Origin of the sequence: Tepidimicrobium xylanilyticum (assembly GCF_900106765.1) — a bacterium.
In the GTDB taxonomy this organism is placed as follows: Bacteria; Bacillota; Clostridia; order Tissierellales; family Tepidimicrobiaceae; genus Tepidimicrobium; species Tepidimicrobium xylanilyticum.
Map to the genome: position 1 here is coordinate 1 of NZ_FNNG01000003.1, position 115,343 is coordinate 115,343.

113 protein-coding genes (1 of these 113 running past the window's edge) are annotated in these 115,343 nt (G+C 37.1%); 15 read left to right on the plus strand and 98 right to left on the minus strand.

Annotated elements, in window-relative coordinates:
• Positions 1–309 (plus strand): integrase core domain-containing protein (locus BLV68_RS04210; protein WP_143035241.1); only part of this gene is annotated, 309 nt, incomplete at its 5' end.
• A 171-nt stretch (positions 310–480) separates the two neighbouring features.
• Here BLV68_RS04210 and BLV68_RS04215 read toward each other — a convergent pair.
• A complete protein-coding gene (locus tag BLV68_RS04215; RefSeq protein ID WP_093751222.1) occupies positions 481–828 on the minus strand; it encodes an ArsR/SmtB family transcription factor in 348 nt (115 codons plus the stop codon).
• A 261-nt stretch (positions 829–1,089) separates the two neighbouring features.
• Here BLV68_RS04215 and BLV68_RS04220 point away from each other — a divergent pair, with 261 nt between their 5' ends.
• Both BLV68_RS04220 and lgt read left to right on the plus strand, forming a co-directional pair.
• Complete coding sequence (locus BLV68_RS04220; protein ID WP_093751224.1) at positions 1,090–1,326, plus strand: GTP-binding protein; 237 nt, start codon at positions 1,090–1,092, stop codon at positions 1,324–1,326.
• 481 nt (positions 1,327–1,807) lie between these two features.
• Positions 1,808–2,614, plus strand: coding sequence for a prolipoprotein diacylglyceryl transferase (lgt, locus tag BLV68_RS04225; protein WP_065820946.1), 807 nt, complete (start codon positions 1,808–1,810; stop codon positions 2,612–2,614).
• 42 nt (positions 2,615–2,656) lie between these two features.
• On the opposite strand, the gene BLV68_RS04230 is transcribed toward lgt, so the two are convergent.
• Positions 2,657–3,523, minus strand: coding sequence for a LysR family transcriptional regulator (locus tag BLV68_RS04230; RefSeq protein WP_065820947.1), 867 nt, complete (start codon positions 3,521–3,523; stop codon positions 2,657–2,659).
• Between the two features lie 104 nt (positions 3,524–3,627).
• Here BLV68_RS04230 and BLV68_RS04235 point away from each other — a divergent pair, with 104 nt between their 5' ends.
• Both BLV68_RS04235 and BLV68_RS04240 read left to right on the plus strand, forming a co-directional pair.
• Positions 3,628–4,209, plus strand: coding sequence for a chromate transporter (locus BLV68_RS04235; protein ID WP_065820948.1), 582 nt, complete (start codon positions 3,628–3,630; stop codon positions 4,207–4,209).
• Positions 4,206–4,769: a chromate transporter gene (locus BLV68_RS04240; protein ID WP_065820949.1), complete on the plus strand. Its 564-nt coding sequence runs from the start codon at positions 4,206–4,208 to the stop codon at positions 4,767–4,769. The genes BLV68_RS04235 and BLV68_RS04240 overlap by 4 nt, the downstream gene beginning before the upstream one ends.
• Before the next feature lie 132 nt (positions 4,770–4,901).
• On the opposite strand, the gene BLV68_RS15930 is transcribed toward BLV68_RS04240, so the two are convergent.
• From BLV68_RS15930 to BLV68_RS04530, 55 genes are all read right to left on the minus strand, one after another.
• Positions 4,902–5,726, minus strand: coding sequence for a C-GCAxxG-C-C family (seleno)protein (locus tag BLV68_RS15930; RefSeq protein WP_234949829.1), 825 nt, complete (start codon positions 5,724–5,726; stop codon positions 4,902–4,904).
• The gene (locus BLV68_RS04255; protein ID WP_065820950.1) at positions 5,723–6,571 is read right to left on the minus strand and encodes an Mrp/NBP35 family ATP-binding protein; all 849 of its coding nucleotides are present in this window, start codon (positions 6,569–6,571) and stop codon (positions 5,723–5,725) included. Before BLV68_RS04255 ends, BLV68_RS15930 begins: the two co-directional genes overlap by 4 nt.
• Positions 6,572–6,626: 55 nt before the next feature.
• Complete coding sequence (locus tag BLV68_RS04260) at positions 6,627–7,352, minus strand: ZIP family metal transporter (protein WP_199179145.1); 726 nt, start codon at positions 7,350–7,352, stop codon at positions 6,627–6,629.
• Positions 7,353–7,389: 37 nt separating this feature from the next.
• Complete coding sequence (locus BLV68_RS04265) at positions 7,390–8,211, minus strand: MBL fold metallo-hydrolase (RefSeq protein ID WP_093751226.1); 822 nt, start codon at positions 8,209–8,211, stop codon at positions 7,390–7,392.
• Entirely contained in the window at positions 8,208–9,092 is an 885-nt protein-coding gene (locus tag BLV68_RS04270) for an ATP-binding protein (protein ID WP_065820953.1), read from the minus strand. Before BLV68_RS04270 ends, BLV68_RS04265 begins: the two co-directional genes overlap by 4 nt.
• Complete coding sequence (locus tag BLV68_RS04275; protein WP_200773639.1) at positions 9,070–9,918, minus strand: nucleotide-binding protein; 849 nt, start codon at positions 9,916–9,918, stop codon at positions 9,070–9,072. The genes BLV68_RS04270 and BLV68_RS04275 overlap by 23 nt, the downstream gene beginning before the upstream one ends.
• Before the next feature lie 13 nt (positions 9,919–9,931).
• Complete coding sequence (locus BLV68_RS04280) at positions 9,932–10,300, minus strand: NifB/NifX family molybdenum-iron cluster-binding protein (RefSeq protein ID WP_065820955.1); 369 nt, start codon at positions 10,298–10,300, stop codon at positions 9,932–9,934.
• Positions 10,275–10,673, minus strand: coding sequence for an iron-sulfur cluster assembly scaffold protein (locus tag BLV68_RS04285; RefSeq protein ID WP_065820956.1), 399 nt, complete (start codon positions 10,671–10,673; stop codon positions 10,275–10,277). Before BLV68_RS04285 ends, BLV68_RS04280 begins: the two co-directional genes overlap by 26 nt.
• A gap of 2 nt (positions 10,674–10,675) precedes the next feature.
• Positions 10,676–11,086 carry a DUF134 domain-containing protein gene (locus tag BLV68_RS04290; protein WP_327192039.1) on the minus strand — a complete coding sequence of 137 codons (411 nt, stop codon included), beginning with the start codon at positions 11,084–11,086 and terminating at the stop codon, positions 10,676–10,678.
• Positions 11,087–11,182: 96 nt separating this feature from the next.
• Positions 11,183–11,500, minus strand: coding sequence for a DUF5320 domain-containing protein (locus BLV68_RS04295; protein WP_093751229.1), 318 nt, complete (start codon positions 11,498–11,500; stop codon positions 11,183–11,185).
• 17 nt (positions 11,501–11,517) lie between these two features.
• Positions 11,518–11,754 (minus strand): DUF5320 domain-containing protein, encoded by a 237-nt coding sequence (locus BLV68_RS04300; protein WP_065820959.1) that lies wholly within the window; start codon positions 11,752–11,754, stop codon positions 11,518–11,520.
• Between the two features lie 186 nt (positions 11,755–11,940).
• On the minus strand, positions 11,941–13,509 hold the full coding sequence (locus BLV68_RS04305; RefSeq protein ID WP_093751231.1) for a recombinase family protein: 1,569 nt from the start codon (positions 13,507–13,509) through the stop codon (positions 11,941–11,943).
• Complete coding sequence (locus tag BLV68_RS04310; protein ID WP_234949830.1) at positions 13,472–13,930, minus strand: recombinase family protein; 459 nt, start codon at positions 13,928–13,930, stop codon at positions 13,472–13,474. The genes BLV68_RS04305 and BLV68_RS04310 overlap by 38 nt, the downstream gene beginning before the upstream one ends.
• A complete protein-coding gene (locus BLV68_RS04315; RefSeq protein ID WP_093751235.1) occupies positions 13,927–15,495 on the minus strand; it encodes a recombinase family protein in 1,569 nt (522 codons plus the stop codon). The genes BLV68_RS04310 and BLV68_RS04315 overlap by 4 nt, the downstream gene beginning before the upstream one ends.
• 61 nt (positions 15,496–15,556) lie before the next feature.
• Positions 15,557–15,775, minus strand: coding sequence for an SHOCT domain-containing protein (locus BLV68_RS04320; protein ID WP_012208274.1), 219 nt, complete (start codon positions 15,773–15,775; stop codon positions 15,557–15,559).
• Positions 15,776–15,828: 53 nt separating this feature from the next.
• Positions 15,829–16,833 carry an N-acetylmuramoyl-L-alanine amidase gene (locus tag BLV68_RS16180; RefSeq protein ID WP_093751237.1) on the minus strand — a complete coding sequence of 335 codons (1,005 nt, stop codon included), beginning with the start codon at positions 16,831–16,833 and terminating at the stop codon, positions 15,829–15,831.
• Complete coding sequence (locus BLV68_RS04330; protein WP_093751239.1) at positions 16,830–17,249, minus strand: phage holin family protein; 420 nt, start codon at positions 17,247–17,249, stop codon at positions 16,830–16,832. The genes BLV68_RS16180 and BLV68_RS04330 overlap by 4 nt, the downstream gene beginning before the upstream one ends.
• Before the next feature lie 86 nt (positions 17,250–17,335).
• Positions 17,336–19,759, minus strand: coding sequence for a glycosyl hydrolase family 18 protein (locus tag BLV68_RS04335; RefSeq protein ID WP_200773640.1), 2,424 nt, complete (start codon positions 19,757–19,759; stop codon positions 17,336–17,338).
• 41 nt (positions 19,760–19,800) lie between these two features.
• Positions 19,801–20,385 carry a hypothetical protein gene (locus BLV68_RS04340; RefSeq protein WP_093751243.1) on the minus strand — a complete coding sequence of 195 codons (585 nt, stop codon included), beginning with the start codon at positions 20,383–20,385 and terminating at the stop codon, positions 19,801–19,803.
• A 79-nt stretch (positions 20,386–20,464) separates the two neighbouring features.
• On the minus strand, positions 20,465–20,734 hold the full coding sequence (locus tag BLV68_RS15385; RefSeq protein WP_023062528.1) for a hypothetical protein: 270 nt from the start codon (positions 20,732–20,734) through the stop codon (positions 20,465–20,467).
• 272 nt (positions 20,735–21,006) lie between these two features.
• Complete coding sequence (locus BLV68_RS04355; protein ID WP_093751245.1) at positions 21,007–23,529, minus strand: phage tail spike protein; 2,523 nt, start codon at positions 23,527–23,529, stop codon at positions 21,007–21,009.
• 4 nt (positions 23,530–23,533) lie between these two features.
• Positions 23,534–24,307, minus strand: coding sequence for a distal tail protein Dit (locus tag BLV68_RS04360; protein ID WP_093751247.1), 774 nt, complete (start codon positions 24,305–24,307; stop codon positions 23,534–23,536).
• Between the two features lie 13 nt (positions 24,308–24,320).
• Positions 24,321–26,507 (minus strand): phage tail protein, encoded by a 2,187-nt coding sequence (locus BLV68_RS04365; protein ID WP_093751249.1) that lies wholly within the window; start codon positions 26,505–26,507, stop codon positions 24,321–24,323.
• Positions 26,508–26,722: 215 nt separating this feature from the next.
• Positions 26,723–27,106 carry a hypothetical protein gene (locus tag BLV68_RS04375; protein ID WP_003516030.1) on the minus strand — a complete coding sequence of 128 codons (384 nt, stop codon included), beginning with the start codon at positions 27,104–27,106 and terminating at the stop codon, positions 26,723–26,725.
• Positions 27,106–27,714, minus strand: coding sequence for a major tail protein (locus BLV68_RS04380; protein ID WP_456154806.1), 609 nt, complete (start codon positions 27,712–27,714; stop codon positions 27,106–27,108). Before BLV68_RS04380 ends, BLV68_RS04375 begins: the two co-directional genes overlap by 1 nt.
• Entirely contained in the window at positions 27,711–28,055 is a 345-nt protein-coding gene (locus BLV68_RS04385) for a hypothetical protein (RefSeq protein WP_093751253.1), read from the minus strand. The genes BLV68_RS04380 and BLV68_RS04385 overlap by 4 nt, the downstream gene beginning before the upstream one ends.
• Positions 28,052–28,483 (minus strand): HK97 gp10 family phage protein, encoded by a 432-nt coding sequence (locus BLV68_RS04390; protein WP_093751255.1) that lies wholly within the window; start codon positions 28,481–28,483, stop codon positions 28,052–28,054. The genes BLV68_RS04385 and BLV68_RS04390 overlap by 4 nt, the downstream gene beginning before the upstream one ends.
• Before the next feature lie 16 nt (positions 28,484–28,499).
• Positions 28,500–28,835 carry a head-tail adaptor protein gene (locus BLV68_RS04395; protein WP_068556365.1) on the minus strand — a complete coding sequence of 112 codons (336 nt, stop codon included), beginning with the start codon at positions 28,833–28,835 and terminating at the stop codon, positions 28,500–28,502.
• Between the two features lie 2 nt (positions 28,836–28,837).
• A complete protein-coding gene (locus tag BLV68_RS04400; RefSeq protein ID WP_004400079.1) occupies positions 28,838–29,146 on the minus strand; it encodes a head-tail connector protein in 309 nt (102 codons plus the stop codon).
• A 21-nt stretch (positions 29,147–29,167) separates the two neighbouring features.
• Positions 29,168–30,370, minus strand: coding sequence for a phage major capsid protein (locus BLV68_RS04405; RefSeq protein WP_093751257.1), 1,203 nt, complete (start codon positions 30,368–30,370; stop codon positions 29,168–29,170).
• Positions 30,371–30,383: 13 nt separating this feature from the next.
• Positions 30,384–31,109 carry a head maturation protease, ClpP-related gene (locus BLV68_RS04410; protein WP_093751259.1) on the minus strand — a complete coding sequence of 242 codons (726 nt, stop codon included), beginning with the start codon at positions 31,107–31,109 and terminating at the stop codon, positions 30,384–30,386.
• Positions 31,048–32,370 carry a phage portal protein gene (locus BLV68_RS04415; protein WP_093751260.1) on the minus strand — a complete coding sequence of 441 codons (1,323 nt, stop codon included), beginning with the start codon at positions 32,368–32,370 and terminating at the stop codon, positions 31,048–31,050. The genes BLV68_RS04410 and BLV68_RS04415 overlap by 62 nt, the downstream gene beginning before the upstream one ends.
• Positions 32,367–34,019 (minus strand): terminase large subunit, encoded by a 1,653-nt coding sequence (locus tag BLV68_RS04420; RefSeq protein ID WP_093751261.1) that lies wholly within the window; start codon positions 34,017–34,019, stop codon positions 32,367–32,369. Before BLV68_RS04420 ends, BLV68_RS04415 begins: the two co-directional genes overlap by 4 nt.
• Positions 34,020–34,073: 54 nt before the next feature.
• Positions 34,074–34,223, minus strand: a complete 150-nt coding sequence (locus tag BLV68_RS04425) for a DUF5049 domain-containing protein (RefSeq protein ID WP_093751262.1) — start codon at positions 34,221–34,223, stop codon at positions 34,074–34,076.
• 16 nt (positions 34,224–34,239) lie between these two features.
• Complete coding sequence (locus tag BLV68_RS04430) at positions 34,240–34,707, minus strand: gamma-glutamylcyclotransferase family protein (RefSeq protein ID WP_093751263.1); 468 nt, start codon at positions 34,705–34,707, stop codon at positions 34,240–34,242.
• A 61-nt stretch (positions 34,708–34,768) separates the two neighbouring features.
• The gene (locus tag BLV68_RS04435; protein ID WP_093751264.1) at positions 34,769–35,668 is read right to left on the minus strand and encodes an amidoligase family protein; all 900 of its coding nucleotides are present in this window, start codon (positions 35,666–35,668) and stop codon (positions 34,769–34,771) included.
• A gap of 141 nt (positions 35,669–35,809) precedes the next feature.
• Positions 35,810–36,040 (minus strand): DUF4314 domain-containing protein, encoded by a 231-nt coding sequence (locus tag BLV68_RS04440; protein WP_093751265.1) that lies wholly within the window; start codon positions 36,038–36,040, stop codon positions 35,810–35,812.
• The gene (locus BLV68_RS04445) at positions 36,037–36,372 is read right to left on the minus strand and encodes a DUF6329 domain-containing protein (protein ID WP_093751266.1); all 336 of its coding nucleotides are present in this window, start codon (positions 36,370–36,372) and stop codon (positions 36,037–36,039) included. Before BLV68_RS04445 ends, BLV68_RS04440 begins: the two co-directional genes overlap by 4 nt.
• Positions 36,365–37,057 (minus strand): virulence factor, encoded by a 693-nt coding sequence (locus BLV68_RS04450; RefSeq protein ID WP_093751267.1) that lies wholly within the window; start codon positions 37,055–37,057, stop codon positions 36,365–36,367. The genes BLV68_RS04445 and BLV68_RS04450 overlap by 8 nt, the downstream gene beginning before the upstream one ends.
• Before the next feature lie 116 nt (positions 37,058–37,173).
• Positions 37,174–38,427 carry a site-specific DNA-methyltransferase gene (locus BLV68_RS04455; RefSeq protein WP_093751268.1) on the minus strand — a complete coding sequence of 418 codons (1,254 nt, stop codon included), beginning with the start codon at positions 38,425–38,427 and terminating at the stop codon, positions 37,174–37,176.
• 5 nt (positions 38,428–38,432) lie between these two features.
• Entirely contained in the window at positions 38,433–39,731 is a 1,299-nt protein-coding gene (locus BLV68_RS04460; protein ID WP_093751269.1) for a site-specific DNA-methyltransferase, read from the minus strand.
• Positions 39,732–39,887: 156 nt separating this feature from the next.
• Positions 39,888–40,439, minus strand: coding sequence for a P27 family phage terminase small subunit (locus BLV68_RS04470; RefSeq protein ID WP_093751706.1), 552 nt, complete (start codon positions 40,437–40,439; stop codon positions 39,888–39,890).
• A 120-nt stretch (positions 40,440–40,559) separates the two neighbouring features.
• Positions 40,560–40,919, minus strand: coding sequence for an HNH endonuclease (locus BLV68_RS04475; RefSeq protein ID WP_093751270.1), 360 nt, complete (start codon positions 40,917–40,919; stop codon positions 40,560–40,562).
• 133 nt (positions 40,920–41,052) lie between these two features.
• Positions 41,053–41,283, minus strand: a complete 231-nt coding sequence (locus BLV68_RS04480; RefSeq protein ID WP_014256599.1) for a hypothetical protein — start codon at positions 41,281–41,283, stop codon at positions 41,053–41,055.
• Between the two features lie 125 nt (positions 41,284–41,408).
• The gene (locus BLV68_RS04485; protein ID WP_093751271.1) at positions 41,409–41,864 is read right to left on the minus strand and encodes a hypothetical protein; all 456 of its coding nucleotides are present in this window, start codon (positions 41,862–41,864) and stop codon (positions 41,409–41,411) included.
• Between the two features lie 106 nt (positions 41,865–41,970).
• Positions 41,971–42,174 carry a VRR-NUC domain-containing protein gene (locus BLV68_RS04490; protein WP_200773641.1) on the minus strand — a complete coding sequence of 68 codons (204 nt, stop codon included), beginning with the start codon at positions 42,172–42,174 and terminating at the stop codon, positions 41,971–41,973.
• 383 nt (positions 42,175–42,557) lie between these two features.
• On the minus strand, positions 42,558–45,113 hold the full coding sequence (locus BLV68_RS04495) for a phage NrS-1 polymerase family protein (RefSeq protein ID WP_093751273.1): 2,556 nt from the start codon (positions 45,111–45,113) through the stop codon (positions 42,558–42,560).
• Positions 45,110–45,535, minus strand: coding sequence for a DUF7768 domain-containing protein (locus BLV68_RS04500; protein WP_093751274.1), 426 nt, complete (start codon positions 45,533–45,535; stop codon positions 45,110–45,112). The genes BLV68_RS04495 and BLV68_RS04500 overlap by 4 nt, the downstream gene beginning before the upstream one ends.
• 15 nt (positions 45,536–45,550) lie before the next feature.
• The gene (locus BLV68_RS04505) at positions 45,551–46,339 is read right to left on the minus strand and encodes a phage antirepressor (protein WP_093751275.1); all 789 of its coding nucleotides are present in this window, start codon (positions 46,337–46,339) and stop codon (positions 45,551–45,553) included.
• A gap of 4 nt (positions 46,340–46,343) precedes the next feature.
• The gene (locus tag BLV68_RS04510; protein ID WP_093751276.1) at positions 46,344–48,266 is read right to left on the minus strand and encodes a bifunctional 3'-5' exonuclease/DNA polymerase; all 1,923 of its coding nucleotides are present in this window, start codon (positions 48,264–48,266) and stop codon (positions 46,344–46,346) included.
• A gap of 57 nt (positions 48,267–48,323) precedes the next feature.
• Positions 48,324–49,076 (minus strand): hypothetical protein, encoded by a 753-nt coding sequence (locus BLV68_RS04515; protein ID WP_011838170.1) that lies wholly within the window; start codon positions 49,074–49,076, stop codon positions 48,324–48,326.
• Between the two features lie 121 nt (positions 49,077–49,197).
• Complete coding sequence (locus BLV68_RS04520; RefSeq protein ID WP_200773642.1) at positions 49,198–49,614, minus strand: gp33 family protein; 417 nt, start codon at positions 49,612–49,614, stop codon at positions 49,198–49,200.
• Entirely contained in the window at positions 49,604–50,962 is a 1,359-nt protein-coding gene (locus BLV68_RS04525) for a DEAD/DEAH box helicase (RefSeq protein ID WP_093751279.1), read from the minus strand. Before BLV68_RS04525 ends, BLV68_RS04520 begins: the two co-directional genes overlap by 11 nt.
• Positions 50,929–51,111, minus strand: coding sequence for a hypothetical protein (locus tag BLV68_RS15390; RefSeq protein ID WP_159428608.1), 183 nt, complete (start codon positions 51,109–51,111; stop codon positions 50,929–50,931). Before BLV68_RS15390 ends, BLV68_RS04525 begins: the two co-directional genes overlap by 34 nt.
• A gap of 223 nt (positions 51,112–51,334) precedes the next feature.
• On the minus strand, positions 51,335–53,254 hold the full coding sequence (locus tag BLV68_RS04530) for an ImmA/IrrE family metallo-endopeptidase (protein WP_093751281.1): 1,920 nt from the start codon (positions 53,252–53,254) through the stop codon (positions 51,335–51,337).
• Between the two features lie 160 nt (positions 53,255–53,414).
• Here BLV68_RS04530 and BLV68_RS04535 point away from each other — a divergent pair, with 160 nt between their 5' ends.
• From BLV68_RS04535 to BLV68_RS04545, 3 genes are read left to right on the plus strand one after another with little or no spacing between them, the layout of a single operon-like run.
• Positions 53,415–53,624, plus strand: a complete 210-nt coding sequence (locus tag BLV68_RS04535) for a helix-turn-helix domain-containing protein (protein ID WP_093751283.1) — start codon at positions 53,415–53,417, stop codon at positions 53,622–53,624.
• A 54-nt stretch (positions 53,625–53,678) separates the two neighbouring features.
• Positions 53,679–56,081 (plus strand): site-specific DNA-methyltransferase, encoded by a 2,403-nt coding sequence (locus tag BLV68_RS04540; RefSeq protein ID WP_159428609.1) that lies wholly within the window; start codon positions 53,679–53,681, stop codon positions 56,079–56,081.
• Between the two features lie 3 nt (positions 56,082–56,084).
• Entirely contained in the window at positions 56,085–58,919 is a 2,835-nt protein-coding gene (locus BLV68_RS04545) for a DEAD/DEAH box helicase family protein (protein ID WP_093751287.1), read from the plus strand.
• Positions 58,920–59,204: 285 nt separating this feature from the next.
• On the opposite strand, the gene rlmD is transcribed toward BLV68_RS04545, so the two are convergent.
• From rlmD to BLV68_RS04580, 7 genes are all read right to left on the minus strand, one after another.
• Complete coding sequence (gene rlmD / locus BLV68_RS04550; protein WP_093751289.1) at positions 59,205–60,560, minus strand: 23S rRNA (uracil(1939)-C(5))-methyltransferase RlmD; 1,356 nt, start codon at positions 60,558–60,560, stop codon at positions 59,205–59,207.
• Positions 60,561–60,621: 61 nt separating this feature from the next.
• Positions 60,622–61,014, minus strand: coding sequence for an FxsA family protein (locus BLV68_RS04555; RefSeq protein ID WP_093751291.1), 393 nt, complete (start codon positions 61,012–61,014; stop codon positions 60,622–60,624).
• 28 nt (positions 61,015–61,042) lie between these two features.
• Positions 61,043–61,462: an acyl-CoA thioesterase gene (locus BLV68_RS04560; RefSeq protein ID WP_093751708.1), complete on the minus strand. Its 420-nt coding sequence runs from the start codon at positions 61,460–61,462 to the stop codon at positions 61,043–61,045.
• A gap of 11 nt (positions 61,463–61,473) precedes the next feature.
• Complete coding sequence (gene pyk, locus BLV68_RS04565) at positions 61,474–63,231, minus strand: pyruvate kinase (protein WP_093751293.1); 1,758 nt, start codon at positions 63,229–63,231, stop codon at positions 61,474–61,476.
• A gap of 16 nt (positions 63,232–63,247) precedes the next feature.
• Complete coding sequence (gene pfkA / locus BLV68_RS04570) at positions 63,248–64,207, minus strand: 6-phosphofructokinase (protein ID WP_093751295.1); 960 nt, start codon at positions 64,205–64,207, stop codon at positions 63,248–63,250.
• A gap of 31 nt (positions 64,208–64,238) precedes the next feature.
• A complete protein-coding gene (locus BLV68_RS04575) occupies positions 64,239–64,433 on the minus strand; it encodes a hypothetical protein (RefSeq protein ID WP_093751297.1) in 195 nt (64 codons plus the stop codon).
• Between the two features lie 92 nt (positions 64,434–64,525).
• Complete coding sequence (locus tag BLV68_RS04580; protein WP_093751299.1) at positions 64,526–67,999, minus strand: DNA polymerase III subunit alpha; 3,474 nt, start codon at positions 67,997–67,999, stop codon at positions 64,526–64,528.
• 135 nt (positions 68,000–68,134) lie between these two features.
• Between BLV68_RS04580 and BLV68_RS04585 the strand changes: the two genes are divergently transcribed.
• On the plus strand, positions 68,135–68,515 hold the full coding sequence (locus BLV68_RS04585) for a GrdX family protein (protein ID WP_093751301.1): 381 nt from the start codon (positions 68,135–68,137) through the stop codon (positions 68,513–68,515).
• Positions 68,516–68,549: 34 nt separating this feature from the next.
• On the opposite strand, the gene BLV68_RS04590 is transcribed toward BLV68_RS04585, so the two are convergent.
• The 3 genes from BLV68_RS04590 to BLV68_RS04600 are packed head-to-tail and all read right to left on the minus strand — an operon-like array spanning position 68,550 to position 70,225.
• The gene (locus tag BLV68_RS04590; protein WP_093751303.1) at positions 68,550–68,816 is read right to left on the minus strand and encodes an HPr family phosphocarrier protein; all 267 of its coding nucleotides are present in this window, start codon (positions 68,814–68,816) and stop codon (positions 68,550–68,552) included.
• Positions 68,813–69,772 (minus strand): DNA-binding protein WhiA, encoded by a 960-nt coding sequence (whiA, locus tag BLV68_RS04595; protein WP_093751305.1) that lies wholly within the window; start codon positions 69,770–69,772, stop codon positions 68,813–68,815. The genes BLV68_RS04590 and whiA overlap by 4 nt, the downstream gene beginning before the upstream one ends.
• A gap of 45 nt (positions 69,773–69,817) precedes the next feature.
• Positions 69,818–70,225, minus strand: coding sequence for an NUDIX hydrolase (locus BLV68_RS04600; protein ID WP_093751307.1), 408 nt, complete (start codon positions 70,223–70,225; stop codon positions 69,818–69,820).
• Positions 70,226–70,376: 151 nt separating this feature from the next.
• Here BLV68_RS04600 and BLV68_RS04605 point away from each other — a divergent pair, with 151 nt between their 5' ends.
• The gene (locus BLV68_RS04605) at positions 70,377–71,411 is read left to right on the plus strand and encodes a M42 family metallopeptidase (protein ID WP_093751309.1); all 1,035 of its coding nucleotides are present in this window, start codon (positions 70,377–70,379) and stop codon (positions 71,409–71,411) included.
• A gap of 90 nt (positions 71,412–71,501) precedes the next feature.
• Positions 71,502–72,023 (plus strand): hypothetical protein, encoded by a 522-nt coding sequence (locus BLV68_RS04610; RefSeq protein WP_093751311.1) that lies wholly within the window; start codon positions 71,502–71,504, stop codon positions 72,021–72,023.
• Between the two features lies 1 nt (position 72,024).
• Here the strand turns inward: BLV68_RS04610 and BLV68_RS04615 are convergent, their stop codons facing one another.
• From BLV68_RS04615 to uvrC, 8 genes are all read right to left on the minus strand, one after another.
• Entirely contained in the window at positions 72,025–73,038 is a 1,014-nt protein-coding gene (locus tag BLV68_RS04615) for a gluconeogenesis factor YvcK family protein (RefSeq protein ID WP_234949831.1), read from the minus strand.
• Positions 73,039–73,055: 17 nt separating this feature from the next.
• A complete protein-coding gene (gene rapZ, locus BLV68_RS04620) occupies positions 73,056–73,910 on the minus strand; it encodes an RNase adapter RapZ (protein ID WP_093751313.1) in 855 nt (284 codons plus the stop codon).
• Positions 73,911–73,928: 18 nt separating this feature from the next.
• Entirely contained in the window at positions 73,929–74,666 is a 738-nt protein-coding gene (locus tag BLV68_RS04625; protein WP_093751315.1) for a PHP domain-containing protein, read from the minus strand.
• Between the two features lie 11 nt (positions 74,667–74,677).
• Positions 74,678–75,589 (minus strand): UDP-N-acetylmuramate dehydrogenase, encoded by a 912-nt coding sequence (gene murB, locus BLV68_RS04630; RefSeq protein ID WP_093751317.1) that lies wholly within the window; start codon positions 75,587–75,589, stop codon positions 74,678–74,680.
• A 10-nt stretch (positions 75,590–75,599) separates the two neighbouring features.
• Entirely contained in the window at positions 75,600–76,910 is a 1,311-nt protein-coding gene (locus BLV68_RS04635) for an ABC transporter substrate-binding protein (RefSeq protein ID WP_159428610.1), read from the minus strand.
• A gap of 137 nt (positions 76,911–77,047) precedes the next feature.
• A complete protein-coding gene (gene nifJ / locus BLV68_RS04640) occupies positions 77,048–80,593 on the minus strand; it encodes a pyruvate:ferredoxin (flavodoxin) oxidoreductase (RefSeq protein WP_093751321.1) in 3,546 nt (1,181 codons plus the stop codon).
• Positions 80,594–80,764: 171 nt separating this feature from the next.
• On the minus strand, positions 80,765–81,703 hold the full coding sequence (hprK, locus tag BLV68_RS04645) for an HPr(Ser) kinase/phosphatase (protein ID WP_093751323.1): 939 nt from the start codon (positions 81,701–81,703) through the stop codon (positions 80,765–80,767).
• A gap of 1 nt (position 81,704) precedes the next feature.
• Positions 81,705–83,573, minus strand: coding sequence for an excinuclease ABC subunit UvrC (gene uvrC / locus BLV68_RS04650; protein WP_093751325.1), 1,869 nt, complete (start codon positions 83,571–83,573; stop codon positions 81,705–81,707).
• 176 nt (positions 83,574–83,749) lie between these two features.
• Here uvrC and BLV68_RS04655 point away from each other — a divergent pair, with 176 nt between their 5' ends.
• Positions 83,750–83,992 carry a hypothetical protein gene (locus BLV68_RS04655; protein ID WP_093751327.1) on the plus strand — a complete coding sequence of 81 codons (243 nt, stop codon included), beginning with the start codon at positions 83,750–83,752 and terminating at the stop codon, positions 83,990–83,992.
• A gap of 11 nt (positions 83,993–84,003) precedes the next feature.
• Here BLV68_RS04655 and ftcD read toward each other — a convergent pair whose 3' ends face one another.
• The 11 genes from ftcD to arcC form a co-directional block, all read right to left on the minus strand.
• Positions 84,004–84,927 carry a glutamate formimidoyltransferase gene (gene ftcD / locus BLV68_RS04660; protein ID WP_093751329.1) on the minus strand — a complete coding sequence of 308 codons (924 nt, stop codon included), beginning with the start codon at positions 84,925–84,927 and terminating at the stop codon, positions 84,004–84,006.
• 24 nt (positions 84,928–84,951) lie between these two features.
• Positions 84,952–85,662: an ABC transporter ATP-binding protein gene (locus BLV68_RS04665; protein ID WP_093751331.1), complete on the minus strand. Its 711-nt coding sequence runs from the start codon at positions 85,660–85,662 to the stop codon at positions 84,952–84,954.
• The gene (locus BLV68_RS04670; RefSeq protein WP_093751333.1) at positions 85,663–86,427 is read right to left on the minus strand and encodes an ABC transporter ATP-binding protein; all 765 of its coding nucleotides are present in this window, start codon (positions 86,425–86,427) and stop codon (positions 85,663–85,665) included.
• On the minus strand, positions 86,366–87,478 hold the full coding sequence (locus tag BLV68_RS04675) for a branched-chain amino acid ABC transporter permease (RefSeq protein WP_093751335.1): 1,113 nt from the start codon (positions 87,476–87,478) through the stop codon (positions 86,366–86,368). Before BLV68_RS04675 ends, BLV68_RS04670 begins: the two co-directional genes overlap by 62 nt.
• Before the next feature lie 15 nt (positions 87,479–87,493).
• On the minus strand, positions 87,494–88,366 hold the full coding sequence (locus BLV68_RS04680) for a branched-chain amino acid ABC transporter permease (protein ID WP_093751337.1): 873 nt from the start codon (positions 88,364–88,366) through the stop codon (positions 87,494–87,496).
• A 37-nt stretch (positions 88,367–88,403) separates the two neighbouring features.
• Positions 88,404–89,570, minus strand: a complete 1,167-nt coding sequence (locus BLV68_RS04685) for an ABC transporter substrate-binding protein (RefSeq protein WP_234949832.1) — start codon at positions 89,568–89,570, stop codon at positions 88,404–88,406.
• A 195-nt stretch (positions 89,571–89,765) separates the two neighbouring features.
• Positions 89,766–91,121 carry a sigma-54-dependent transcriptional regulator gene (locus BLV68_RS04690; protein WP_093751341.1) on the minus strand — a complete coding sequence of 452 codons (1,356 nt, stop codon included), beginning with the start codon at positions 91,119–91,121 and terminating at the stop codon, positions 89,766–89,768.
• Between the two features lie 15 nt (positions 91,122–91,136).
• A complete protein-coding gene (locus BLV68_RS04695; RefSeq protein ID WP_093751343.1) occupies positions 91,137–93,077 on the minus strand; it encodes a transporter substrate-binding domain-containing protein in 1,941 nt (646 codons plus the stop codon).
• 141 nt (positions 93,078–93,218) lie between these two features.
• Positions 93,219–94,994: an aminopeptidase P family protein gene (locus BLV68_RS04700; protein ID WP_234949840.1), complete on the minus strand. Its 1,776-nt coding sequence runs from the start codon at positions 94,992–94,994 to the stop codon at positions 93,219–93,221.
• A 25-nt stretch (positions 94,995–95,019) separates the two neighbouring features.
• Positions 95,020–96,114, minus strand: coding sequence for an ethanolamine utilization protein EutH (gene eutH / locus BLV68_RS04705; RefSeq protein ID WP_093751345.1), 1,095 nt, complete (start codon positions 96,112–96,114; stop codon positions 95,020–95,022).
• 111 nt (positions 96,115–96,225) lie between these two features.
• Positions 96,226–97,161 carry a carbamate kinase gene (arcC, locus tag BLV68_RS04710; protein ID WP_093751347.1) on the minus strand — a complete coding sequence of 312 codons (936 nt, stop codon included), beginning with the start codon at positions 97,159–97,161 and terminating at the stop codon, positions 96,226–96,228.
• Between the two features lie 556 nt (positions 97,162–97,717).
• Between arcC and BLV68_RS04715 the strand changes: the two genes are divergently transcribed.
• Positions 97,718–100,756 (plus strand): insulinase family protein, encoded by a 3,039-nt coding sequence (locus BLV68_RS04715; protein WP_093751349.1) that lies wholly within the window; start codon positions 97,718–97,720, stop codon positions 100,754–100,756.
• Positions 100,757–100,818: 62 nt separating this feature from the next.
• On the opposite strand, the gene BLV68_RS04720 is transcribed toward BLV68_RS04715, so the two are convergent.
• The 5 genes from BLV68_RS04720 to BLV68_RS04735 form a co-directional block, all read right to left on the minus strand.
• Positions 100,819–101,322, minus strand: coding sequence for a hypothetical protein (locus BLV68_RS04720; protein ID WP_159428611.1), 504 nt, complete (start codon positions 101,320–101,322; stop codon positions 100,819–100,821).
• Between the two features lie 876 nt (positions 101,323–102,198).
• The gene (locus BLV68_RS15395) at positions 102,199–102,354 is read right to left on the minus strand and encodes a hypothetical protein (RefSeq protein WP_159428612.1); all 156 of its coding nucleotides are present in this window, start codon (positions 102,352–102,354) and stop codon (positions 102,199–102,201) included.
• Between the two features lie 610 nt (positions 102,355–102,964).
• On the minus strand, positions 102,965–103,378 hold the full coding sequence (locus BLV68_RS15690; protein WP_327192041.1) for a radical SAM protein: 414 nt from the start codon (positions 103,376–103,378) through the stop codon (positions 102,965–102,967).
• Between the two features lie 6 nt (positions 103,379–103,384).
• Positions 103,385–103,753 carry a hypothetical protein gene (locus BLV68_RS15695; protein WP_200773646.1) on the minus strand — a complete coding sequence of 123 codons (369 nt, stop codon included), beginning with the start codon at positions 103,751–103,753 and terminating at the stop codon, positions 103,385–103,387.
• 57 nt (positions 103,754–103,810) lie between these two features.
• Positions 103,811–105,010: a hypothetical protein gene (locus BLV68_RS04735; protein ID WP_093751355.1), complete on the minus strand. Its 1,200-nt coding sequence runs from the start codon at positions 105,008–105,010 to the stop codon at positions 103,811–103,813.
• Between the two features lie 745 nt (positions 105,011–105,755).
• Here BLV68_RS04735 and BLV68_RS15400 point away from each other — a divergent pair.
• On the plus strand, positions 105,756–105,941 hold the full coding sequence (locus BLV68_RS15400) for a hypothetical protein (protein WP_093751357.1): 186 nt from the start codon (positions 105,756–105,758) through the stop codon (positions 105,939–105,941).
• A gap of 475 nt (positions 105,942–106,416) precedes the next feature.
• On the opposite strand, the gene BLV68_RS04745 is transcribed toward BLV68_RS15400, so the two are convergent.
• From BLV68_RS04745 to BLV68_RS04770, 6 genes are all read right to left on the minus strand, one after another.
• Positions 106,417–107,154: an ABC transporter permease gene (locus BLV68_RS04745; RefSeq protein ID WP_159428613.1), complete on the minus strand. Its 738-nt coding sequence runs from the start codon at positions 107,152–107,154 to the stop codon at positions 106,417–106,419.
• Positions 107,155–107,205: 51 nt separating this feature from the next.
• The gene (gene istB / locus BLV68_RS04750) at positions 107,206–107,958 is read right to left on the minus strand and encodes an IS21-like element helper ATPase IstB (protein WP_093751361.1); all 753 of its coding nucleotides are present in this window, start codon (positions 107,956–107,958) and stop codon (positions 107,206–107,208) included.
• A 1-nt stretch (position 107,959) separates the two neighbouring features.
• The gene (istA, locus tag BLV68_RS04755; protein ID WP_200773647.1) at positions 107,960–109,513 is read right to left on the minus strand and encodes an IS21 family transposase; all 1,554 of its coding nucleotides are present in this window, start codon (positions 109,511–109,513) and stop codon (positions 107,960–107,962) included.
• A 200-nt stretch (positions 109,514–109,713) separates the two neighbouring features.
• The gene (locus BLV68_RS16245; protein WP_093751363.1) at positions 109,714–110,514 is read right to left on the minus strand and encodes an ABC transporter permease; all 801 of its coding nucleotides are present in this window, start codon (positions 110,512–110,514) and stop codon (positions 109,714–109,716) included.
• A gap of 12 nt (positions 110,515–110,526) precedes the next feature.
• Positions 110,527–111,522: an ABC transporter ATP-binding protein gene (locus BLV68_RS04765; protein WP_093751365.1), complete on the minus strand. Its 996-nt coding sequence runs from the start codon at positions 111,520–111,522 to the stop codon at positions 110,527–110,529.
• 189 nt (positions 111,523–111,711) lie between these two features.
• A complete protein-coding gene (locus BLV68_RS04770; RefSeq protein WP_093751367.1) occupies positions 111,712–113,031 on the minus strand; it encodes a radical SAM/SPASM domain-containing protein in 1,320 nt (439 codons plus the stop codon).
• Positions 113,032–113,795: 764 nt separating this feature from the next.
• Between BLV68_RS04770 and BLV68_RS04775 the strand changes: the two genes are divergently transcribed.
• On the plus strand, positions 113,796–114,716 hold the full coding sequence (locus BLV68_RS04775; protein ID WP_093751369.1) for a helix-turn-helix domain-containing protein: 921 nt from the start codon (positions 113,796–113,798) through the stop codon (positions 114,714–114,716).
• Between the two features lie 68 nt (positions 114,717–114,784).
• Here BLV68_RS04775 and uvrA read toward each other — a convergent pair whose 3' ends face one another.
• Positions 114,785–115,343: the 3' end of an excinuclease ABC subunit UvrA gene (gene uvrA, locus BLV68_RS04780; RefSeq protein ID WP_093751371.1), read on the minus strand. The gene runs 2,270 nt beyond the window's last position; 559 of the gene's 2,829 nt are visible here — the last part of the coding sequence; its start codon lies off the right edge, out of view; the stop codon is at positions 114,785–114,787.

A 115,343-nucleotide genomic window follows, 5' to 3' on the forward strand; every position in this document is an offset into this window, starting at 1 on the left:
CGCTACAATGCATACAATGTCCCAGTAAAAACTGTATTAGGAAAAGATGTTAAACATATTCGTGTCGAAAGCTTTAAAGATGATATTTCTAATAATCTAATTGAATCTTTCCACCATCAATTTAAAGCTTGGTATAAAACAAAGCAAGGTTTCAATTCTTTTGAATCAGCAAATAACCTAATCAGCATGTTTATATTTTTCTATAATTTTGTTAGGCCACATTCATCTCTTAATGGTTTAACTCCAGCCCAAGTTGCTGGATTAAGTCTAACTGCTAAAGAGAAAAGAAGGTATCCTCTTGTAGCATAGATTTTGCTTGAATTTCGCCAAATGTTTTTTAAATATACGTCCTTGAGATTGTCAAGGGCGCGCTTTAGCGCGTTCATTTTACCCTTGACAATCTCAAGGCGAACTTTTATAATCGTCAAGGCGAAATTTAAAGCAAACTAAAGTAATTTTATAAAACATTGTACTATTCTTTCATTTTAAGTTTACAAAGCCTATTTTTTGTTTACATTCCTTATTTCCTATTTTTTTACAGATACAATCACCTGTTTCACTAATAATATTCTTTAACATTAGAACAATCTCATTACATTTAGTTTTGTTTAATGAATAATAGTTCCAAAGGCCATCTTTTCTCACATTGACAAGTCCAGCCTCTGTAAGTACCTTAATATGATGTGATAATGTAGGCTGAGTAAATTCAAAATGTTCCAATATTTCACAGGCACATAGCTCACCACAGGATAATATATCAGCTATCTTTAATCTATTTGGATCTGCCAATGCCTTAAGTATCTTTGCATTTTCTTCGTAATCTATCATTTACTTTTCACTCCCTATATAGATGAGCATCTATTTATAGTATATAGATGTTTATCTATATAGTCAATGTTAATTTATACAAAATTCGAATACTCTTTTATTCGTCACTATTATTATTTATGTCATCTTCGATAAGTTACCTTTAACTATCTAATTTTCTATTCATCATAAATTCATATTATAGTTTATTATTTTTTATAAAGTCTGGATTTATCTGAAATATGTCCATTATGCCCTCTTCTTTTTTAAAGAAGTAAAATCATGGAAAATAAAACAAAATTATATTTACTTACAGGATTTTTGGAGTCTGGTAAAACTACATTTCTTACAAATGTGCTAAATGATTTAAAAGGAAGTAAAGTAGCAGTAATAATGAATGAATTTGACAAGGTTGGTATAGACGGAATCATAATACAAAGGGATGTTATGGATCTTGTTTTAAAGAGTTTGTGGTTACTCATTAACTACAAGCTCTATTCAACCTTATATATTTTTTAGGCAAAAATCCCGCTTCATTCAAAGCGGGTTATGTATCCAACTTAATTCTCTTGTATCTACTTACACTATATCCTTATAGCTATTCCTATCTCCAGCTCAGAAATAGGCTTTTTATTTCGAAAATCAGGTCCGTTATTAACAAACTGAAAACCGTCGGAAGCCTTGTAAAATCGAGCTATCTCAAAGATTATACTTTTTGTATCTCTACCACAGTCTCCACATGGCCCGAGCCGCTCGGATTGATGTCTTGGGCTGATTTTCTGCACCTTACGTTTACGGGAACATGTCAATGGGTTTTTCGGTCTTTTTTGAAAAATCGTCGTTCGCGGGAACATATCAACAAGCCTTTCTTTCTAATATACATGTTTAAATGGTTTACGTAAATACCTCATTGTGATACTATTATTAAAGTTACCTCTATACGCTGATATTTTAAATTCAAAATCATATTCATTATGAATACTTTAGAAAGGCGGATTGTATGATAGATAGATATTTAATAAAAAACCTATTTGGCATTAATGGCTTAAATATTGCATGGTATGGAGTTATTATTGCATTCGGGGTTTTACTTGGTGTTTTGATTGCCTGTCGTGAAGCTAAAAGACAGAACCTTAAAAGTGAAATAATCTTTGATTTTCTCTTTTTAGCGCTCCCCATCGCAATCATCTGCGCACGAATTTATTACGTTGTATTTGAATGGGAACAATATAACGGAAGCTTTACAAAGATGATTGCTATTTGGGAAGGTGGACTTGCTATATATGGAGGAGTTATCGGTGGAATCATTGCTGCGATTATTTTTTCAAAACGCAACCACTTCCCATTCTTCCGGCTTGTTGATATGGTTGTACCTAGCTTGATTCTAGGGCAGGCAATTGGTCGATGGGGTAATTTTGTGAACCAGGAGGCCTTCGGCAATCTCGTTACAAACCCGAATCTTCAATTCTTCCCCTATGCTGTATTCATAGAACAGTTGGAAGAATGGCATCAAGCTACATTTTTCTATGAAAGCATGTGGAATTTGTGCGTATTTGCCGTACTGGTTTATTTCCGCAAAAGGACAAAGTTTAGCGGTCAGCTTTTGGCAACTTACTTTATCGGATATGGATTAGGCCGTTTTTGGATTGAAGGATTGCGTGCGGATAGTCTTTATCTGGTCCCGGGACTTAGAATATCGCAAACGCTGTCATTGGTTCTGATCATTATCGGAATTATCATATTCGTGTTTCACAAAAATCTCTTCAAAAAAACGCCTGATTATACGGGTAAATATATGATTAAATAAAAAGATACCGCTGTCAGTTTTTGTACTGAAGCGGTGTTTTTTTTATTTACACAGTGCAATAAAGTCTTTTGCACTCTCCGTTAAAAACTTATTTTGATGGTAAATGACAGAAAAACTTCTTTGAAAACGTATCCCATCTATATGAAACTGACTGATTTCTTTACGGTTAAGAGAGTCCTTTACCAATAAATAAGGCAACACAGAAATACCTAAATTTGCCTGCACTGCTCTTATTATTGCCTGAGTACTTGTACTCTCCCAAGCAGGTAGAATTTTTATTCCGAGCGAGGTCATAGTACTGTCAAAAATTTCACGTCCAGCGCTTCCTGATTCTCTTAAAATGAAACTTTCATTTTGAAGCTTTGAAATCTCAACATTTTTTTGATTAGCAAAGGGATGCGCGTTCCCGCAGACCATTACCAATTCATCATCCCGAAACTTATGCTCCGCAATATAAGGGCTATATACAATACCCTCTATCAGCCCAATATCAATCTGATTGGATAAAATATATTGTTGGATTTTTTCTGAGTTATCTATGATTACCTTAACATCCATTTGAGGATGAATTTTCTTAAACCGGGTTATGTAGCCTGGTAATAAATAGTTTCCGATGGTAATACTTGCTCCAATACGGATGATTCCCGTTGCATCAAAGTTTTTGATTTCCCTTTCCATCTCCTCAAAAAGTCCTACAATATGTGTTGCATATTGAAGAAACTTCTTTCCAGCTTCTGTGATATAGAGTCTCTTTGCAATGCGATCAAATAGTTTTATCCCATAATAATCTTCAAGCTCTGATATTGCAAGACTTATAGAAGGCTGCGCAATATGCAGCTTTTCTCCGGCTGCAGTTGTACTACCGGTTTCGCATACAGTAACAAATATTTTGAGATGCCTTAATGTCATTGACGCCTCCTAATTATAACAAAAACATTATGAACTTTATATAATAATACTATTTTATTTATAATCTATCAAGTTCTATAATAAACTAAAAGGAGGTCAATGACTTGAAAAACCAAAAACACGTTTACAGAAGATTGTTTGCGTCTACCTTCTACTTAAGCGCTTTTACCTTTGGTGGAGGATACGTCATTATACCATTAATGAAAAAGAAATTTGTAGATGATTTGCAATGGATTGAGGAGGAAGAAATGCTGAACTTAACAGCAATTGCACAATCCTCACCCGGAGCAGTTGCAGTCAATGCAGCGATACTGCTGGGGTATCGTGTTGCTGGAATATCAGGTGCCCTGGTAACGATTCTGGGTACAATATTACCACCTTTTATAACTCTTTCTATTATCTCTATTTTTTACACTGCATTTCGCGATAACACTGTAGTAAATGCGGTTCTAAAAGGAATGCAAGCCGGTGTTGCCGCTGTTATTGCAGATGTGGTTATGAGTCTCGGCAGTAATGTCTTTAAACAAAAGGACATAGTATCTGTGATTGTTATGGTTGGTGCGTTTATTTCCACATTTTTCTTTGGAATTAATGTTATGTATATTATTTTAGTGTGTGGGTGTATCGGAGCGGTAAAGATTCTGATTCAAATGAAAAAAGTACAAAAGGACGGTGATCCACAATGATACTATTAAAACTTTTTTGGAGTTTCTTTCAAATCGGCATGTTTAGCATTGGTGGTGGCATGGCTGCAATGCCGCTGATTCAAAATCAAGTAGTTAATTTGCACCATTGGTTGACATTAACGGAATTTACCGACCTCATTACTATTGCGGAAATGACACCCGGACCCATTGCCATCAATTCAGCCACATTTGTGGGAATTAGGATTGCCGGCATTCCAGGAGCGATTGTTGCGACTATTGGATGTATCTTCCCATCCTGTGTCATTGTTTCACTCCTGGCATGGATTTACTTTAAATTCAAAGAGTTGACCGTTGTACAAGGAATATTGTCTGGTCTAAGACCTACCATAGTAGCGCTGATTGCATCAGCAGGGTTGTCGATTTTTATACTGGCTGTATGGGGAGAAGATGGCTTTTCAACAAATCCTCTAACAATCAATTTGGTTTCTGTTTTATTATTTACTGTGGCTATTTTCATTTTACGGAAGTGGAAACCGAATCCTATTTATGTAATGCTCGGATCAGGCATTATCGGTGGAGCAATTTACTTGTTGATATAGGTAGAAAATGAAACTACGATTATATAAAGAATAGTTTATTGATGTTGGAAACTCTCCTAAAATGAATTGCTCCGACATAGGAATAATGCCGGAACAATTCAAGTATAGGAAATTATAATTCAAAGTCCTGTTTCATTCTCCACATTCATCGTGGTGCTCATGTTCATGGCAAACAGAACCAGTAGATTTAAGAGAACCCTGCAGGTATGCTTCTACTACTGCTTTGGCATCACCTCTTGCCCCAACAATAACCTCAATGTTTCTTTCATTAAAAATGTCAACTGCACCTCCTCCCATACCACCACTGATGATGACATTTACTCCACGATCGGCAAGAAAATTAGGCAAGAATCCAGGTTTATGCCCGGGGTTAGCGATGGTTTCACTTTTAACAATTTTGTTGTTTTCGGTGTAAAAAATTATAAACCCTTCGCAATGTCCAAAGTGCTCAGTCACCATTCCGTTTTCACTTGCTACAGCAATTTTAATCATAGCTGGTCTCCTCCATTCTTTATTTAGAATATATTCATCAAGTATCCTTGCAGCTTGCTCAACAAGTTCTGCGCAAGGCCGCTTTTTATAATAATTATCATTTCTGGTCTCGGGTATAGGTTTATCATGCTTAATTGAAATACCTAACAGTTCCCTGCATATGATTGATCCGTTTTCATTTTCAAATTGTTTTGCCAAATCTTGAACTAGCTCATAATGTTCTGCTTTCGCATTTTTGCTGGATGGATCTGTGTAACCATATTTCATGCCGACCACCATAAACATTCCTGTCACAGCACCACATACTTCCCGCAACCTACCCATACCTCCTCCGAAAGAAGATGCAATTTTTAATGCTGTTTCCATGTCCAGCCCCGTTTCATCACAAAAAGCAGCAAAAACAGATTGAGAGCAATTGTAGCCTTTTCTAAACAATTCTCTTGCCAAATCTGAATGTGCACTCATTTATTATCTTCCTCAATGTTTTTCTCCAATACTTTTGCTACAGGTTCAAGCCAATCGCCATCAAAAAGTTCTATCATACCCTTATCACAGGCGGCAGAAATTTTGGGGTTGACCGGAAGCTTAGCAAGCACTTTTAAATTATGCTTTTCGGCAATTTCGTCAATATGGCTGTCGCCGAAAATTTTGTGTTCCTTACCGCAATCCGGACATTTAAAATAGGACATATTTTCTACTAAACCAACGATAGGAATATTCATCATTTCAGCCATCCTGACTGCTTTTGATACAATCATGGATACAAGCTCCTGAGGCGAAGTTACAACAATGATCCCATCAACAGCAATGGATTGAAATACAGTAAGGGGAACATCGCCGGTGCCCGGTGGCATATCGATGAACATAAAATCCACATCGCTCCAGATAACATCTGACCAGAACTGCTTTACCATATTTCCGATCAGGGGTCCTCTCCACACAACTGGATCGGTATCATTCTCTAAAAGCAAATTAACAGACATGATATCAATACCTGTCTTACTTTTAACGGGGAATAAGCCAAATTCACTTCCTGTGGCTTTTTCCTTGATACCAAATGCCTTAGGAATAGAAGGCCCGGTTACATCAGCGTCCAGAACAGCGGTATGATAACCCATTCTATTCATGGTAACAGCTAGCATGGAAGTTACCAGTGACTTTCCAACCCCTCCTTTACCACTGACAACACCAATAACCTTTTTAATGCTGCTCATTTCATGTGGTTTCACGGAGAAATCATTTTTCTTCTCTTTTCTTTCTGCGCAGTCCTCCGAGCAACTGCTGCAGCTTTGGTTGCAATTTTCGCTCATAATATTAGCTCCTTCCTGTATATTTTTCATGCATGGTTGTTATGCTGTAATAACTTTAGTGTTCGGTAAACATAATAAGCAGTGCGAAAACAATTCCCAATATAAATGCTAGGGTAGAGTGCTTTTTCTCATAATCCCTTGCTTCAGGCAATAAATGCGATGCCGAAACGTATATTAAAACACCAGCAACAAATCCAAGCATATGTCCTAAAACATTGTTACTAAGATGTTGAACAATTGGATATGCTATAAAGGCACCGATAGGAGTTGTTAATGCTGCTGCAAGAAAAGCATAAATCCCAGCTTTCCTTGTGCTATATCCACCTTTAAGTAACATTGAAAAAGTTATAACGCCTTCGGCGAACTCATGAACAACCAACCCAACTCCAGTAAGAATTCCAACTACTGTGCTGATACTAAAAGTAACTGTGTATACAACGCCATCTATAAGTGAATGAATTAAGATACCTTCAATTGCAGTTATGCCAAAGGCCAGTTCTTTTTGCTTTGTTTTGTATTTGATGATCTCATTGCTGAAATACATAAATAAAAATCCTGCGAGCGCAGTAAATCCTGCGTAGGAGGTTTTTTGTATAGCTTGAGGTAAAGTCATTATCAGCGGGGAAGAGATAAGTATTCCCGCAGCAAAACACATACAATAGTCTTTAATTTTTTCTGCCCATTCGCGATTTTTATAAAGAGTCCAGATTCCCAAACTGTTTACTATCATTGCTCCCATTGCAAAAGCAGAAATAAAAATAAATGTATTAATATCTTTCACAGGCATTCATCTCCCTTGATTTGCACTATCAAATAATTCATATGTGTATTTCACTGCCTGCTGACAGATAATCGATGCTATCACCCATAATAGTTTTCAGCCTTTTATAAGGCTCCAGACCAGTGCAATGACATGTGTAAAACTTTGCTTTTGTATCCACCAGGTATTTACCAATTCTATCTATCATTTCATGGGCCTCGTTTCCGCCAGAACGGCTGGAAAGATGAAATCCACCTATCACATAGTTAGGCATACGTCTTTTTAAGTCATGGAAGTATTCAAGAATATTTACAATACCATTATGGGCGCAGCCTGTTACCAAAAGCGTCTTTCCTGCCCCCTCTATAATGAGGTTTTGTTCATGCGCAAAAGTATCCTGTACTATTTTGCCGTCTTGTTTCATAAGCAAACTGTCATTTGACTTTGGTAGAGGTTCCTTCCTGGTAATATTTGAGAACACTTGAACCCCCTTGCTGACAAAGAAACGGTCTGATGTAAATACAATTCGCCTGTTTTGCTTCAATTCTTCATCCAAACCAATATACTCCGGTTCATCATTCGAACGCAAAGCATAGTATTTTTCAAATGCCAGTCGGTGTAGGAATATCTCGGCTTTTGTGTTTTCACGCAAAAAAGCTCTTAGCCCGCCACCATGATCATAATGTCCATGCGAAATAATCAGATAATCAACCTCACAGATATCTACATTCAGTTTCTTTGCATTTTCAAGAAATAATTCACTAGCACCAACATCAAAAAGAATTTTGCGACTATTTGCTTCTATATAAAGGCTAAGTCCGTGTTCGCTGCCGAAGTTTTTGGATAGCGCTGTATTCTCAACTAATGTTTTGATAATCATGACCTCAGCCCACCACCTTCTTCAAACAGCAGCTCCATTGTCTTGCTAAAAACTACTTTCACTGCTGCACCTGAGGCACAGACTATATCAACAATTGTCTGCCCATTATTAATTGCTTTTACCGCGTCCGAATCAAAGGGTATTCTACCCATAAGGCTAATTCCCTGACCTTTACAGAAGTTTTCTATCTTTTCTGTGTTTTGCATATTTGTGTCAAACTTATTGATACATACCGCCGTCTTTACGCCAAATTTCGTCGCTGTATTTATAATCCGCTCCATGTCACTAATTCCGGATATGGATGGCTCGGCCACAATTAACACCATATCAACACCGCTCAAAGACGCTATAACCGGGCAGCCTATACCGGGAGATCCGTCAATAATGGCAAACTCCACATCAGCGGCTGCTGACTTCATTTGCTTCTTTACCTCGGTAACCAACATTCCGGAGGTTCCGCTGCCCATTTTTAGCTGCGCTGTAGAAAATACTTTTTCTCCTTCTGTATATAACAGCAGTTCACCAGCTACAGCAGGTTTTAAAGTCACAGCTTCAACAGGGCAAACAAGCTCGCAAACCCCGCAGCCTTCACAGGCAAAAGGATCTACCTTGTATTTTCCATCTGCTGAAATAGCGTCAAAACGGCAGTTTTGCCTGCATTGTCCGCACTCTATGCACAACTCTGTATCTATCTCGGCTTTCGGCAAGCCATAATAGTCTCTTTTCTTTGGCAAGGAGTTTTGCTTTGTTATAAGATGCAGGTTAGGTGCATCAACATCACAATCAGCATAAGCGCGAGCCTTAGATAGCTTGATAAACGCGCTTGCTATGGTTGTCTTTCCGGTACCACCCTTACCACTAAGAATCAGAAGTTGTTTCATGATGCACCTCCTTTTTCACGTCCTCCAGCAAAGAAGAAAAGATTGTACGATATTTTTCACTTTTCCTTACAGCAATTTCTGCATTTGAATTCAATGATCCAAGCTCATTATCAAAAGGTATTCGGCCTAAAATCCGAATGCCTTTTTCTATGCAAAATTTTTCCGACGGATTTTCACCGTCAAGACACTTGTTTAAAACCACTCCGAACGGCTTATTAAATAACTTGACCAGTTCATATACCATGTTAAGGTTATGAACTCCGAACAATGTAGGCTCAGCTACTAATATACAGTAGTCTGCATCCTTAATGCTTTCCATGACTATACAGGCACTTCCAGGAGGGCAGTCGATAAATATCGTCTTGCTTCTTTCATGTTCATTCTCATCAAGCAGCTTTTTTATTATGGGTATCCCTGAAGGTTCACCAGGATTCAATATCCCGGTATATACTGTCACCTGCTCTGAAGTACCTTTTTGCACTCTGCCGATAACCTTTTCTTTCTCTGTCAATGCCTTTTCAGGGCAAAGCAAGATACATCCACCGCAAGAGTGGCAAATATCTTCAAATACTATCAGTTTTTCTTTTATATAGGCAAGAGCATTAAACTTGCAAAATTCAACACACCTTCGGCATCCGCTGCATAGATTTCCATCCACCTTTGGAATTTTAACTGAAATTTCTTCTTCAATGATATCCTTGGGCTTAAAGAATAGATGTCCATTTGGTTCCTCAACATCACAGTCTATATAGGTTGATGTTTTGGCTACCGCAGCTAAATTAACCGACACTAGCGTTTTCCCCGTTCCCCCCTTGCCGCTTAGCACAGCTATTTTCATATTATTTGCCTCCATGTCCATGAAAACCAGCATGTATTTCATTCAGCAAAGGAAGCTTTCCAGCAATGAAGACATCGATATTATCCTTAGCTGAAGCAGTTGTCGTTTTATATATTTCGATTTCCGCAGATTTAAGTACGTCAGCAGCATTTTCACCTAATCGGGGAGTAAGCAAAATATTCACTTTATTATCTGCTATCATTTGTGCTGCCTTAATTCCTGCTCCGCCTGTACTTGCTGCGGCACTATTGTCAAGGAACACACTTTTCTGGGTATCGGTATCATAAATCAGAAAGTAAGGAGTGCGTCCAAAGGATACACATACATTCGACTCCAAACTTTTTTCATTTACCGGAATTGCTATTTTCATAAGAATCCTCCGTTCTATTAATATAATTATTGATCGCATTTCGTAATGCGCTAACGCCTAAATTAGAGCAATGAACCTTGTTCTCAGGAAGTCCATCTAAGGCATGTATGACATCTTCTTCTGAAATTTCCAATGCTTCATCCAGGGTTTTACCCTTAGCTAATACCGTCGTCATACTGGATGTTGCAATTGCCGCAGCACAACCAAACACAAGAAAGCTTATTTCACTTATACGATTGTCTTTTACTTTAATATAAATCGTAAGATAATCTCCGCATGTAGGATCACCGAAACTCCCCTCTGCATCGGCATCCGGCATACTATAAGCATTTTGAGGACACATAAAATGTTCTATCACTTTGTCAGAATACATTATCAGTCACCTCTATCACTACCTGCAAAGCGCCAACCATGCCGGTGCCTGCGACAACCTCGTCCGCACCCATTTCCGAATCCTTCACATAGCCTGTATTCGCCACCTTCTATCAATAGTACCTTACCATTAACCAGAGACTCGGCAATCTTTTTTCTGGCTTCAGCGTAAATGCCTTGAACAGTAGTGCGTGCAACATCCATCTGCTTGGCGCATTCCTCTTGCGTAAAGCCTTCCAAATCAATAAGCCTTATGGCTTCATACTCATCAACTGTCATTCTGACAATATTCTCATCATCCACCTTTAAGTCAAGGGGACCAAACTTACTGTTTTCAGGCAAACAGCATACTTTTCTCCATTTCATTGGTCTCGGCATATTTTTAGTCACCTCGATTCTGATAGAAACAATCATTTTTATATTCCATTATATTTATAGTCATGCACCCCATCCCTTTAGATAAAACGCGAACAAGGCAGGCTATCGCCTGCCTTTCGCATTACGACAGGACTAATCTTCTAACTCATCGAGACGCTTTTTTACATCATCAAGCTGATTTTCAAGAAATTTAGCCTGCCTTTTCAAAAATTCTTTTTCATCAGCATCCGATGCAAAGTACGCCCCATTTGCATTTTGAGTACCAAAGCGTGCCCACCTTGGCAGACCGGTCGCATAAAACATTCGCCTAAAGCCTCGTCCCCGTCCGAATCCAAATCCGTAACCGATTGGATTTGCATAACCCGGAACGGCAAAACCTGCGCAAAATCCTGCACCTCGCCCTGTCATAGGACCCATTCCCATAGGCCCGGTTCCGTCTCCTCTTGGCATAATGTCACCCCCTTTCCTTATAATCTCTTACTTTTAATTTTGCTACGATTAGATAAGTGATAAGCTAGATAAAAACACCAGGGGATCATTCCAGCAAGCCAGAATGCACGCCTGTAACCTCGTCGTCCAAACCAAAATTCTCGTCTGTAACTTGCGTTCAAATAACCGGGCACTTTGGAACCTGCACAAAAACCTAACCTCCGTCCAGTTAATGGTCCCATTCCCAAAGGACCAGTTCTGTCACCTCTGGGCATAATAGTCCTCCTCATTTTTACAATCCATTAAATGAATTGATTATCCTTTCAACTGTTACTCAGCGTAAATGACATATGTCATTTACATCTTATATTATACCCCTATTCTGACATATGTCAATAACTATTTTAAAAAAATACGCCAATCAAGAATTTTTCTCGATTGGCGGCAATCATATTGAAATCCTATAGTTTCACTTCTATTTCCAGACCCGACTTAAACTCTACCATTAACCTGTCATCATATACAATTGCTTTTTCAACTAGTTTTCTAACCAGTTTATCATCAAACTCCGAAATATCACCCGTTTGCGTTTTAAGGAAGTCCGTCATTTCAGCAATCCGATCCCTCTTATCTTGGCGAAGAGCGTTTCTTGAAAGTGTTTCTTGCCTTAAGTCCCGTAAGCGGTAAATCTCGTTGACAATATTATCGTATGCTTCCTTTGAATTTGCCTTTTGGATCAACTCGGTTTGGAGTTCTTCCAGCCTTTTATCAATGTCTGCTGTACTTTCATCCAAATCCGCGCTTAATACGGTTTCAATATTCTTTTTCAGTATAGCCAGAAAAGAGTTTTTTCCGCTGACCGCTACATTGATTGCTTCTACAATTTTCTCTTTAAGCGTATCTTCAAGTATAGTGGAAGCGGTACAAAATAAACCGGTGTTTTCCAATCTGCTGACGCATCTCCATACGATTGATTTCTTTCCTCGGTTATTCCAATGAACCCTTCGAAATATTTCATGACAGTTGCCGCAGAAAACCATCTGTGATAAAGGATGCTTGTTGCTATAGTTTCTTTTCTTTCCATTCTTACTTATATGCACACATCTTCTTTTGACAAGCTGTTCCTGAACCTGCATAAAAATTTCACGCGGGATTATAGGCTCATGGCTGTTTTCTACATAGTATTGCGGAACAATACCATTATTGGGTACCCTTTTCTTCGATAAAAAATCTACGGTATAGGTTTTCTGCAACAGCGCATCACCGATATATTTTTCATTCCTCAAAATCTTATTGATAGTACTAGTATGCCATCTGGGATTGCCTGCACCCGTCAGAATTCCGTCAGCCTCCAAACCCCTAGCTATCTGTAGCATACTGGAACCTTCAAGATATTCTCTGTAAATGCGTTTGACGATCTCAGCTTCTTCAGGTACGATAACTAAATTGCCATCCTTATCCTTTGTATAGCCAAGAAACCGGTTGTGATTGATATGGATTTTTCCTTGCTGATATCGGTACTGAATACCCAGTTTTACATTCTGGCTTAACGATTGGCTTTCTTGCTGTGCCAAAGATGCCATAATGGTCAACAGGATTTCTCCTTTGGAATCCAATGTGTTTATATTTTCCTTTTCAAAGTAAACCGGAATATTTTTTTCTTTAAGCTGCCTTATGTACTTTAGGCAGTCCAGCGTATTTCTTGCAAACCGGCTGATAGATTTCGTAATTATCATATCGATTTTGCCCTGCATGCATTCTTCTATCATCCGGTTAAATTCTTCACGCTTTTTCGTGTTGGTTCCGGTAATACCTTCATCTGCAAATATACCAGCTAACTCCCATTCTGGATTGCTTTTAATGTAATTTGTATAATGCTCGATTTGCGCTTCATAACTGGTTGCCTGCTCCTCGCTGTCCGTAGAAACACGACAGTAAGCTGCTACCCGAAGCTTAGGTAATTCCTCTGCATTTGCACTATTCCCAATTCGCTTACGGGCAGGAATTACCGTAACATTCCTGGTTATCATCTAAAATCACCTCGCTCTTAATAGAACTATAAGCATACTCTGCCTGCTGAAATGGATCATCGTATAGATTATCCGGCATTGAAGCATGAAACTTAAAATTTAAGATTTTCTTTTCATTTCCTTTATGTTCATAAATCCTGCCAAGCGCCTCAGCTCGCCTGTGTCTTTCCAGTTGTGCTTTTCCGAATGTGTCCTTGCTGATAATTGGCGGATAGAATTTGTCTTCAACATACCGTTTATCTGAAAGCATTTTTGCAACAGATGTGTGGTAACGCTTAATACCTGCTTTTTGTGCCGCTTTGCTTAAAGAAAGCCCGGAAAGATAAGCCTCAAATAGTTTCTCAATCTTAACTGCTTCCTCTTCATTAACGACAGCCCTGCCGTTTTGAATGTTATATCCAAAAGGTATATGGCTCATCATTTCACCAACCTTTCCCTTAAGTTCAACCCGCATTTCATTTTGAAACCTATTTCCTCCTGTGAAAACACAATGATTTCTTCAATAAAGTTCTCAAATATATCGCTATCAAATGCATCAATCTGCTTTTCAGCCTTCGATGTAAATTTAAGAAGCTTCTCAACCTCAACAAGATCAGTCATGCTCCCATCGATTGCGCGTTTTATGGCTTCTTTTTGTTCTTTTAATATGGCTGCTTCTTTGAGCAGCTCATTTTTCTGTGTATTAAAAAGAGCGGGTTCCAGGTATCCTTTGGCCATAAGTCCCATAATCACCTGAACTCGCTCTGTATTTTCTTTGATTTTTGTTTCCATCTCCTGAATCTTTGTTATGTTATCTGAGTAATTTGTCTTCTTTAAGCTTTGCAACAATGGCCTTAGAATGAACTTATGACCGAAAATAAGCTTATTAATCATAACAACGAAGGCCTGATGGATCGCATCCTCTCTGACAAACTTCATGGAACAGCTTGATGCGTCCTTTATATGCTTTGTGCAGCACCATGCAATATATTTACGGTCACCGCTGCCATGAATTCGACGCTTTAAACTGCTGCCACATTCTGCGCATTTGATTTTCCCAGAGAAAGGGTAGCGTTTTTGATACTTGCTGCTTCCCTTAATTACACCTTTTTCTTTTCCTCTTTGCTTTAATATCTCTTGGGCGGCTTCAAATTCCTCATGGGATATAATGGCTTCATGATGATCTTTTATCATGTATTGATCTTTTTCCCCACGATTATAATGCCGCTTAAAATTCTCATCTGTATAGGTTTTTTGCAGAAGGACATCCCCAGTATATTTTTCATTGCTTAAAATGCTGCGGATAGTTGTCGCTGTCCAATGCGAACCTCTTTTTGTTGGGATTTTATCCGAATTTAGCCCATCTGCAATTTTCTGTGTGCCTTTACCGTCCAAAGCCTCGGAAAAAATCCGCTTTACGATTTCAGCCTGTTCTTTATTGATAAATAGCTTTCCATCCACATAATCGTAACCATAGGGAGGATACGAAATTTTGTATGTTCCGTTTTGGAACCTACGTCTGATAGACCACTTACTATTTTCTGCAATGGATAATGACTCGTTTTCTGCAAGACTGCTCAAAATTGTCAGCACCAATTCGCCTTCCATGCGCTGTGTGTTTATATTCTCTTTCTCGAAATAGATGAAAACACCGAGATCGGTAAGTTTTCTCACCATTTCAATGCAGTCGGTTGTGTTTCTGGCAAATCTGCTGACTGACTTGGTTATAATAAAGTCAATTTTCTTGTTTTCACAATCTGCAAGCAGTCTCAAAAGTCCAGTTCGGTTTTCCTTTTTTGTGCCTGATATGCCTTCATCATAGTAGATCCCTGCAAACTCCCAATCAGGATTTGCTCTTATATAGGATTCATAATGGTCTTTTTGTGCTTCCAGGCTTGCCATTTGTTCATCACTGTCTGTTGAAACCCTGCAATAAGCCGCTACCCTCACCTTTGGCTTGAAAGCTTGGAGAGCATTGTTTCCATCAATCCTTGTTACCTTTCTCACTGTTTTCACCTCCTTTGGGTATGTGACATGTTACCTCTGTGTGCCGCTAATAGCAAGCCAATTAGGCCATAAGCTGTGCATACATCGGCGAGAAAGTTTTGCGGTTCAACTTGTCGATTTTGTTGAATTCTTCTTCTGAAATCAGTCCCGCCTTAAGCATCCTCTGTAGAATTTTGTACGCCCGCCAGTAATCAACCTCTCTTTGAATTTCCTCCTGTGTTATCTTTGTATAGTTCGTTTCCTGCGGGTTATATGGTAAATGATTAGCCGCCTCTATCATTCAAGCACCTCCTATAAAGACTTAGGACAGCCGCGATTGGCTGTCCTTTATCGTTATTCCGGCAATTTGAGAACTTGTCCGGGGTAAATAGTATCTGAAGTCAGGCCATTGAGTTTCTTAATCTCCGGAAATCTTGTTCCTCTACCGAGTTCTTTTTCCGCTATTCTCCATAAGGTATCGCCTTTTTGCACTGTATAGGTTCTATTGCCCTTGTTATCAGGAATGCTGTTTACAATTACAAGGTTTTCTTTTGCTACCCAAGTGTTTATGCCTGCGATTTCTTGACCACCGGATTTCTTAACCTTTTTACCAAGCAATACACATTCTTTGCCGCCTTTTATGACCGGCTTGCCTTTGTATAAAGTCTGTGTGACCCTGTGGTAATAGTCATTTTTGACCCACGTTGGAACTTCCACACTGCCGGGGTAGTAATTCTTTACACTGACCTTAAACTCCACCATATCTCCAATTCCAATATCAGTATTGATATCTGTACTGTTCTCCAGCGCTTTTTTTACTGCTTTACGGAAAGTGTCCATATTCTCCCCATGCTTGGGAAACCAGTGCATCACATCAGCATGGTTGCTGGCAATACCGAGCTTATATCCTTCGGAGTGGCAGATGATGTCATTCTCATTAAGACCGTACTTCTTGCAGAGCATAACGCAGAGTTCAACAGCATTCTGCCATGCTTTACGGAAATAATCTTCCTGCTTTGCTGCATCATAACCCACCATTACCGACCCGGATTTATACGAAAACCCAGCAGGCTCACAGATTTCAAAGCCAATATGGGTATTGTTTGCTGCTCCTCCCGCATGCCACCCGCGATGATCCCAAGGCAGGTATTGCCAAACCTCCTTATCGTCTACAAAAGCGTGAACACATACCTGCCTATTTATTTCGCCGGCCTTGTAAGATTTGTTCCAACGGGAAAACCACTCAGCCGCCATTACACCCGGCACAGCCGTCGAATGTACCATGATTCCTTTAGGCGTGATTTTGCGGCCTGCTGTATAGCAATCGTTTCGCGTCATGTATTTAGTAAAAAGCTTCATTTCTTTTCATCCTCCTCATTTGAGTGGCCATGCAGTTGTTCCAATGCGTTCTTCAGCTTTTCAGGAATGGGCAGTCCTATATGTGCTGCATTCTCAAGAATTGAAATTCCCTCGTTACTCAGGTAAAAGAAAATCACCGCTGTCCGGATTGCCCCGCCGTTGCCGAGCACCTGGCTGTCGATTATGTGTCCCAGACCCACAAGTACAAATATAAGCACTTTCTTAAAGATGCCCTTGGCTCCGACTTCACTCGAAAGCTTTTTGTCTACAATGGCACACATCACGCCGGTCACATAGTCAATGGCCACAAAAGCGATGAGCGCATATAAAAATCCATCCAGCCCTCCAAGAAACCAGCCAAGAAATCCGCCAATAGCAGTAAAAACCGCCTGCACCCAGTTCCATACTGTTTTCATTGTCTTAACCCTCCGTTCAACTTGAATTTTGCATATAAAAAAGCGCCCTGCCTTAAAGCAAAGCGCTGAAAATTAAAACTTCTAATCTATATTTGCTTCGGAAGCGCCTCCCACAGTCGCATATCCTCCTGCCCAAGCGACCAGATGGCTATACCTCGCAGTTTCCATCGATAAGCCGCTTCGTTTGCCCAGTAAACAAGACTGTCCACATCCTGATAATACAGAATAGAAAAACCATCTGCATCTCCGAGGAAGAGACGGGATATCCAAATATTGATGTCTTTCGGTATAATCTTTACTTCATAGTCATTACCGCAAGAAAGAGCCAAAAGTTGTGAGTGGAAAAAGTCATAATCCATCGAAATGTCCTCACTGCGAGTTATCGATTCCTCCACATCGCTATTTACTGAAAACACCTGAAATTCATCATCCCACGTGACACCAGTGCGAGCAAGCCTGCCAAAGCTGGTTATAGTTCCATCCGGAAGTTCCACATCAAAACGCTCGTATGGTTCATATACCCACGCATCGCCCAGCCGCAGCAGCTCGCATACCGTCCGGTTGTCCGAGCAGTACCCTGCATAACCACTACCACCGATTACATTCACTGTGAAACGCAGGGTTGAAGCTGCACCAGAATATACTCTTACTTTATTGCCGCGTTTTCGCATCTCTATAGTATACATATTCGGATTAGCACGAAGATCGGCATCTGCAGTTTTTGAGAAACTGGCGGAGTAGCTACCAAGCAAGGAATTACCTTGATAAAGCTCGACTCTTTGCGCGTCATAATTTAAGCAGCAGAAAATATCCCCAAGGAACACCCCAGCCCGTCCACTGCTATTTTGAGGGAAAGCCAGCCTTGCCCTGATATGAACATCGGAAAACCCGTCGTATTTCCATGCAAGTTTGCCATATCCCTCGAGCTGGGAATATGGGCGACTTTCTGTGCTGTCTGGCTCTTGCCAAACATCCCATTCGCCGTCCAACACAGTCCAGTAATTTTCAGGCAGGATGTTCCTGTCCCGAAAATCTTCATACCAAATAAGCGCCGAGTCGGGTTTTCTTCGCAACATTTCAAAGGTCAGTTTAAAACCTCGATCCGGCTCAACCATCACACCATTTACATCCTTGAACCGACGAGGAGAGAGCATAAAGCTGGCTTCACCGGCAAAGGGATACTCCGAAAATCCACTGCAAACCCTAAAACCGTAAAACTGGACTCCCGGCACACCACCGCTTATGCTGACAGCATGCGTTCCCTCTTGGAGAAATACACCTTTTGCAAGTGTCAACCAGCAAACTCTTCTCCAGTATGGCCACCATAAACGGTTCTCGCTGAAAGTCTTTGATTCACCATCAAGGGAAACGATAATCGCATTTTTGTCCCAGTAAGGAAAGCAAAGCTGTACTGCAATATCGTAATATCCCGCTTCTCTTATCTCAAAACGGTACTCTGCTGACGCCTGGTCATCTCCAAGTGAGGCCATCTCATCAGTAATAATGACATTTCCTTCGTATTCATCCGGAACTCCGTTCCTGTCAATATAAATGGTTCCGAACTCCGCTTTCTGCTCCTTGCCATAGCTTGTCAAATATCTTCGCCTGTTATAAACCCCTTTTAGCAGCGGATATTCCCAGGATATAGCATCCCACCCTTCCATATAGTCATATACATGAGGAAGAGCCCAAGGTACTTTGTTATAGTCATCCCAGTAAGCCACAATTGGAATAAACGGCTGGGGCGGTGCATCGCCTGTGAAATTGTAAACCCCAGTCATCCAGTATTTTGCCGCATAGTAGGTATTAGACACTCCTCGATAGGTTATTCCAAGGTTTTCAGGTGTATCATGAATCCTCCAGTTCCAACCATAAGCAGGCAATCCCATGAATATCTTGTCGGGTGACATAACGGAAACAGCATAATCATATATGCCCTCAAGCCAGTCACGAGGAGATACTGGGCCGGGAGCAGAGCCCGCCCATGCCATGCCATAGCTCATGATGGCGGCGGTATCGCAATAGTCGTTAAGATCGGCATAAACACACCAGTTTTCACCGCCCACCGAGCCTTGAACGCCGGTCATGCCAGGCAGGCAGATGTTGACAAGCTTTGTTGCATCATAAGACTTAACTGTATTGTATATATCCCTAAATAAAGCATTCGCCGCATCCTTGTTTTCATAACCTCCACCGCGCTCAAGGTCAATATCTACCCCAGCGCACCATGGATACTTGTTCATTATTCGGATGATTTCAGTGAGAAACTTATCCTTTGCACCGTTTTCGTTGTTGCGAAGTGCAGTAAAAATATTGGCTATTCCATGATTCATAATTGTGAGCAGCCACTTAATATGAGGCCATTTCTGAATATACGGTAGCATGCTGCTGATGCTTGTACCGGTTTCAGTAATTGTGCCTGTTTCGTCAACCTCAAAAGTAAAAATGCCTACCGTATCAAAGCGGTCGCCGTAGTCTCTAAGCGCCTCATACATTCGGGAATTACCCATAAAACTCCACACCATGCAACGTTTGCCTTTTAAGAAATCCCTCACAACCGGTCACCGCCTTCCTGCATCTCCTGAAATTCAAAGAGCAACCGCGCCGATTTTCTCTCTTCCAGTTTCACTGTATGTTTGCTGTCCCATGCCGCAGAATATTGATAAAACCCATCCTTAGGAGTCTGACTTCCGTTTTTTAGGCATTGGCGGGTGGAAGCCTTGAGTGTCAGCTCATCGCCTGCGTTAACCGAGTCAAGAAACCTTACCTTATGCGCGCCCATACCTTGGGATATTTCAATACTTCCTGCGGCCATATCCTGTATAGGATAGATATAGCAGTCAAGACCAGCAGAAGTTTTACCCAGGTTGAATAAAATTACAGTCTCCGCTGTTCGCACCACACCGTTATAATACCGGGGCGGAACTGGCTGCCCGTTTTCCTGCATTTTCGTTAGCATTTTGCTCGTGTGGACGGTATAGCCTGTCAACTGATCTCCATCCTGAAGCTGCAGGTCGGTGAAATATATAGTTCCGGTACAATCTGTGATCATCAGACGAACTGTGATACTGACCACGCGCATTTCTTTCTTAATCATTAACGTTTCTGCGAACCTGATAAAGCTGTTTTTTGCCATCGTCAACACTCCAGATAAAATAAAAAAGACCGCTGATGCGATCTCTTATAACAAAACTGGATTAATTTTTTACAATGCCTTATTCTTTAGGAGTTATATTATTTAAAGCTTCTATTAAATCTTCTCTCGTTACAATCATTTGACATATCTTTTTTGATGCTTTCCCATCTTCAGTAGGCGTCGCCATTACATCCAGAGTAATGAATTCGCCACCTTGTAACATCGATGAGTTTTTGTAAAACTTTAAATACCTCCCAGAGATTTGACATTCTACATGCAATGGTCCAAGGGAGTTTTTTCGGCGTTGTGAATATGTTATTGGAAACTGTTTAATTTTATTATTATCCAACTTCGGCACATCCTTTCAAAGATATAAATCAAACAAATTATACCATATTAATACCTCCTGCTCCTATTTATCCGTCCAATGTCCACTGAATTTCGCATACATGCCCGATCCATCCAGTGGAAACCGAACCGCCCTGAAGCAATAAGTCTGTAAAGTACACTGTGCCGGTGCAGTCAGTGACGCACAGCCTGATGGTGATAGATTTGACTCTGCTGATACTTTTGGGAGAAATACTGTGTGCAATCTGATTGAAATATGCCATATCATCACCCTCAAATTAGGTCTATAAATCTTGTTTCTGTTGTACCGTCCTCGTATTCAATGACTATCTCAACACCAACTTGGCCGTTTTCGCCCTTTTCAAGGTTTTCGGAAGCAATCTGCGCTGAAAATGTATAACTTTTACGTGTTGCTGGGTATACCGTCTGTGACAGACTCTTTGTCATACCAGGTATACCAACAGCCTTGAAGGAAGCAGTTCCCGAAACACCATTCTCAGTATCCACTTCAAAGCCGGAATTGACCCAGTAAGCAAAACCATCATCCGCCCTGGAATTGCGCAGATGGTTGAATGGTACCATATCTTTAATTTCCTGACGGTTTACCAACTCTGCTGAGGACAGTGCATCTGCTGCCTTGTCCCACTGTGCTGAAGAATCGCCGAGTTCCCGCAGTTTAGAAGAAAGCTCGATCACTGTTTTCCAAGGCTCCTGCAAGTTGTACTGCCTACGCACAACACGTGTCTTTACCAAAAGGCCTAGTTCTTTATCGTCCACTGTAACAATATCACCCAGTTTCCATGCTTCGTGCTCATAACCGGTCAGTGCAGATAAATCCATTGCAGACAGTACATAAGAAACGCGAGGCTTCGAATATTCTGCAAGCCGCATTTTTGCATATTCCAGCATCTGATACGGATTTGTAAACGACGAACAATCAAGCGTCGACACCTTCACTTCACTGGAAAAAGTGTAATCTTCCACGTATTCCTTACCTCCATTAATTGAAGCGAAGGTCATTCCGTCCTTTCCATAAGCATAGAGCCTTGTCACTAATTCGCGTGTATCGACTACCCGCTGAATACTTTTCAGGTTCTTTCTATATGAAAAAAGCGCTCCGCTGTCGGTACCGCTAAAAGTCAAAAGGTGTACCTGGCGGTTGGCGCTGTCAAACACCAGATCGCCGCCATAAATATTCTGTACGGCTCGAAGGATGGATAAAGCATTTTTTTCTGCACACTGCCATGTCCGTTTCGTAGTGACAGTAACATTACCTACTGTCCAGCCTGTACCCAAAAGTGCATATTGCATCGGAACATCTGCAGTATCTGCATTGAATTCCCTAGGTTCTTTTTCCGCACTGAAAGACAGATCGTAAAACACCGCTTCAGCATATACTTGCGTAATAACACGCCCATCTTCACCTTTATTATCCGTTAAGGTACGGATCCGGTAAATGTCATTTACGATTTGCACTTGTTTTTCATTTTCCAGTGTGCTTCTTTTTGGATCATGGAACGGAAGCTTGAATTCCAGCGTATCCGCACCGTTCACCTCACCAGTGACAATGACATCAAAAGCATTTTCAAGAACAGCTTCCCATGCTCCGTTTTTGTCCAAAATCACAGGACGGGCAAAGCCTAATTTCTCATAGGGCGCTTTCGGTATATCATGAAGCTGTATTTCCAGAAGTTTTGGCGTCTTCAACGGATCGCTGCTGGTAAGGGTAACACGGAACCTTATATATTGCCGATTTGGCGATTGAAGTTCACCGCTGGTTCCCACAGCCTGCCATGCAGACCATTCTTCAAGATCATCACTTGTACTGGTCTCTAATAAAGCCACTGACGTAACACCTGCAGTATATTCGCTTGTGACAGCTACACGGCCGCTGCCTGATAAAGCACATGAAATCGCCCTTGTATAAAGTACGCCACTTGCAGGATACTCGCCATCTGTTGCTTTAAGGGTGACTGCACCAGGCTCTGCCAAAGCATCTACATCCGAAGCAGCATCCCCACCGTTTGCATGTAAAGACGACTTAAAATATAGCAGCAAATCATCAGCTGTAAGCTGTGAGTCCGTTTCCAGAAACCAGTCGTCGAAGCCTCCGGCATAGTAGTAGGTATTTGCATGCATCCCCATAATAATGTCTGCTATACATTCCCGATTCAACTCTCCCGAAAAGGAACGCACAGGCGACACCCAGCTTGCCCCGTCGCTGCGATCGCATATGATGTTCTGCACCTTTTTGTTGCTTACTTCAATGATGGATGCGATAAAGTACCAGCCGCCATTTTTCAAGGTAATGGTAGACGTTTCACTCTGGTCGTAGATTAGTGTGCCGGAGGAGTTATACAACATAAGCCTAAGTCTTCCTTGATAAAGTGAAACATAAAAAATGGGCTGACCGGGTCCTTGGCGGGTATTGAATATGGGTATATATGTCTGGCCGACCGAATAGGTGGTAGGATTAATCCAACCGCCTACAACAATCTTTTCACCCAGATTGCTAAAGAAACTCCCATCATTTTCTGCTATAAGATGGGTCTTTTCAGAAGTCGGATTAACAATATTTTGCCTGAAGTATCTTCCGAATCTTCCAGCAATAAGGCTTGCTGATGTCCCTGACCAGCCGGAGATGGTAAAATGTCTGCCATGTCCCGATGAATCCATAAGCTGAAGATTTTCGTCTGGTGTTTTTTCATTAAATCGCCATAAAGCAGACGTCCTTGATGTTACAGGAAACTCACCGGTAAAATCCTCTTGGCTCGTTAGAATTGATTTTATCGCCATGTTATCACCTCCATCTGCTTTTTGCCTGTATTTTTAACTCAGTAAAGGTCGCGTTTTCTGCAGCAATCTCAATATGATTAACACCTTTCCTGAGAATTGGAAAATTCAGATCCTGCAGGCTGGGAAGACCATTTCTCAAGGTTCCGCCTGTTTCATCAATAACCTTAGCTGTTACCATGCCGGAGTCGACAATCAGAGTTTCACCTTCAGATAATGAGCCAACAATTAGCAATTCCTCGCCGTTTGTAATAAGTGAAATATAGCTTGATGAAGACATTGATATCAAACCCTTCAAGTGATAAACCGGATTGGAATCCGCATTTCCTTTAACCCTCTCCAACTCATGCAGACCTGTTTCAGAAAGAACAAATATCTCATCTTCCAACGCGTAAACATACGGGTCGGGACAAACAAACCGAAGTTCAAAGCTGCCCGCTGTTCGCAATATCCGCTCACAGTCAACCGCTTCTGATAAGCGAGCCTTGAAATATCGGTCGGGCAAATCATCTATAACAAGTTGTTTAAGCCCGTTTTCCGGATTTAACCATTCAGCAACATTATCAAGAACCGATACAAGATCGGCAAAACTGCGCTGGGGAAGCACACTACAGCTAATTATTATGTTTCGTTCTGATATATCGCAGCCAAAATCTGCAATACCTGCTTTGCCCGGCACAGTTTCAAAGGAATTGCGCAGGGCAGGGGAGACCTGCCATTTGGTAAGTCTTGCTCGTATTTTCATACTTTGCGACGATATTCCATTGTAGATAAATCCCATATGCTTCCCTCCATTACGCTGTTATAAAACGTCCCTGCGCCCTTGAACCTGTCTGCATCAGGTTGTATAACTCCTGTGATATCCTACGTATGTCTTCTTCACCACGAACAATCATCTGCTGCACCACAACAAGCGGCCCAGAAGCTAAACCGCTAAATTCACCTCTTCCACTTACATTAATATCAGGAGATATATTAAAATCTGTCGGCACTGCATTTTGCATATCGTCTGCCACTCTGGCCATAGCCTTGTCAAATCCCTCACCAATACCCAGTGCCATATTGCCGCCAATACCTTCAAAAACAGTGGACGGAGATCTGATTCCAAGAAAATTCTTTACTCCATCAACAATACCGGAAAAGAAACCGGAAACCTTATCCTTAATCCAGCTACCAAGGCTTTTAATACCTTCCCAGATGCCTTTTACAATGTTCTTACCAATCTCAACCACTGAAACAACCGCCTTGCCCAAACCTTCTATAATAGCCGCAACAATCTGAGGTAAAGACTTTACTAGTTCTGGAATGGCTTTCACAAGCCCGGCAGCAAGCTGTACGATAAGCGTAATTCCCAATTCTATGATCTTCGGCATATTGTTCGTCACAAAGTCAATGATTGTTGTAATTATCCTCGGCAGTGCTTCAATTAGTTCTGGCAATGCATTTAAAAGTCCCTGCGCCAGTCCCTGAATCAATGTAAAAGCAGCTTCAAGGATTTTGTCCATATTATCCAGCAGCCCTTGCACAATGGTGATCACTGCTTGAACCGCTGCTGGAATTAGCTCCGGTAATGCTTCTCCAAGCCCCATTACCAACGCTGTGATTAGCTGCACCGCTGCATCAATGAGTAAAGGCAGGTTATCAATGAGTGCTCCGACAATGGTCATGACCGCATCTACTGCTGCTGGAATCAGCTCCGGCAGCAGGCTCAAGAGAGTTTGAAGCACCTGAGAGAACAATTCAGTTACAGTTTGCAACAGCACGGGAAGCAGATCTTTGACTGCTGAGATAATCGCACCGGTTGCCTCCGGCAGAGCAGCCACTATATTTTCCAAAACCGGCACGATATTTTTAACTACAGCCTGAAAGGCATCCACAAGATTTTGTGTTAGGTTCGTCATATCAGCGTTCGCATTGCCAAGTCCTGCTATAAACGAACTTAGAGAGGCTTGTAAAAGACCAATGGAACCGCTGATGGTCTGGGTAGACTCTCTTGCGAAGTTGCCAGCATACTGTTCGGTTTTTTCAAAAAACATCTGCATGGCGATCTCGGCCTTTTCGGCATTGGTTGCGCTATTCCAGGCAAAATCCAGCCCTTTTGCAAGAGCATAAGCTTCGATGGTAGTGGCGTTCATGGCGACACCCAGATTATCCATCATGGTGAAGTTACCCTTGGCTGCGCCAGCGATGGATTCCATAGCAGTCTGCATGTCAATGCCCATAACCGAAGCCATGTCCGCCGCTCGCTGCATGGCCTTCTCGGTAAGTTCCAGACTTTTTTGCTGATCGACACCAGCACCCTGAAACAGTGCGCCCATTTTGTTGGCGGTGGCAAGGTACTCGGATTGGGACAAGCCCAGATTCTTGTAGGCTTCTTCTCCCGTTTTTTGGATACGTGCAGCATACTCGCCAAACACAGCTTCAGAACCGCCAAGGTTCTGCTCAAGCTCACCAAACTGCTCCACGACCTCTTTTCCCAGCTTGATGGCAGCCGCGCCCGCTGCGGCCGCTGCAGCACCCATAGCCGCGCCAACACCTTTAAGAACGCTGCCCAGCTTCTCAAATTTCGAGCTGGATTTTTCGGCATTGTCTCCACTTTCCTTCAATTCGTCCCCAAGCTCGTCTGCACTTTCAGCAGACTGTTCGAGCTCGCGCTCCATTTTGTTCAGTTCGGCTTTTGCATTATTAAGCTGTATTTGCCACGACTGAGTACGTCTGTCGGTTTCTCCGAAAGATGAGGCGGCATTGGCAAGCGCTTTCTCCAAAGTAGCTATTTTTTCTTTCTGCAATTCGATCTCTTTGTTAAGCACCTTGTTTCTTGCAGTAACAGCTTCAACTGACTTATCCTGCTTGTCGAACTGAGATGCGACCAGGTTCATTTCGCTACCCAGTACCTTAAAACTTTGGTTGATCTCACGAATGGCGTTTTTAAATTCCTTTTCGCCTTCAATCCCGATCTTCAAGCCAAAATTGTCTGCCACATAACCGCCTCCTTTCCTGCAAAATTTTTAAATTCCATAAGGTATCACATCATCAATGGTAAGCATACGCTTTGGTTTCGCCAGCCCTAAAAACTGCTTATGGCACTCCCATAAATCAAGCAGGTACCCAATAGGCATTAGCCATACTTCATCCTCTGAACGGTTGAGCTGGACAGTGCCGTAATATAAAAGCCGAGTGAACAATTCCTCATCGCTCACTCGGCCGGTGTGTTTTTTAAGTCATCCTCACTTTCAACGTTTCTTTTGGTTCCCTTGAACATTGCTTCCATGATAGCGTCTTTATATGCTGCCAGTTCCAAGGGAGATGTGAGAAGTTCCACTGTCTCTTCGGTAAGGAGTTCACGCTTATCTTGATTTTTGAGGTTGTGTATCAAAATGCTCTGGTTAGCCAGTAGTGTAATCAGCCATACCACTTCGTCAAGAGCCATCTCGAAGTTCTCGGTTTTCATCAGTTTCGTGCCGAGGTTTTCAAGACCGCCGTATCTTTTTGCAATCTCCTTTGTCGCTTTAGTGGTTAGTATAAGCTGATATTCTTCATCGCCGATTTTGATAATTGCGCTTCTGTCATTATCCTGCATTATTCGCTGCCTCCTCCCACAGCAAATACCGGCTCATAAACTTCCGTATACCAGCCGGTAATAGTTTCAGGCGATACACCGGGATCGTCTTCGCTGACCTCCGCCTTCCAAGGGTGCTTTCCCTGGCCATCTGGTTTGTTACGTCTCATGACTGTCCCTTCAATGGTGGGTGTCGAAAAGGTAATGCTGTCGCCTTTCGTTTGCAGATTTGTTGCCGGGATGCCGAATTTCACCCTGTAAAGCCAAAAATACCTGTACTTGCCGTTAGCTTTCTTGGCTCTAAAGCCAATTGCCACAGGCGCGCCTCCATCCTCGCTGGTGGAAATCAGCACCTTATTGTCATCAAGGGTGGCTCCCGTCAAAACCTCAGCAGCGTCTAATCCGATATCTGCAACACCTAGAGTCAGGGTACCGCTTTGAAATTCCTTGACCACTTCTGCCGCCCCGTCATCGGCATAAAGTGTCGCCTCTGCCAGCTCCACAGAAAGTTCCGCCGTAATCGCCTTAGCCAGCGGAACAGGCGTGTCATAGGTCTCTTCTCCGTTTTCATTCTCGGTTATTTTGGCGTAATATAACCTGTCCAGTCCGATTGTGGCCATGTTTTTCATTCCTCCTTTACTTCATATTCTTTTGCCACATCAATGGCATAGTGGTGATAGCCGGTATCGTCCTCATGGCCTATATACCGCCTGTCGGTAATGGTAAAGCCTGCTTGAAGCAATGTGTTCACTATTTCGTTTTTACGGGCAGTGTAGTTTCCCTTTATAAATAAAGACAACCTTACCTCCTGGGTTTCTACCTGAGGCCGGTTGTCTGCAAAAACTTCAAATGTATCTGTCATAGGAGTAATGACAAGGAACTCATCTGGCGGTACACCGCTAAATACCCCGGTTTCAATGGGGATACCCAAACCATCCAATAACGAGTTTAATTCTGACAATATGCTCATATACGACCCAGCTCCTGTTCCAGTCTTGACTTCATTGCTTCGATGCAGGACTTCCTTGTAGCTGATTTTGCCGGTTTCAAAAAGGGCCTTGGAGGCTGCCCGGACTTGCCGTATTCGATAATATTAGCGATCTTCGCATTGCTTTCCCCATCTTTCCTTGGTTCAGTAAAGCCGATTTTTATGTTGTGGTTTCCATTCCTGTCCTGTTTGGCAGGAGAGAGCCCCAAAGCATTTACCAATTCACCGGTTGCTCTGGACGGATATTTAGTGCCGCTCCCGATAACTGACTGAAGATTGGACTTCACTTTTGAAAGAACCACTTCCCCGCCTGCTTCCAGCACCTTAGGTATGATTTCATCTGTTCCTTCTCCAAGTCTGGATAACTTGAGCAAGAACTCTTCCGGCATTTTAACTTCCACCTTAGCCACGTTGCAGCCCCTCCTTTTATGCTTTGCTTGATTTCACCTTTTCCGCAAGCACCTCAATATACATTCCACGTCCTTTTACGTCCTCAACACTGATAATGTTGTACCTGCCATCGCTGCAAACGAGTACAAGATCTGTGGTAACTTCCAGGTTAGGTATCTTACGGAAGCGAAACAGGGCAGACGCCTGCGAAAACGCCGCCCTGTTTGCCCATTTTTCACTGCCATGCCTATCTTCCTTGTATGCCCTTACCGAAGCAAGAATAACATCACCTTTTTCAGCAAAACCCTCACTATCCTTAACCGGCTTGACTGAGATAATGTCCACGAAAGTATTCATTTTCCCAAAGCCCATATTTACACCTTCCAATCCCGGTCGAGCCGCAGCAATAGATTAACTGTATTCCATACCTGCTGTCCAGCCTGCACACTATCCCCAAAAAAGCCAGCCGTCGAGCCATCCCTGCTTTCATAAAAATGGCTCGACAGCATAATGACAGCCTGCTCAGTAGTAGGCGGCATGGGGTTTTCGGCATAATATCCTTCCGGCTTTTTCTGGTAACTTTCCGCATAGGCCACTGCGGCTTTGATATACTCTTGTAAAAGTGCGTCATCTTCGCTGTGCTGCAATATGAGGTTTGCTTTAACCTTCTCCAAAAGTTCCATGCCGCAGCACCTCCGTTTTCATTAAGCTGATTTCTGCTGCAGTATCTTGACTGCTTCAGACAGTACCAGCTTGCCATCTACACGCTGGGTTGCCATGAATCCAACTTGTCCGGTCGCAGCATACAACTCATTAAGCCGCTTAAAAACCCTGCCCTGACGGTCTGCCACCCAGTAATAAGAAAAATCGCCGAATACAATCGTTTTTGCTCCGGCGGCAATGGCTGGCATAAATGCAGAAGTTTTAACTGGACGATTGAGGATAGTATCCGGTGTTCCAGCAGTTACAGAAGGCTGCCAGAGATACTGACCGTTGTTGTCTTTGAGCTTCCTTATAGCTTTAATTGTCGAATCATTCATAATGAATACAGCGTTCCTGCGGTACGGAGACTTTAGGCTGTAGAACAAGTCCATGATCTCGTCAAGGGTAATGACTGTTGCGCTCGCCGCAGTTACTCCTATCTCGCCACCGCCGTTATCTGCCAGAATACCGGTTGGCTTGCCAGATCCGTCACCGATAAAAAATGCTTCCTCCTCTTTTGCTCCGATTCGGCGGGCGAATTCTTTGGCTATATACTGTTCAAGGTTGAATACACTATCGTTTAACAATTCCTCTGACACCTTGATCATAGTAGCCAGCTTATATGCGCCGATGGATACCTGTGCAAAGGAGTCATCGCTTTCGGGAATCTGGCCTTCCTCATCCACCCAGGATGCAGTACCCTTGCTTGCCACCACAGGAATTTTCTTGTCACCGCTGGACGTGGTAATAACATTGGCAATCTGCCTAAAGATATTCTCCTCCTCCAGTGCTTCCACAAGAGTACGCTCAAAGTCGTCGGGAACAAGATATCCACCTTCGGTGTCCTCTCCAATCTGCAGCGCGTTGTGTATGTCATATTTGCGCCTGCCGCGCATCATGTTCCAGAAAGACTGCCTGTACTCATCGCTGGCACGTCCGGTTTTTTCATTGTTGCCAGATATGGAAGTGGGTTTGTCTGTAATAGGAATATTCAACGGTTTTGACAGTTCCAAATCTATGGCAGCCTGACGCTCAAGACGCTCTATTTCTTTGCCCAGCGCAATAACGTCGGCTTCCATTTTTTCATAAGTCGCGGTATCCTCCGGTGAAAGCAGTCCGTCGTTCCCGCGTTTGCTGTCGAGGAAAGCTTTAGCAGCTTCCCAAACTTTAGCGCGTTTTTCACGCAGTTCCAGTATTTTGCTCATAATCAAATCCTCCTTAAGGTTTTAATAAAAAAAGCCGCTTTTCAAGCGACTCAATTGGTGTTCCTTTTGGTTTTTCTTTTGGTTTAAGCTTTTGCAGGATGGAATTTGTTACTGCCTGCCTGCTGAAGATCATTCCTCCTGATACTTCAAATTCGGATGGGAATGATTCATCCTCCATAAACAAGATTCCATCGGCAAAGCCAAGTTCCACCGCTTTTCTTGCGTTAAACCAGCTTTCTGCATCCATTAGGTGCGATATTTTTGCCCTGGAAAGTCCGGTTTTCAGCTCATAAGCGTTGATGATGGATTCCTTTATTTCTTCCAGCATTGTGATAGCTTTCTCCATTTCTTCTGTATCACCGATGGCTATTGTCATAGGGTTGTGAATCATCATCATGCTGACTGGTGACATAAAGACGTCACCTCCGGCCATAGCTATGACCGAAGCGGCGCTGGCTGCAATACCGTCAATCTTTACCGTCACTTTGCCTTTGTAATCCATAAGCATGTTGTAAATTTGATTAGCTGCAAATATATCTCCGCCAGGGCTGTTGATCCAGATCGTTATATCACCCTCTCCGGACAACAGCTCTGATTTGAACTGCTTGGGAGTTACTTCGTCTCCCAGCCAGCTTTCTTCGGCTATTGGCCCGTCAATATATAATGTCCGGCTGCCATCATCGTTTTGTATCCAGTTCCAAAAGCGGCGAACCGGTTTTGGGTTTTGTGATTTGCTCATCTTTTGATCCCTCCGTTTCAGCATTGGTTTTACCTGCAAATGCACCTGCATCAGCAAGCTTAGTCATATTACCGTTGACAAGATATAGGTCGCCACCCAACTCTGCTGGTATCCGGTTCATATCCTCAAGTTCGCGGATATCGTTTGCGCTCATCCAGCCGTTCTGGCGAGCTACAGCATAGCCGTTCATGCGGCTTGCATAATCACCGCGCAGAAGGCCATCTACATTGAATTTGACAATGTATATCCGCTTCTCTGACGGTAAAAGCAGCGCTTTTTGGAGAGCCTGTTCCCAGCGCACCACCCACGGGTCAAGCGTGTATTTAACAAATTCCAGAGATTGCTGTTCGATGTTTGAAAAGCTTGACTTTTCAAGATCTCCAACCATATGGGGAGGTACTCGGAATATCCGAGCAATTTCATTTATCTGAAACTTTCTTGTCTCTAAAAACTGTGCCTGTTCGGGTGGAATGCCGATTGGTTGAAACTTCATTCCCTCTTCCAGAACTGCAATGCGATGAGCATTGGCACTTCCTTGATAAACAGCGTTCCAGCTTTCTCGCACCTTTGCCGGATCCTTTAATACGCCAGGATGTTCCAGAACGCCACCCGGATTTGCTCCGTTGGCAAAAAAGGATGCACCATACTCCTCACAGGCAATAGCTATGCCTATGGCGTTCTTGGCCATAGCAATAGGGGAGTATCCGATCAGTCCGTCAAAACCGAGTCCCGGGATGTGAAGAACCTCATCACTTCGTAGGTATATAAGGCCTGCTTTTGGATTAACCCTACTCTCATCGCTGTCGCGCCGATAAGTGTAAAACAGTTCTCCGTTTGGAGCCCTGTCTACCGTCATTTTGTTTGGCAAAAGTGGATAAAGCGCCAGCACTCGTCCGGAACCGTCCCTAATAATTTGAGCGTAAGCATTTCCCCATAAAAGAAGATGACTCATCAGTGTTTCTCGGAACACGAATGAAGTCATCTCAGGGTTTGGTTCGTCATGGAGCAAATAATAGAGCGGGTGGGTCAACGCTTTTTCTTTGCCACCGTCTTCTTTATAGCGGTACACATGAAGCGGAAGCCCGGCGATGGCTTCTGCAAGTATCCTTACACAGGCATACACTGCAGTTGTCTGCATAGCAGTCCGCTCATTTACAGTCTTTCCGCTGGATGTGCCGCCGAAGAAAAAACTATATGCATTACCGAACAGGCTGTTTTTCGGCTTATCCCTTGCTTTGAACAAACGGGAAAATACACTCATATAATCAACAGCCCCCTTTCATCATAAATTGATCCGTTGCGTTCATCCCCGTCATGCCTTAACGCGCGGTCAAGCGCCATAATTAACGCTACCGCACCATCTATTCTCTCGGTGGATTTTTCTTTATCCGGCTTAATGTTTCCGGCGGGATCGGTTTTGACATAGATATTGTCCATCATCCACCGCAGTACTGGATTACCACCATGGGCGATGCGTTCTTCCAATGTCAGCTTCATCAACTCTTTTGTAGGCGGCGACATATCCTTGAAACCCTGACCGAATGGAACAACCGTAAACCCCAAAGCCTCGAGGTTTTGCGTCATCTGAATTGCGCCCCAGCGGTCAAAGGCTATTTCCTTAATGTTATATTTCATACCGAGTTCCTCAATAAATGTCTCGATAAAACCGTAATGCACCACGTTACCCTCGGTGGTATATAAAAAGCCCTGCCTCTCCCAGACATCATACGGTACATGATCTCTCCGCACACGCTGGTCGATGTTCTCCTCCGGTATCCAGAAAAAAGGCAGGATCTGATATTTGTCCGATTCATCAAGCGGCAGAAACACCAGTACAAAGGCTGTAATATCGGTAGTAGATGACAGGTCAAGTCCACCGTAACAGGTTCTGCCGCGCAATTTTTCCGCATCAACAGGAAATGCACACTTATCCCATTTATCCATTGGCATCCAGCGCACCGATTGTTTCACCCACTGATTTAAGCGGAGCTGACGGAATAAATTTTCCTCTGCGGGGTTTTGCTTGGCATTTTCACAAGCCACCCTCAGTTTTTCGATGTCAACTGTAATGCCTAGTGACGGATTAACCTTTCTCCATACCTTTTCACTTGTCCAGTCGTCGGTATCGGATGCGCTGTAGATAACCGGGTAGAAAGTCGGATCTATCTTACGTCCTTGAAGAATATCCTCAGCCTTTTGATGCACTTCCCAGCAGATGGAATTGCGGTCTGTGCCAGCAGTTGTAATCAGGAAAAACAGCGGCTGTTTTCTTGCATCGCCAGATCCGTGAAGCATTACATCATAAAGATCCCTGTTTGGCTGGGCATGAAGTTCGTCAAATACCACACCATGGACGTTTAGCCCATGTTTCGTATATGCCTCCGCTGAAAGCACCTGATAAAAACTGCCTAACGGTTTATATACCAGCCGCTTCTGCGACAGCATTGGTTTAATTCGAGACTTTAATGCCGGACACTGTTCCACCATATCTACTGCAACATCGAAAACAATGGATGCCTGCTGACGGTCAGATGCACATCCGTAAACCTCGCCGCCATGCTCGAAATCACCGCAGGTAAGGTATAAGGCAATTGCCGCTGCAAGTTCGCTCTTACCCTGCTTTTTTGGAATTTCTATATAGGCAGTGTTAAACTGCCGGTATCCGTTAGGTTTCAAGATTCCGAATATATCCCGGACAATCTGTTCCTGCCAGTCAATTAATTCAAAAGGCATTCCATACCATTCACCCTTGGTATGCTTCAGGCAGTTTATAAAAGTAACAGCGGCATCCGCCGCTTCCTTGTCATATCGAGAACCTTCCGCCATAAACTTGGTTGGTTTATATCGTTTTAACTTCCGCAGCTTTGCCGCCTCCTTTCCTAAAATTGAGCAAGAAAAAAGGAACCTCATGGATGAAGTTCCTCTCTAAAGTGGATTTCTATGAAACTTGTTACGTTATAACCGTTATCGTTTGCCTGTTAGGATAAACTCGGCATATTCTTTCTTGTGTCCATTAAGAAATACTACTAATTCATAAAACCCCATTTTATATGCCTCTTCCTGTACTCTTGGCAAGTCAAACATATTACAGGCACCGCTGTCCCGTATGGCCATAATCTGTACCCATGTCCTACACCTCTGACTTCTCTGCCGCTGAAATTGAATCTCTTACCGCTTTATTGAGAAATGAAATATCAAAACCCGCATCTAAATAGCCCTGCCGAATCACCTCGTAATAGTAACGACCCGGTGCTCCCAAAGGTCTACCTTCATTCATGATATACACCATTGCGGGTACCCACTGCCCTTTGAAACGTACCTTAACCGTTTCTTTCCGGTATAGATGCGGATAACCTTCATATCTGTCCAGCGCCTTCTCATCATTAGGCATGATTCTCCAAAGCAGTACCGGTACACTTTCACCTTTTTGTTTTTCTATTGTCGCTACTGCGCCGCCATTCCCTCCTCTGAATAACAGCCGGTATCCTGTGAGTTTTGCACTCCCCAGCACTTTTGCCGTTGGGCAGCGGTATGCCATCTGCCTTAAGTTCAGATTGCTTCCGTATGCTAAATATATGGTTCCTTTTTCTTTGCTCATCGTATCATCCTCCTTGTATTTACCAAGGCAGAGGCGGAGATCCACCCCTGCGATTGTCTATCTATGCTGCCCGAAACCGCCATGCTGCGTTACCATCAAGGTGTTTGCAAAGATGCTCCCGGCAGTTTTTGAACTCATCACCAATAAGCCCTATGCGGTTGAGGTATGTCCGCATGGCAAATTTCTCGTTTTCAACCTGCGGTTTCTTGCTGGAAGCACATTTTTGGGTTAATGCTTGATGGTTTAGCGCAAGGGCAAGCACTATGTAGCTTCTGATTTTCCCCGCATGAAGTTCGCTGTTAAAGCCTCGAAGCTCAATAGTCCCGTTGCCGTTAAAAAAGCTGTGCAGGTTCAAAAAATGGTACCTGCTATTGTGGTAATGGGTGCTTCGGCTTTCGCTGTAACCTTCGTACCATATACTTTCAATCGCCGCCATGGTTTTGGGCTTACGCCGGTTCATCTTCTCAACCAGTGCTGCATCCATCTTTTTGCAAAACCGCATCCTGTCCGGTGCAATCTGCAATGCCTTATAGAAAAGGTCATTCTTACTGGCGATAATGTTGATAAAATTACGAATGCTTCGCGGCGTGTGGTTTGCCCCGTCTATATGGATATGAATTCCACAGCTTGTGTTTGCAAAACCTCCAGCCTTGCGAAGCCTCCTTATCAACTCCTGCAGGGTTTCAATATCTTCGCGGTATGTCAGTATCGGACTTACCAACTCGACACTATATTCCCGGCCTGCCGCTACAATCCGGCAGCTTTCCTTTTTCTGAGTCCGGATGCTCCCGTCGCTCATGAATTTCCATATCCGTCCATCCGGTGCTATAACCTTTTGGGTATCGTAATAATCTCCACTGGATTCAATCCTTCCTCCAAGAAAAGCTGCTGCAGTTTTTGCCGCCTGTTTTCTTGTAATCCCCGTCAATTCTACCTCGATTCCAAATCTCGTTGTAAGCATTGCGCTTTCTCCTCGCTTTCTCTGTGTTTTTTGCCCTTTGGCAGTGTACATTAGGCCATTGAAAACACAGGATAGCAAGGCAATTCTGCATGAGTTTTCGCTGGATTTTGGAAGATTTTTCGCATCTTAATTTGTGTACATTTACAGCTTTCTGATCATATCTACACCATAAGCTGCACCCAGAGAAGAACCGCTGTCCCAGTTGATGTGAATGGTTCCGATATCATCTACAAAAGAGACTGTACCTTGGTCTCCTGGTTTCAGCTTAGAGTACGGATCATCCATGCAGATAAGCTCAACGCGTGTTCCCGGCGGATACTGCTCTTTAAGGCGAAGGACTGTTTCTTTTGAAGGAAAGCCTCTTACACTCATAGCTCGTCCTCCTCTCCAGGATAATATGCGGCATACTTTGGATAATCTCTACCATCCGGCATTACCAACACTCCATCAGACTGTCCCCGCTGCTTAACCAGCAAGCAAAGCCACACTCCATCCTCATTAACGTGACAAAACCCTTTGTTTTCCTCAATAAATGTGCGGTCAACGCATAGGTCGGCAACGAAGTTGTCATAGTCAATCTTTGAAAGCTCGATGGTTTTTACAACTGCAAATCGTTTCCTCGTCTCACACCGATGCGGCACTTTTAGCTCCTCAATCCTAAACGGATGCTTGACAAAGAAGGCGGTGCTATGAAAATCATTCATTTTCGTCCACCGCCTTTGCTCTGCCTTTCCGGTACGCCCCGTTGCCGGACAGCCTTGAAAGCAGCACCTTGCGTTCAGTTTTGAAGTTATCACCTATAAATCCCAACCTAAGCAGGAAACAGCGAAAAGCATATTTTTCATTATCTGCTGGTTTTTCGTTGCGCAGTACTCGCTTCTGTAATTTTGCCTGTTCTGCCATCTGCTTTGCCAGCGTTATATAGGTCTGCACTTCATCAGCATTTAAAGTCGCGTTCCAGAAAGGGAAGGAAATCTCATCATTTTCAGCTAAGACTACAAGTTCCCCCTCAATCAACATCGCCTTCTTTATCAATGTCTCTTTGCTGGCCAGCATATTATTTAGGTTTTCAAGGCTAATCGCGCTAAAGCCCTCCAACGAAAGAGTAATTGTCATGGTCCCCTCTGCTGAAAAGCCCTCCACATTCAACGTGTCAATAACTGAACGGATGGTTTTTATTTCATTGAGACTGATTTTCGGTGAGTGAACCACACTGTCCCTGTCAATCGTCCAACTGCCAGCAGATTTTTCGTCTTTAATCTCATACAAAAACTCCGGTGCTCCGGCATAGCGCACCTGGCCTTCAAGGGCTTCAGCTATGACCGAGGCAATGGCTTTTCTCTCCTGACCGACAATCTTCTGTGAAAAGCGAAAGCTGTTATTGCTCATGCCATACACCTCCCCTCAAATAAGCTAAAACATTTTTGATTCCCATAAAAAATCCCACCTTTCCTTTTTGGTGGGGTACATTAACGCTCTGTTTTGAGGGGAAAGCAAGGACATTTTTAATCAATCTGTGTTTCCGCGTAAGGTATTTTTTCACTACCTGTTACCAAGAATACTGAATCTGTGCCAAATTGTGAAACATAGCGCTTTACAATCACATCGCAGTATTTCGAGTCAAGCTCCATCATAAAACAAACCCGCCCGGTCTGCTGTGCCGCAATCATTGTCGTACCAGAACCACCGAACAGGTCAAGAGTTAAATCTCCAATATGGGAACTATTGAGCATTGCCTTTGCTACAAGCGATACCGGCTTCATGGTAGGGTGCTCCTCCGATACTTTAGGACGGGGTATCTCCCAAACATCTGACTGTTTACGGTCTTTAAGCGGGCAAAGGCGTGTTCCATCAAGCCAACCATACCAGATCGGCTCGTACTGGGTATGATAGTCCTTTCTTGATAGTACCAAGCTGTCTTTTTTCCATATAATTGTGCTCGACCAGTGATACCCTGCCTCCCGCATGACGTTCATCAAACTGCCCCATTCCTGAGCACTCATTACCACATAGGTCATGCATCCGGCTTCAGAAACCTCTTTCATGCATTTAAAAGCGCGCAATAAAAAAGCACCGAATTCTTCGGTGCTCATATTGTCATTTAGAATTTGTCTTGGCTTCCAGCTTGGATGCCTGGTATCTGAACCGTAATCAACATTCCAGGGTGGGTCGGTGAAAACAAATCTCGCCTTTTGTCCGTTCATCAGCTTTTGCACATCTGAAAGCATGGTGCTATCACCGCACATCAGACGGTGGCTGCCAAGTACCCATATGTCGCCCTTTTTGGTAACCGGAGTTTTAATCTCTGCAATTGCCTTTTCTGTATCGAAATTATCCTCTTTGACATTAGCGGCTGTTTTATCACGGAACAACTCATCAATTTCCGCAGCATCAAACCCGGTAAGAGAAACGTCAAAACCATCTTCATTTAAATCCATAAGCAGATCGGTCAAAAGCGGAATATCAAACTCACCACTGATTTTATTCAGCGCGACATTGAGTGCCTTTTCCCGCTGTTCATCCAAATCAAGTACAACACAGTCGATCTCCTTATACCCCAAAGCTGTAAGTACTTTATAACGCTGATGTCCGCCGACAATATTCCCGGTGCGTTTATTCCATATAACCGGCTCTACATATCCAAACTCTTCAATAGACCGACGTAATTTTTCATATTCAGGGTCACCAGGCTTTAAATCTTTCCGCGGATTATATTTCGAAGGTTTTAGTTTTTCTGTTGGTATTTTCAGTATATCCATAAATCTTAACCCTCCAGTTTGATGGCTTTTTCACCGGTGAATTCCTCCCAGCGCTTAACAGCTAAATCACAGTAAACAGGGGATAACTCCATTGCGTAGCATTTACGCTCGGTCTGTTCAGCCGCAATTATAGTAGTTCCGCTACCAGAGAACGGTTCAAGCACAATACCGCCTTTGTCGCTGTGCATTTTGATGCACCGCCATGGAAGCTCCACAGGGAACATTGCAGGATGCTCCTTGTTTGCCCGTACAGTGGTCATCTCCCATATCCCAGCATAACCCCATTTCTTGCGTTCTTCCTTTGTAAGCCGTTTCACAAATTTATAACTGTGTCCCGCAAAGGCTGAAAGCCATACATATTCCTGATCGTTATATTCCTCAACTTCTCCTTTATTGCTGAAGGCTGAAATATACTCATACTGCTGAACCGGCTTGTTTGAAACAAGATTATAGGGTCCTACGCCGAAATTTTGCCCTTGCTTCTTCCAAATGCGGATCCAGATAGGGCGGTAACCGTTTTCCAAAAACATGTTCACACTGTAAACACTGGTTGGTTCAATAAACTGAGAGCCGGTGGCATAGAGATCACCTAAGTTCCAGCAGACAATATCTGCATACCTGCACAGGTTTCTAATCACTGGGCGTACTGTCTCGAACCATGGTTCAATCCCGGCCTTTTCATATTCTTTGCCTACCCCATATGGAGGGGAAGTCACTGCCATCTGTGCGTGACACCCTTCCATCAACTTCTCAAAATCCTCATCCTTAGTAGAGTCGCCGCACATCAAGCGATGATTCCCGAGAAGCCAGATATCGCCCCGCTTCGTTACAGGCTCGCGCTGCACAATTTCCTCATGCGCTTTATCTATGTCAAAGCTGTCTTGTATCGCCTCTTTGGAGTACCATCGGTTAAGCAGTTCGTCTATTTCAGAAGCGTCAAACCCTGTAAGCGAAACATCAAATGCACCTGCGTCCAACTCAGCCATCAGTTCAGCCAGTTTATTCTCGTCCCACTCTCCCTGAATCTTATTAAGAGCAAGATTAAGCGCTTTTTCTCTCTGCGGGTCAAGATCCACTACAACGCAGTCTATCTCAGTCTGTCCCAAGTCCAGCAAAACCTTTAAGCGTTGATGCCCGCCTACCACATTACCTGTTTTTTGGTTCCAGATAACAGGCTCCACATAGCCAAATTCCTCTATTGACCGTTTTAGCTTTTCATATTCCTTATCGCCAGGTTTTAAATCCTTGCGCGGGTTGTATGCTGCTGGATTAAGTTTTTCAACAGATATTTTTTGTATGTTCATACTGCATTCTCCTGTTCAATATTTTCTTAAGACCCTTTTTTGCGCCCTCACAATCTCCGTTTATTACTTGTCCCCGCAGAGTCTTAAACTGCTGCTTCGTTAAATGGTCTTTATATTTTCTTAGTTCCCTAAGAAAGATTGAATTTGTTTTATGCATCAGCCACCCCTCCTGGCTGTCAGTAGTTTTTCCATAACATCATCGTGAGGAGTAGCCCCCTTGTATTCGGTAGCACAGTTTTCCCGCACGACTTGATAAATTTGATACCACAGGTTATTGGCCTGTTTCATAAAGCTTTGACTCATAGCCACATAAGGTGACGGGATGGCATTGCCAGTTGTCGGATGCTTAGCAAGAAAGCCAAATTCAGTGATACATTCCTCGCACTGGATCCACCGCGCCACACTCTGGGCATATTGCTCTATAAGCTGCGCAGGGATAAGGTGAACACACCTGCGTTCCTTAAGCCACTGCCATGTTTTTTCGTATATTTCCACCGCCAGTGTTGTTTTTCCGTTCTTCTGCTTTGCAGCAAGACAATCCCTCGGTGGCGGCATGCTCTCTCCTTCCAGTTCCGCAACATCCGTAAACTCCATTACCATGAGCTTTCGTCTGCCGGGGTTTCCTTCCAAAATCTTATCCGCCAGAGGCTTTTTCTTCTGTCCTGCACCGATACGTGCCCCGCCGCGGTTGGTACCGTCCTTTGCCATACACATCACCTCGATTCCTGTAAAAATAAACAGGGGATATACCCCGTTTGAAACTGCGATTTTTCGCGCGTGACCCCCCGCCCGTTGCACAAAACTGCTTCACCAGAGATTTTGACCCCCCTACCGTCTTGCCCATCGTTCTCCTTCGCGAGCAGTGATCGATGAGTGACATTGTTTGCACAGGCTCATAAGGTTATTGTCTGCATTGGTTCCGCCTTTGGATAAAGGGATAATATGATGTACCTCTTCGGCTGGTGTAAGCCTTCCGTACTTTTGGCACTCCTCGCAAAGCGAATGCTCTGAGATATATCTGTCCCTGATGCGTTTCCATCTCCGGTCATAGCGTTTTCTTGTTTGGGGATCTCGTTCGTATTTGTTGTAATAAGCATCCATTTGCCTTTGATGCATGTCACAGTACCTTCCGTCCGTCAGTTCAGGACAGCCAGGAAAGGAGCAAGGCCTTTTTGGTTTTCTTGGCATCTGGCCACCTCCTTTACGCGTATAAAAAAGCCCTCACAGGTTCATCCCATGAAGGCTTATCCATAACTTTTCACAATACCATTATATTTGGTTTTTTACTGAATTTCATCTCATAAAAATCTCATCTGGAATACTAAACAGAACATTTACTTTTTGCCCATGGCATCTTACCGTTATAATACTTATCTGAAATATATCTCTGCATATCGGGTGGTAAAGCTGCAAGCAAAAGATAAGCCTTTTTTCTATCTTCCTCTAACTCCTGGGTGCTTTTATAGAAGGAACATTTATCTTGCTGACACTTGTGTACAGTCAGGATATTGCAGCCATTCCTTCCGTTACTGCCAAAACAATTATCGTACATCTTTCCTCACTCCTGTTTTATGGCATAAAAAAAGCCCCGAAGGGCTTATGCGTTTTAATGTTATTTTTTCACGATATCATTATATATGGGATATCTGTGTTTTTCATCTCATAAATATCTCATTTCTACTTCCCATATAAAAGCAATGCCAAATGATTAAGCGCCTTGTCTTTCCTGCGGTACACCTGTGCTCTTTCAAGAAACAGCTTCTCTCCGATGTTTGCTACAGCTTCTGTCTTGCTCACATCATTAACAAAAAATTCTGTCAGTATAAACTGTTCTTCCTCCGACAGGGCGTCCCAAGCAGGCTTGAACCATTCCATATATTCCAATGCCCGTCTGTAACGTTCTTTCAATACATCAATCTCGTCAAGGCAAGCAGCAAGGCGTTCTTCGCCACTTTTGGGATTGTGTTTGCCCGGAACTCCGGTAATCTTTGCACTGTGAGGGCTTGACATACGGGTTTCAACTTCATATATATCCTCATCACTGTGTTCAATAATGTACTGCATGCTGCTGTAATCTTTCAAAGCTTCAACAGCAGCTGCTTTTTTATCTAAATACTGCCATGCAATCAGCATATCGCACCTCCAAAAAATCAAGATAAAAACCTTGATCTTTGAAGCAGTGTGCTTTTTTGCGTTGCTTTGCAGTGCTTTGTTTCCTTGTTCGTTATGTCTTCGTTCTTTATAGAAGGCCATGCTTTTCCAGAATAACCTTCACCTCATCTACCGAATGAACAATCGCTGCCACTCCTCCTGCATTGAGGATTTTCCTTATAGTTGCTTCCTGCAGTTTTGTTGTCTTTCCCGATGGGGTTTTTATTTCAAAAGCTATAAACCGTCCATTTACACAGGCAATAATGTCTGGTATCCCCGCTGTCCCGTACATACCACCATGTTCCTTCCAACAGAAACACCCCGGTACTGTCTTTAAGTACCGCAGTACTTTAGTCACAATACTTCTTTCAGACATAACCGCTCATCCTCCAAAAATGTTACCTTTTTCCCTTTTATAACCTCGTAACGTCCAAAAAAGGCATCTCATAAATCAGCTTCCCAAGCGCTTTTCAGGATTTTGTTACCTTGTTACCTCTTTTTGGGGTAGGTGTATACACAAATATTTTTATTTTTATATTTTTTAGTCTTAAAAAAGCAATGGTACTTTCGCGCGTATATATAAAGTTGAGGTAACAAAGGTAACATCGGTAACAAGTGGCTATTCATCAGCGTTTCTGGCGTTACCTTTTTGTTACCTTGTTACCTTTTTCAATACTAAAGAGGCTCAATATCTGTGATTTCAAAGCCGCTCACATCGCATCGCTCTTTCAGTATTGAGAAATCAAGAGCCCACGCTTTTTTTGTTTCATTCCCGAAACGCATCGTTTTATTGCTCTCTATAAAAAAGTCACTTTGCCTCAATTGCTTCAAAAACTGGTTATATGGAAGACATTCACCAGTGATTGCATAATCGCGTCTGTACTTGGTATAGCGGTCATATACATCACAGAAACGAATCCCGATAACCTTGCCATCTTTATCAAAAGTGTAGTCTTGATTCGGAGCCAGTTTCATCCGGGCCATGATTTCCAGCGTCTGTTCTACAATGGTCTTGTTATTGCTGCCGCCATCCAGCAAGTACTCCTGCACACCGTTTTGAAGATATCGAATACATGCCCCTTTGTTAATGGGAAATACTTCAGCCCACGTTACATTAAGGAATTCACACAGTTTGTTTACTAGGCTCAATCCGGCATAGCAACAGGCGAGATTATTGACGATACGAGATGGAAACTCATCAGATATCTCTGACTTTGCTTCCTCATACCACTTCTCTGCCTCAGCAACCGATACTCTGAGTGCTATATCCAGCAGGCTCCGACCGAAGCTGCCAAGCAGATCCGCTTTTGCACACAGCTTATAAAATGCTTGTCTATGGCTGGCTGGTTTTAAGTCCTTCTTGCTGAATAGCAATTCTATGCTCCGTTCTCTGATGGCCGCTTCATCCGGCGATTCCTCACCAGCTACAATAATAGGTGCCAACAGTTCATAAGTAACAGCACTTTGATCCGCCCTACCGCGGACACCTTCATGGCCGTCATATGCATCTCGAAGATGGTTGTATAAGGCATTTAGCCTTAACTTATCTATCTTTGAAGGCTTGAACTCATCCATCAACTGCGGTATCAGATTCGATGATGCAGATTCCTTCATCAGTGTAAATGCAGTAACCTGCGTAGCCGCGCGGATTTTGCTGCACGAAAATACCGGCAGAATAACCCGCTCCAATGTATTACTTTTTCCGCTGCCTTGTTCTCCGACAAGCAATAAATGAGGAAACTTGATGCCTGATTTTTTAAGATGCGGTTTAATGAAGCATCCGGCCACCCAGGCCATTACTGATACCGTTTTTATGGGCTCGTTATAGCTGAGGAGCCATTCACCAAGCATAATAAGCTGTTTCTTTGTCAATGGCTCAAAGGTTAGGATATCGGTTGTTATGCTTTTATACTTATCAAGCTGCACGATATCTTCAACAATGCTGCCTCCGGCTTCAATGGCACCATCCGTTGAAACATAGACCATCCGCCCGCCATGCTCATAAATTCCAAGAGCCTTGACCCCTGTTTTCCTTACCCACTCCATTTCAGATATATAACCTTTCAGCAGTTCCAAATCTCCTTCTGAGCCAAAATAACCTAAGGATATTGTCCGGCGGTTCAAGATATTTTTAAACTTTTGGATGTTATTGAAGTCGGTAGTCATAAATGTCTGGCGGTATATTTCATCACGTATTGTAATAAGATCAGCAGTCATTTGCGTTTCATCTTCTGATACAATCATCTCCACCGGCTGAATGATAAAGTTTGTTATAGGATACACACTTTCGCCTCTGGTGCGGTAATACCTGCCCTCATGTTCAAAGATAACTGACTCGCTTTCGCGGCTGTATACGTTCTCTGTAACTTCAATGGCCTTATCCAGTGTCTCCTGCCCATATGTTGCTCCACTTGCATGATGTACCGTATCCCACTTTTCCCGGAATAACCCGGAATTTCTAAACAGCCTGTCCATCTGCTCTTTGTTTTTGCCTGACCAAAAAGCCAGCATACAGCAAAGAGCAAGGTCGGCTTCGGACTGGCTCGGATACCCTGCTTCCTGCCATTTTCCTTCCCATAGCAGATCAAATTCCTTATGGTTTTCGGCTGTACGGGCTTTCTCCAGAATTTCTTCATCTGTAAGCGGCTCTAGCTTAACCACCTTACTGTCTTTCTTGCTTTTTCCTCCCCGCTTTTTACTTTTGATATAATTCTCATGTATCCAGGCCAGTGCCCCGTTATCTTCAGTAATGTAATCAGGGGTCCCTGGCAGTCGCTCGCCAGTCATTGTGAAGTATCTGCTGTGGGCATACATTTCAACGCCGGTTTTAGTGTTTTTATTGCCCTTAGCAGGCATCTCCCCTTTATAGAAAATATGAAGCCCAGTTCCTGAAGGGCTGATTTCCGTATAGGACGGAAACCGCTCAAGGATATCCTTGGCGGTATCGCTTAATTCCCCAGTGTTTTTGTCGCGGCAGTGATCTATGTCTATCCCTACTAAACCTCCGCTTTTTGCGAATACAAAACCTAATCCGGTATAGAGGTATTGTTCTTTTGCCGCAATCGCATCGTCAAGCGTCGACCAGTCGTTTGGGTTAGTGCTTGAGGCTTTTCTACCAGTTAAGGGATTATAAGGGATTTTACTGTCTCTTCCGTCCTTTGTGTTTGGTTCCAGACGCCAGCATATCCATTGCTTCCGGTTTGCCAATTCTTTAGGGAATGAGATGCTCACTTACACTGCACCTCCTCGCATCGTTCATTAAAATACCGAATCGGAATGCTGCGTTGCTTTGCCTTTTCAATCTCAATGGACATCCCTTTAGTAATTTTTCTGCCAAATACCCACACTTCTGAGCACTTTGACATCAATACCATGCCAAAGTACAAGCCCAGATTTCGCATTTGTTCATCATCTTCGTCCATAAACTGCGGAAACAAGAGGTGCGGAGCAATAGGTATGCAATTCCTGCTCACTGCAAAGCGGCTGTACCCCTGAGCCTTACGGATATTACGTTCTATATCACCAGCATATGGGCTGCAGATAAATACCATCGGTCTGTAAGGCGCTTTCCTGGCCTCTCGCTCAATCCTAAGCAGTGCTTCATAAGGTGTGGGGTCGTAATATCCTTCCGCGTTAAACTTGCTGATACTCATGGTATTACCCCCTGCCTATGCGCTTTTTTGTTCACGTTCGATTACAGGCAATATACCTTTCTTGTTTTTAAGAAGGTCATAGATAAATAGCCTTCCTTTTTGTGTCCAATATGTGTGCATTACGCTTCTTTCTGCATCAATAGCATGAGTCTTGGACTGCGTGTATCCTTGATCGGCGTACTCCTGATATAAAAGCCAGCAGTTTCCCATTTTGTACTGTACTCCAAGCTCATGAAGCAGCTTATTGAAAGCGCGGCCAGACATTCCGTAATCCTTGGCAATCTTGCTGATCGGCACAAGGCTTTTATTTTGCAATATGAGATCATAATAGCTCGCCTTGGGCTTTAGCTCGCTGATAATCTGTTTATTCTTTGCATTTTCTATTTCTAAAGATTTCCGTCTGTCGCGTTCTGCCTTCAGTTCAGAGAAAATCCTGATACCATACTCCGGATTAGAAATCATCTCTTCGATAACTTTATCTGTAGCATAAACTCCATATTTTCTGATCGTGGGCAGCACTTCATCAAAGACCCATCTTTCAAAGCGTTCAGCAGCAGGAAGTTTTGATTTAACAATTAATCGGAAAAGATCTCCTTCCGGAATAAATTTTATATCCTGCTCACCGCCACTTGTAAGGACTCGGTGTTTCACCGACCCCTTTGTATGTCTCTTAATTGCATCGTAGGGATCTAAGTATCCAAGCATCCTCGCGCAATCTGCCGCAGGGAAGTATTCCTTTCCATCAATAACGAGTACTTTAAGTTCTCCAAATTCTGTATTCTTAAAAACCTGTAAGTTATTCATAACATCAATCCTCCATTTCTTTCATTTCTCCAAAATTTCTCCCTACCGAAGCCTCTGCCACAATAGGTACATCAAATTCAGGGAAGGGTTGTGTTTCCATACACTCTTTTATAAAAGCAACTGCTTCGTCCACCTTGTCTTCCGGTAATTCAAAAACCAGCTCGTCATGTATCTGCAGTATAGGTTTCAGCCAAAGCCTTTCGGGAAGTCCACTGATGATGCGCCCACAGGCAAGCTTTAGAATATCTGCCGCTGTACCTTGAATAGGTGTATTTAATGCGCACCGCTCGGCAAAGGACTTCTTGCCCCAATCTGATGACCGAATTCCCAGCAGGTATCTTCGCCTGCCCAGCCATGTTTCTGAATAGCAGCTTACAGCAGCCCGCTTTTTTACCTCATCCTGCCATTTGGCAAGACCGGGGTATCCGGATTTCAAGTTTTGAATGATGGTCTCACATTCGGACAAAGTTGGGTTCAGCCCTGCTTTAAATTTAAGTGTCCTCTGTAAGCCAGTAGGAAACAGGCCATAGAACACACCGAAATTGCAGTTCTTTGCAATGGTCCTGCGCTCTTTATAATGTGGAGCATTTTTGTCTGCTGCCTCTTCAAAAGGAATGCGGTAAATAACAGAAGTGGTCTGAGCATGGATATCACCGCCAGTACGATAGGTTTCCAGCATACGTTTGTCCCTGCAATAAAACGCTCCGACGCGCAGTTCTATCTGCGAGAAGTCAAGGGATAAAATAGCCTTTCCTTCCGGTGCAATGATAAATTTCCGTACGCCTATTGGGTCATTGTCTTTCTGCGGACAATTCTGCATATTCGGGTTTCTTGACGCAAATCTGCCTGTCTCTGTCCCCAGTGGCATAAGGTCCGGATGAATCCTGCCGGTATCCTCATCAATAAATCGAAGATACCCGTCTATATAGGTGGATTTGAGTTTTCCCCACTTGCGGTATTCCTGCACCAGTTCAAATAAGCGAGCAAGTTCAGGCCTGTTGGATTCACACCATTCTTTTAATAGGATCATGGTTTCATCATCGGCAGCTTCCTGATGTTTTGCGGTCGTTTTCATTACCGGAAGACCGAGATCCACAAAAAGATATTTTTTAAATGCTGAAGTTGAAGCATTTGCCCCAATCTCTACATTGCCGATAATTCCGGCAATCTCTTTTCTGATACTGACAATCTTTTCTGTGGCTTCCGCTTGTTTCTTCAGCATGGCTGACTTATCCACCAATATGCCGTTATACTTCATTATCCCGACATATACTGATGTAGGCGATTCTACCTCTTCCACAATAGTTCTGTGTTTGGGTAAAAATCTATCAAACCACTGATTGAAAACATGATACAAGCGAAGAGTGTAGTCGCTGTCAGCACAAGCGTAGCGGACAGTCTTCTCATCCTGAGGGTTCAATTCATCGAAAAACCGACCTTCAGTAACCGTTGAGAATTCTGTCATTTCTGCTTTGCAGAGTGCAGGCGCAAGCGTTTTAAGTCCGCTGTCAGCAAGACTTCTGAACTCCCACTTGCTTTTTAATGTAAGCTGTGATGCTGCAATCGTGTCATAGCAAGGCTTTTGAAGGACGATACCTCTTGCGTAAAGGAACATAGACTCAAAAGCCAGATTATGAGCAACTTTTATTACATCTTTTGATTCGAATAGTAATTTCAGATAATCCCATATTACCGCCTGGTTCTCTGCATTTCGCCCGCTACGATGTTTAAGTGGAACATATATAGCAGTCCCTTCTGATACTGAAAAACTGATCCCTGTAATATCTGCTTTATGAGCATCCAGAGCTGCACTTTTATCGTTCCTCCATTTATCGCAAGGCGAGGTTTCAAAATCGAAAGCAAATAAACCAGTGTTTTTCAGATACTCTTTTATTTCAGGCAGCATATAAACACATTTGTATCCCATGCGGTTCTCCTTTCCGCCCTATCGGAGATGGAAGTTACTCTCCGATAGGGCCTTTGATCACTTAAGCGGCTCAGTAATTTCACCTGATTCAGGGTCTACATTTATTACCTCTTCACCGGCAGGTTCAGTGTCATGGCCGACTCGGGTACTGAATGCTTTGACCTGCTCGGAGAGCTTGGATATCAACGCATATTCGTCAGCGGTCAGATCCCGATCTACAGCAAACTGAGCCTGTGAATAGGTGATACCGCTTGAATTGGTCGCCTTTTTCAATGAAAAGCGGGTAACTACGCTGTTCGATTTTTTACCTTTAGAAAGCAGCCTTTTGATGTAGCGGGAAAACTCTTTCAACGATCCTGTTGGCAATGAGAGTATCAACGGGAAAATCTCCCCTTCACGCAGTACATATATCCTGCGGCGGTTCTTGCAAGCTTTGCTGCCGTTTTCCCCCGAACCGAACTGATTATATGGGCATTTGGCACAGCTTCCTCCGGGGTCTCCTTCGCCGGTTATACCATCAAAGCTTCCGCAATCCGGTGGGTTACTGCCTCCGGTATACTTGTCCTTGTAGTATGCATAAAGTGGATGATGATAAAGAATTACCGCTGAGAATTCTTTGACAGTATCAGGTTCTCCGGGATTTTCCCCGGGTACTTCGAATACTGTGCTGCCTGCGGACGGGATTTTTATGCGTTCAAAAGTCATGTCAAGACCGTCAAGTTCTGATGCCATTGCCTCGTCAAGATTGAAATCAGCGAGCTGAAGAAAACCTGTATTTTCGTTAATAGTTACGAGTTCATTGTTTTTCATGCTTTTATACCTCCGTAAATATGAATTTGAAATGTAATCTATATCATTGTTCTTTGAAGCATTGTTCTTCGAACAGTTATTCCTTGAACATTGATATTGGAGCATTGCTTTCTGAAGCTATTTACCTTGCTGCTTTCCGCACAGTTACTGTTGTCTTTTCGAAGACATTCACAAGGCCTTTCAGCCAGTCCGGAAGCTCGTCCCCATTCTCCGCAATCTGTTCTTTAACAAATGCTGACAGGGAATTTGCATTGACTGTTTCATAGATGAGTTCTCCAAAGCCTTTACTGCGTAGTGCGTCAAACAGTTCCTCCTTCATGCCTGCGGCAGCACTGGCTCTTGTTGTCGTTGAAAGGCAGAACATTGTTCCTGCTCTTGTGAAGTTTTGCGTCTCACTGCTGATCATCAGCTCAGACAGGCGGTATTCAACATCGTCAATCTCTGCATTAATGCTTTTTAGTTCCTCTTCCGCGGCCTTTTTTGCATCGCGAAGCTCCTTAAGACGGTCAGCAAGTTCAAACATCGCATTATTGCTCACAGCTTTCACCTCCCTCTGGGGCAAAAGGATTTGCTCCTTTGCGGTAGTCGTCTATCAGCATTTTTGCAAGATCTGCCTTATTGCGCAGAGCAGTCAGGATTTTTGAGTCTACAGTACCCTTGGCGATAAGGTAGATATATGTGCAACCGTTCTTTTGTCCAACTCTATGGATGCGGGCTTTTGTCTGTTCGAAATTCGACATGGAATAATCAAGTGAGTAAAATACCATTGTGCTTGCAGCGGTTAGTGTAATACCGAGTCCAGCAGTTGCAATCTGGCCTACGAACACCATGCAGTCGGGATCACATTGAAACCGGTTTACTTGCCCTTGGCGATCCTTTGTTGCCCCATAAATACACGCATAACCGATGTTCTTCTTCTCCAGCAACCTGCATATGGCATGAATTTCAGGGATAAACCTTGCTATAACAACCAGCTTATGTCCTTCTTGAATACTGCTTTCAAGGATATCTTCAAGAGCTTTCAACTTGGCATCACTGACTTGCTCGATTTTCCCACCGTCATCGCTTCCGATGAAGCCGCCGGTTAATTGCGAAAGACGAAGCAAGCGTGTCAGTATGTTTGTAGCTGTTACTTCTCCTGCTGACAGCTCAGTATAGCTTTGTTTGACAAGCTCTTTATATTTCTTTAAAGTGACAGGCTCAAGCTCAATATGGCGAATAATATCGGTGGTTTCCGGCAAATCCAGGCACTCCGCTTTGGTCGCCCGGAATGCAATGCTGTGGATCCTTTTCATCAAATCCTGTTCCATTGATTTTTTCAGCACTGGTGTATGGTTGCCATAGCCGACCATGTTGAAATACCGGTTTCGGAATGCATAAAAGCTGTTGCCAAAGATGCGTGGATCGAGAAATTTATACTGGCTGAATACATCTATGGCTTTGTTGGTTATAACCGTTCCTGTCAGTAGGAGCCGATACCGTGCAAGCAAGCCCAATCGGTGCATTGCTTTTGAAACCGCTGTATTATGAGTTTTAATTTTATGTCCTTCATCGGCGATGATAATGTCAGGATGCCAATTTGCCAGTTCCTTTTCCATTCTCCATGCAGATTCGTAGTTGACTACCACTACATGGACACCTTCGCCAGTTAAAAATCTTAGTTGTTGGATTTTCTTCTGAATCGTGCCATTAAGGACTATAAGCTGATATAGGAAATCTGCGAACCGTTTAAATTCGTCCTCCCACACTCCAAGAATGGAAAGCGGTGCAACAATCAGCACACGTTTTATTCTTCCAGCGGCAAGCAATGCTCCTATAATTGCAATTGAGACAAGAGTTTTCCCGGTGCTGGTCAGCCCATTTCCATCAGGAGCGCTGCACCCCATCCGGAAATGGCAGAAACACCACCACCCTTCAAAAGCCCAAATAGACTGCAGATGAAATTGAAAGCACGAATCTGATGGTTGTATGGTCTGCCCTTTATGGGCATTGAAATTATTGACAGCGTTTTTGCATTGTTCATAGAGTCTTGCATCTTATATCCTCCATCCTTCAATTTTGAGGGTTGGCCAACTCTCTGACTTAATGCTACTTGAATTGTTAAAGCCTGTCCGGACATCTAAAGTCCATGATTTTGGCAAAAAAATAGCCATTATGCAGTAAGGTTTTTGCGCCTTTTTTGCATAATGGCTTAAAATCTCATTATAATAGCCGGTTTAAAATATAAAAAGTTGGACTTCAGAAGTCCAACAATTTTTTTAACTTATCATTTCTTTATATGCCTTTGCACAAAGAGGGGAAAGTCCCAAGGCTTCCAAAACTTCATTGCATTCATATATTGAATGCCCTCTATACGAATGGATAAGCTTTTTATACGCCAATTGCTGTGGAGTGTTATTGAGAGTATATCCGGCAAGCCTTAATATCTCTTCACTGTATGTAGGGCTAAGCTCCAATCCGATGCAGATTGCCACAACGGTTTCTAAAGTTGGATTGTTAAGTTCATTGTTTTTTATTCTGTCATATGTTTTTCCTGAAAGCAAAGTCTTTTCAATAAAAACAACCTTATTGTAGCCTTTTCTTTTGATATGTCCATATACCGCTTGGGAAAATGTCTGGGTTGTGCGGATCAAATGCTGACCTTCTTCGACGAATTCTTCGTGAAATTTCTTTAGCTCTTCTGAACGATTAAATACCTCCATATTATGCTTGTCCGGATTAAATGTCGGCACTCTGTTATAATCCGGTGTAGCTTTACGGAACATTATAGAATCGAGGTATACTACAATGTCCATCTTGGAGGCTTTATTTAGTTTTAAATCAAACAGAAGGCAGCATTCATCTACATGCAGTTTTGCATAATCTGTAAGATCAAGGCTTCCATTTTCTAACCTTTTAATGTATTTAGAGTCGTTAATAACGTAATGACCGTCAACATAAATAAAATTACCGCTGTCTATAATCTTTGCGAATTCAGGATTCGCATAGTATTCAAAAAAGGAATCGCTTAGGCTAATACTGTATGTTTGATTCTTATGTAATGAGTCTGCCTTAAATGAATAATTGCTGATAAAATGGTCATCTACGTAGGTATATACACCTTCAACTTCCTTATATCCAAGGTCAAGCATCCTTATTTTAGCTGCTATCCTTGACACCTGGAAGAAGTCAGCTAATTCATACACAACATTTTCCATTATATTTAGCCTGTTGTGAGTACCAAAAAGGAGCTTATTCTTTTTAATTAGCTCCTCAATCTTTTTAATGGTCATTGATTTAGGCATAAGGATGCGAGGTGCTATTCCGTTAGCATGCCATTCCATCCAGTCTTCTGGCGTCCATTGTTTTTTGTATTTAGTTGTTTCGTTTACTCTGCAGCTTATGAGTAAAGCATCGCTGTTATATGTCTTAACTAACTCATGGTATTTTCTATGTTTATACCAGTGAACACACTCATGGATAATAGTATTGTTCATGCACCCTACGTTTCGCATGAAATACACATTAGGATCCACGAGAATTGTTCCTCTTGAAACTTCCAAAGGCTTATATGTTCTTTCATTTCTGTCGTAATATTCTACCGTACAATCTCCAAAAACTATTTGACCAAATATAGTGAAATGCTTTGTTAACTGGATTTCCTTAACCTTAAGCCCCATTCTTTTCACTACTTCATCTACCGGAATAGGCATAGGAGTACTTAATGCTTCCGGGCAAAATTCACTTAGAAACTCGGTAGCAACATCGTCAAACTGTTCCTTTTCTATAATTGGCACTAAATACTCAGACAGTCGGCCTAATTTGCTTTCTCTGTACTTGTTGTATATTGAAACAGAGTTGATTTGAAAATTCTGAATTCCGTCATCAAGGTCAGCTCTGCAGGAGATACGGAACCATTGTTCTATACCATCAGTCTCGCGATTCCTTCGTACTGTTTCTGCAATTTCAACTTCGGCAGAAACAATTACGTCAAATAAAATACTGTTACCTGGCGAGTCAGTTATGTCTATCATTATGATGTCAAAATCGGATAATGCTGCTTCATCCGGTGATTGCACACGATATGAGTTGGATTCAAGCTTATCCGGGTTGTCCTCAATATACTCGGACAATTCGTCAAAGAGTTCATTGTAATACATATTTGCAATAACATCTCTGAACGAGCTGACGCTTGCCATACCGTACCTCCGTAATAACATTTCATCATTTAGACCAGATATTTCCTTGTGTAAATTATAACATAAATTGCGCAAAACACAATAAAAATACGCGAACTCAAATTTATATTGTGTTTTAGCCGACTTTGTGGTATTCTTTATAACGAGCGAGGTGACAATTATGGCCGTTAGCTATAAAAAACTATGGAAACTCTTAATTGATAAAGATATGAAAAAGAAAGATTTAAGAGAAGCGGCTGGTATTAGTACATCTTCAATGGCTAAACTCGGAAAAAACGAAAATGTAACGACCGATGTGCTTGTGAAGATTTGCAAGGCATTAAACTGCGATATTTCAGATATCATGGAAATTGTTGACGATAACGAGTGATCACTTCATCTTATATATTAACAAATAGAATTTATGAAAGAGGTGCAAAATACAGTGAGTAGAATTGGGGTAAACGAAAAAAAATTCTATCGCACACTTGAAGAGATATTTACTGGAGCAAAAATTGAAGGTCAAGGCGGCTTTTTAAATCTTATTAAAATCAAACATGATTATTATCAAAAGGTTATTTCTCAGTTTGCTAAAGAAGTAGAAGAAGATAAAGTGATAACCAATGATTTCCGCGAAGAATTTTTTAGCAAATTATACACATTTTTTAAAAAATACTTTAATGAGAGTGGAAGCATTTTCTTTACAAAAACAGCCAATTGGAATAATGTTTACGAAAAAATCTATACAGGCCAAGATGATATTGTTTTGTTTTGGAAAACACATATGCTGTATTATGTAAAGACCGATACAATATTTAACAATTTATTTATTGAGGTAGAAGATAAACAGTGGGGCAATTCTTATTTTTACTTTGATGTAAGCAAACTTGATTTAAAAAAGAACAATGAAAAAAGGGCGTTAGTATATGAGTTTTCTAAACAAATTAATGCATCCGAAGCTGAATCAAAGCTTGGGATTAAACTCACTGATAATATTTCATCGGCTATAAATGTTATTGAGGTTAATTACTCGACTCATGGTAAAACAACAAAAATTGAAAATTTAGTCAGAAAAACGGGCGTTAGGGATGAGAGTATCTATAAAGCAATATCTGTTTTTGAGAAACAAAATAAAGTAGATTTTTTTATAAATAAAAATGCAAAGAAATTCTTAACTGAACAACTGGACATATATCTTCATCAGATACTTTTAGATGATTCTAATGAATTTTCTTTAAGCCGACTAGAGCAAATCAAAACCATTAAGTTATATGCTAAAAAGCTTATTAATTTTATTTCAAATTTTGAAAACGAGTTAGTTTATATATGGAATAAACCAAAATTTGTTCTAAACAGTGAGTATATAATCTCTGCTGACCTTATATCCTCTGATATAATAAATGCTTTGGAAAAAGCACCCGGATATGCGAAACAAATAAAAGAGTGGATTGATTTGGGATTCATAAAAGAATCTGCTTCTTTACAAGATATTATAAACGAAAATCCGCATATTCCGTTTGATACAAAATATTTTCCCGAACATAAATATGTTATTTTAAGTCAATTTGATGATATTGACAGCGCTCTTTCTGGCAGGCTAATACGTTCAGAAAACTATCAAGCATTAAATACGCTATTAAATAAGTATAAAGAAAAAGTAGACTTAATTTATATTGACCCTCCATTTAATACAGGAAATGACTTTGCTTATGTTGATAATTATCAAGATAGCACTTGGTTATCAATAATGAACGATCGATTGCAGTTAGCATATCAGTTTCTTAAGTCAACAGGCTCTCTCTATCTACATCTTGATGAAAGAGCAGACTATTATGGTCGTATTTTATTAGATAAAATTTTTGGCAAAGAAAACTTTAAAAGAGAAATTATATGGGATATTCAAGTGCTTTCGGGATATAAAACACAAGCAAAAAATTATATTCTTGGTCACCAAACAATACTTTTTTATATAAAAGATCCTCAAGAATTTTATTTTGAAAAGCAACGACAACCACACAGAAAAGAATACTTAGATAGGTTTGACAAAGTCGATGAAAAAGGTCGAAAATATTTTGATGGTAGGGGGTCAATTATTTATTTAGAAGATGCAATAAAAAAAGGCAAAGCTGTCGGAGATGTCTGGTATGACATTATGTCATTCCAGCAGAACGCAACATCGAAAGAAAAAATGCCAAGATGTACAGAACTTACTCAAAAACCCGAGGAGCTGCTTGAAAGAATCATCAAAGCATCATGCCCAGAAGGTGGTTTAGTATTAGATTTTTTTTGTGGAAGTGGTACTACAATCAGTGCAGCACACAAGCTTGGCAGAAAATGGATTGGGATTGAGATGGGGGATCAGTTTGAGGATACGATTCTTCCAAGAATTAAAGAAACCATAAATGCAAAAGGACATCGAGAACCTTGTGGAATAACAGAAAAAGTTAATTACTCCGGAGGTGGATTTGTAAAATATTACGAGCTTGAGCAATATGAAGACGTATTGCGCAAATCAGAATACACACCGGCGGACTCTCAAATTAATTTGTTCTCAAAAGATCCTTTTGAAAGTTATATTTTTTTCTCTGATCAAAAATATGCTAATGTTATTGAAGTGAAAGGGAATCAGCTATTTGTCAATTTAAATAAACTTTATAGTAATATTGACTTGGCTGAATCACTTGCGAATATATTAGGAGGACAACTTATTGTGGACACAGAGGATGAAGTGAAAATAAACGTAAAAGGTCAAATTATTAGTTTTTCTAAAAACATCAACAAGATGAATGAAGATGAAAAAATGGTACTTCTCAAATACTTAAAGCCTTTGATTTGGTGGGGTGAGTAATTTATGGCTGTTAATCATTATCAAAACTTAGTTGATAACATTAATTACGAAGATATAAACGAGTGGCAGATTCCAGATATATATCATTTTTCGGATAAAAAAGTACTATTTCCATATCAAGTAGAAGCCTTAAAGAATACAGCAAAACTGTTAAAGACATTTTACTCATCACCTAACGGTAAAAAAGAACTTTACGAGTTTTGCATTTCCAACGGTATGGAGAGTAATTTTTGTGTACAAAAATATATTAAACCGATTGATGAACGTAAGGGAATAGCAAATCCGCGGTTTGAATTGCTCTCAGAGTACTATAATATTAATGACGATTATAACACTATTGACGGGGTCCATTTCTTTAATCGTTGTGCTTATTGGATGGCCACTGCAAGCGGTAAAACAATCGTATTGATTAAAGTAATTGAATATATATCCTATTTAAAAGAAAAAGGTTTAATTCCTAATTATGATATAATGCTTTTACTGCCTAAGGAGAATTTGCTTGAACAATTTAAAGAACTAGTTATCGAGTACAATAACTCACGAAATCCAAACTCAAGAATTGAGATTGTTAATCTAAAAGACTATGATAGTGATAAAGCAAACCCTTCAATAATTAAATCAATAAAAATATACTATTACCGAAGCGATTTAATAAGAGATGAAAAAAAGGAAAATATTCTCGATTTTAAAGATTATGATAATGCAGGAAAGTGGTATATATTTTTAGACGAAGCTCATCGCGGAGAAACTGGCTCGTCGACTATACAGGATTATATTACTATTCTTTGCAGGAATGGCTTTTTGTTCAACTTCTCGGCGACATTTACCGATGAGATTGATTATGCTACGACAGTTTACAATTTTAATCTTGAGAAATTTATAAATGGAGGTTATGGTAAGAATATTTATTTATGCAAAAGTAGTTTCGAATTTGATTCTGCTCTGGATGAGTTTTCAGTCAGAACAAAACAATTGCAGGTATTGAAATCAATGCTCGTTTATACATTAATAAAAAAACAAAGAACTCCTAATCTCTATCATAGCCCGTTAATGGTAACGCTTGTTAATACCGTGAATACAGAGGATTCAGATTTACTAATGTTTTTTAAGATTATGGAGTCGATAGCCGGTGGAGATTATGATGCTGACTTATTAGAACAAGCAAAAGAATCTTTACTTGCTGACTTTAATTTTAAGAACTATGTTTATGGAGATGAGAAGTTAACATTTGATAAATCACTTTTGATAAATCTCACAATAAAAGATATTTTATATTTTTTATTTAATTCAAAAACACATGGCAAAATCGAGTTATTGGAGGGAGAAAAAAATAAAGAAATTGTACTTAAACTCCAAACATCATCAAAAGCGTTTGCACTAATTAAAATTGGTAATGCAGACAGTTTTCAAAGCAATTTATTAGGTCCAGGCTATTTGAGAAGTATGTCCTATTATAATATTAATTACTTTCAATCGCTTAATTCAAATGATGACATTAATATTCTCTTAGGAAGTAGAAGCTTCTATGAAGGATGGGACAGTAATCGACCAAATGTAATAAATTTTATTAATATTGGTGGAGCAGATGCTCAAAAATATGTGCTTCAATCATTAGGACGAGGCGTTAGAATTGAGCCAATAAGTGGATACAGGAAAAGACTTCCTTTAGCAGATACACGAAAAAACTGTCTAATGGAAACTTTGTTTGTTTTCGCAACTGACAGAAATGGCGTTGAAAGTATTTTAAAGACCATTGAACACGAAAAATCAGAAAATGGTAAAGAAATAGAGCTTGTAAAAAATGCAACTGGTTTTGACTTATTAATCCCAAAATATAAGCAATCAGAATCTCGTAATGATTTCAATTATTTTTATGTTTCTAGAAAAACAAAAGAATCGTTTGAAGCCTATTTTAAATCCATGCCAGCAAATCTAGCAATATTGAAATATGGCATTATTCCTGAGCAGTATTTTATTATAAAAGATAAAATTGAAAAAGATGAATTCTTTGCTATCAAAGAAGATCGCGTTTATTATGATATGGATTTTCTTTTTGAGTTAGTTGCAAAACATGTAAGTCTTAAAAATTATGTAGTCAGTGATATTCATCCTATTAATGATGAGATTGTTCATTTTAAACATATTCGAGCTATAAATCTGTCTGATACAGAACTCATCGAATTAAGCAAAAAAATAAAGAATATTAGTAATTATTCTGGTGAAACAACGACTCAATTGGCAAAGATGCTCGCAAACGGAGAAATTACAGAAGATGAATTCAATCAAAGAAATGCTGCTACAAAAAAAGAAGATACTTTCAAAGACGTTGTTATAGCACATATTGCCAAACATTATTATTTACCTGTTATATATTCACTTGATGAAAAAGTTTCCTACTTGAAAAATATTATTACGCATGAAAGTGAAACCATGTTTGTAAAATCACTGGTAAATGGAATGTCATCTATTCCAGGTGATGTTGATTGGATGTTTTCAAAACTTCAAGAAAATACTGATTCAATCTATATTCCATATTATTGCTATAAGGATAACTCATATCATAAATTCTACCCGGATTTTATATTTTGGATAAAAAAAGGGAATAAATATAAGATTGTGTTTGTTGACCCAAAAGGTACGCAAAACACAGATTACTTAAACAAAGTTGACGAGTACGAGCGAATTTTCACAGATAATGGAAAACCAAAAAATTACAAATATGCTGACTATGAAATTATATTTGATCTAAAGCTTGTAGGTGAAGATAGAAACAAAGTTCCTGCTAAATACCGCTCTTACTGGTTGACACAAGGTGATTTTAATTTTATTAACATTTAAATGGTGTAAACTATAGGAAATAATCCATATATAAAATAGAACATTTTCGATAATGAAATCCTAAACTTTTATGAGTTCCCTTATGCGGCATCCATCCTGCATCCTCAACCCCCTGTAAAAAAGGGGGTTATCTAATCTGGTAACTCAACTATTAATTTTCGGGACGGTTGATATGTTCCCTCAAACAATAAAAATAAGGGTTTCCTGACATTGCCACATCCGGCAGATCGGCCTCGAGAAAAGCTAAATGTCTGGAAACCCTTTATTTACAAGCTTTTTAGTTCTTTATTTCTTAACCCTTGACATCAATGTGACGCACTCAACATGTGTCGTGTGTGGGAACATATCTACAGGCTGCACCTCTACTACCTTATAGCCTTCCTCTACTAAATATCCTAAATCTCTTGCTAATGTCGAAGGATTACAGGACACATAGGCTATCCTTTGGGGACTAGCCTCTATTATGGAATATATTAAGGATTTATCTAATCCTTTTCTAGGTGGATCAACTACTATGGCATCAATTTTTATACCTTTTTCATTTAATTTTGGCAAAACATCCTCGCTTTTTCCTAGGATAAATTCCACATTATCTATATTGTTTAACTTTAAATTTTCCCTTGCATCCTCTATAGCCTCTTTTACAACCTCTACACCATAGACCTTCCTTACATGTTTGGAAATATATATGGAAATGGTCCCTATTCCACAATATAGATCTGCTACAACTTCATTCCCTGTTAAATTTAAATACTCTACTACCTGGTCATATAAAACTTTCGTCTGTTCATGATTTACTTGGAAAAAGGATTTAGGTGAGATTAAAAATTTATATTCCCCTATATGGTCCAAAACCCTATCTTCACCATACAGCTTTATATCTCTAGGCCCTAATGTCACCAGTTTATCATTTTTGTTTATATTTTGGTATATACTTACCACAGTGTTACCGGAATAAGTAAGCATCTCTATTAACTCCTTTTTATGAGGAAAGTATTCATCCTTGGTTACGATTACTACCATGGCCTTATTTTCCTTAGTAGTTCTTATTAGTAGGTTTTTAATTATACCTTTTTTGCTTTTCTTATCGTAGCCATCCACCTTATATTTTTTCATGAATTTTTTCATTATAATTAATATATCATCTACTATTTCATCCTGAATAATGGATTTCTCCACAGGGACTACGGTATGAGTTCCTTTTTTGAAAAATCCAATTTTATAATCTTTTCCTACCTGAAATTCCACCTTATTCCTATACCTGTAGGGATAGTCCATACCAATGGTATCCATTACCAATATATCCTCTATTTTACCTATTCTCATTAAACTGTTTATAACCCTATTCTTTTTAAACTCCAACTGTTTTTCATAAGCTAGGTTTTGCAATTGGCATCCATCACATTGGTAAAAATGTTGACATTGAGGTTCATCCCTGTAAGGAGATTTTTCTAATATTCCTACTACTCTTCCTATTCCAAATTTCTTCTTAATCTCCAATACCTCTATATATACTACATCTCCTATAATTCCCCCATGAACAAAAAAGGTGAACCCTTCATATTTACCTACTCCCATCCCTTCACTGCTAATATCGGTAATTTCAAGTTTTATTCTATCTCCTACATTAACACCTTCCATAAAATGCTCCTTTCACAAAAATAGGACACAGTTTGTGTCCTAAATAGAATCGGTAATATCTCTACCATCTTATGAATATATTGGTACGACCCTTGCTTAACATTTGATATAGTTTTGATTTAACATAATTTCTATAAAAAGTTCTGGTTCCTGGCAAAACCATAGTTATACCTATAACATCAGTAATAATACCAGGCGTAAGCAAGAGCAGTCCTCCAATTAGAATAGACAAACCATTTAGCAACTGGTTTCCTGGAACTTGTCCCTGAGTTATTTCTAACCTAATATTTCTAATGGTCATTCTTCCCTGGGATATGGCTAGTAAAATCCCAATAATTCCTGTCAATATAATGGCTAAAAAAGTGTTCAAAAAACCTAAACTTTGAGAAGCTTTGACCAAAATATATAGGTCTAAAATAGGTAATAATATTAATAACAATATGATTTTCTTCATAATATCCTCCATCAATAGCAGGAGATCACTATCCTATTTCAACCTTTGATTCTAAAAGCCCCCATATTTCTCTGTATTTTTTCCTAAAGTTTATGGGTTTTAAATTTCTGTCAACAAATGCATGAACTGTATTTCCAGTTGCAATCAATGCATTGTCCCACTTCCTTACTAAGGTATATTCAAATTCTAACCTTACTCCTTTTAGTTTTACCAATTTTGTATTTATTATTATTTCATCATCATATTTAGCAGGAATTATATATTTGCAATTTGCTTCAATTACAGGTAAAAGGACTCCAACTTTTTCCAAATTCCCATATTCCATATTAAACTCTCTAAAGAATTCAGTTCTACCTATATCAAACCAAGTAAAGTAGTTGCCGTGATACACAACTCCCATTTGATCTGTTTCTTTATATCGCACTCTAATAGTTGTACATACTTCCACTAATTTCACCTCTATAGAACCTTAGCTTCTCCTTTATAAACAAGTCCAGTAACAGAATCTACAGTAACTATATCTCCATCTTTTAATATCTTGGTAGCATCTGTAGCACCAACTATAGTTGCCTTTCCTAAATTCAACCCTACTATTGCTGTATGGGATGTGAGTCCACCTTGTTCTACGATTATAGCTGAAGCCTTTTTCATAAATTCTACCATGTCCTTATCGGTAAACTCGCTTACCAAAATATTCCCTTCTTTAAATTTAGCTGTTAATTCTTCCATAGTTCTGCAAATGCATACCTTCCCAGTAATTGATTGCTTACCAATTCCCGTCCCTTTAATCAGCACTTTCCCCACTGTTTGGACTTTTATTAAATTAGTGGTTCCAGAAACACCTACAGGTATGCCTGCAGTTATTACTATTAAATCTCCTTCTTCAATATAGCCTTTTTCAATTGCACTATGAATTGACCGGTCTATTACCTCATCTGTAATATCGCTTTTTATGGATAAAACAGGGTACACTCCCCATACTAAGGACAATTTTCTCATTACCCTTTCCGTTGTAGTTGCTGCGATTATTGGAGCCTTTGGTCTGAATTTAGAAATGGCTTTGGATGTATATCCGGAAGAAGTAGCAGTAATAATTGCGTTAGCATCCAAATCTTCAGCAGTGGTACAAGTAGCTTTGCTAATTGCATTAGTAGTTGAAACATCTTTATCCACTGGACGGTGCTTAAGAACTTCTAAATATTCATCAGATGTTTCAGTCCTAATAGCAATATCGTGCATAGTTTTTACAGCTTCTACAGGGTATTTTCCTGCTGCAGTCTCACCTGACAACATAATGGCATCGCTGCCATCTAAAATTGCATTTGCCACATCTGTTACTTCTGCTCTAGTTGGTCTAGGATTCCTCATCATGGAATCCAACATTTGAGTTGCTGTAATAACAGGCTTCCCGGCTATATTACATTTTCTAATAATCTGCTTTTGTATAAGAGGAATTGCTTCCGTTTCTATTTCAACACCCAAATCTCCTCTTGCTACCATTATTCCATCAGAAGCCTCTATGATTTCATCTATATTTTCTACTCCTTCCCGGTTTTCTATTTTAGATATAATATCGATATGTTCTCCTCCATATTCCTCTAAAATTTTTCTTATCTCCAAAACATCATCAACTTTACGTATAAAAGATGCAGCAATAAAATCTACATCATTTTCAATTCCAAACTTAATATCCTCAATATCCTTTTCTGTTACAGCTGGTAGATTAATAGACGTATTGGGTAAATTGATGCCCTTATGGTCTTTTATTGTCCCACCATTCAAAACAAAACATTTTATATCTGTTCCATCGACTATCTCAACAACTTCCAACTCAATTAAACCATCATCTATTAATATTTTATTGCCTATTTCTAAATCCTGAGCCAAGCCCTTATAGGAAACACTGGCAATAGATTGATTACCCACTATATCCCTAGTAGTTAAAGTAAAAGTATCTCCAGCTTTAAGTTCTACCATTTCTTCACTTAGGCTACCCAATCTAATTTCTGGTCCTTTTGTATCTAGCATTATCCCAATGGGTAAATTCATTTCTTCTCTCAATTTCTTTATCGTATCTATTCTCTTCTTATGTTCTTCATGGCTACCATGAGAAAAATTAAGTCGTGCCACATTCATCCCATGTAAAAATAACTGTCTTAGAATATCTTCCTTTTCAGAAGCTGGTCCTATGGTACAAACTATCTTGGTTTTTTTCATACTCACACCTCATCCCTCATATAGATAGTATTCTCCCAATATCATACATCCCTTTATCAAATTCTTTTTTTACATTTAATGCTTCGTCTATATCCATGCTGATCAATTGATTGCATTTGATTCCTAAAGCCTTGCCCGATTCACCAGCAAGTAATAGTTCTACTGCTTTATTGCCCATTTTACTTGCAATAATCCTATCATATGCTGTAGGAGTTCCTCCCCTTTGAATGTGTCCTAAAATAGTTACCTTAGTTTCAGCACCAGTTTTTTCCTCTATCTCCCTCCCCACCTCATAGGCATTACCAATGCCTTCTGCTAATACTATGATATGATGTAGTTTCCCTCTGTTCCTGCCGTGTATAATTTTCCTACATACTTCATCTATGTCAAATTCTACTTCAGGAACAATAATGCTTTCCGCTCCACCAGCAAGTCCAGAATAAAGAGCAATATCACCACATTCCCTTCCCATTACCTCTATTATATTAGCTCTTCCATGGGAAGTTGATGTATCCCTTATTTTGCTTATCGCATCTACAACCGTTTCGACTGCAGTAAAAAAACCTATAGTATAATCAGTGTATCCCATGTCGTTATCTATTGTACAAGGAATACAAATAGTAGGTATTCCTGCATCATGTAATTTTTTAGCTCCTCTGAAGGTACCATCTCCGCCTAAAATTATCAATCCTTCAATTCCAAAAACCCTAACAACATTTAAAGCTTTATTAAATCCTGCTTTAGTCGTAAATTCATCGGATCTGGCACTCCTTAACATTGTACCCCCTCTGTGTATAATATCCGCTACAGAGGATAGATTCATCTCTTCTATTTCACCATTTATTAACCCATTATAGCCTTGTTTAATTCCAAATATCCTAGCATTCTGATAAATAGATGTTCTTACTACAGACCTAATGGCTGCATTCATACCTGGTGCATCTCCACCGCTAGTTAGTACACCAATTGTCTTCATGTAGTCTCCTCCCAACTATACTTATTATTAATTAAAGAATTCCTAAATCTAAAAGAACTGCTTGTATTTCACCAGCCTCAAATTCAGGTGCTAATATCTCGTATAGTTCCTCATCTCCCTCCTTTGAAAATAGCTGTTTCTTTACTAAGAACCCTTCTTCTAACAATTTTTTTTCAATCTTTGATGCTTTGTCAAAACCTGTAGCTAAATAAACTGCAGTCCACATGGTTACACTCTCCCTACTTTAATCATGTTAAGCACATATTTTATATTTTAAATTATAACATAAAACCCAATTATTTTTAATGTATATTAGCTTTATGAAACTTTAATATTATCTTTACCCAATATTTCAACTAATTCATTGAATAATTGAGCTTGTTCTACATCTACCCATAAATCCCTATTTGCCATTACAGTTTTATTATCCCTTTCCAAATATACGTAAACTGGAGTTTCTCCTTTGTATTTAGATAGTACCCTCTTTATCGCATTAAACGTATTTAGTGGCTTTTCCTTCGGTATTCTTAAATATATCTTCTCTGTCTTATATCTATTTAATGTGATAATCCTTTCACATATAATTTTAGGTTCTTCCTCTTCACTTAAACTTACATTTCCTTCAATTACCACCAGATTATCTTCTTCTATTAACTGATTATATCTTTCATATATGGCTGGAAAAACAATACACTCAACAGCACCATATAGATCCTCCAAGGTTATAAAGGCCATCATATTGTTGTTTTTAGTGATCTTATTCTTCTTGGAAACGATAATACCACCAATTACAACCCTTTTTCCCTCTATATCTACATTCAAATTGTTCTCTATTTGATCTTGAGCTTGTACTAATTCAGAAGTGCTTATTGTAGATATTTTATTCAATTCCTTTTCATAGGGTTTTAATGGATGACCGCTAATATAGATCCCCAACATTTCCTTCTCCATTGCTAACAAATTTCTTTGAGGAAATTCCTTTAAATCAGGCAAATTATCCTTAGTAATACTAGTATCTATTGTATCAAACATTGAAAATTGTCCTTCTATATTCCTCTTCCTATCTGCATGGATTCCGTCCATGGTCTTTTCAAAGATTGCTAAAAGTTGAGCCCTATTCCCACCTAAACTGCCCATAGCACCACACTTTATTAAACTTTCTACTGCTCTTTTATTCATTACTGAAGGGTCGATTTTTTCAATTCTTTCACAGAAATCTGTAAAGCTTGTAAAAGGCCCATCTTCTCTGGCTTTTATGATTACATCTATAAAGTTTTCTCCAACATTCTTTACAGCCATTAATCCAAATCTAATCCTACCATCTACAACTGTAAATTTTTTATAGCTTTCATTTATATCAGGAGGTAATATCTCAATCCCCAGTCTTTTACACTCCTGAATATATAGGGAAACTGAATTGGTATCCCCAATAACGCTACTTATAAGGGCAGCCATAAATTCTACAGGGTAATAATATTTAAGCCAAGCAGTTCTATAAGCTACTACAGCATAAGCAGCTGAATGGCTTTTGTTAAAAGCATATTTAGCAAAGTCTATCATTAAATCATATATCTTATTGGCAGTCTTTTCATCTACACCGTTTCTTAAAGCTCCCTTAATCACTACCTCTCCCTTTTCATTGGTTTCTCCATAAATAAATCTTTTCCTCTCCTTCTCCATTACATCCATTTTCTTCTTACCCATAGCACGTCTTAATAGGTCTGCTCCACCCATTGTAAATCCACCAATATCCCTTACTATCTGCATAACCTGTTCTTGGTAGACTATACAACCATAAGTTACTTCTAAAATAGGTTTTAGCTTAGGATGTAGATATTCTATCTTATCTGGATTATTCTTATTTTGAATATACTGTGGAATCTGATTCATTGGTCCTGGCCTAAACAGGGAATTAGCAGCTATTAAATTTTCAAACATATTAGGTTTTAATTCCTTCAAAAATTGTCTCATACCAGCAGATTCAAACTGGAATATGCCTAAGGTTTCCCCCTTAGCAAACATTTCTAAAACCTTAGGGTCATCATAGGTAAATTTAGAAAAATCTATTTTTACCCCATGGTTTTTCTCTATTAAATTCACCGCATCTCTTATTACGGTAAGGGTTCTTAAGCCTAAAAAATCCATCTTCAAAAGGCCTAATTCCTCTAATTCAATCATATTAAATTGGGTGGTTATAGCATCGTTGTTTCTAGCTAAAGGCACATAAGTAGTAATGGGTTCCTTTGAAATTACAACTCCTGCTGCATGAGTGGAAGTATGTCTTGGTAATCCCTCTACTGCCATGGCCAAATCTATTAAATTCTTTATATCTTCCCTCGATTCATAAAGTTGCCTTAAGGTCTTATTTACCTCTAGGGCCTTTGAAATTGTCATACCCAGCTCCATAGGAATTTGCTTTGCTATATAATCCACTTCTCCATAGGACATATTTATAGCTCTTCCTACATCTCGTATGGCACCACGTGCAGCCATGGTTCCAAAAGTAATTATTTGTGCTACCCTGTCCTCTCCATACTTTCTCACTACATAATCTATTACCTCTTCCCTTCTCTCGTAGCAAAAATCTATGTCTATATCGGGCATAGACACCCTCTCAGGGTTTAAAAACCTTTCAAATAATAGGTCATACTCCAATGGATCTATATCTATAATCTCTAAAGCATAAGATACGATACTTCCTGCAGCAGATCCTCTACCAGGACCAACCATAATTCCATTATCCTTGGCAAATTTTATAAAATCCCAAACTATTAGAAAATAATCCACATATCCCATTTCTACTATGGTATTAAATTCAAAATTGAACCTGTCCATTATCTCTGGTGTCAGCTCTTCATATCTTTTCTCTAATCCCTCTAAACACAGTTTTTTTAAGTATTCTACATTAGTATATCCTTCGGGTACTTTAAATTCTGGCAAATGTAATGTATTAAAATCTAAAGTGACATTACATCTTTCTCCAATCCACAATGTATTTCCTAAAGCATCCTTTACATGCCCAAAAATATATTCCATCTCTTTCGGAGACTTTAAATAGAATTCATTGGTAGGGAATTTCATCCTATCCGTATCATTAATGGTTTTCCCAGTCTGGATACATAAAAGTACATCATGGATTATAGAATCTTCTTGTTTTAAATAGTGAACATCATTAGTTGCTACCAAAGGTATTCCTATTTCCCTGCTTAGTTTTATGAGCTGTTCATTTATCCTTTTCTGTTCTTCCATACCGTGGTCCTGTATCTCTAGGAAAAAATTATCCTGGCCAAATACCTCTTTATATTTAAGAGCTAGTTCCTTTGCCCTTTTATAGTTCCCTTCTAGCAGGCTGCTAGGTATTTCTCCCCCAATGCATCCGCTTAAGGCGATTATTCCTTCACTATATTTTTCTAATACATCATGGTCCACCCTTGGTTTATAATAAAAACCATTTACATATCCTTCTGAAACTATTTTCATTAAATTTTGATAACCTTTATCGTTTTCTGCCAACAATACCAAATGGTATTGATTTTTATCCTTTGGCTCTCTTTCCGTATACTTATTTATGGCAATATAAACTTCAGATCCAAGTATTGGCTTAATACCTCTCTTTTTAGCCTGTTTATAGAATTCCACCACTCCAAACATGGACCCATGGTCAGTTATTGCTATAGTATCCATTCCCAATTCCTTTGTTCTATCTAAAAGCTCTCCTATTCTAGTGGAGCCATCTAACAAACTATATTCTGTATGCACATGTAAATGGACAAAACCCTTTCCATTGACCATAATAATACCCTTTCTAGTCATTTCTATATTTTTATTCTATCACATTAAAAAATAAATGAAACTACCTTTCATAATCTTCTATTAAGTACTAATTTATGATAGAATAAGTATATAATTAAATATTGGAGGTTAAAAATGGGCAAAATTTTAGTAACAAACAATAAATACGTATATGAAAAATATAAGGCTACTGTCGAAGTTATATACGATGAAAACTTCACCTATTTAGATGTTTTAGAATATGTAAGGGATAAGGTCCATATGGGGCATAAATTGTTAACCCATCCTTTATCAGGAAGCGTAAAGCCTAATGAAACTCCCTATAAAACCATAATGATAAGTAAGGATAAGAATGATATGGACTATGATAGTTTAAATATCATAGAAGAAAGCATTACTACAGCTAAAAAATTTTTGGAAAATAAACCCACCCCTAAATGGACTGAAAAGGTCCTCGATGATTTCAGGGTTATTGATTTATCTTTAATCGATAATGTCATGAATAAGCTTATATAAATAATTAATCCCTTCATAGAAGGGATTTCTCTATTTATAAATCCTTTAAACCATGTTCAATTAATCTAGATAATTCTTCCATGGCTTCCTTTTCATCTTCGCCGTTAACGATTAAAGTAATTTCCTCTCCATGGAATGCTCCCAAGGACATAACCCCTATTATACTTTTCCCATTTACTTTTTTGCCATCCAGTTCTATATACACATTACTAGAAAATTTACTAGCAGTTTGGACAAACAGGGCAGCTGGTCTAGCATGTAAACCGATCTCATTATTTAATACCACATTTTTTCTTATCATGTCAGATTCTCCTTTCTTCTTAATTCTTCAGCAATTTCGTCAATTTTCCTTAATCTATGGTTCACCCCAGATTTTCCTACTGGAGGATTTAACATAGCTCCCAATTCCTTAAGGCTTGCTTCCTTATACTGTAATCTTAATCTGGCAATTTCTTGTAAACTACTTGGTAATTTTTCAATCCCTATTGTCCTATCTATAAATTCTATACTCTCAACTTGGCGTAAAGATGCTTCTATGGTCTTTCCTAGATTGGCAGTTTCACAATTAACTAGCCTATTTACATTGTTTCTTACATCTTTAAAAACCCGAATATCTTCAAATTTAAGCAAAGCCTGATGAGCTCCCATAATATTTAATATATCTACTATCTGTTGTCCTTCCTTTAGATAGACTACATAATTGCCTTTTCTGGCTACTATTTTAGAATCTAAGTTAAATGAATTTATTATATTTGATAAATCTTTAGCATGTTCCATACTGTTTGTCACAAATTCTAAATGGTAAGCTTTTTCAGGATTGTTTACAGAACCTCCTCCTAAAAAAGCTCCTCTGATATAAGCCCTTTTACAATTCCTATCTTCAATTAGTTCTGCTGGTGTTTTATAATTTATTATATAAGGATTGTCCTTTTTGTTTGTCAAAATTCCTACATTCTTTAATATTTTTATGGCTAATGATTCATTATCTACAATTATCAAATAGCTATTATTCTTTTTAAGTTGTTTGTTTTTCCTTACCATTACTTCTACATTAGCATTATATAGAATCTTTATCAATGAAAATATTCGTCTTGCTATGGCAGCGTTTTCCGTTTCAAATCGCAAACTAATACTCCTTCCATTTATATGAACTGCTCCATTCATTTTAATTATAGCTGCTAATTCTGCTACAGCATATATCCTATTTTCGATAGGTAATCTTGATAATTCATTCTTAGTACTTGATGAAAAGGACATATTATCACCTTATTCAATTTTATAATAATTTTATTAAAAATAAAGTTAAGAAGGAACAAACCTTAACACCTTTTTTATAATCTTTCTTTCATCGTTATATTTGATTAAATCCTTAACCTTGTCCTTATGGATAAAGGTTGCTTCTATAAAGCCTTCTTTTTTTTGTGGTACCGATTCCATACTATTTGCCTTCATTAAATACCAATGAACCGTTTTATATACAATTTTATCTTCCTTAATATTCTTATAGGTATAATGTACCATGCCAATATATTGTATGATTTCAGCTCTTACCCCGCTTTCCTCGAACACTTCCCTAATAGCAGCTTCTCTAGCACTTTCGTTTTTTTCTACCCTTCCCTTTGGCAATACCCAATCTCCATTAAATCTTTTTAATAATAGTATGGCATTTCCAAAAACTACTACCCCCCCTGCACTTACCTCTTCAACCACAAAAACCAACTCCCGTTATTTTAAATATATGGATATTAAAATTATTATACTATAAAAATTAGCATTATGCTAAGTTTTTTTAATAGTTATCTACATAAAGTATCAAAATGGTATAATAGTTAAGAAAGATAATTTTAAGGGGGTTTTATTAATGAAAATAGATATGAATTATGTAGTTGATACTCTAGTTTCCTTGCTTAATATCCCAAGTCCTTCAGGTAATACAAAGAAAGCTATAGAATTTGTTGAAAGAGAATTAAACTCTTTAGGTATTGCAACAAGAAAAACCGAAAAAGGTGCGTTGATTGCCACCATTCTAGGAAAAAATCAAGAAAAGGAAATAACCCTATCTGCCCATGTGGATACATTGGGTGGTATGGTAAAGGAAATAAAATCCAATGGGAGAATAAAAATAACACAAATTGGTGGCTATGTTTGGAGTACCGTAGAAGGAGAATACGTCTCCATTGAAAACAGTGAAGGAAAATTGTATACCGGTACTATGTTGATTACTAAAGCCTCTTCTCATGTCCACGGAGAGGAAGCTGAAACTTTAGAGAGAAATATGGATAATATGGAAATTCGATTGGATGAAAAAGTATCCTCAAAAGAAGATGTAGAAAAATTGGGAATTAACGTAGGGGATTTTGTATTTTTCGACCCTAGAGTTGTCGTTACTGATAGCGGATTTATAAAATCGAGGCATTTAGACGATAAAGCAGGTGTAGCTTCCTTGTTGGGAGTTGCCAAATATTTAATCGACAATGATATTAAACCTAAATATACTACTAATTTCTTTATCAGTAATTACGAAGAAGTAGGCCACGGAGCTTCTGCTGCTATCCCCGAAAAAACCTTTGAATTTATTGCAATAGACATGGCTGCACCAGGAGAAGGACAAACTTCAGATGAATTTAGCGTTACTATATGTGCAAAGGACAGCACAGGCCCCTATGATATAGAACTGAAAAATAAACTGATAAAATTGGCTAAAGACAATAATTTAAATTATAAAATTGATATTCATCCCTACTATGGATCTGATGGCTCTGCTGCTTTAAGGGCAGGTTATGATTTTAAGGTAGGATTAATAGGCCCTGGAGTAGATGCTTCCCATTCCTTTGAAAGAACTCACAAAGAAGCCATAGAAAATACTATAAAATTAAGCTTATTGTACTTAATTTAATCAGCCATTAAACCATCCCATAAGAATAATGTTTAATATTTCCACGTTTAATTTTAAATAATAATTATAAAATATAGATGGGGTGGTTTAATGAATATTAACGAAAAGTTTATCATAAATTTACAGGGTAAATCCTATGTAACCTATGAAGGACTTCTGGATTTAGCCCACCAAAAGAACTTGAGATCTATTGAGGTGGAACTAATACAAATCCCAACAAATGAAAATAATATGACAGCCATATGCAAGGCTACTGCAAAAACGGATAATGGAATCTATACTGATTTAGGAGATGCCAATCCTCAGTCAGTTAACTCTACCATAGTTCCCCATTTAATTAGAATGGCTTCTACTCGTGCAAAAGCACGAGTCTTAAGAGATTTAACTAATGTGGGAATGACATCTATTGAGGAATTGTCTTTGGAAGATACAACAAATGAAAGGGAAGAGTATTATTCCACTCAACAACTTGAACCTCCAACTAAAAGGCAGTTGGAAACCATCAAAAAGTTGTCGGAGGAATTAAATACTCCCATTGATTATGAAAATCTTACAAAGAAAACAGCAGGTAATTTAATTTCTAGGATGTTAGGCGAAGTCAAAAAAACTTAGTCTAACATCCTTGAACTATCCTCCGCCCTATTTCTATTAATATCTTACTTAATTCCTTAGAATCATGACGGATATATTCCTTCTTAATGTCTATCAGATTTTCTTTTATCACTTGAATACCTTTAGAATTTAATATTTCTTCATCATCTTTCCCTAGAACTACAGGTTCAGAACCATCTGATGCATATTTACTTAAAACTTCCTCTGGTATCTTTTCAATATTAACAATCACAAAATCTAAGAAGTCTTCTCGGCTATGGGTTAGTATTCCATTCACGTGGTCTAATACCGTATACCCATCTGTTTCTCCTGGCTGAGTCATTACATTGGATACATATATCTTAGGAGCTTTTGCATTGTAAATAGTATCCACCATATTATTTACTAATAAATTAGGTATTACGCTGGTATACAAGCTCCCAGGCCCTAATACGATTAAATCAGCTTCCTCAATAGCTTTTAAGGTTTCTACCAATGGATAGCTAATTTCAGGCTCCATATAAACTCGTTTTATTCTACTGGACAATTCTCTATTCTTCAGTGGTATTTTTGATTCTCCCTTTACTGTATGACCATTTTCTAATACTGCATATAAAGTTACATCTTCCAAGGTCATAGGAAGTACTTTACCGGTTACTGCTAATACATTGCTGGTCTCCTTAATAGCTTCTTCAAAACCACCGCATATATCATTCATGGCAGCTATAAAAAGATTACCAAAATTTTGCCCTTTAAGTCTGCCTTCTTTAAATCTATACTGTAGCAATTTTTCCATTATGGGCTCTGTATTAGCTAAGGCCAATATGCATGATCTAATATCTCCAGGAGGAAGCATACCTAAATCCTCCCTTAGTATTCCTGAGCCGCCTCCATCATCAGCTACGGTAACAATTGCAGTTATATTAGATGTAAATTCCTTAAGCCCCCTTAACAATACGGATAAGCCAGTTCCTCCTCCAATAGCCACAACTTTCGGCCCTTTAGAAAGCATCTTTATAGATTTTTTATTATTCATTTACCATACTCCTTTTTTTATAATTTACAATCCCTATGGCTCGCAATGGCTCTATGGCCATATTCTTCAAGCCTTATTGCTATCTCATCTGCAATGGCAACAGACCTGTGTTTCCCCCCAGTACACCCTATTCCAACTATCAATTGGGTTTTACCTTCTTTTATATAGTAGGGAATGAGATATAGCAACATATCCATTAGTTTATCTACAAAAATATTGGTTTGCTCCCATTGAAATACGTATTCTCTAACCTTTTCATCTTCTCCTGTTAAATCCTTTAATTCAGGTATATAGTAAGGATTGGGAATGAACCTAACATCCAACACTATATCAGCATCTAAGAGTATTCCATGCTTAAAACCAAAAGATGTTACAGATATTGTCAGTTTACTTAATTCTATTCCTTCTAAAAATATTTTATATATTTCTTCTTTAAGCATTCCTATTGAAAACTTAGACGTATCTATAATATAATCCGCTCTATTTTTTACTTCCTTTAATAGCTCCCTTTCTTCTAAAATTCCATCCAATATTCCCCCTTTAGGATTTAAAGGGTGAGGCCTTCTAAGTTCCTTATATCGTTTAATCAAAACTTGGTCTAAAGCGTCTAAATACAATATGCTGTATTTAATTCCCTGTTCATTTAATTCTTCCAATCCCTCAAATAGGTCTACAAAAAATACTCCACCTCTAATATCCACCACAACAGCTACCTTTTCTATATTCCTTTTAGATTGATTGCATAGTTCAGCAAACTTAGGAAGCAAAGCAGGAGGTAAATTATCCATGCAATAATATCCCATGTCCTCTAAAGCTTTCATAGCTTGACTTTTACCTGCTCCAGACATTCCAGTAATTATTACAAATTCCATGCAACTCACCTCCAAAATTTAGTAGATTATATTTTTTATCCGATTAATAGGTGCACCTGCTTCTTTTATCCTATTGATACCCTCTTCCATATTACCTACATCTTCTGGGGTATGAGCATCACTGTTAACATAGAATTCAACTCCAGTTTTCAAGGCTATCTTAATGTTTTCAATGGATAGCTGACTATGGCTTGAATTGATTTCCAAAGCCACCCCTTTCTCAAAAGCAGCTTTTCCAATTCTTTCTATATTTAATTTTGCCTTCGATCCAGGATGGGTAATTATTTTAACCGGGTATCTATTAATTGCTTTTATCAATGCTTCTGTATTCTTTTCTGTAATTTTTCTTTTGTATATAGGAAGTACTTTCGTTAAAGGATTCATTAGATACATAAATAATCCATCTTTTATAGATTTAGGAGTTATTCCATAATGATAGCCCAGTAACAATATATCTATAATATTTATTATATCATCATCCACATCTATGGTACCATCATAGCCAATAACATTGGCTTCTACCCCTAAAAGGATTCTAATTCCTTGATTTTCATATTCCTTGTTTAACAAGTCTATTTCCTCTCTCATCTTAAAAATATTTTCTTTTTTCACACCATATAAATAATGGGCAGGTCCATGATCGCATATGGCTATTTCCTTTAATCCCTTTTTAATAGCTGCTTCAACATTTTCCCTTATAGTTCCCTTCCCATGACTATATGTGGTATGGGTATGATAATCTCCAATGACTCTCATATCCGACCTCACTAATCATCGCCAATTATTTTTATTTCTGGTTCTAATATTACATTAAATTTATCATAGACAATTTTTTGTATCGTCCTAATAAGGGTAAGAACCTGTTCAAAAGTAGCTTCTCCCCTATTTACTATAAAGCCACAATGTTTTTCAGATACCTGAGCATCTCCAAATCTAACACCTCTAAGGCCTGCATCTTCTATTAATTTACCTGCGAAATGCCCTTCAGGTCTTTTAAAAGTACTACCTCCACTTGGTAGTTCTAGAGGTTGCTTTGAAACTCGCCTTTCAGTTAAATCCTCCATCCTCTCTTTAATTTGAGAAAAATCTCCATTTTTCAATTTAAATTCTGCTCCTAAAACTACCAGCCCTTGGTCTACTACCTTGCTACCCCTATATCTAAAATCCATTTCTTCATTACTAAACTCTACTACACGATTGTTCTTATCAAGAACCCTTACTTTGACAACAATATCTTTCATCTCTCCTCCATAGGCTCCTGCATTCATGGTAATAGCCCCACCTATGGTACCAGGAATACCACTTGCAAATTCAAATCCAGTTAGAGAATTCTTCAAGGCTTTTTTAGCAACTTTAGATAATAGGGCTCCACTTTGGCAAATTACTTTATCTCCTTGAATTTCAATGTTGTCAAAACCATTGGAAATTTTTATTACTACTCCCCTTATACCCGTATCTTTAACCAATAGATTGGTTCCATTCCCCATTACAAAATATCTTATATTATTTTCCCTACAAAATTTTATGGACTTTGTTATATCATCTTCTCTATTTGGTATTATCATTATATCCGCTGGACCACCTATTTTAAAAGAAGTGTGGTTCTTCATTGGCTCATCAAATAAAATCTCACCAAAGGATTTATCCTTGAACAATTCATGAAGCTTTGATTTTTCCAAAATACCACTCCTAATTTTTATTTTTTATTTTGTCTATTTCAATTTTAGCATCTTCTATTGCCTCATAGGAAGCCTTTTTCCCTAAAATAGCATTCCTTATCTCTTCCTGTACTATTGCAATTATATCTTCCCAATTATCCATAAAGGGGATGTATTCCGTATATACCATACTCTCCTCAATTCTTTTCATCTTGATATTATCCATGTACATATCTTTTATTCCGCGGTTAACAGTAAATAAACCTAATTTTTCCAAGGATCTTTGGTTAAATTCATTAGTCAAAAATTTAAGAAATTTAACACACATTTCCGTCTTTTTAGGGTCTTCCTTTTTAATTACTCCATAGGAAATTACTTGATCACTAAGGACTATTGGTAGTTCCTTGTTCCCTGTTGGATAATTTGCTATATCGAAATTAAATCCTTCTCCATTGCCATATAATTGGTCCAAATATTTTGAAGCCCAAGCTCCATTAATTGCAATAGCAATTTTTTGGTCTTTATAAAATAGTTCCCAAACATCTTTCTCATTTATTATACCAAAATAATCTGGCACTACCCTATATTTTTCTTTTAAATCTATAACCTTTTCTAATCCCCTAATGGCCTTCTCTCCATAAAAATTATATTCAATCCTTTTGCGATTGAATAATTCACTGCCATCAGATAATATTATTCCCCAAATATGATAAGTATTTCCAATGTCGGCAATAAAACCATATTCATCTGTAATTCCATCATTATCTGAATCATAGGTAAGTTTTTTTAAAACATCCACAAATTCCTCATAGGTCCAATTCCCATTAGTAGGAGGAGATACTCCCCTTTCATTAAATTTATCTAAATTAATATACATAACATAAGTACTTACTCCTATTGGAACTGCTACAAGGCTATCATTGTACTTAACAGACTTTAAAACTTGGTGTTTAAACTGTTCTACTTCTTCCTTAGTAAAATATTCATCTAAAGGTTCCAATATATTAAAATCCCTAAAATTCGGATTTACAGGAACTATATCTGGTATATCCGCTAATGATATATTGTTGTCACTTAAGCTTGAATTTAAACTATCTTTATCAATAGTAGTAAGTTCTATATATACACCTGGATTTCTTCTTTCAAAGGTTCTAATTTTTTCCCTTAACCATTCTTGATGGTTTCCTTTTGTAATACTATCCCATGGTTTATCCCATATCCTAATTATACCCTTATAAGGTTTTTCTTTTACCTCTTCTAAAGTAATAATATTATTTATAAATAGATTATAAGTCCAAATAAAAATAAAGCAAAGTATAATAAATGAAATAACCTTTCTCAATGAAGTCACCTCCTACAATATAATTATTCATAGGAGGGAATCAATATTCAGTCTACCACATTCTTCATAACTACATTGATATATTGTGTTAACGAAAAAAGGGACCCATTATATAGGCCCCTTATCATTTATATCCGTTATTCAGCAGTTGCAGTTCCTTCTCCTGCCATTCTCTTATATTTTTCATACCTTTCCTTAGCATCTTGTTCTGCCGCTTTAAATAGTTCTTCAGCTAGCTCTGGGAAGGTTCGACGTAAGGATGTGTATCTTACTTCTGAGTTTATGAAATCCATAAATGGTTTTGATGGTTCTTTTGAATCCAATACAAATGGATTCTTGCCTTCTTCCTTCAATCGTGGGTCGTATCTATATAGGTGCCAATATCCAGTTTCTACTGCTTTCTTTTCTTGTGCAATAGTTGTTCCCATTCCTGTAGTTATACCGTGGTTAATACATGGTGCATAAGCTATTATTAGGGATGGTCCATCATAGGATTCTGCTTCTTGTAATACCTTCATAAGGTGGTTCATATTGGCTCCCATAGAAACTTGTGCCACATACACATATCCATAGGATGCTGCAATCATTCCTAAGTCCTTCTTCCTTACCTTCTTACCTGATGCAGCAAATTTAGCAACTGCTGCTGTAGGTGTAGCTTTAGATGACTGACCACCAGTGTTGGAATATACTTCTGTATCGAATACGAGTACATTCACATCTTCTCCGGAAGCTAGAACATGGTCTAATCCGCCAAATCCTATATCGTAAGCCCAACCATCGCCACCAAATATCCATACGGATTTCTTAATTAGATAGTCTTTAAGCTCTTTAATTTCTTTAAGGATCTCATTTCCTCTATCATTTGAAACTTTCCTATCCAATTTTGGTATTATTGCTCCTGCAGCAGCTTTGGATGCCTTTGGATCGTCTTTCCCTTCTAACCATTTGCTAAATACTTCATTTAATTCTTCATCTATATTTAGATCTATGAACTCTCTCATCAATAGACCTAATTTTTCTCTTATCTTCTTAACTGCTAATGCCATACCGTATCCATATTCAGCATTATCTTCAAATAAGGAGTTTGCCCAAGCTGGTCCTTTGCCTTCCTTATTTGCGCAGTATGGTGTTGATGGTGCACTTGCTCCCCAAATTGATGAACAGCCTGTAGCATTGGCTATTATCATCCTATCGCCAAATAGCTGAGTTACAAGTCTAGCATATGGTGTTTCCCCACAACCAGCACATGCTCCCGAGAATTCCAATAATGGTTGCTTAAATTGACTATTTTTAACGTTGTTTGCAGGAAGTAAATCTTCTTTAGGTTCTACTTTGTCTATTGCATATTCCCAGTTATCGGCTTGTAATTCATATTGTTCTTCAAAAGGCTTCATAATTAAGGCTTTTTCCTTAGCTGGACATACGTTAGCACAATTTCCACAGCCTGTACAATCCAATGTGGATACTTGAATTCTAAATTCTAATCCTTCTAAGCCCTTACCAATAGCCTTCTTGGTTTCAAAACCTTCAGGAGCATTCTTCTTCTCTTCTTCATTTAAAAGGAATGGCCTTATTGCTGCATGTGGACATACATAAGAACATTGATTACATTGGATACAATTATCTATTATCCATTCAGGTACCTCAACTGCAATGCCACGTTTTTCATAAGCAGCAGTTCCATGTGGGAATACTCCGTCTTCTCTGCCAACGAATGTACTTACAGGAAGTTTATCTCCTTCTTGCCTATTCATTGGAGTCACAACATTCTTGATGAACTCAGGTACTTCTTTTTCTTCTTTTACTTCATCTACTGCATCCTTCCAAGACTCTGGAACTTCTACTTTAACTAATGCATCAATTCCTCTGTCCACAGCTTCAAAGTTCATATTAACTATCTCTTCGCCTTTTCTTCCATAAGTCTTTTCAATAGAGTCCTTTAAGCGTTGTACTGCCTCATCAATTGGTAGTACTTCCGCAAGTTTAAAGAAAGCAGATTGCATAATCATATTAATCCTGCCACCAAGACCTATTTCATGGGCAATCTTGGTTGCATCTACGATGTAAAAATCTATATTGTGTTCTGCTATATATCTCTTCATGTGAGCTGGTAGGTGTTCTCCAATTTCATCCTTATCCCAAGTGCAGTTTAATAGGAATTTACCTCCATCTTTCAATCCTTTTAGTAAATCATATTGGTATACATAGGATTGTTTTGAACATGAAATAAAATCTGCTTCCTCTATTAAATAGGTTGATTTAATTGGTTTGTGACCAAATCTCAAGTGGGAAATGGTTACACCACCAGATTTCTTACTATCGTAGGAGAAATAACCTTGAGCATACATATCTGTGTCGTCGCCAATGATCTTAATAGCACTCTTGTTTGCTCCTACAGTACCGTCGGAACCAAAGCCCCAGAATTTACATCTAATAGTTCCTTCTGGCTCTGTCTTAATTTCATCTTTTATTTCTAGTGATGTATGAGTAACATCATCTACTATACCTATTGTAAACCTATTCCTTGGATTATCTTCTTTCAAATTGTCAAATACCGCTTTAATTTGCGATGGAGTAGTATCCTTGGATCCTAAACCATATCTTCCACCTACAATTATAGGTTGTAAATCTGAACCATAGAATATGCTTTGAACATCTAAATGTAGAGGTTCAGCAATAGCACCTTTCTCCTTTGTCCTATCAAGAACTGCTATCTTCTTAACGGTCTTTGGCAATACATCAAAGAAATATTTGGCTGAGAATGGCCTATACAAATGAACTTTAATTACCCCTACCTTTTCTCCTCTAGCCATTAGATAATCTATAGTTTCTTCTATGGTTTCAGTTACTGAACCCATAGCTACGATAATTCTCTCAGCTTCAGGATGACCATAGTAGTTGAAAGGTCTATAATCTCTACCAGTTAACTTGTTTATTTCCTTCATATAATCGTTAACAACTTCTACGATATTCTCATAATATGGATTTGAAGCTTCCATAGCTTGGAAATAAATATCTGGATTTTGAGCAGTTCCCTTAGTATATGGTCTCTCTGGATTCAATGACCTATTTCTAAACTCATTTAATGCTTCATAATCGACTAATTTCTTAAGGTCCTCATAATCTAATACTTCGATTTTTTGAATTTCATGGCTAGTTCTAAACCCATCAAAGAAGTGTAAGAATGGCACTCTTCCTTTTATAGCTGACAAATGAGCTACTCCTGCTAAATCCATCACTTCCTGAACACTACCTGACGCAAGTAGGGCAAAACCTGTTTGTCTTGCTGCCATTACATCTTGGTGATCTCCAAATATACTTAAAGCATGGCTTGCAAGAGCTCTAGCAGATACATGGAATACAGCTGGAAGAAGCTCTCCTGCTATTTTATACATATTGGGTATCATCAATAATAAACCTTGTGAAGCTGTAAAAGTAGTTGTTAATGCTCCTGCTGAAAGAGAACCATGAACCGCACCAGCAGCACCAGCCTCCGATTGCATTTCCGTTACTAGTACATTTTGACCAAAAATGTTCTTTTTACCATGGGCAGACCACTCATCTACCAATTCTGCCATATTAGATGATGGCGTAATCGGATAGATAGCTGCTACATCTGTAAAAGCATAAGCTATATAGGCAGCAGCAGTGTTTCCATCCATGGTTTTCATAACTTTTGCCATTAATAGACCCCCTTATATGTTAATAAAGTATGTTTATTTTTAAACAAAGTATGCTCGCAAGTGCCTAAAAATTTTAGATAATGGTATTTTTAGGCATGCTGCAAAGTTTGTTTGAATATTAATTACAACTCCAAATTAAGTATATTAAACATTGGAAATAAAGTCAACCAATTACAACATCATTTTACCTTTTCTTATCTTAGCCTGCTCTTTTATTTTCTCATTTAATTCTACTGCAGCATTATATCCCAATTTCTTCTGTCTAGCATTTCTTGCAGCAACTTCTATAATCATCGCTAAATTTCGTCCAGGCCTTACAGGAATAACCAACTTAGGCACCTTTACTCCCAACAATTCTATATAATCTTCATCTAAGCCAGTTCTGTCATACTCCTTGGATTCATCCCAAAATTCAAATTCAACAACTAAATCAATAAACTCACTGTTTTTGACAGCACCTACACCATATAACCTCTCAATATCTAATATTCCTATTCCTCTTATTTCCATAAAATGTCTAATCACATCAGGAGCTTCACCTCTTAAACCTTCTTCAACCCTTTTAATTTCTACTACATCATCAGCTATTAGGCGGTGTCCCCTTTTGATTAGTTCCAATGCTGTTTCGCTTTTCCCTACTCCACTATCTCCAGCAAGGAGTACTCCCATGCCATAAACCTCCACTAATACTCCATGAATCGTCATTTCAGGAGCCAATACATAATCTAAATAATTGATAACTCGATTGACAAATTTAGTGGTGGAAATATCGGTCCTCAATATAGTCCTATCATAAATCTTAGCTAATGTTAACGCCTCTTCAAAAACTGGTAACTGTCTAGCAAATATTATAGCAGGAAAAGGGTAGGAAAATATTTTTTCGAACCTCTTATATCGAACTTCATCGGTCAAGTTATTACAATAATGCCACTCTGCATTCCCAATTATCTGCAATCTTTCATAGGCAAACATGTCATAATATCCCGTTAATGGTAAACCAGGCCTGTTAATTTCACTGGCAACTACTCTTATATTCTCTATATTATCTGCTTTATGAATTATTTCTAAATTCAAATCTTCTATTATCTTATCTAAAGTTACATATTCCATATTATCTCCCCTCATTCTTCCTAAAATAACTATATAGGTCCTCAGCCACTTTCCTGTTCATGCTTTTGACTTGAGCCAACTCATCTATAGATGCTTTCTTTATATTTTCAACCGTTTTAAAATGCCTTAGAAGTTCTCGCTTTCTCTTTTCTCCAATCCCCTTTATATCATCTAATTCGGATTTTATCATATTTTTACTCCTTAAACTTCTGTGGTAGGATATGGCAAATCTATGGGCTTCTTCCTGTATCCTATATATGAGTTTAAAGCCAGAGCTGCGTTCATCTAATTTGATTTCCTGATTATTATATATAATACCTCTAGTGCTATGAAATTCATCTTTAACCAACCCACAAACGGGTATATCTAATCCCATTTCCTCTAAAGCTTGTAAAGCTACATTTACCTGCCCCTTCCCTCCATCCATCATTATTAGGTCAGGGAAAAGGGAGAAACCTTTTAATTCAATCTTGTTTTCCTCCATCATCTTTTTTTCCTCTAATCCCCTAATAAATCTTCTTTTTATAACCTCTTCTAAACTCTTGTAATCATCAGAACCCAATACAGTTTCTATTTTGAACCTTCTATAATCGCTTTTTTTAGGCCTCCCATATTCAAAGACTACCATAGAACCTACAGATAAAACTCCAGATATATTTGAAATATCATAAGCCTCTATTCTATTAGGCATACTGTCCAAGCCTAAAAGGTTTTTTAGTTGTTCCAAAGCCTTTTCCTCTTCTCTTTGCTTCCTTACAATTTCTTCACCATGCTGATTTAACATATCCATAGCATTCTTCTTCACCATTTCCATTAGCTGTGATTTTTCACCCCTCTTAGGTACTCTTATGCTGACTTTATTCCCTCTTTTTTCTGAAAGCCATTTGGATATGGCTTCCATATCCTCAATTTCCTCTTCAATAAATATTTCCTTGGGAATATAGGCAGTTCCCAAATAAAACTGCTTTATAAAAGAACTGAGGATCTCCTTTCTATCATCGTTGAAAGTATCGGATATAATAAAGTGTTCTCTTCCTACTATCTTGCCTGACCTAATAAAGAATATTTGTATGCATACCTCATCTATTCCCCTTGCCATTCCAATTACATCTTGATCCATTAAATTAGAACTTACTATCTTCTGTTTTTCCAAGACTACTTTCAAGGAATTTATTTGGTCCCTATATTTTGCAGCGCTTTCAAAATCTAGATTTTCGGAAGCCTTCTTCATCTTTTCTTCAATTACCTCTATTAATTTATCTTCTTTGCCATTCAAAAACATTATTACTTCATCTATCATTTCCATGTATTTTTTCTCATCTACATTTCCCTGGCAAGGCCCTAAACACCTTCCAATGTAGTAGTTAAGACAAGGTCTAGTCCTTTTCTGCTGCTTATCGAAGTTCTTATTGCAGGTCCTTATCGGATATAGGCTTCTAATTATCTCTATAGTATCCTTAACAGCATAAGCGCTTGGGTAAGGTCCAAAATATTTAGCACCGTCTTTTAAAACCCTTCTGTTTTTTATAACTCTAGGATATTTTTCATTGGTAGTCACCTTTATATAGGGGTACTGCTTATCGTCTCTAAGCAATATATTATATTTAGGCTTATTCTTCTTAATTAAATTTGCCTCCAATATTAAAGCTTCCACTTCGCTATCCACAATTATATATTCAAACTCATGAATATGTTTAATCATGGCATTGACTTTGGGAGGATTATTGCGAGACGATTGGAAATATTGCCTTACTCTTTTCTTTAATGAATTAGCTTTTCCTACATATATTATGTGTCCGTTCCTATCCTTCATCAGGTAGACACCAGGTTCATCTGGTAACTTCTTCAATTCCTCATCTATATTAAACATAAAATCACCTTTCAAACTAAAATCGCTGTAATATTATAATACCATAAGGATTGAAAAAATAATAAATCAATTATTGTAGGCATTAAATGTTATAATTCCCATGTTTTTGGTTATATATAAATAAGGGGACATTTTTTCTTATTAAATTTAAATAGTAGAAACAAGGGGGGATAATTGTGTTCTTTTCAAAAAAATTGAGTATTTTAGGAATAGAGGTTGAAGAGTTAGAAGATGATGAGATCTACTTATGTTTGCTAAAGGATAAAAAACGGAGAATAATAGATGAGGAACCAATAGAAACATCTGGTAAGGAATTAAAAATCTTAGCTGAAATGAAAGGTCAAAGATATGGAATGATAAGATATAGCAGTGAATTCTTTTATGAAGTAATAGGCGTTAAAGAAGAAGCACCCGTTTAGGTGCTTCTTTCCTATTCCATTAAATGATACTCTAAAATTTGATCCATTCTTAATCCTCGTAATCCTAGATAGAATTCCAAATTATTTAATAGATGCTCTAATTTTACAGGACCAACCAACTCAGATCCAGTTACTGCAACCCCATATTTACTTGCTTCCTGTTTTATTAGCTCAAAAGCTCTATATAATGGAGTTTGAGTGCAGTCAAACATATTCATTGAAACAACTACCCCTTCTCTTTCAGGGAATTTAATTCCCACAGCTCTCACTGTTGAAAATCCTCCACTTGGACCTCTTACAGCTTTTGCAATTGCCTTAGCTATGTTAACATCTTCTGTTGCTAGAAACACATTATAAGCTGTTAATCCTTCAGTAGCAGCAGATACTATGGTAGCCCCATATCTATCGCTTAGCTTTCCATCTATGGATAAGTCTGGTTTTCTAGTCTCATAATCTGGATGATTCTTATCTTCCAATAGAGCCTTTAATCCTTCATATTGACCTTGTCTTATAAAGGATATACTCTTCTTATTCTCTGTTCTAGCATTTTCTCCAGAAAAATAAATGGGTACTTGATATTTATCAAATAGTTCTTGTCCAATTTCCTCTGCCAACTGAACAACTTCTTCTAAGCTAATATTTTTAAAAGGAAATAATGGTATAGTATCCTGTGCACCTATTCTTGGATGGGAACCCTTCTGCTCCCTCATATCAATTAATTCATAAGATTTTCCAGCCATAGCTATTAAAGCCTCTTTCAATGGCTCTGGTTCTCCTAGTATAGTAAGCACTGTTCTGTTAAAATCATATTCTGGTTCAACGCTTACTAATGTTACCCCTTCTTTATTCCTTATTTCATTAGCAATGGCATCGATTACCTCTTGCCTTCTACCCTCACTAAAATTTGGTACTGCTAAAACATATTGTTTAGACATCTTTCTACCTCCTCTATATAATTATTATTCTTCTCCTAAATAAGCTTTCCTAACCCTATCGTCCCCTAATAGTTCCTTTCCGCTACCTTCTAAAACTATTTCTCCAGTTTCGATTACATAAGCATAATGAGCTGCTTGCAAAGCCAAATTGGCATTTTGTTCTACCAACAGAACTGTTAAGTTCCTTTCCTCGTTCAATTTCTTTATGGTTTCATATATTTCCTGAACGATTATTGGAGCTAACCCCATAGATGGTTCATCTAACATTAACAATTTAGGTTTAGACATCATCGCTCTACCTATTGCTAGCATCTGCTGTTCTCCACCACTTAGGGTTCCTCCCATTTGTGTTCTCCTTTCCTTCAACCTTGGAAATAGTTCATAAACATTTTCTAAATCCTCTTGAATTTCTTTTTTATCTTTTCTCAGATAGGCTCCCATTAATAAATTCTCTTCAACATTTAAAGCAGTGAATATCTTTCTTCCTTCTGGAACATGGATTACGCCTAGTTCAACTATTTTTTCAGAGGGAAGCTTGCTAATGTCCTCTTCTTGAAAAAACACTTGTCCATTTTTTTGTTTTACTATTCCTGAAATGACTTTTAGAATAGTAGTTTTACCTGCTCCATTACTGCCTATTAGTGTTACTATCTGTCCTTCATTGATTTCAAAATTGATCCTCTTTAATGCATGAATTCCTCCATAGAATACGTCTAAATCTCTAATTTTTAGCATTTAACCTACCTCCTTCCCTAAGTAGGCAGATATAACTCTTTCATCTCTTTGGACCTCATTAGGTTTTCCCTCTGCAATTTTATTCCCATAGTCTAAAACAGCAACCCTGTCAGATATACCCATAACCAATTTCATGTCGTGTTCTATCAGTAATACGGTATATCCTTTATCCCTAATCTTTCTTATTAAGGATTGCATCTCTACTTTTTCTTGAGTATTCATCCCTGCAGCTGGTTCATCTAATAGCAATAGTTTTGGTTCTGTTGCTAAAGCTCTACCAATTTCAACTCTACGCTGCTCGCCATAGGGTAGACTTGTTGCTATTTCATTTGCTACAGACTCTAATCCTAAGAAGTCTATTATCCTCTGAACCTTTTCTCTAGCTTTTTCCTGTTCTTCCATAGCCTTTTTGGTTTTAAATATTACGTTTACCAGATTGGCTTCAGTTCTACAATATTGCCCAATCATAATATTTTCAAAAACTGTCATACTGCTGAATAACCTTATATTTTGAAAAGTTCGAGCTATTCCTGCTACTGTAATCTCATAGGACTTTAAATTATGGATTTCTTTGCCTAAGAAATTGATTACACCGCTGGTAGGTTCATAAACTCCCGTTATTAAATTGAAAAAAGTAGTCTTACCTGCCCCATTGGGACCAATAAGGCTCACTATTTCTCCTTCTTCAATATAAAAATCAACGTTATTTACTGCTGTAAGACCTCCGAAGGATTTTGTTATTCCTACTGCCTCTAAAATTTTCATTGTTCTTGCCTCCCTTTAATCTATCCATATCAATCATTCCACCTGGACGATTAATCATCATGAGTATTAAAAGTAGTCCGTAAATTGCATATCTATAAAGGGCTATGCCTCTTAAAGCCTCTGGAAGTATTGTAAGAACAATCGCTCCTAAAATTACTCCAGGTATACTTCCTAGACCTCCTAGTACAACCATACACAATATGGTTACCGATTCCATATACGTAAAGTTATCTGGATTTACATAATGGACGAAAGTAGCAAAGAAGCTTCCTGCCATTCCTGCAATAGCTGCCCCCAACACGAAAGCAAGTATTTTCAAATAGGTAGAATTTATTCCCATGGCTTCAGCTGCTATTTCATCATCTCTAACAGCTATAAAACCTTGACCAAGTCTTGAATGTAAAAGCCTGCTGGAGATAAATACTGTAAAAAAAGCAAGTAATAAAATAATATAGTAATAACCTATATTATTATTTATGGTAAATCCAAATATCTTAGGAGAAGGAATTCCTGGAATGCCTGCAGGACCTCTGGTTACTTCAATCCAGTTTACAAGTATTAACCTCAATATTTCTCCAAAACCAATAGTAGTTATGGCTAAATAATCGCCTTTTAACCTTAAAGTCGGTACGCCAAGAAGAAATCCAAAAAATCCTGCTACTATAGCACTAGCAATAAATGCAATCCAAAATGAAACCTTAAAGTTTACCATTAGTAGTGCCGTAACATATGCACCAATACCGTAAAAGGCAGAATGTCCCATCGAAAGTTGGCCTGCAAAGCCTAATACGAAATTTAAACTAAGTGCAAGAACTACGTACATAATAGCCACTATACTAGTTCTCAAAATGTAGGGGTACCGGCTAATTAAAAAGGGCGCCACTAATAGGATGCCAACAATAAGGTATATGAGCTTTCTTACCATTTGGCTATCCATAGTTGATATTTTATCCGTTATCTTATCAAAGCCCTTAGATAAAATCTTAATGACGAAGTAGAGTATAACTGTTGCAATCGATAACTTGATTAACACATCTGCTAAGTTTCCCAAATCTTTTCACTCCCTTTATACCTTCTCTTTTACCGTCTTCCCAAACAATCCAGTAGGTTTAAAAAGAAGTATGATAATCAAAATGATAAAAGCTATAGCATCCCTATACCCTGAAGAAATATAAGCTGCTCCTAGACTCTCTGCTATACCCATAATTAAACCACCAAACATGGCACCAGTTATACTTCCTATACCTCCTATAACTGCTGCCACAAAAGCCTTTAATCCAGCGGAAAATCCCATCATAGGATATACAGCTTTATAATACATGGCAACAAGAGTACCTGCAGCAGCTCCTAATGAAGAACCTAAAGCAAAGGTGATGAATATGACTTTATTTGTATTTATTCCCATTAATCTGGCTGCTACCATGTCCTGAGAAGCACATCTCATTGCCCTACCAATCTTTGTCTTTTTAACAATATAAGTTAGAATCAAAACCAAAATAATAGAAGTTAATAATATAACAGCCTGTAATTTAGTAATCTTAAATCCGCCAAAAGCATATATCTCGTTTTGAATCATGGTTGGAAATGATTGGGTTTCAGGTCCCCATACAAGCATTGCAAAATTCTCTAGAAATATTGCTGTACCTATCGCACATAAGAATAGGTTTATCTTAGGTGCATTAAAGACAGGGGTATATGCAAACTTTGCTATAAAAACCCCTAGCAAAGCTGCACATACCATGCCTATTAAAAACGAAGGTACTAGCGGTAGATTAAAGTATGCTATAGCGGTATATGCAAAGAAGGCTCCCATCATATAAATATCCCCGTGGGCAAAGTTTATTAGGCGTATTATTCCATATACCATGGTATATCCTACTGCTGTTAAGGCATAGAGACTTCCTAATGCAATACCATTACTAAGTTGTTCTAAAAACATAAGCTACACCTTCCTTTAATTTAGAAATCCTAAGCGACTAATCAACCTGCTCTGCTGCTGGTACTATTTTCCCATCCTTCACAGTTAAAACGACTATATTTCTTACCACATCGTGGTTTTCATCAAAGGAGATAGGCCCTGCTACTCCTGGAAAATCTTCAACTTCGTCTAAAAATTCCATTATACCTTGTCTGCTTTCACCTTTTTCTTCAATGGCAGCAAAAATCAATTTTGCTGAGTCATAAGCTAAAGCTGCATAGGTATCAGGATCCTTATTGTATTTTGCTCTGAAAGCTTCAACAAACTCCTTAGTACCAGGAAACTCTATATCTGGATGGAAGAATCCTGCAAATATTATACCTTCTACTGCTTCTCCACCTAACTTAATTAATTCTTCTGAACTAATTCCCTCAGTACCCAACATTTGAATGTCAAGGCCTAACTCTTTAGATTGTTGTGCAATCAATGCTGTCTCAACATAATATCCAGCTATGAATAATAAATCTGGATTGGTACCCTTTATCTTAGTTAATTGAGGGCTGAAATCCTTTGATTGTCCTTCAAAATAGGTTTCTGTAGCTACTATTTCCCCACCTAATTCCTTAAAGGCCTTACCAAAGTCTTCCATTAATCCTGTTCCAAAGTCATTTGCTGTGTATAGAATTGCAGCTCTTCTCTTGCCCAACTTATCATATGCATATTTTGCTAAGGATTTTGCTTGCGCTGTATCTGTCAATGAAATCCTATAAGCAGTTGGAGTAGTACCGTCTGTTAAAGCTTTATTAACTGAATCTGCAAGAAGTGGTATACCTGCTGCATCATAAATTCCCCTTGCTGCAAGGGTACATGAACTATTCCAATGACCTATAACAGCAAGAACCCTGTCATCTTGGGCAAATTTCTGTGCCACATTAGGAGCTTCTTTAGGATTACTTGTATCATCACCAGTTAATAGAACTACTTTCTTCCCATTAATTCCACCCTTTTCATTTACCTCATCAATTGCTAATTGAATAGCTTTGTTTTTCATATCGCCAAATTGAGCTGAGTCCCCAGTCATTGGACCAGCATGGGCTATAACTATTTCGCCTTCTGAAGAAGAACCTGTATTCTCATTACCAGTACTTCCATTGCTGCAAGCAGACAATGCAATTGTAATGACTAATAATAAAGCAATAGTTAACAGTGATTTTTTGTTTTTCACAATAACTCCCCCTTTAAAAATATTTTTAATTAAGCTCTGCATAATATTTTTGCAATAACTATGCCAAGTTTTTATTCCCTCATAAAAAAATAAAAGCTTGAAATCATCAGGTTTTTACTATAGCCTTCCGATTCCAAGCTGTATTAGAATAATTGATTTATCTGAATATTTTTCAAAGTATGAAATTTTTTCATGCTAATCCATTCCATATTCATTTAATTTATTATATAAGCTTCTTTCACTGATACCCAAAGTTTTGGCAGTCTTTCTTTTATTCTTATGGAAAAATTCATAGGTTCTCAATATCAACTTTCTTTCCACATCTTCTAGTTTTTCCCCAATATATACAGAAATATAGTCTCTATTTCCTTTCAACTCTAAAGTTGATAACAGTTCAGCAGGTAAATCCTGTAGACCAATAAAATCATTATTTGTGAGAGCCACTGCCCTTTGTATTATATTTTTTAATTCCCTTATATTTCCAGGGTAGTTATAAGATTCTAGGGCTTCTGCAGCACTAGGCAATACTCCTCTTATTTCCTTATTGAACTCCTTGGAATATTTGTTTAAAAAGTATTGAGTTAAAATGGGAATATCTTCTTTTCTATTTCTTAAGGGAGGAACCTCTATAGTAATAACTTTCAAACGAAACAATAAATCTTCTCTGAAATTTCCTTTTTTAACTTCTTCCTCTAGATTTAAATTAGTAGCAGCTAAAAATCTAATATCTAATGGAATGGGAGTATCACTGCCTAATGGAGTAATCATTCTCTCCTCCAATACTCTTAAAATTTTGGCCTGCATCCCAATTTCCATATCTCCAATCTCATCAAGTAATAGAGTTCCACCATTAGCCAATTCAAATTTACCTTTCATACGCTGATTGGCCCCTGTAAAAGCACCCTTTTCATACCCAAAAAGTTCCGATTCCAATAGATTATAGGGTATAGCTGCACAATTAACACTAATTAATGGCTTATTTCTCCTCTTACTAGAATAGTGAATAGCCTTAGCTATTAACTCCTTTCCTGTGCCACTTTCCCCTGAAATCAGAACATTAATATCCAAGTCCTTAATCCTATTAATAACATCAAATACATTTTTCATTGCCTTACTTGTAAATACAATTTCTCTCATATCAAATTCTTCTGAAGATTTATCTTTCTTCAGATTTTCTACTTCCCTACTTAAATTTTTATACTCCAGAGCCTTTTTCATCAGAATTTTTAAACTATTCATGTCTATAGGTTTGGTTATATAATAATAAGCCCCACGTTGAATGGCTTCAACTGAAGATTCAATAGTCCCATAAGCCGTCATAGATATGACTATAACGCTAGGATAATTCGCCTTGATCATTCCCAATATATCAAGTCCATTATATTCGCCAAGATAAATATCTAGTAAAACTATATCTATATCCTTATCTCTAATTATTTCTAAGCCTTCCTCCACATTGGTAGTTATGTCTACATTATATTCATCTTCAAGGGCAAATTTTAATGCCGTTAAAATGCCAGGTTCATCATCTATAATAAGAACTTTGTTCATTAGTATCCCTCCAGTTTATAGCACAGGTAACGATACAGTTACACTGGTTCCACTGTTTTCATGACTCTCTATGGAAATATTCCCCTTATTCTCTTCCACAATTTTTTTAGTAATGGCTAACCCTATTCCAGTACCATGAGGTTTCAATGTAAAGAAGGGTTGAAATATTCTATCTATATGTTCCTCTGGTATCCCACAACCATTATCTTTTATGATAATAATTCCCTCATTTTCATTTTTATACGTTGATATATGGATTTCACCCCCTCCTTCTATAGATTCTATGCTATTAAGTATGATATTTACTAATACTTGTTTGATTTGATTCCTATCTGCAAATACGGATAATTTTCCCATGTTTTTAATAGTATTTATTCCTTTTTTCCTGCATTGATTGCTAAATAAAATTAATATTTCATCTATCACTTCATTAACTAAAAATGAAGTAGGTTGCCTTATTACAGGTTTGGTATAGTCAATTAACTGGGTTATTAGTTCGTTCATTCTATTTATTTCTTTTTTGGTAACAGTAACCAGGTCCTTCCTAAATTGTTCATCCTCTAATTTATATGGTATTAAATCGATGAATGTATTTATAGATGTTAGAGGATTCCTTATTTCATGGGCAATTCCCGCTGAAAGTTGACCTAATGCCTGCATTTTATCGTTGTAACTAGCCATTTCCTGATATTTTTTCATATCAGTTAGATCGTTTATTAAAAGGATTATTCCCTCACCTGATTTGTTTATTGGTATGAAGCTATAGCTAATATATAATTTTTTGTTTTTACTTGAAATCTCTTTATTACCAGTCATTAATTTCCCCTTTTTAGCAATGTCATAACCCTTTAATCCATATACTCCTTCTAGATTAAGGCTTTTCCAATCTTCTTCTATGTTTAATTTCCTATTTAGAATCCTTTCAGCTGCCTTATTGTATTCAATGACCTTATCATAGTTATCAAATACAATAATACCGCTCAATATACTTTCTAAAATTTTCCCTTTCAGTTTATTGCTTTTTTCAATTGCCTGCTTCTGATCTTCTAACTCTCTATTCAAGGTGTTTAATATTACAGTTCTTTCTTCAACTTTCTTCTTTAAATTTTTATTCCAATACAAGTTAACAAAAGCCACTACAGAAACTACTAAAAGAACAGCTATAGAAATATATAACAAGTTCTTAAAAAATTTGGTCTTATCAACAAAGGTTTCCCCAAACCATTTCTTATAAATCTTATCGTAGGTCCCATTTTTAGTTATGGCTTCTATTCCAGAGTTAAACAATTCTAATAATTGATCATTGCCCTTTAAAACGCTTACACAATACTCAGTTTCATGCATAGGCTCGCCAACTATCTTTACTTTGTCAAAATTCCCCTCTTTTTGTAGGTAGTATATTCCTGTGAGCCTATTTCCCATAAAAGCATCTACTTTACCTTCCAACAAAAGATCTATTGCTTCCTCTTGATTAACTCTCGTATAAGATTCAATGCCTTCAACTTCTTGGCTTAATTCATAACTAATATCTCCTTTTTGAAAGGATACTCTGCTCCCCTTTAAATCCTCAATGCTAGAAATATAATTGGTTTCCTTTAAAACGAATATGGCTTGTGAGTTAATAACTAAAGGCAAGGAGAAGTCAAACTTTTCTTCTCTACTCTTACTCCTTGTCATTCCCTGTACTGCATCAACTTCTCTTCTTTCCAAAGCCTCCATAGCTTCCTGCCAGGACATAGGAATTAATTCTATTTCAAGTCCTAGTTCTATTGCTATGGCTCTCATCATATCCACATTAAAACCTCTGTATCTACCGTCCTCATCTACAAATTCATAAGGCGGATAATTGTTATCTCCAGCTATTTTTATCACCTTTTTTTGGTAATAGTTGCTTGATGAAGATGGAGTAGTTAATAGCATTAATATAATGGTCAATAAAATAATCTTTCGTTTCAAATGAAAAACCCCTTTATTATAGTGTCTATAATACTATAATATCACAAATTATGTCGAAATAATAAATATTTCATCATTCTTTGATATATTATTAACATTAATTATAAATATTGAAAAAAAGAGCACTTAGTAAGTGCTCTCCTATATAGACCTAGTTTCCTCTTTTAGCCATTCCTTTTCCTCTTCATTTAAAAATGGCGACAGCTTTTCGTACACTTTTTCGTGATAATCGTTTAACCATTTTCTTTCCTTTTCCGTTAACATGTCCACATCTATTCCTTCTAAATCTATTGGGCAATAGGAAATGGTTTCAAATTTCATAAATTGGCCTGAATCCGTTTCAATGTCTTCTACTACTACAGCAACATTTTCAATCCTTATGCCGTATTTCTCAGCCCTATATACCCCTGGCTCTATGGTTACTACCATACCCTTCTCCAATATGACATTATTAGGAATAGTAGATATTCTATGGGGTCCTTCATGGACATTTAATAAAAATCCAATTCCATGACCTGTTCCTGATTTATAATCTATCCCTTCCTGCCATAGGGGATATCTTGCCAATACATCTAAATTAGAACCGGTAGCTCCATATAAAAATCTAGCATCGATCAAATTTATGTGTCCCTTTAATGTAAGGGTGAAATCCTTCTTTTCCTCTTCCGTAATATCTCCCAATATTATAGTTCTAGTTATATCCGTAGTACCATCTAAATATTGACCTCCTGAATCTACTAAAAACATACCTTCTTTCTTTAATTCATAATTGGATTTTCCTTCTTCTGCTTTATAATGCATCATGGCTCCATTTTCCTTATAAGCAGCTATGGTATCGAAACTTGGTTCTATAAAACCTTCCTGTTTCCTCCTGAACTCTTCCAATTTTTCAGCAGCGGATACTTCTGTAATATTGATCTTTCCTATATTATTATCTAGCCAATATAAGAATTTTACTAAAGCTACTCCATCCTTAATATAAGCTTTCTTTTGATTTTCAATTTCAGTGCTATTTTTTATCCCCTTTAACTTGGTAGTAATATTAGTTCCCTCTACTATTTCACATCCTACAGGTACTCCCTTATAGAGCCATCTGTTTATTCTAGAAGGATCTAAAAATACTTTGTTCCCTTCATTTATGCCCTTAACATAATCGATAACCTTATCGTATCCATCTACAGCTATACCATTTTCTTTCAAATGGGTCTTAACCTCATCATCTAGTTTATCCTCATCCACAAACAACCATGCTTCATATTTAGAGATAAGAGCATAGGATATTACTACTGGATTGCAAGCTACATCTCTACCTCTTATATTATAAAGCCAAGCAATATCGTCTAGACTGCCCAATAGAAAATAATCTACTCCCTTCTTTTCCATTGCTATTCTCACTTCTTCGATCTTTTCCTTGGCAGTCTTTCCAGTATATTTTACATCATGTACAAATGCCTTGCTCTTTGGTGCTGGAGGTCTATCAGTCCACAACTCACCTATTAAATCATATTCATCTATAAACCTAATCCTCTTTTGCCCCATTTCTTCTTCTAGCCTCTTCACATCCGATTGAGGGAATACCTTTCCATCAAATCCCAATGCATCACCATCATTCAAATTATCTCTTAACCATTCCATATAGGTAGGAAAGCCCGGAATCCCTATTTTAAATAATTGAATTTCACTGCCTTCCAATTCCTTTTCCGCTTGTATAAAATACCTTCCATCAGTCCACAATATAGCCTTATCTTCGGTTACTATAACAGTTCCTGCAGAACCAGTAAAACCTGAAATCCAGACCCTAGTCTTATAATGATCTGCTAGATACTCCGATTGGTGAGGATCATAGGTTGGAATTATGTAAGCTTTAATTCCCCTTTCCTTCATTAAATTTCTTAATTTTTTAATCCTATCATTCACCTTCAAGTTTACTACTCCTTTCCATTTAATTATTTTCTTTTTCAATACTATTCTTAGCCTGATTTAACAATAGATTAGCAAGAAAAATAGAAGACAGACCTGCAGATAACTTGGCTAGAATAAAAGGGCTGACTATCCTTTTTGAAATTCCAGATACAAATCCTAGTTGTCCTCCAAAGACAAAAGCTCCGCTAACTACAAAGGCAGCATTTATAATCTTTCCCTTAGCATCCATTTTATCATAAATTGCCAACATAGGGACACAATTTGCAAGAGAAGATATAAGGCCTAATATGGAAAATTGGTTCATACCAATCTTTGCAGTTATTTTACTCAAGTTAAATTTAAATTTTTCTTGTACTAGATGAAACATTGGATAGGCTCCAGATAGAACTATTCCAATTTTCCCAACTATTATAATCCCTTCTTCAAAAGAAGCCATATGAGGAATTATCCTTATGCCCAATATGGCATCTATTATACTAAGTAATAGGCCTATTAAACTTAAAGTCATAATACCTTTGCCTATTAAATTAAAAATCCTAACGGTTATATCATGAAATTTGAACAACCCTATAACTATTAGTAGAGACAATATAATCACAGGTATTAAATTCATCCAAATTTCCTTTATGGATATACCCATAGCAAGTCCACCTACTACCATTCCTAAGGGAATGGTTACAATCCCAATTAGTACTCCCTTTGTAAAAAAGGGAAAATCCTCCTTAGAGACCAAGTTTAAAGCTAGGGGCATTGTAAAAGAAATGGTAGCTCCTAACATGGATGCTAGAATTAAACCAGAAAATTCAGCCATCTGTTGGCTCCCTGCAATCTCCACACTGGTTGAATAACCTCCCATATCAGTAGCAAGTAGGCTTGAAACGAATATAGAAGGATCTGATCCTGTTAATTTAGATAAAGGAGATAGAATTGGCCTTGCTAACTGAGCAATAACTGGCGATAGACTAATTATTCCAACCATAGTAATTGCCAAAGGCCCCATACTTTTAAATCCTTCTTCAAACCTTTCTCCTAATCCTTTGCGATTGCCTAATAGTTTATCTATCCCACTTATAATAGAAAATAAAACCATGATGAATAGTACAATGTTACTCATTCTACACCTCATAACTACAATTTTTTGTATCCATTATATTATATAATAAAATTCACCATATTCTGTGCCCATTGCTATACTTTTCTTATTGTAAAATACATAATTATTATCCTACTCAATAATAGTGCCACTCAAACCCTTTAGGGCGTCCTTAGCCTTTTGTAAAGATGTTATTATAGCCTTTCTTCCTGGTTTTGATTCTACAAATCTAATTCCCGCTAAAACCTTTGGTAACATGCTTCCAGGTGCAAAATGTCCTTCGTCTACATATTTTCTCATGTCTTGAGTATTTACTCGGTTTAAATTCCTTTGATTAGGATTTCCAAAGTTAATAGCTACATTATCTACAGCAGTTAATATTATTAAAATATCTGCATCTATATCTTCTGCTAATCGCTGAGATGCCAAGTCTTTATCTATTACTGCTGCTACACCGTTGAGAATACCTTCTTCTTCTATTACAGGAATTCCCCCTCCCCCTACAGCTATTACTACATTATCTTTTTCCAGCAGCGTTTTTATGGTTTCTAACTCCACAATCCTTTTAGGCTCTGGTGATGCTATCACCCGCCTATAACCTCTTCCTGAATCTTCAATCATAATATAGCCCTTTTCTTCATTAATTTTAGCAGCTTCCTCCTTAGAATAGAAAGGGCCTATAGGCTTAGTAGGATTATTAAAAGCTGGATCTTTTTTATCCACAACTACTTGCGTTACCACTGTAGCTACAGGCTTTTGGATTCCTCTTTTTCTCAATTCATCTCCCAAAGCTTGTTGTATGTGGTAGCCAATCATTCCTTGACTCATAGCTCCACACACATCAAAAGGCATAGCTGGGGTAACATCACTAGCGATTTCATTTTGAATGACTATTCTTCCTACTTGAGGGCCATTACCATGGGTTATAATTACAGTATTTCCGTCCTCTATTATATCAGCTAGGTGTTTTACAGTTTCCCTCACTATTTCCAGTTGAGCTTCAGCAGTTGCACCCTTATTGCCATCTTGTAGGGCGTTGCCACCTAATGCAATAACTATCTTTTTCAATTGAACCTACCTCCCGTATTATAGTATCCCTCAATATTATACACTAGATATAAATTTAATAAATTAAAACTTTATGCTACTTAACCTCAATTATATAATGTGTTATTTTTATTTATCTAGAAAAATGCTAATTGTTCTGGTAACCCAAATGCTTAGATAAATCTTCTAAACCCTACATTATTTTCTTGGAAATCGTCATCTAATTTACTCAACCTTTTCTCCTGCTATCGCAGCTTCAATCTATGCATTCAAGTTTGCTCTGCTAATCCATTTGCCGTATTGATGACCATTGTAATTTCCCTTACTCTGATATCATTGAAATTGAGTATATTAGTTTCATCAATTAACGCTAAGTCCTTGGATGTTTGTAATAATCAACTCATGACATTAGTACTAAATTATATTATTTTTTGTTTCCCTATTGACAACAATATAGCTTTAGTGTACTATGTAATTAATACTGTGGCACAGTGTTAATTACATATATCATTTACAATATTCATGTTAAAAACACTGTACTAACTATTACTTAAAAAATATAAAAAAGGGGGATACTATGAGATTATTGGTTGAAAAGAGAAAAAAAATATCATCATTTATCTTAACTATAATGTTATTAACATTATTAGTTTCTAATTTCAGTTATGCCCAAACGCATACTGCAGAACCTAAATTGGAAGTAGGAAAAACTTATCATGGTTTCAAATTAATTGAAGAAACAAATTTAAAGAACATTGAATCAGTAGGAAGAATTTTTTATCATGAAAAAAGTGGTGCAAAACTATTACAAATAGAAAATGATGATGAAAATAAAACCTTTACTATTTCCTTTAGAACACCTGTTGATAATGATAAAGGAATACCCCATATTCTTGAACATGTCATACTAAATGGAGGATCAGAAAAATACCCTGTAAGACAGCTATTCTTTGAGATTCTGAAGGGGTCTTTAACAACTTTCATCAACGGTGTAACATACCCTGATAGGACATCTTATCCATTTTCAAGTATGAACGATACTGAATTTTCTAATTTAATGGATGTATATTTAAATGTAGTCTTCAAACCTTCTTTCTATGAAGATGAGAAGTTCTTCAAAACCGATGGATGGCATTATAAAATTGAAGACAAGAATTCTCCTCTAGAGTATAATGGAGTAGTCTATAATGAAATGAAAGGAGCTTTGTCTTCACCAGATTCCCAGCTTTATTACTATATAATGAAAAGCTTATATCCAGAGACCAATTATAAATATATGTCTGGTGGAGATCCAGCAGAAATACCCAATTTAACCTTTGAGGAATTAAAAGAATTTTATGATAAATACTATCATCCTTCTAATTGTTATATTTATATTTATGGAAAAGTAGATATTCTAGAGAAGTTGGAGTTTATTAATGAGAATTATTTGAAGGATTATAATAAAATAGAAGTGGATTCAAAGCCTATTATCCAAAAACCTTTTAAAGAGAAAAAGGAATTAATAGTAGAATATCCTATACTAGATGAAGATACAGAAGAGAATAAAGCGATTATATCACTCAACTTTACATTAGATGAAAATCCAAGTTTAAAAACGACCTTAGCTTTTAGTCTTTTAGGCCAAATGCTCTTTGATAATCCAGCTTCTCCAGTGGTTCAAAATTTAAATAAGGCTGGCTTTAATAATATTAGCTCTATGTATTTTACTAACGCTATCCAACCTTATATATCAGTAGTAGCACAAAACACCAATGAAGATATGAAAAATCTATTTGAAGAGATTGTCTATTCTTCATTAAAGGATATAGTAGATAAGGGAATAGATAAAACTTTGATTAAATCAACATTAAATAGTGTGGAACTAGACCAAAGACAACAATTCTCAAGAGGAGCAACCACAGGACTATTATATGGTGAATTAGCCATGTTAAGCTGGCTTTATGATGGAAATCCTCTCAACATGATAGATATTGATGGCGCCCTTTCAGAACTAAAAGTGGCTTTAGAAGAACCATATTTTGAAAATCTAATTGAAAAATACATTCTAAAAAATAATCACAGCTCGATAGTAGTTATTAAACCTAAAAAAGGTTTGATGGAAGAAAGAAATAAAGCCGTTGTAGAAAAATTAGCAAAATATAAAGCTTCTTTATCTGAAGATGAAATAGAAAAGTTGGTTAAAGAGTATGAGGAATTACAAGAATGGAATAGCACTCCTAATTCTGAAGACATATTAAGCACCATACCTACTCTGTCAAAAGAAGATCTAGAACCTAAGATAGAAAAAATTCCTACACAAGAGAAAAAGATAAATGGAATAAAAACTCTACATCATCCATTATTTACAAATGGAGTAGGTTTTATAAATCTATATTTTGATGCATCTACTATAAAACAAGAACAAATTCCTTATATCAACTTACTATCTCAATTATTAGGAAAGGTCAACACTAAAAAATACAGTTATACTCAACTGCCAATAGAAGAAGCTATGTACACCGGCGGAATCCGATATTATACTAACGTAGTTGCAAAACCGGGTTCAAGCAATATATATGACCCTAAATTTGTTGTATCATCCTATGCAACAGAAGAAAACATACCAAAGATGTTAGAAATTATGGCTGAAGAAATAGCAAATACTAATTTTAATGATAAAGAAAGGATTAGACTGTTAATTTCCAATATCAAAAGCAATCTGGAAATGCAAATGAGTTCATCACCTATTGAAATTGGAATTATAAGAAACCTTTCATATTACTCACCCGTATATAAATATAATGATTTACTATCGGGTTTATCCTATTACGATTTTATTGTAGACCTTGATAAAAATTTTGATAAGAAATATGAGGAGATGGTTCAAAATCTAGAAGAAGTTAAAAATACTCTATTAAATAGAAAAAATATGTTGATTTCTATTACTGGAGAGCAAAAGGAATACGATGCATTTAGCAAAAATCTTCCAACTTTACTAAAAGTCATTGGAAATAAAGAAGTTTCTTCACAAAAATACGATTTTAATTTTGATAATAAAAATGAAGCCTTTTCTTCAACCATGGATGTATTATTTAATTTCCAAACCTTTGACTTTACAAAACATGGATATAGCTATAGTGGAAAAATGAAAGTCTTAAATAATATTTTACAATCAGATTATCTATTCAATGAAATACGTATAAAAGGTGGAGCCTATGGAGCCTTAATGGAAATCATAGATGAAGCCAATATATTTCTCGGCAGCTATAGAGATCCAAATTTAAAACAAACCTATGATGTATATAAAAGTATCATAGATTATCTTAAAAACTTTAATATGAGTGAAAAAGACTTTGAAAAGCATATAATATCTTCTTTACAAGAATACTTTGTTCCTACATCCAATGTAGCAAAAGGTCAAACGGCTGATTACTACTACCTTTCAGAAATAACAGAAGAAGATCTAAACAGGGAATTAGAAGAAATATTAAATACAAAACCAGAGGATATTAAAAAATTCGCTGAACTATTTGAAAAGGGATTAAAAGAAAACAATATTTTGACAATAGGCAATGAAAAAGCAATTAAAGAGAATAAAGATTTGTTTAACAATGTAAAAAATTTAATAAAATAAGATAAAATCCCCTAGCTTATAACAAGTTAGGGGATTTTATTGGCTTTTCTCCTGTTTTTTATTCAAAAGGAGTTGTTGCTTCTGAATCCTTTATTAACTACTATATATTGAAAATAATCGGTAGTCACCCCTCCATTTGGATCCTGTACGAAATATAATTCTTCTTTGAATGAAGAACCTTTTCCATTTAACTTAAATATTGTAATATCCTTATCTAAATATCTTTCTAAAATTCTCATATTATTTAGATGACTCGCCGATGTTTCTTCCCGATATTGATATTTTCCCCTCTGTACATCAGGTTCTTTCGCTAAATAACACGAATCCTTATATCCATATTTTATAGACAATACCTTCCCCTTTACAGGTGAATCCTCTTGATTTAAATAGATTCCGAATCTTCCCTTCCCGTACATATAATCTATAATATATTTTTGGTGAATATGTGCAGAGCCAAATTGCCCAAAATATTTTCCCTTTGGAAAATGTTCATATGCCCTTATAAAATTGTCATAAATGCTCTTCTCCCGAACATAATGTAAATCATCATAATTCTCACTCTTCACATAGGAATAATATGCCTCTCCCGGTATTGCTAAATTATATAGCACCATTGAAAAATGAAAATATTTATCTCCTAAATACTCCTAATAAATTTCTTCCTTTTCCTCCATATTATCCACTATTAATTTTAAAAAATTAGTATATTCAAGACGTTCTTCCCAAGAACTAGCAGTATATTCCAATCCCTTAAAACGATTTATAAGAATCTTTTATTTGTAAAGATGACTCGTCTTTAGGTAATATGGACTTTAAATATGCTGTTGAAGAAGTCACGTGCTGCTCCATATCTATTCCAATTAACTTAATTTTTTTACTATCATTAAGGGGCATATTGTATTCCCTTAGTTTTTTAAAGAATTCATATTCTTCTTTACTTGAAGGCAAGGAAATATTTGTATATTTAAATGAAAAAAATAGGTTTTTTTATCTCCTGTATCTAAATATCTATTAATATATACAGTGTCACTATATCCTTTTTCGCATAGTATATATTTCACATCAGCCTTTTTGTTTAAATATTTAATAAATGCTAACATCAAATCATAATTCTTCTTTGTATAATGCGTTTCCCCTATCAAAAAAACATGGTATTTATTTATAGCTTTATCAAATATGCTAAAACCCTTTATATATTTTTCATCTTGCAAATCTAAGCTAACATGGTTCTTTTTAAGATATTCATCTATATCAAGAATATTATTGCCAGCAGTTGTTGTACATCCTGTTAATATAAATGCAATTGACAGAATTAAAATAAATACTAATATGGACTTGTTAAATTTTTGGCTGTTAATATTCCTTCTCTTTTTATAACATACTATAGTGTGTAACTACTCCAATTTTACTACTAAAATTAGAATAGTTACTAAAACTAATATTTACTTAATTTTAGGTTCTACTATGGGCTCCGAGTCAGCTCTGATTATTTCTAGGTCGCATCCGACACTACCTTTACTAGAGCACGGATAGTAATCAAGACAAATGGGAGTTAGCCATAATCCATTAAGCTCAACATTTTCCACTAAGTACTTCATATCCTTGCCTCCTTTACATAGTATTTTTATAATAATATATTGAATATAATTATTATGCTAATTGTGGTCTATACGTTATCTTTTACAATTGCTTCTCTATATAACTCATCAGCTATTTTCTTAATATAATCTTTTAATACATATATATATTTAGAGCATCTGTTAGCTTTGTTTCCCATTCTATTTTTAAGGCATTCCCCATACACAAGGGCAAAATCTTACATTCTCTACATTCTTCATCCATAGTAGCATCATAAAGAACATATCCCAAATATCTGCTTATATTTTCATAATTTTTTTAATTTATGGTCTAATATATTACCTATTTTATATTCACATATGTCTATTTCACACCAACATTTATAGACATTGCCTCCCGGGTCTATAACCATTGAATTAATTTTATCTGCACTGCAATAACTACTCTTAAGTTCTGAATAGTTATATATGATATTTTTGATAAAACCATATTGTTGTAATTTTTCATTATATTTCAAATCTTTATATGAATATTCCTTTACAGCCAGACAATTGGCTGAAGAATGACAGTTGTTTATAGACTCTACACATCCTAAGTAAGGATATACCTTACCTTTTAAACCAAATCTATCTAACTCCTGTAAGATAGAATTAACTTCATCAGTATTTTTTTGTCTATATTAATTCTTAAAGATATATTGGGTAAAACATCAACAGATTTTGATAGATTATCTAATATTTTATGGAAAGTGCCTTGTCCATTTTTTAGTGGACGCCTCTTGTTATGCATTTCTTCATTTCCACCTAAGGTTATTTGGATAGAATTAATGTTTATCTTTTTCAATTTTATTGCAATATCCCTATTCAAGTTATATCCATTTGTTACGATAGAAGAATTATATTTGATATCTTTCTCTTTACACATTTTCATAATAGCTTCCAACATTCTCTTTATAATATCAAATGCTAATAAAGGTTCTCCTCCGTACCATGATATATGTATATTTTCTAAATATTTGGATTGACCTTTTATATAATCTATTATTCCTTTTTAAACTTCTTCTGTCATGAATATGTTTTCTTCACGAGGTTTCTCATAACAATAAATACAATTAAAATTACAATTCATTGTAGGTGCAATGGTTATGGACAAGCTTTTGTTATCGAATCTTGAACTTAGGAGCCTGAATCTTAATAATTCTAATTCATCAATATCATCATCAATTAAAAATTGTCCCCTTCTTAAATCTTTTACTAATTCCTCATCATCAATAGGAATATGCTTATCTTTAAAATTCCTATACTTAGAATACTTTTCCTTTTCAATTAATGCTAATGAGTTAGTTCTGGAATTGTATGCAATCAATTCATTGGAATCCCTTGGAAATTCATAAAAGAAATTATATTCAGATGGTTTCATATAACCTTGGCTCCTTTCATCTGTTAACTCATAATAATCGCGTCAGGCTTATCAAGATCAATCTAATATTTTTACATTAGTATAGATGCCTAAGCCTTCAAAATAAACCCCATAGACATTTTTTCTATTTGGATGTATTCTAATAACTCTGCTAGTGGATTTTCTAGTAGACCCTATTATTTCATTATGTATATCAATATAAGTATTTATTATTTGGTCATCCCTAACCATAAAATGATTAAGATTAAAAGAATCCCCCGTTCCTATACAATCCATTTTCCCATTGTTTACCATATAATACATGGGACCTATGTGCTTGCGAATTATTTTATCGGATTTTAAATCAAGAAACTCTATATAATATTTGCCTGAATCCTTTTCTTCAATTGACATAATTATTCCATTGGATAATAGATTATATGAACGGATTCTCTTATTTAAATCTAAGGGCTTCTTTAATAAAAAACCATCTTCGTTAAAAATATAGAAAAAGGCCTGCTCTCCTTCATCTATAGATAACATCATTTCTTTACCATTACTATATATTCTACTATCTAACAATTTAATATCCTTGTACTCAACTATATTAATTACAGAATCATCTATAATTTTATTTATTCCAAATACCTCTTGATTGTTTACCTTTTTGTTATAAGAATAATAAATATCACCGTTTAGGGTAGCCAAAAAAGGAACATCATAATAAAAGTTTATTACAAAGGAATCTATATTTGTCATTTTATTCCCTTTTATTTTTGCTATATAACAATGGACCTTAGATGCATTTAAGCTTTCTAAATCATCCTTATGGTCACTGTATGTTATTATTACTTCATCACCCTTAACAGCTACATCGTAACATTGTATAGGACTTTCAAACTTATAAATTTCTGATAATGTATCTTTATTTAAATCATACTTCATTAATTTTGAATGGGTTACAGGAGGACCAAATTCAGTGGCTTTTGTAACATCTTCAATTTCAATAGTAGGATTTCGTATGCCAAAGATTAACACATCATCTTTAACACTAAAAATATCGATTTCTGGCGTCTCTAGTGTAACTCCATGTTCTTCTAAACTTTTTATAATATCATACTTTTCAAATTTGACCTTAACTTCCTGCACATCTTTTCTTATAACATCTTTTGTCTTATCTAGCGATTCCAACTTATCTTCATTGTTACATCCAAAGAGGAAGAAAAATATACTAACAGATAGCAAAATTAATAACAATTTTCTATTAAGATTTTCCATAAATAGACCTCCTAAATTTAGTTCTCCTTTTTTTAGATGGAGATATTAACGGTAAAATGCCTGCTCATTCCCTCTTCCCAAATATTTCCAAATACTAAGTTTTGATCAATTTTTTAATTCCTCTTTTCTAAAATAAATCCATATTTTAATATAATAGGGATAAATCATAACTTAGAAAAGTTACTCTCATCATTCATTTCTAATATTAAATTTATTTACCTTATTATAAACATAAATTTCCAATTATTTCAATACAATTCAAATTAGATTAATTTTTGGGAAATCTATGATAATATTAAATGCTATGCTATTTATAAATTTTCAGTATAAAACCTAAATTTTTCCTTCAATTACCTACAGTTACCAATACTAGCCATTAGTACTTTATAATAATTCATTTTTAGTAATTTCATAAATACTACAGGATATCAGATGAATGAGAACAAAAAAGTTAGATTTCAAACAATCTAATTTTTTGATTCTATTCGCACCACTTTTCTTATAATTAGCACCAAAATTAATAAAAATTAGTATAAATATGCTATATTATTAATAAAGTATAAACATATTTTGTCTCTAATCCATTTATATTTAACAAAATCAAAACTCTCCAACTTTTACCTTTAAGAGTGAGATGATTGTATTACAATCTATATGAATTTGGCAAAAACATACAGAGTATGAGAAGGCGTTTAAAATTAACCCAGCATAATATTTCAAATCAAACAGGATAAGCATTGAAACGTTGACAGAATCTATCCACGACAAACCCAACGAAACTATGGGTAAATTAATTGAGACCTTAAAAATGGCTACACCAGAATTTTCACTTTCTAATTATAAATCCTTTCTCTATAATTCTATAGAATTAAGGATACTAATGAATATGATACTTATAACGGAGAAGATGGAAACTATTGAGAAAAATTAGAAATTATGAAGTTCTGTATAAAAACAGCGGAACATAATGATAACATATATCCAGAAATATGTTAGTTCCTGAACCTATAATTACAAACTTAGACGCATATAATCACAAGCTACTTGAAAAATGCCTTAAGACTAAGAATGCCATTCCCCCATAAAACATCAATAGAAAAGCTTTTTATTTGATAAAAAGCCGATAGTTGTAATAGTCGATAGGCTAGTATATCACTCACACATGCTAATATCTACAGGGAAAAGTTATCGTATAGCAAATTAAAAACTATGCTGACAATTGCATTGTAAAATTGCATTTTAAATGGCCAAAAATTGTATTTTCATATTGCCAAACACATTAATCCATATACAATCTTTTTTTCATTACAAATATTTTCTACCTTCCATAAATCCATTGTTGAAATACCACTATTATTCTTTAGCATTAAAAACATTGTAAATAGCCAATGAAGATTCCTCCTACATTAATTACCGTTACCTTCATACTTCTTCAATCCTCTATCAAAAAATTTTTTTGATATAATAGCTAAAACACACAAGATAATTCCTTCTACTAGAAATACATTAAATCCTATATTAACCTTATTCAAAAAAAAGTTTGAAGGATAATAACTCAGAAATCCTAATGGTATCACAAAAGTTAGAATTTTCTTTAATACTGTACCAAATATAGACATTGGATATTTAACAAACTGGGCTAGAAAAAAAATGCTATCTATTGGTGTAAAACTATATCTAGTATAGAATAAAATAGTTTCAGCAATAATTGCTATACCACCAAAAATTAAACTACCCAAAATCATAAATACAATAACATATCCGATAGTGGTAAAATTAATTGCAATATTCAGGTTTAAAAATGAGTACAGTATAATAATAAATCCTAATATTGTCTGAAATATAGATCTTTCGTCAAAGCCTGATATCATAATATGAAAAATTGGTGGAATTGGTCTTATAAGCATAGTCTCAAATTCACCTGAAAATAAATAACCTTTAAGGCTCCTAAGGTTACCAAATAAAAACATGAAAAATCCATAATTAAGAGTATAAAACCCATATACTAATAAAACTTCATATAGGTTCCAACCACTTATTTCTGGTACCGCCTCAAATATTAGATAAAAGAAACTCAAATTTAAAGATTGGGTAAGCAATATACAGAATATTCCTAAATAAAAGTCAACTTTTGTAAACGGCAAGTACTTTTCCTTAAATTTCGGAAAATAATTTTCCCGAACAATTTCCAGTTTCTAATCCTCTAAAAAGGATTTTCTATGTGTAAGCCTATAGCTTTTGCCAGTCATATTAAATAACTCACATTTATAGGTAAGCCTGTCTAATATAGCTGTAGTTAATGCTGGGTCTCCTAATAATTCGTTCCAATCTCCAAAGCCCTTATTTGATGTAATTATAATTGAAGTCTGTTCGTGTAAGGCTGATATTAACTGGAAAAACATATTAGCTTCCTCGCGATTAATTGGTAGATATCCAATTTCATCAATAATTACAAGGTCTGAGGAATGTATTTTATTTATCTTTATCTTACTCTTTCTCATTATATCCTGTGTTTTTAATGAATAGACCAAATTGTCCATTGAGATGAAGCTTACCTTGTATCCCATATCTATAGCTTTATAGCCTAATGCTATGGCTAAGTGAGTTTTCCCTACACCAGGAGGACCTAGGAAGATAAGATTGTATATCTTATCTATCCAGTCCATTTCTAGAAGCCTGTTTATATGTCTTTTGCTGATAGACTTTTGAAATTCAAAATCAAATTCTTCTATTGTCTTTATTACAGGAAATCCTGCATTTTTTAATCGAGTTTGTTTTTTCCTCTGCTCCTTAGCAATTATCTCTTCATTTAATATTTGGTAAAGAAATTCTTGATATGATAAATCTTCCTTTTCTCCATGTTCTATGAACTCGTCTATCTTTTTTTGCAGATTTAATAACTTTAGTTCTTTGGCATATTCTTTTATATAATCAATTTTACCTATCATCTTATCCCTCCAATGCTTTTACATATTCTGATGTATCCCTAATTTGGGTTTTAATATCATATCTTTGAGGGATAGAAGGGATGTTTTTATTAGCTGTTTCTAGTTTTTGGTTATCTAATTCCTTATATTTCTCACCTAAAAATTCAATTGCATCTCTAAAACTTACAGCACTGAATATCTCTCTTTCTATGCAATATTTAAGAGATTCTTCTATGAGTTTTTTCTCTACATTTTTACAAGTGTTGCATATTAAACTGTATTGGTCCCTGATGTATCTTGGTTTTTCAATCCTAATTCTATCGAGAAAAATCTTGGCTTCATTGGTGTTGTTCAGTACATTTAAAGCTTTTTCATATAGTTTGTCTATCTTTAAAGTTTTATCCCTTTCAGGATGGCTAATCTGTATTAATTTCCCTTTCAGTGTGCATTCATTATGCTCTGCTAAAATTTTACCTGTATCCTTATCTATTATCTGAATAATACCATCTAAATTACGAACTCCAACTGTTTTTCCTGGTTCATAGGTTCCTTTTGGTACTTGATATCTGTTTTGTTTGTAAGAAATTGTATTGTCTTTTCTTACTGTATAGGTTAAAATTGAATTAGATGGTACATTTCTAAATGTTTGTGATACTGGAAGAAGGTATTTCTTTTCGAGGAAGAATACTTCTTTCGGTATCTTTTTTGTTGTTCCATGAATATTAGCATTTCCTGTTCTATCTAACCACAATAGACAATCTTCATTAAACTTGTCTATATCAACAAAAGTTCTATTCTTTGCAAAATTATACTTTAAATATTTGACAACTGCTTCTATTTTTCCTTTGCTTTCTGGGTCATATCCTCTATACATTCTTACTCTAATTTTCATAAAGTCTTTAAAGTTTTGAAATTCTTCTGTAAAAATTATGTCTCCATAGTTTTCATCAACTGCTAATAGTCTGTCTTGGTCATATACTATTTCGTGGGTTTTACCTCCAAAGTATTCAAAGGCCTTAATATGAGCATCGATAAAATCTTTCGTTGTAAATGGCTTGTCCTGCCAATAGGCATATTTCATTCTAGAGTGAGACAGTACCATAGCAAAGGCATAAAGTTTAACTCTTTTTCCATCTGCATTGTTAAGCCATATTTGTCCAAAATCAACTTGTGCCTGATAGCTCATTGGAAGTTCTTGCACTGCTTCATGTTGTCTTTTAGATACAACCTTTGGAATATCATATTTATCTCTTATATATCTTACATAGTTTCTCACACTCCTATGTGTGCATTTAATATCTCCATATCTTTCCTTTAACCAATCCAAAATCTGAGCTGCACTCATGTCTGGAAAATCTCTTAACCAACCTACTATCTCATCTTCATATTCATCTAGTATTTTCTTTCTAACCTTCACTTTTTCCATATTTTCAGCAAACTCCTTTACCTGCATATTCCAGTATTTAGATACAGTCCCATAGTCTAAATCTAAATATCTTGATACTTGAGATTTCTTTAGCCCTAATTCTTTCATGTTTTTAATTTCATTAAACATATGCCAACCCTTCAATCCCATTTTCTATCTACCTCCTGTAAGATATTTTACAGGAAAGTAGATTTGTTTCATATACAACTGGAAAAATTTCAGGATTCTTATTTTCCGAAATCTCATGATTTTATTTTACCACTTACAACTTTATATTCTGAAAGCCTTTTTATATTAAATTTGATAAAAGTAATTATAATAGATATATAATACAGAAAAATTTTCAAATTTTACCCCCCATTTATAAAAACTTGTTTTCTTGCCAAATTAAACAAATACCTTCCTAATAATATAAACAAGACAATCCACCCAGCCTGGCGTATTAAATACATTAAAAAATAGTTAATACTCCAATAATTTTGATAAATATCTATTGGAGTAAAAATTATCCCTGAAAAAGGTAATATGTTAATAGATATGTATTTAAGATATTCAGGAAAGAAATCAAGAGGTATTAACTTGCCCGAAAAAAAAGATATTATAGTGAATTTAAAAGTGTTGATTCCCCAACTGTTTTCAGTCCAAAAACAAATCACACCTAAAACAAAATCGAATGTTATTACGGTCAAAGCAGACAAGAATATACTAATAATAAAGTAGACAAAATTAACTGGACCATCTAGCGGCAATACAAATATTCGAAATAGCAAAACTGAAAAAAGTGATATCATTGACATAGGAATTATAATTCCTATATTCTTAAATAAAAATTGCATTTGATAGTCTAATGGCTTAAGCAAGGTATAGGCTATATTGCCTGATCTTATATCAATCGACATAAAATAGATATTGGGATATATGAAGATATTAGATATTCCTACGCTTAGAACTATATAATTAATCATTTGAGAAAAAGTCCGTCCATTTAATATATCTCTCCCCCCATATATTCCTTTCCATAAAAAATAGGATAAAAAAATTTGGGAGATTAGACTAAATATATTTTCTAAAATAATCCCTCTATCAAATATCTGAATTTTTATTCCAATTTTTAACCATTCAAAGTATTTTGATAAACCTAGCCTACCCACCTAATCCACTCCTCATTTTGATTCTTGTAGATAAATATTTTCTATTATATCCTCAAATTTAAAAGAAGATATACTATAATCTGTAATTACACAAATCTCATTCATTTTATCTAAAACATGTCTTATATTATCTATTCCTCCATCTTCAATATGTAGAATTAAATTATTATTATGGATATCTTTAATCTGCCCAAACCTTTCAACTATTTCTAACAGATTTTGTTTGTCAAGTTCTATAACATTTCTAAATGTTATAGATAATACTTTTTGTTTATTATAAGATGCCTTTAATTCTTGAATTTTGCCATCATACATAATTAGTCCTTTATCTATCAATATTACTCTATCACATAAATCTTCAATGTCATGCATATTGTGAGTAGTAAATATTATAGTCTTTTGATATTGTTCATTCAATTCTTTGACAAATGATAACACTCTCTTTTTAGTTAATATATCCAATCCTATGGTAGGTTCATCTAGATAAATTACATCTGGCCAATGAATAAGACTTCCAGCAAACTCACATCTCATGCGTTGACCTAAACTTAGCTTCCTCACTGGAATTTTCATAAGTTCTCCTATATCTAGCATATTGTCTAAAAATTGAATTCTTCTTTTATAATCTTCATCTGCTACATTATAGATTTTCTTTAATAAAATAAAGGAATCTTGAACTGGCAAGTCCCTCCATAACTGCCCCCGTTGCCCAAACACTACTCCAATATTCATGTTATTCTCCCTTCTATTTTTAAAAGGATTAATCCCATTTACCCTTATACTGCCTGTATCAGGATTTAATATCCCACATAACATCTTTATTGTCGTAGATTTCCCAGCACCATTTAAACCAATATAGCCAACCAATTCTCCCTTATTCACAAAGAAACTAATGCCTTTAACAGCTTCTTTGTAAATATATTCTCTACTGACGAGACTTTTAAAAAATCCGTCATCTCTTTTGACAGGAATTACAAAAGTTTTTGTGATATTATCTACTTCTATCATGGGAGCCTCCTTACATTTCTATACACTTTATAAATATAAATAACAGATCGAAACCTTAATTTTGGTTAATAATTCAAATGCAACATAAACAACCTCTCTTCAATTTTTTCATTAAAAACAAGTGTTTAATAAAGTCATTCTATTATAGAAAATTTCGCACCATTTCTCATGATTAACTTTCAAAATATGTTATTTAATCTCCCACTTTGGACAATAAGGGTCATTATCAAATACATTGTAAGTATATATGTCAGAAATAGCAGGGCAACCTCCAACACATAATCCATTTATGTACGATTCACAAGATATGCAACTATCCCCAGCCTCAAGATTTCTCATAAATACAAATTGCTCATTAGAATCCCATATTTCCTTAAAATGTTTATCAAAAATGGACTCCGAAAAAATATTTCTTCTATCAAAAAATTCTTTTAAATGCACACATGGAAACAAATCACCATTTGATGATATAGTTACAATATACGAACCAGCTGCACATCTCTTTAATCCTAATTTAGTACGAATCTCGTCATGTTCCAAAATAAATTCTCCATCTGGAGTAACAACCTTACCGAATGCATATTGAGATAATGAAGTTTTCTTTGCAAATTCCTGTATACTTTTCTTTACCTTAACAATTTTATCCTTCCAATGACTATCATCTAATTTAATCAGATTAATTTGCCCTTTACCTGCCCTTCCTGTTGGCATTACTAATGAAAAAGAAACATTGGTGATTTTGTTTTCTAACAGCATATCTAAATATTGCTCTATAGTATCTATATTATAATTATTTATTACTGTATTGACACCAAAATTAAAATTATTATGCTGCAAATACCTGATCTTATCCATGACTCTTGAAAAATTGCCTTTTCCCCTAATCATATCATGTGCCCCTTCTATTCCATCTAATGAAATTGAAACTCTAAAACATTGATTGCTGTATTTAGATAATGCATTTACAAATTTATCATTTATAAGTAAACCATTGGTGGTTATCTGTATTGTAAAATTTTCTTCTATTATTAATTCAATTATTTCATATATTCTTGGATGACATAAAGGTTCTCCTCCAGTAATACTTATTTGGGGTACCCCTAATTCTTTTAATTGCATTATCACATATTCTATTTGTTCCATACTCATTTCACTACCTTGTCCAAAATCCCCAAAACAATGTTCACATCTTAAATTACAAATATCAGTAATAGTTAAATATGCTTTTATTGGTGCAGATAAAGATTTTTCAGTTGGCTTATTTATTATAATATCAGCATTAATTTTATTATCTTTAATTAGACCCATTTTGCTTAATTCTTTAATATATTCAACAACATTATTTCTCTCGATATTGTCATAAATCAATATTGTTTTTTGAATACCCATCTGAGCAATGTTAAAAATTATATCAAAACCAAACATATCTATAAAATAGAATTCAAAATTATCCCTATCATATAACAATCCACCAAAATTTTCTTTTCTCAACAAAAACCTAGATCTCATAATAAACCCCTTTCTATGTTTTAGAATAAATCACAGGAGATTTAACTCCTGTGATCTTTTTAATCTACTCTTGGATGGGCATTTAAGCTAACCTTTTTTATTATGGGTTTTCTGATTCTTTTCATCATCTCATCTCCTAAAGTTAACGGGTATCATCAAATATAATGACACCTAAATTTAAATCCACTCACTCATCAAGTTTTAAAGATAAAAGCCTCATGACCTTGACAGCCTTCAATTCTAACAAATAACCCTAGTCAGTGATAAGAATATTATTTTCATACATCAAATTTAGTAAATAGCTATGATGTTTAATGTTACTATAAGCTATTTTGTATTATCTCTCTTCTCTTACATTTATTTACTTAACGTTATTATATTTATTAATAAAGTATAAATCAATCCAATTCAAATTGGGTTGACTTTTTTGAAATCTATGGTATTATTTAGAAATTATACTATTTATGTTTTCTTACTCTCATATCTTTATTTTGCCTCTTCAAAGTTCCCAATTAATAAAATTGGTTATCACCATTCTATCGTTATATAAAATCCATTTTCTAGATTTTATAATTGCTATTAGTTGTTAATTTATGACAAAATTTAAAACAAAATACTATTCGTACCGTTTTCCCTACCATTCGTACCGAAATTAACAAATTTTAGCATGTATATGCTATACTATTAATAAGATATAAGCATATTTAATTAGTAATCCATCCATTTTTAATAAAAACAAAACTCTCCAACCTTTGAGTTTAGGGGTGAGATATTTGTATTATAATCTATATGAATTTGGTAAAAACGTACAAAGTATGAGAAAGCGTCTAAAGTTAACCCAACGTGATGTTTCAAATTTAACAGGAGTAAGCGTTGAAACATTGAGGAAGATTGAAAATGGTAAGGTAATTCCAAAGCATGAAACCTTGGATCTACTATCTCTTATATTAAAAGAAGATTTGAACCAACTTCTACTCAATTATAGAATTAATAATTATAATAAATTTGAACAAGCCATCAATAACATCGACTATAAACTTTATATAAATGATTATGAAACCCTTCAAATTGAATTAGATAAGTTAGAAACCCTTTTGAATAATAGCATAAGTAAATATTTTTCCAATTTACTAAAACAATTTATACTGCTGACAGAATCCATCATTTTAAATAAAAATCACGACAAACCCAATGAAGCTATGAGTAAATTAATTGAGGCCTTAAAAATGACTACACCAAAATTTTTACCTTCTAATTATAAATCCTTTGTCTATAATTCTATAGAATTAAGGATATTAATGAATATGGCGCTTATAATGGAAAAGATGGAAACAATTGAAAAAAGTTTAGAAATTATGAAGTTCTGTATGAAAACAGCGGAACATAATGATAACATATATCCAGAAATATGTTATAATTTAGCCCATACATATCACAAACTGAAAATCCATGAAGAGGCTTTAAAATACTCAAATTTAGGTATAGAATACTATGTTAAACATAAAAATTATAATGGAATAAGCCTTTTATACTTTAGAAAAGGGATTGCTGAGTATTTTCTTCATCATAACTCTTTTATGGATTCTTTAAATAAATCCATAGTTTTATGTGAAATTTTTAGGCAATTTAAATTGAAGGATATGATCGTAGGCAATTGTAGGAAGTTTTATGGTATAGAATTGTAAGTCCTATTTATACAGTCAAAAAAGAATCAGCCATAAGAGCTGATTCTTTAATATCAATTTAGCTCATTCTATTTTTGCTTTTCTAATATCCTCTTCAAAAACTGGCCTGTATAGGATTCCTCTACTTCTGCTATTTCTTCAGGGGTACCAGTTGCTACTATTGTGCCACCTTTGTCCCCTCCTTCAGGACCTAAGTCTATTATATAGTCGGCAGTCTTTATTACATCTAGATTATGTTCTATTACTATTACCGTATTTCCACCTTCCACTAATTGTTCTAAAACCTTGATTAGCTTATGGATATCCGCCATATGAAGGCCAGTTGTTGGCTCGTCTAATATATAAATGGTCTTTCCTGTGCTTCTCTTGCTTAATTCCGTTGCCAATTTAACCCTTTGGGCTTCCCCGCCAGATAGCTCCGTTGAGGATTGGCCCAGTTTTATATATCCTAACCCTACATCGTATAAGGTCTGTAGTTTTCTCTTTATTCTAGGTATGTTTTCAAAGAATTCTAGTGCTTCTTCTACTGTCATATCTAATACATCAGAAATGGTCTTTCCTTTATACTTAACCTGTAAGGTCTCCCTATTATATCTTTTTCCTTTGCACACCTCACAGGGCACATAG

Excerpts from the sequence above, each read along its gene's own strand:
- BLV68_RS04215 (WP_093751222.1), bottom strand. The coding sequence starts at position 828 with ATGATAGATTACGAAGAAAATGCAAAGATACTTAAGGCATTGGCAGAT.
- BLV68_RS04220 (WP_093751224.1), top strand. The coding sequence starts at position 1,090 with ATGGAAAATAAAACAAAATTATATTTACTTACAGGATTTTTGGAGTCT.
- lgt (WP_065820946.1), top strand. The coding sequence starts at position 1,808 with ATGATAGATAGATATTTAATAAAAAACCTATTTGGCATTAATGGCTTA.
- BLV68_RS04230 (WP_065820947.1), bottom strand. The coding sequence starts at position 3,523 with ATGACATTAAGGCATCTCAAAATATTTGTTACTGTATGCGAAACCGGT.
- BLV68_RS04240 (WP_065820949.1), top strand. The coding sequence starts at position 4,206 with ATGATACTATTAAAACTTTTTTGGAGTTTCTTTCAAATCGGCATGTTT.
- BLV68_RS15930 (WP_234949829.1), bottom strand. The coding sequence starts at position 5,726 with ATGAGTGCACATTCAGATTTGGCAAGAGAATTGTTTAGAAAAGGCTAC.
- BLV68_RS04255 (WP_065820950.1), bottom strand. The coding sequence starts at position 6,571 with ATGAGCGAAAATTGCAACCAAAGCTGCAGCAGTTGCTCGGAGGACTGC.
- BLV68_RS04265 (WP_093751226.1), bottom strand. The coding sequence starts at position 8,211 with ATGATTATCAAAACATTAGTTGAGAATACAGCGCTATCCAAAAACTTC.
- BLV68_RS04270 (WP_065820953.1), bottom strand. The coding sequence starts at position 9,092 with ATGAAACAACTTCTGATTCTTAGTGGTAAGGGTGGTACCGGAAAGACA.
- BLV68_RS04280 (WP_065820955.1), bottom strand. The coding sequence starts at position 10,300 with ATGAAAATAGCAATTCCGGTAAATGAAAAAAGTTTGGAGTCGAATGTA.
- BLV68_RS04285 (WP_065820956.1), bottom strand. The coding sequence starts at position 10,673 with ATGTATTCTGACAAAGTGATAGAACATTTTATGTGTCCTCAAAATGCT.
- BLV68_RS04290 (WP_327192039.1), bottom strand. The coding sequence starts at position 11,086 with ATGATTGTTTCTATCAGAATCGAGGTGACTAAAAATATGCCGAGACCA.
- BLV68_RS04295 (WP_093751229.1), bottom strand. The coding sequence starts at position 11,500 with ATGCCAAGAGGAGACGGAACCGGGCCTATGGGAATGGGTCCTATGACA.
- BLV68_RS04300 (WP_065820959.1), bottom strand. The coding sequence starts at position 11,754 with ATGCCCAGAGGTGACAGAACTGGTCCTTTGGGAATGGGACCATTAACT.
- BLV68_RS04305 (WP_093751231.1), bottom strand. The coding sequence starts at position 13,509 with ATGATAACCAGGAATGTTACGGTAATTCCTGCCCGTAAGCGAATTGGG.
- BLV68_RS04310 (WP_234949830.1), bottom strand. The coding sequence starts at position 13,930 with ATGATGAGCCATATACCTTTTGGATATAACATTCAAAACGGCAGGGCT.
- BLV68_RS04320 (WP_012208274.1), bottom strand. The coding sequence starts at position 15,775 with ATGATAGAGGCGGCTAATCATTTACCATATAACCCGCAGGAAACGAAC.
- BLV68_RS16180 (WP_093751237.1), bottom strand. The coding sequence starts at position 16,833 with ATGAAGCTTTTTACTAAATACATGACGCGAAACGATTGCTATACAGCA.
- BLV68_RS04330 (WP_093751239.1), bottom strand. The coding sequence starts at position 17,249 with ATGAAAACAGTATGGAACTGGGTGCAGGCGGTTTTTACTGCTATTGGC.
- BLV68_RS04335 (WP_200773640.1), bottom strand. The coding sequence starts at position 19,759 with ATGGGTAATTCCCGAATGTATGAGGCGCTTAGAGACTACGGCGACCGC.
- BLV68_RS04340 (WP_093751243.1), bottom strand. The coding sequence starts at position 20,385 with ATGGCAAAAAACAGCTTTATCAGGTTCGCAGAAACGTTAATGATTAAG.
- BLV68_RS04355 (WP_093751245.1), bottom strand. The coding sequence starts at position 23,529 with ATGGCGATAAAATCAATTCTAACGAGCCAAGAGGATTTTACCGGTGAG.
- BLV68_RS04360 (WP_093751247.1), bottom strand. The coding sequence starts at position 24,307 with ATGGGATTTATCTACAATGGAATATCGTCGCAAAGTATGAAAATACGA.
- BLV68_RS04375 (WP_003516030.1), bottom strand. The coding sequence starts at position 27,106 with ATGCAGGATAATGACAGAAGCGCAATTATCAAAATCGGCGATGAAGAA.
- BLV68_RS04380 (WP_456154806.1), bottom strand. The coding sequence starts at position 27,714 with ATGAAAAACATGGCCACAATCGGACTGGACAGGTTATATTACGCCAAA.
- BLV68_RS04385 (WP_093751253.1), bottom strand. The coding sequence starts at position 28,055 with ATGAGCATATTGTCAGAATTAAACTCGTTATTGGATGGTTTGGGTATC.
- BLV68_RS04395 (WP_068556365.1), bottom strand. The coding sequence starts at position 28,835 with ATGGGCTTTGGGAAAATGAATACTTTCGTGGACATTATCTCAGTCAAG.
- BLV68_RS04400 (WP_004400079.1), bottom strand. The coding sequence starts at position 29,146 with ATGGAACTTTTGGAGAAGGTTAAAGCAAACCTCATATTGCAGCACAGC.
- BLV68_RS04405 (WP_093751257.1), bottom strand. The coding sequence starts at position 30,370 with ATGAGCAAAATACTGGAACTGCGTGAAAAACGCGCTAAAGTTTGGGAA.
- BLV68_RS04410 (WP_093751259.1), bottom strand. The coding sequence starts at position 31,109 with ATGAGCAAATCACAAAACCCAAAACCGGTTCGCCGCTTTTGGAACTGG.
- BLV68_RS04415 (WP_093751260.1), bottom strand. The coding sequence starts at position 32,370 with ATGAGTGTATTTTCCCGTTTGTTCAAAGCAAGGGATAAGCCGAAAAAC.
- BLV68_RS04420 (WP_093751261.1), bottom strand. The coding sequence starts at position 34,019 with ATGAGGTTCCTTTTTTCTTGCTCAATTTTAGGAAAGGAGGCGGCAAAG.
- BLV68_RS04425 (WP_093751262.1), bottom strand. The coding sequence starts at position 34,223 with ATGGCCATACGGGACAGCGGTGCCTGTAATATGTTTGACTTGCCAAGA.
- BLV68_RS04430 (WP_093751263.1), bottom strand. The coding sequence starts at position 34,707 with ATGAGCAAAGAAAAAGGAACCATATATTTAGCATACGGAAGCAATCTG.
- BLV68_RS04435 (WP_093751264.1), bottom strand. The coding sequence starts at position 35,668 with ATGCTTACAACGAGATTTGGAATCGAGGTAGAATTGACGGGGATTACA.
- BLV68_RS04440 (WP_093751265.1), bottom strand. The coding sequence starts at position 36,040 with ATGAGTGTAAGAGGCTTTCCTTCAAAAGAAACAGTCCTTCGCCTTAAA.
- BLV68_RS04445 (WP_093751266.1), bottom strand. The coding sequence starts at position 36,372 with ATGAATGATTTTCATAGCACCGCCTTCTTTGTCAAGCATCCGTTTAGG.
- BLV68_RS04450 (WP_093751267.1), bottom strand. The coding sequence starts at position 37,057 with ATGAGCAATAACAGCTTTCGCTTTTCACAGAAGATTGTCGGTCAGGAG.
- BLV68_RS04455 (WP_093751268.1), bottom strand. The coding sequence starts at position 38,427 with ATGGATATACTGAAAATACCAACAGAAAAACTAAAACCTTCGAAATAT.
- BLV68_RS04460 (WP_093751269.1), bottom strand. The coding sequence starts at position 39,731 with ATGAACATACAAAAAATATCTGTTGAAAAACTTAATCCAGCAGCATAC.
- BLV68_RS04470 (WP_093751706.1), bottom strand. The coding sequence starts at position 40,439 with ATGGCAAAGGACGGTACCAACCGCGGCGGGGCACGTATCGGTGCAGGA.
- BLV68_RS04475 (WP_093751270.1), bottom strand. The coding sequence starts at position 40,919 with ATGCCAAGAAAACCAAAAAGGCCTTGCTCCTTTCCTGGCTGTCCTGAA.
- BLV68_RS04480 (WP_014256599.1), bottom strand. The coding sequence starts at position 41,283 with ATGTACGATAATTGTTTTGGCAGTAACGGAAGGAATGGCTGCAATATC.
- BLV68_RS04485 (WP_093751271.1), bottom strand. The coding sequence starts at position 41,864 with ATGCTGATTGCATGGCAGTATTTAGATAAAAAAGCAGCTGCTGTTGAA.
- BLV68_RS04490 (WP_200773641.1), bottom strand. The coding sequence starts at position 42,174 with ATGTACGGGACAGCGGGGATACCAGACATTATTGCCTGTGTAAATGGA.
- BLV68_RS04500 (WP_093751274.1), bottom strand. The coding sequence starts at position 45,535 with ATGAGTATCAGCAAGTTTAACGCGGAAGGATATTACGACCCCACACCT.
- BLV68_RS04505 (WP_093751275.1), bottom strand. The coding sequence starts at position 46,339 with ATGAATAACTTACAGGTTTTTAAGAATACAGAATTTGGAGAACTTAAA.
- BLV68_RS04510 (WP_093751276.1), bottom strand. The coding sequence starts at position 48,266 with ATGGGATACAAATGTGTTTATATGCTGCCTGAAATAAAAGAGTATCTG.
- BLV68_RS04515 (WP_011838170.1), bottom strand. The coding sequence starts at position 49,076 with ATGAAAAACAATGAACTCGTAACTATTAACGAAAATACAGGTTTTCTT.
- BLV68_RS04525 (WP_093751279.1), bottom strand. The coding sequence starts at position 50,962 with ATGGGGTGCAGCGCTCCTGATGGAAATGGGCTGACCAGCACCGGGAAA.
- BLV68_RS15390 (WP_159428608.1), bottom strand. The coding sequence starts at position 51,111 with ATGCAAGACTCTATGAACAATGCAAAAACGCTGTCAATAATTTCAATG.
- BLV68_RS04530 (WP_093751281.1), bottom strand. The coding sequence starts at position 53,254 with ATGGCAAGCGTCAGCTCGTTCAGAGATGTTATTGCAAATATGTATTAC.
- BLV68_RS04535 (WP_093751283.1), top strand. The coding sequence starts at position 53,415 with ATGGCCGTTAGCTATAAAAAACTATGGAAACTCTTAATTGATAAAGAT.
- BLV68_RS04545 (WP_093751287.1), top strand. The coding sequence starts at position 56,085 with ATGGCTGTTAATCATTATCAAAACTTAGTTGATAACATTAATTACGAA.
- rlmD (WP_093751289.1), bottom strand. The coding sequence starts at position 60,560 with ATGGAAGGTGTTAATGTAGGAGATAGAATAAAACTTGAAATTACCGAT.
- BLV68_RS04555 (WP_093751291.1), bottom strand. The coding sequence starts at position 61,014 with ATGAAGAAAATCATATTGTTATTAATATTATTACCTATTTTAGACCTA.
- pyk (WP_093751293.1), bottom strand. The coding sequence starts at position 63,231 with ATGAAAAAAACCAAGATAGTTTGTACCATAGGACCAGCTTCTGAAAAG.
- pfkA (WP_093751295.1), bottom strand. The coding sequence starts at position 64,207 with ATGAAGACAATTGGTGTACTAACTAGCGGTGGAGATGCACCAGGTATG.
- BLV68_RS04575 (WP_093751297.1), bottom strand. The coding sequence starts at position 64,433 with ATGTGGACTGCAGTTTATTTAGCTACAGGTTTTGACAAAGCATCAAAG.
- BLV68_RS04580 (WP_093751299.1), bottom strand. The coding sequence starts at position 67,999 with ATGGTCAATGGAAAGGGTTTTGTCCATTTACATGTGCATACAGAATAT.
- BLV68_RS04585 (WP_093751301.1), top strand. The coding sequence starts at position 68,135 with ATGGGCAAAATTTTAGTAACAAACAATAAATACGTATATGAAAAATAT.
- BLV68_RS04590 (WP_093751303.1), bottom strand. The coding sequence starts at position 68,816 with ATGATAAGAAAAAATGTGGTATTAAATAATGAGATCGGTTTACATGCT.
- whiA (WP_093751305.1), bottom strand. The coding sequence starts at position 69,772 with ATGTCCTTTTCATCAAGTACTAAGAATGAATTATCAAGATTACCTATC.
- BLV68_RS04605 (WP_093751309.1), top strand. The coding sequence starts at position 70,377 with ATGAAAATAGATATGAATTATGTAGTTGATACTCTAGTTTCCTTGCTT.
- BLV68_RS04610 (WP_093751311.1), top strand. The coding sequence starts at position 71,502 with ATGAATATTAACGAAAAGTTTATCATAAATTTACAGGGTAAATCCTAT.
- BLV68_RS04615 (WP_234949831.1), bottom strand. The coding sequence starts at position 73,038 with ATGAATAATAAAAAATCTATAAAGATGCTTTCTAAAGGGCCGAAAGTT.
- rapZ (WP_093751313.1), bottom strand. The coding sequence starts at position 73,910 with ATGGAATTTGTAATAATTACTGGAATGTCTGGAGCAGGTAAAAGTCAA.
- BLV68_RS04625 (WP_093751315.1), bottom strand. The coding sequence starts at position 74,666 with ATGAGAGTCATTGGAGATTATCATACCCATACCACATATAGTCATGGG.
- nifJ (WP_093751321.1), bottom strand. The coding sequence starts at position 80,593 with ATGGCAAAAGTTATGAAAACCATGGATGGAAACACTGCTGCTGCCTAT.
- hprK (WP_093751323.1), bottom strand. The coding sequence starts at position 81,703 with ATGGAATATGTAACTTTAGATAAGATAATAGAAGATTTGAATTTAGAA.
- uvrC (WP_093751325.1), bottom strand. The coding sequence starts at position 83,573 with ATGTTTAATATAGATGAGGAATTGAAGAAGTTACCAGATGAACCTGGT.
- ftcD (WP_093751329.1), bottom strand. The coding sequence starts at position 84,927 with ATGTCTAAACAATATGTTTTAGCAGTACCAAATTTTAGTGAGGGTAGA.
- BLV68_RS04665 (WP_093751331.1), bottom strand. The coding sequence starts at position 85,662 with ATGCTAAAAATTAGAGATTTAGACGTATTCTATGGAGGAATTCATGCA.
- BLV68_RS04670 (WP_093751333.1), bottom strand. The coding sequence starts at position 86,427 with ATGAAAATTTTAGAGGCAGTAGGAATAACAAAATCCTTCGGAGGTCTT.
- BLV68_RS04680 (WP_093751337.1), bottom strand. The coding sequence starts at position 88,366 with ATGTTTTTAGAACAACTTAGTAATGGTATTGCATTAGGAAGTCTCTAT.
- BLV68_RS04690 (WP_093751341.1), bottom strand. The coding sequence starts at position 91,121 with ATGAACAAAGTTCTTATTATAGATGATGAACCTGGCATTTTAACGGCA.
- eutH (WP_093751345.1), bottom strand. The coding sequence starts at position 96,114 with ATGAGTAACATTGTACTATTCATCATGGTTTTATTTTCTATTATAAGT.
- BLV68_RS04715 (WP_093751349.1), top strand. The coding sequence starts at position 97,718 with ATGAGATTATTGGTTGAAAAGAGAAAAAAAATATCATCATTTATCTTA.
- BLV68_RS15395 (WP_159428612.1), bottom strand. The coding sequence starts at position 102,354 with ATGAAGTACTTAGTGGAAAATGTTGAGCTTAATGGATTATGGCTAACT.
- BLV68_RS15695 (WP_200773646.1), bottom strand. The coding sequence starts at position 103,753 with ATGAAACCATCTGAATATAATTTCTTTTATGAATTTCCAAGGGATTCC.
- BLV68_RS04735 (WP_093751355.1), bottom strand. The coding sequence starts at position 105,010 with ATGGAAAATCTTAATAGAAAATTGTTATTAATTTTGCTATCTGTTAGT.
- istB (WP_093751361.1), bottom strand. The coding sequence starts at position 107,958 with ATGATAGGTAAAATTGATTATATAAAAGAATATGCCAAAGAACTAAAG.
- istA (WP_200773647.1), bottom strand. The coding sequence starts at position 109,513 with ATGGGATTGAAGGGTTGGCATATGTTTAATGAAATTAAAAACATGAAA.
- BLV68_RS04765 (WP_093751365.1), bottom strand. The coding sequence starts at position 111,522 with ATGATAGAAGTAGATAATATCACAAAAACTTTTGTAATTCCTGTCAAA.
- BLV68_RS04770 (WP_093751367.1), bottom strand. The coding sequence starts at position 113,031 with ATGAGATCTAGGTTTTTGTTGAGAAAAGAAAATTTTGGTGGATTGTTA.